This is a genomic window from Smaragdicoccus niigatensis DSM 44881 = NBRC 103563, from assembly GCF_000380645.1.
Lineage (GTDB): Bacteria > Actinomycetota > Actinomycetes > Mycobacteriales > Mycobacteriaceae > Smaragdicoccus > Smaragdicoccus niigatensis.
Genome location: NZ_AQXZ01000014.1, coordinates 1 through 115343, shown reverse-complemented (window position 1 = coordinate 115343; position 115343 = coordinate 1). Strand labels below are relative to the sequence as shown.

The following is a 115343-nucleotide window of genomic DNA, read 5'->3' as shown; positions in this document are numbered from 1 at the left end:
CGACCGCGCTGGACGAGGCCGTGGATTCACTTCGCGACAGATTCGGCCGGGCCGCGGTCACCCGAGCCGGCCTGCTGGGACATGACCCAGGACTGTCCGTTCCGATGCTGCCCGATTAGGCCGTGGCGTCGTCGAGTTGCGCGTCGTCGTCGAATTCGTCGAAGTCGGACGACTCAGTCTTGGCCGATCGGTACTTGAGGAGCGCGACTCCCGCGCCGACCATAGCCAGACCGGCGATTGCGCCGATGACGACGGGAGCGTTCGAGTGCTTCGCGACCCCGTTGGCCACCTCGGCCGTCGCCTGACGGGCGGCGGCGAGTTCGGCTCGGCGCGCCTTTGCCTTGGTGCAGCCTCGTCCGACAGCGCGGACTCCTGCACCGGACACCAAACCGACCGTCTTGCCCAACGAAAATGCGAAACCGATGGTCCCGCGGGCCGCTGCGTCGGCACCTTGGCCGACCAGTCGAAGCGAACCACCGTACGTGCGCGGGATGCCTGATTCCGACGAGCGCTTAGCCATGGCCAATACTCTGACACCCATATCTCGACCGGGAGACCGGAATCACTGCATCCAATGGCACGATGGACCCCGTGACTTCTAACAATGCCGAGGCCATCAAGACCGCTACGGCCACTCTGCACACCAATCGCGGCGACATCGCCATCGCTCTGTTCGGGAACCACGCGCCGAAGACCGTCGAGAACTTCGTCGGCCTTGCGCAGGGCACCAAGAAGTATGGACAGAACGCTCAGGGCACGAACGAGGGCCCGTTCTACGACGGCGCTCCCTTCCACCGCGTCATCTCCGGCTTCATGATCCAGGGTGGCGACCCGACCGGCACCGGACGTGGTGGCCCGGGATACCAGTTCGGCGACGAGTTCCACCCGGAGCTGCAGTTCAACAAGCCGTACCTGCTTGCCATGGCGAACGCCGGACCGGGAACGAACGGTTCGCAGTTCTTCATCACTGTCGGCCCGACGCCGCACCTCAACCGTCGCCACACGATCTTCGGCGAGGTCACCGACCCGCAGTCGCAGGCGGTTGTCGACCTCATCGCCAGCACCTCGGTTGACCGCCAGGACCGTCCCACGGACCCGGTCGTCATCGAGTCGATCACCATCTCCTGATCATCTGAGAAAAGCGGAATGACGAACGCAGGCGGATTCAACGGCGGATTCGGCCCAGGTGGGTTTCCCCCTGGCCAGGGACAGCCCGGGGGTCAGCCCCCGCATGTCCCACCTCAGTGGCATAACCAACCTGCCCCCGTCTGCGTTCGTCATCCCGATCGGCCGACGCTGCTGACCTGTCAGCGCTGCGGCCAACCGAACTGCCCGGAATGCCTACGACCGGCGACAGTCGGCTTCCAGTGCGTTGACTGCGTGGCCCGCGGACAGCGTGAGGTCCGCGAGGTACGCGGGCTCGGCGGTGGACGACAGCGATCCGCTCCGATCGTCACGTATGCCCTCATCGCCATCAACGTCGCCGTTTTCGCGATCACGGTCGCGATGGCTGGGTCCGTCGCCTACAACGACACTTCGAAGCTCTTCAAGGACTCATCGCTCCTTCCGCTCGCCGTTGCCGACGGAGAAGTGTGGCGGATCGTCACCAGCGGTTTCCTGCATTTCGGCCCGATCCACCTGCTCGTCAATATGTTGGCGCTGTGGATTGTCGGCCGCGACGTGGAGATCATCCTCGGTCGCTCGCGGTATCTGGCGGTCTACTTCGCGTCGATCCTCGGTGGATCGGCGGCGGTCATGATGTTCCAGAACGTCCTGTCGCAGACCGCGGGTGCCTCGGGTGCGATCTTCGGCCTGTTCGGCGCGCAGGCCGTCATTCTGCTGCGTATCCGCCAGAGTCCCGGTCCGGTGCTCACGGTGATCGCGCTGAACGTCTTCATCAGCATCACGCTTCCCGGGATTTCGCTGATGGGGCACCTGGGCGGACTGGCGGCCGGAGTGTTGTCGACCGCCGGAATTCTGTTCGGTCCGCAGTGGCTTGGCATCGGCACCAAGCCGGGCGCAACCCCGCGCGCCGTGCAGTGGGGGATCGTGCTGGCCGTCATCTTCGCGAGTTTGGCGATGATCGTGGTGCGCGCGCTTCAACTGCGCGCGCAGTACGGGCTCTGAGTCGCCGGGGCCAATGTCTCCGCACCGGGGGCTTGTACGAAAGGCGCGTTTTGTACAGAGCAGTTTTCGGGAGACTTGTCGCCTGGCAGCGGAGCCGATGACGGCCGGTAGGGCCGTCGCCCGCTAGCCGGTCAGTCCGGCCCGCTCCAGAACCGCCAGTACATCGCGCGGATCAGCGCCGAGGTCCCACCGGCTGAGCACCACGAAGTGCTCCTCGGACGCGCGGCGAAGGTCGAGTTCGAGCAGGTGAACCTTGCGACCGATGCGCGAGAAGCTCGTCGCGCGGATCCGTGCGATGTCGCTCGGGAGATAGATCTCCGGGTGTCGAAGCCGGCCCAGGACGAGAGCCGGGCCCGGTTCGATCGCGAGCCGCGGACGGCGACGCAAGCCAAGTGCGAACACCAACAGTGCGCCCAGACCGGCAAGCGTGGCGATGACACGGCCGGGCGCGTTGTTCTGCGTGAATATGGCGGCACACAGCAGCACGACTCCAAGTGTGCCGATGATCGAGAGGCCGGCGATCGGGGTGGACCACTGCTGTTGATAACTGGATGAAGAGTTATCCACAGGAGTTATCCACATTGGGGATGAATAACATCGATGTAGTTCGGTCGGTGATACTCAACGCCATCGCATCGTCATCAACAGGCCGACCACCATGAGGGCGAAGCCGATGATGAAGTTCCAGGGGCCGATGTCAGCCATCACCGGGATCAGGCCACCGGCAAGGTAATAAATGATGAGCCACAGCAGCCCGGCCACCATGAAACCGAGCATGAGAACGACGTACCAGACCGGGGACGGACCAGCGCTGATCTTCACCGGAGTGCGATTGGTGGGATTGATCGTGTAGTCCTGCTTCTTGCGGACCTTCGACTTCGGCATGAATGTCACTTTAGCGGCGCAGACGCCCCGGGAAGAGTGAGGTGTCTATAGCACGCCGTATGCAAATGGATTGCGCGTACGAAGTAACCTGCATTCATGCGCATTCTCGTGGTCGACAACTACGACAGCTTCGTGTTCAACCTGGTTCAGTACCTTGGACAGCTGGGTGTCAACGCCGAGGTCGTGCGCAACGACGACCCCGGTCTGTCTGACCTCGACGCGGTTGCCAACAGCTACGACGGCATCCTGCTGAGCCCCGGACCCAGCTCGCCCGACAAAGCCGGCGCCACGATGGGCCTGGTCGGTGCGTGTGCCCGAGCCGAGACCCCGCTGTTGGGTGTGTGCCTGGGACACCAGGCGATCGGTGCCGCGTTCGGCGCGACCGTGGACCGTGCCCCGGAGCTGCTTCACGGCAAGACCAGCATGGTCCACCACAACGGCGGTGGAGTCCTCGAAGGGCTGCCCGATCCGTTCCGTGCGACCCGCTACCACTCGCTCACCGTTTTCGAGCCGACGATCCCGGAAGAGCTCGAGGTGCTCGGACGCACCGAAAGCGGGCTGGTGATGGCGATGAAGCACCGCACGCTGCCGATTCACGGCGTTCAATTCCACCCGGAATCGATCCTGACTCAGGGCGGACACCGCATGCTCGCGAACTGGCTCGGAGTGTGTGGTGAGCGCCCGGCCGAGGGCTTGGTGGCCGGCTTCGAGGCCGAGGTCGCGGCAGCCTTCTCGGCGTCGGCCTAGGCCACTTTCCGGGACCACCGCCCCGGCCCGCTATCCTAGGCCGGCGGTGCGCCGACCGTGCCCACGGAGATGGTCACGGTCTGGTTCTTCCCGAGGTTCGCGTCCGGTGACGGCGACTGCTCGAGGACGCGACCGATGTCACCTGGTCCCGACGGGGCGACCTGTCGCTGAACGAGCTTGTCCGGGCTACCGGTCCAGCCGGCCGCGCGGAGCGTCACCATCGCCTGCGGCACGTTCATGCCACGCAGATTAGGCATTCGGATGCCCTCCGCGTTCGAGACGTAGATCGTAACGGCCGAGCCCTTGTCGATCTCGGCGCCACCGCCGGGGCTGGTGCGGACCACCTGGTTCTTCGGGTGCCAGTCTTCGACGGTCTCCACGATCACGGTGAAGCCCGCGGCTTCGAGGTTCGAACGCGCGGTGTCGAGGTCTTGACCAAGGACCAACGGAACCTTGACCTGGTCCGGACCACGGCCAATCGAAAGCCGAACGGTGGAATCGACATCGACGCGGAGTCCGCCAGCGGGTTTCGTCTCCACGACATGGCCGATCTGGTCACGAGTCGAGGCGACTTGGTCGACCTCGTTGTCCAGCTTGAGTTCGACCTCTTCGAGTTTCTTCTTCGCCTCGTCCTTGGTCATTCCGTTGAGGATCGGGACGGTGACCAGAGGTCTGCCGTTCGATACCTCGAGAGTGACGGTGGACCCCGCATCAGCCTTCGAACCCTGAAGGGGGAGAACAGAAATTACCCGACCGGCCTGAACGGTTCGGTCGGGTTTCTCCTGGATGGTGACTCGGAAACCTGCGTCCTGTAAGGCCGCTGTAGCCTCCTTCACCGGTTGATCCACCACGAACGGGACGGTGACCGATGAATTCTCTATCTGTCCGGATCTCGTGAGGTATCCCGCGAGCGCTCCGACGAGGAGAGCGGCAAGTAGCGCCAGCAGGAGCCAGCGCCAAGGCCATCGGCGTGGATGGTCGTCGCGTGGTCGGATGTCCTCCGGTTCGGCCTTGTCGACGGTGGCGTAGTTGGTCCCGCCCGCGTCGATCGTGCCGAGCAGAACGGTCTTGTCATCGTCGGTCATGACGGTCGGCGCCAGCGGCTTCTGACCGTTCAGGACCCGGATGAGGTCGTTGCGCATCTCGGCCGCGGTCGAATACCGGTTGTCCGGGTTCTTCGCCATCGCCTTGAGGATGATCGAGTCGAGTTCGCGCGGAACGGTCTTGAGTACCGTCGACGGCAACCGAGGATCCTCGCGGACGTGCTGGTAGGCGACCGCAACCGCCGAGTCGCCTTTGAATGGCGGTTGCCCGGTGAGGATCTCGTACAGCACGCAGCCGAGCGAGTAGACGTCCGATCGACGGTCGACGCGCTCGCCGCGGGCCTGCTCCGGCGACAAGTACTGCGCCGTACCGATAACGCCGGCGGTCTGCGTGATCGGGTTCGTGCTCTCGGAGATCGCGCGTGCGATTCCGAAGTCCATGACCTTCACCGCGCCCGACCGGCTCACCATGATGTTCGCGGGCTTCACGTCACGATGGACGATTCCTCGGCGGTGGCTGAAGTCGAGGGCAGCGCACACGTCGCCGATGATTTCGATCGCGCGGCGAACCGGGAGCGGGCCATCGGTCCGGACCATGTCCCGCAGTGTCTGGCCGTCGACGTACTCCATGACGATGAACGGCAACGGCCCCGTGTCGGTGATCGCCTCACCGGTGTCGTAGACCTCGACGATCGCCTGGTGGGTGAGCTGCTCCGCGTTCTGCGCCTCGCGCCGGAACCGCAGGTAGAACGCTGGATCCCGGGCCAGATCGGCCCGCAGGACCTTGATCGCGACATCTCGCTCACCCGTGATGTCACGTGCGTGATGCACCTCTGACATACCACCGAACCCGAGGATTTCCCCGAGTTCGTAGCGGTCGGACAGGATGCGTGGAGTGCTCATCGTTGGCCAGGAAATAGCAAGCTACCGTTCGATGTGGGCGGCGGAGCCGTAGTTGTCTCTTTAGTAGTTGTAGGCGACGACTGGGTGGTTGTCGTCGGCGGCGCGCTGGTAGTCGTCGTCGTTTTCGTTGTGGTTTCTTCGGTCGTTTCCTGGGTCGTCTCAGTGGTGGTCTCGCCCGAGGTGCCGTTTCGGTCGTTCATCATCGCGGTGAAGATGCCCCACAGCGCGATACCGATGGCCAGCAGCAGGGCGACTGCGGCGAGCCAGGCGACGAACTTCTGGATGCCGCCCATTCCGCGGTTGTCCCGGTATGCCGGTGGCTGCGATCCGTACTGCGGACGATGCGACACCGCTTGCGCATGCGTCATCGGCATGGCCTGGGTTCCGGCACCCATCGGCATTCCCTGGGTGCCTGCCCCGGTCGGCATGATGGTGGTTGCGTTCCCGGGCGGGGGAGCGATGATCGCGGTTGCGCTCGGGATGGACTGGGTCGCCGTTCCGGTAGACGCGCCAGCCGGCGTCGGCGGGTTACCTCCGGCGCGGACGGTTGCGGCTGCATCGGCGAACTCGGCGCCGTTGCGGTATCGGCGCGAGGGATCCTTCGCCAACGTCCAGGAGATAAGGTCGCGGACGGGCTGCGGGATGTCGGACGGCAGTGGCGGCGGCTCCTCGCGCACATGCTGCATCGCGACGGCCAGTGCGTTGTCGCCGGCGAACGGACGCGTTCCGCACAAAGCTTCGTATCCGACGACGCCCAGAGAGTACACATCCGACGCTGAGGTCGCGTCGTGGCCCAGCGCCTGTTCGGGCGCGATGTACTGGGCGGTACCCATGACCATGCCGGTTTTCGTCACTGGTGACGCATCAACGGCCTTGGCGATTCCGAAGTCGGTAATCTTCACTACCCCGGTCGGCGTCACGAGGATGTTGCCGGGTTTGACGTCACGGTGCACGACGCCCGCCGAATGGGCGTGTGCGAGCGCGCGGCCGGTCTGCTCGAGCATGTCGAGAGCGTGGGTGATCGGCAGGCGCCCGAGCCGGGCGATCACCGAGTTGAGCGGCTCGCCCTGGATCAGCTCCATCACGAGGTACGTCGTCTGCTGGCCCTGGGGATCCGTGGTCTGTCCGAAGTCGTAGACGCCGGCGATGCCCGGGTGGTTCAGCTTGGCCGTTGTGCGGGCCTCAACCCGGAACCGCTCCTGGAACGTCGGGTCATCCGAGAACTCCGGCTTGAGCACCTTGATCGCGACCGCGCGGCCAAGCCGCGAGTCGTGTGCCTCCCACACCTGACCCATACCGCCGGTGGCGATGAGCCGCTGCAGGCGGTACCGATCCGATATCACTGCTCCGTTGGTGAGCATCGTCACGACCCCTGCAGGGCCGCAGCCATGACAGCGCGGGCGGTCGGGGCCGCGACGGTCGCACCGACCGCGCCCGGTCCGATTCCGCCACCGTTTTCGACCATGACCGCGATCGCGATCTTGGGGTTCGTCGCCGGGGCGAAGGCCACGTACCAGCAGAACGGGTTCGGGCTGGTGTAAGCGTCCGCGGTACCGGTCTTCGACGCGACCTGGGCGCCACCGATATAGCCACCGCCAGAGTGCTTCTCGGACTCGATCATCATCTGGGTGATCTGCTGTGCGGTCGACGGCGACATCGCTTCGCCCTGCGACTCGGGATCCATCGCCCAGACGGTCGAGCGATCCGGACCCTGCAGGCCGGCGACAAGCTGCGGACGCATCCGGACACCACCGTTGGCGACGGTTGCCGCCATGATCGCGCCCTCGAGCGGCGTGATCTTGACGTCCTTCTGGCCGATCGCGCTCTGCATGAGCGCCGGCTCGTCCGGGATGTCACCGAGTTCGCTTTCGGCGACCGACAGTGGGATGTTCGACGGCTTCTTGTCGAGCCCGAACTCCTCGGCCTTGCTGCGGAATGCGTCCTCGCCGATCTGCTGTGCGACCTCGGCGAATGCGGTGTTGCACGAGTTCGCGAACGCCACCGTCAGAGTCACGGTTTTCGCACCACCGGAACACGACTGGTCGCCGTAGTTCGGCAGCGGAGTGTTCGTTCCCGGGAGGGTGATCGACGCCGCGCCGGTGACCTGGGATGCCGGCGTGAAGCCATGCTCGAGCGCCGCGGCCGACGTGATGATCTTGAAGATCGAACCCGGTGGGTAGAGCTCGTTGACCGCACGATTCGCGAGAGGACGCGTCGGGTCGTTGGCGAGCTGACTCCAGGCGTCTGTGGTCTCGGTGGCGTTGTGCGAGGCCAGCGACGACGGGTTGTAGCTCGGCGTCGAGACCAGGGCAAGGATCTTGCCGGTGCTCGGCTCCAAGGCGACAACCGATCCCGTGTAGCCGCGGGACGTCAGCTGCTCGTACGCGATCTTCTGCAGCGTGGGGTTGATCGTCGTCACGACGTTGCCGCCGCGCGGGTCGCGACCCTGCAGCATGTCGATGAACCGACGGCCGAACAGGCGGTTGTCCGAGCCGGCGAGGATGCCGTCCTCGGCGCGCTCGAGTCCGCTACTGCCGTACTGGATCGAGTAGAAGCCGGTGACCGGCGCGAACGCCTTCGGATCCTCGGGATATTCGCGCTGGAACTTGAAGCGGTCATCGCTTGGGTTCGAGATCGCGAGAATCTGACCGTCGAAGCTGGTGATCTGACCGCGCTCGCGCGAGTATTCGTCGAGCAGAACGCGCGAGTTGCGGGGATCATTGCGCAGCTGGTCGGCCTTGATGACCTGCACATACGTGGCGTTGCCCATGAGCGCGACGATCATGACCATGACGCCGATGGCCACCTTGCGTAGCGGGGTGTTCATGGGCGCCGCAGCTCCTCGGTCATGGCCTCGGCAATGGCAGGTTTCGGTGCGGGCCGGGTCGTGGGGGCAGGTTCACGCGCGTCGTTCGAGATGACCATGAGCAACGCGATAAGGCAGTAGTTCGCCAGGAGCGACGAACCTCCGTAGGACATGAATGGCGTGGTCAGACCGGTGAGCGGAATGAGCTTGGTGACGCCGCCGACAACGACGAAGAGCTGAACGGCCATGGTGACCGAAAGTCCCGCGGCGAGCAGCTTTCCGAAACTGTCCCGCACCGACAGCGCAGTGCGCAGACCACGCATGACGATGACGAGGAACAGCACCAGGATCGCGATGAGACCGATGAGACCGAGCTCTTCACCGATCGTCGCGATGATGAAGTCGGTGTTCGCGAACGGAACCTCGTTCGGCCGTCCACTGCCGAGTCCGGTACCGCCGATTCCGCCGGTTGCGAGGCCGAACAAGGATTGCGAGATCTGGAATCCGGTCGTGTCATAGGTCGCGAACGGATCGAGCCAGGTCTGGGTACGGACCTGAACGTGGCTGAAGACCATGTTGGCGACGAGATAGCCGAAAACGAGCATCACAGCACCGATGACGAGCCAGCCGACGCGTTCGGTCGCGATGTAGAGCATCACCAGAATCGTCGAGAAGATCAGCAGCGAGGTGCCGAGGTCCTTCTCGAAGACCATGATCATGATCGACATCATCCACGCGGCAACGACCGGACCGAGGTCCCGTGGGCGCGGGAAATCCATCCCGAGGAAGTGCTTGCCGGCGGTCGTGAACAGATCCCGCTTCGCGACGAGAATCGCCGCGAAGAAGATGATGAGCGCGATCTTCGAGAACTCACCCGGCTGAATATTGAAGCCCGGCAGACGAATCCAGATCTTCGCGCCGTTTGTCTCGGACAGTGAGGCGGGCAGCACCGCGGGGATGGCGAGGAAGACGATGCCGGCGAGGCCGATCGTGTATCCGTAGCGCGCCAGGACGCGGTAGTTGCGGATGAGGATGAGGACCGCGACGAACCCGATCACGCCGAGGACCATCCAGCGCACCTGCGCGGTGGCCGCCGAACTCGGATCCCCTTCCGCGGCGCTGGCGAGGTCGAGTCGATAGATCAGCACCAGTCCGATGCCGTTGAGTAGGGCGACGATCGGCAGGATCAGCGGGTCGGCGTAGGGCGCGAAGCGGCGGACCGCAAGGTGCGCACCGAGGAAGACCACGAGGTAGGCCACGATATACACCGCGAGGTTCGCATCGAGGAAGCGATCCTGGCTGAGCTCGACGATGATCAACGCCGCGACGGTGACCGCGGCCGAGAAACCGAGGAGCGTCAGTTCGACATTGCGTCGATTTGGAGGTGTGGTCTGCGGGGTGGGTACCGACATCACTTGGCCAATCTGCAGGTCTGGCCGGGGGTCTGAACGGGAGTGGTCGTGGGAGTCGGTGCCGTGGTCGTGGCTCCGGGCGAGGTCGACGGAGTCGGCGACGGCTCGGTGGTCGTCGTGGGTGCCGGCGTCGGAGTCTCGGTGGCGAGCTCTTCCGCTGTCTTGCACAGCGGAAGCCGGTCATTTACCGCGATGCGGCGGATGGCCTGCACGGCATCGTCGTGGTTGGTCAGCGGAAGACCGGATCGGACGTCGGCGCGCGCGGACGGACGCAGATCTTCGACCAGGAGAATGTTGCAGTCGGTCGGCTTGACGCCCGGTTTCAGAAGTTTGAAGTCGCCCTTCTCGGAGATGCAGGCTACCGAGTCGACGTCCTTCATCGAACGTCCGAAGATCGAGGCGTCGACGCCGTTGTAGATGACGACCTTGTTGCCATCGGCGCCGACGTAGTAGCTCGTCGAGATCCACTGCAGTCCACCCCATACGCCGACGACGGCGAGGACAGCAACGGCCAGGACGATCAGAAACAGGCGGAGCTTGTTGATCCGCTTCGGTGGCTCGTCCTCAGCGACGAGGACCGATCGCCGGGGCGTGGACTTCTGCGGTCGGATCGCGGCGGCGCGGCCCGCGGCCGTGTCCGGGGTGGGGGAGTTCTCGTCGGTGTCCGAAACGGCGCCGGCGACGATCGGCTTCGACGGCCGCGGGGCGACGATGACGTCCTTGACGTCCGCCACGATGACCGTGACATTGTCGGGTCCACCGCTGCGGAGGGCGAGTTCGACGAGACGCTCGGCGCATTCGTCGACGTTGTCGGCCTTGCGCATCGTCGCCGCGATCGTCTCGTCGCTGACGACGTCGGACAAACCGTCCGAGCACAGCATGTAACGGTCGTTTTCGCGCGTCTCGCGGATGGTGAGGGTCGGGTCGACATCGTTGCCGGTGAGCGCGCGCATGATGAGCGAGCGCTGCGGATGCGTGTGCGCCTGTTCCGGAGTGATTCGGCCTTCGTCAACGAGCGACTGGACGAACGTGTCGTCGCGGGTGATCTGCGTGAGCTCACCGTCGCGGAGGAGGTAGGCGCGCGAATCGCCGACGTGTGCGAGACCAAGCTTCTTGCCCGCGAAGAGAATTGCGGTCAGCGTGGTGCCCATACCGTCGAGTTCGGGATCGGCGTCGACATGGTCGGCGATCGATTCGTTGCCCTCGCGAGTGGCGTCGGCGAGCTTGGTGAGCAGATCATCGCCGGGCTCATCGTCGTCGAGGGGAGCCAGCGCGGCGATGACGAGCTGCGAGGCGACCTCGCCAGCCGCGTGACCGCCCATGCCATCCGCGAGCGCCAACAGGCGAGCACCGGCGTAGACCGAGTCCTCGTTGTTCGACCTGACGAGGCCTCTATCGCTGCGGGCGGCGTAGCGCAGAACCAGCGTCACGGGCGCAGCTCGATCACGGTCTTTCCGACGCGGATGGGGGTCCGCAGCGGAACCCGCACAGCAGTCGTGACCTTGGCGCGGTCGAGGTAGGTGCCGTTGGTGGATCCGAGGTCTTCGACGTACCAGTCATTGCCGCGTGGCGAGATGCGGGCGTGGCGCGTCGAGGCGTAGTCGTCGGTGAGGACGAGAGTCGAATCGTCGGCCCGTCCAATGAGTACGGGATTGGCGCTGAGCGGGATCTTCGTGCCCTGCAGGGGGCCGGCGGTGACGACGAGCATGCGCGCACCCTTGGCCTTCTGGAAGCTCGGTCCTGCTGGTGCACCGGCAGCCTTCGGCGGGCGGCTGGGGACGCGCATGCCAGATGCTGCATAGACGTCGTTGCGCAGCGTTCGCAAGATCGTCCAGATGAACAGCCACAGGATCAGAAGAAAGCCGGCACGGGTCAGTTGCAAGATCAAGCCCTGCATTCCGAACCTCTTTTCCTCTGGAGGATTCTGCGCGAAGGGCGCAGTTCCTCACCAACGTAGCGGTCGTTTGAGGCGTTGTGGAGGATTTCTGCGGCGATGCTCAGATCCTCGCTCCGACTTAGTTTCTGGCTAGCCGAATTGAACGTGGATCTCGGAGTTTCCAGCCCGAATGACGTCGTTGTCGGCGAGCTGCCATTCGCGGACAGGGTGGCCGTTGACCAGTGTGCCGTTGGTCGATCCAAGGTCACGGAGAACGGCCGTGCTGCCGTCCCAGTGGACCTCGAAATGGCGACGCGAGACACCCGTGTCCGGAAGTCGGAAGTCGGCGTCCTGGCCGCGTCCGACGACGTTGACACCGTTCTTTAGACGGTATGCACGGTGACTGCCGTCCTCGAGGAACAGCGTGGCGGCCGCGGCCTGGGAGGTCTCGGTCGAGGGCATCGGTCGTGCTCCTGAACTCGGTGGCTGGGGCGGTGCCGAAGCCCGCGTCCGGGCGTCGGGGTTCACAACATCTGGATCAACGAGTCCGCTGGTGCGGAATTGGCCGGTGTGGAGGACTTCGGAGGCTTCGAACCTGACCTGGATGTCGCCGTACGTCTGCCAGCCCTGTTCGCGGATGTAGTCCTCGAGATGGCGGGAGAAGGCGCGTACGGTGAGCGCGCGGTCGTTGGCGAGACGTTCGTGGTCGCTCGCGTTGACGGTGATCACATAGCTGTTCGGCGCGAGCTTGTGACCGCCCTCGAGCGTCTGGACCGCGCCGGACGCCTCTTGTTTGAGTGCCGCCTCGACCTCCTGCGGCAGCACGGCACCTCGGAAAACGCGCGCAAACGCGTCGCCTACCGCGCCCTGGAGTTTGCGCTCGAATCGGTCGACGATCCCCACCTGCACTCCTTATCTTGTTGCCGACTTTGAATACTAGTCGTGTTCGTGCTCCGGATCCGGGTGTGGCTTGGCCGTGAGTTGCCTAGTCAGGGGCACGAATCGGAGATTTTTGAAAGTTCTGCTAGTGTTCTCAATCGTCGCTCGGGCGAGTGGCGGAATGGCAGACGCGCTGGCTTCAGGTGCCAGTGTCCGTAAGGACGTGGGGGTTCAAGTCCCCCCTCGCCCACCAAAAGTAGAGGTCGATCCGGATGGATCGACCTCTTTCTTTGTTTTTGGCGACGATTACCGACGAGGTCGCGGGGATCGAGGTCCTTTCGTGACCCACTGACCGGACGTGCGCACTGTGCCTCGCGACACTGAAGTGATGCGACTGTTGATCCTGAGACACGTGGGACTCGTCGGGTTGCTAGCCGTCCTTGCCGTCACACCGGGGGCCACGGCGTCGGCGGAGGAGATCGGCCAGCAGCTGGTCGTGGTGAACTCGGCCAACGCCAGTGACACGACCGCGACGTTGTCGACGTACGACAAGGTGGCCGACGGAACGTGGCAGCGCGTTCTCGGGCCGGTCAAGGCCTATGTGGGCGAGGTCGGCATGGGCGAGCCCCAAGACGGCGTGCCACGGACCCCGGTCGGAGATTTTGCCCTCGATATCGCCTTCGGACGTCTCGTCAATCCGGTGACGTCGATGCCGTACACGCAGGTCACGACACAAGACTGGTGGGACGAGAACCCGTCGTCGCCGACCTACAACACGATGGTGCACCAGTCGGCGAGCCCGGGCGGCGGCAGTGAGAACCTCTACAACAGCGGGCCGGTGTACGACTACGCGGTCAACATCGCGCACAATCCGAACCGAATTCCGGGACATACCGCAGGGATCTTCCTGCACGTGACCGATGGTTCACCCACGCTCGGCTGCGTCGCCGTCGACAAGAACTCGATGCAGAACATCCTGAAATGGCTGGACCCGGCGAAGAAACCGCGCATTCTCATCGGGGTCGGCGTAGCGCCTCCGACGGCGCCGGTTTCGACGGTTGGCCTTGCGGCCCCAGCCAGTCCGCCAGCGCCGGTCGCCGCCGACAGCGCCGCGCCAACGGGTGACCTGCTCAGCGCGATCGCCGATTCCCTGCTGTCGGGCAGCTGATTACTGGAGGTAACCCTCGACCTGATCGACCGGCCGGACCTCGGCAGCTTCCGGCAGTTGGCCGGCACTCCTGCGGGCCCGTCGTTGCCGAAGCAGGTCCCAGCACTGATCGAGCGTGCGCTCGATCTCGGCAAGCCGCTGCTGCTCCTCCGCTGGGGAGATCGACTCGGACTCGACCATGTTGCGCAGCGCATGCTCGGTCTCGACGAGGTTATGGATCCGCGCGAGGATCTCGCTTTCAGACATCGGTTTCCTCCAGTTGTCTTGCTGCCCAGCCTACGGACGCGGCTGCCGGACGCCGAGTAAAGCGGCCCCGAGGCACGCGAACGCCGCGGCGCCCGCAAACCATGGGTAGATCGCCGCCAGACCCCATTCGGTCGCTGCCCAACCGGCTGCGATCGTCGGGAAGGCCATCGCCGAGTAGGCGAGCAGGTAGTACGCCGACATCGTCTCGCCCCGGCGGTCTGCGGGCACGACGTTCGACAGGTGCCGCAACGAACCGCCGAAACTCAGTCCGAAGACACCGCCGAGAGTCGCGGAGATCGCAAAGACGAGGTACGGGTTGTGGCTGGCGAGGGCCGGAATCGTCAGCGCGAGCGCGCCCGCCATCCCGATGTCCCCGAGGAGCGCCGCCCGCCGCGCCTCGACGTCGGTGGCCAGCAGCTGTGCCATCGCGGCGGCGAAGGCCGACACCGCCACTACCGCTCCGCCGAACAGGATGTTGTGCACGCCGGTCTTCTGCGCCGCGAGGGTCGGGAACAGCGACAGCAGCACACCGAGTACCGACCAGGACGCCATCACGCCGAGCGCCGCGAACCAGAAGTCGACGCGGATCTCGGCCGGGACAGCGGGCTTGGCGATCCGGATCGGACCGGCGGTGCGCGAGGTGTGCGTCTCTTGGAGGAGCACGATGCCGACGCCGATCGCGGCGACGAGCACACCGATCACCACGAAGGGCATACGCAGCGGATATGGCGAGTATTGGGCAAGCAATGACGACGTCAGGATCGCGGCGGTGATGCCGATGTTGAAGCTGACGCCACTGAGCTGACCAGTCCGAGTACCTTGCGCCGGCTTCAGATCCATGAGTGCGGCCGCACCGGCGACGACGATCGAGCCAACCGCAGCGCCGTGAATCGCTCGAGCAATGAGCAACATCCACACATTGCTGGCGAACAAGAAGACGACTAGGCCGACGATGAGCGCGGCGGTCGCGCCGAGCAGGACGGGCCTACGGCCGACGACGTCGGAGATCTTTCCCGAAACCAGAACTGCGCCGAGTGCGGCGAACGCGTAGACCGCGAATACGACCGTGGTCGTCAGCGGCGTGAAGTGCCATTCGGACTGGTAGATGCCGTACAGCGGGGCGGGCATGCCAGAGACGCCGAGAGCGATTCCGCTGAGGGTGAGGACGAGTGCGTAGGCCCAGCGCTGTGGTTGCTGTGCGTCGGTAGCGACGTCTGTACCCGTGCCGAGTGCCACTGTCGTCATGTCGACCTGATTCCGGTAGGTTTGATGTACGTCAAACCTCACCGTACGCAAGGTTTGATATCCGTCAAACCAATAAAGGTGAGGAATTATGCCCGAGACCGTCGACGAGGTGACTCGAATCCCAGTTGGCAGGGTCCAGCAGCTGCTGCTCGCGCTGCAGGATCCGGTGCGTCTCGAGATGGTCCGCCGCCTGACAAATGCCGGTGGCGAGGCGCGATGCAGCACCCTCTATGACGGCATCAACAAATCGACTGCCGCCCACCACTTCAAGATCCTGGGCGAAGCCGGGATCACCGAGCGCGTCACGGTAGATGGAAACGTATGCCAACGGCTGCGGTCGGACGATGTCGATGCGGCGGTGCCGGGGCTGCTCGCGGCGGTCACGGCAGCGGCGAACAGTGAGACCGGTGGTCGGTAAATATCTCTGACTCAGAGGTATTATCGAGTCGTGGCAGACCCAAACTCGACGAACATTGCGATCGCAGACGAACTGGGCACGATCCTGGGCAATCTTCGCCACCACATTCGGCACCGGGCCGGAAGCCCTTTTCCGGCCGGAAGTCTCACGGGCGCGCAGATCGATGTCGTGCGCTCGGTGCGGATGTCTCCCGGTCTGTCGGTGGCCGACGTCGCAGCGGACCTCGGCGTCGCACCGAACACCGTCAGCACACTCGTCCGGCAACTCACTGAACTGGGCGTTCTCGTCCGCCACACCGATGAGCAGGACCGACGGATCGCCCGGCTCGACCTCACTCCTACCGCCCGGCAACAGCTCGAGAACTGGCGCGACCACCGGACCGCGCTGTTGTCGGAGTCGATCGCGGACCTCACGTCGGCCGAAGTCGCGTCCTTGGCGGAGGCGCTTCCGGTCCTGAGCAAGCTGACTGCGCTGCTCGGCGAGTCGGTGGGGGTACGGATATGAACGAGGCACTGTCGCTCGATGGCGTCACCTACAAGTTCGGCGACTTCACCGCGGTCGATGATCTGAGTTTCAGCGTTGAGCAGGGCGAATGCTTCGGTCTGCTCGGACCGAACGGCGCCGGGAAGACCACGACGATCCGGCTGATCAATACCCTGCTGCCCGTGCAGAAGGGTGACGTCCGAGTCTTCGGGCACGACGTTCGCCACTCCGCAATGGCGGTCCGGCGCCTGCTCGGGTACGTCCCGCAACAGCTGTCGATCGAGGGCGGTCTGACCGCGCGCGAGAACGTGACGTGGTTCGCTCGTCTCTTTGATGTCCCGAGGCGAGAACGGAAAGCCCGGGTCGATGAGGTCCTTGACATGGTCGATCTGCTCCCCGACGCGGACCGCCTGGCCTCGACGTTCTCCGGCGGCATGGTGCGACGGCTCGAGTTGGCGCAGGCCCTGGTCAATAGGCCCGCCCTCCTGGTTCTCGACGAGCCGACCGTCGGGCTCGATCCGGTCGCCCGCGACAGCGTGTGGCAACGCGTCACGGACATGCAGGAGCGCTACGGGATGACGGTCGTGCTCACCACGCACTACATGGAAGAGGCCGACCTGCTGTGTGATCGGGTCGCGTTGATGCACCGCGGATCGATGCGGGTCATCGGGGCACCGGACGACTTGAAGGCTGGAATCGGACCCGACGCGAGCCTCGAGGACGTGTTCCGTCGCTACACCGGCGACAGCCTGACCGAAGCCGAGAAGGGAGGTCTGCGCAGTGTCCGTGCCACTCGTCGCACCGCCGGCCGAATGGGCTGAGATTTCCGAACCCACGTGGGCTCGACGCGTATTGCGATTGTTCTCTCGAATCGGGACGTTCTGCCTCGTCGAACTGCAGAAACTTCGGCATGACCGCAGTGAACTTCTCACTCGCGCGATCCAGCCGGTGCTCTGGCTGGTGGTCTTTGGCAAGACGTTCAGCCAGATCCGGGCGATCCCGAGTGACGGGGTGCCTTACATCGACTATCTGGCGCCCGGGATCATCGCCCAATCGGCGCTGTTCGTCTCGATCTTCTACGGAATCATGATCATCTGGGAGCGCGACTCTGGCGTGCTCACGAAGCTTCTCGTCACGCCGACGCCCCGAACCGCTCTCGTCGCGGGCAAGGCCTTCGCAGCGGGTGTCCGCGCGATCGCCCAAGCCTTCATCGTCATTCTCGTCGCCGCACTGCTGGGTGTGGGCATGACATGGAACCCGCTGCGACTGCTGGGAGTCGTCGTTGTCGTGCTGCTCGGCGCGGCATTCTTTGCGTGCTTATCCGTGACGATCGCGGGGATCGTGCTCAAACGCGACCGGCTGATGGGTATCGGGCAGGCAATCACCATGCCCCTGTTCTTCGCGTCGAACGCGCTGTACCCGATCGATTTCATGCCGCGTTGGCTGCAGATCATCAGTCATGGCAACCCGCTGAGTTACGAGGTCAGCGCCTTGCGCGGACTGTTGCTCGGCCTGCCGACGAACTACTGGCTCGATTTCGCCGTGCTCGGCGGCTCGGCGATCGCCGGAATCGTGGCGGCGGCGGCCTTGCTGGGCCGACTCTCGCGCTGACCTTCCTGGCATCATCGACTCATGCGCGAAGGCGGAACATCCGAGAAGCCGGCGATCTTCTTCGATGATGCCCAGGACTTCCGGGCCTGGCTCGAGGCAAATCACGAATCTGCGCCCGAGCTGTGGATGGGCTTCAACAAGAAGCACGTCGTGCCCCGCGGCCTGAGCTGGGAAGAGGCGGTGCCGGAGGCGTTGTGCTTCGGGTGGATCGACTCGCTCGTCCAGAGCATCGACGAGAACACCCGCCGTCAACGCTGGACCCCACGCCGCCCCACCAGCGTCTGGAGCCAGATCAACATCGACCTCGTGGCCGAACTGACCGCCGCTGGCCGGATGCGACCTGCGGGAATCGCCGCGTTCGAGCGGCGAAAGGCACACAAGTCCGGGATCTACTCGTATGAGAACGGTGAGCGCGAGCTGCCTCCGGAGTACGAACAACTCTTGAAGGGCAACGTCCGCGCGTGGACGTTCTGGCAGGCCGCCACCGCGTCGTATCAAAAGCAGATGAAGAGCTGGGTCATGTCCGCGAAGCAGCAGGCGACGCGGGACAAGCGCATCGCCGAATTGGTCGCGGAGAGTGCCGCTGGGCAGCTGGTCAAGTACGTGCGCTACGGCAAAGAACCCGCCTGGGTCGCGAAAGTCCGCGCCGAGCTCGGTTAAGTCGGGAACTGCTGCGCTGAGACGTGTTCTTGCGCAATGCGTCGTAGCGATGCGAAGAGAACGTCGCCCAGTGCGGTGCCGAGAAGCACGCCTTCGACCTGGTTGACCAACCCTTTTCGAGCGGCGATGGCGGCGATGTCGGCACGCGCGACGATCTCCGCCGCCTCGGCGTAGGCATCGAGGACCGAGGTGATGTCATCCGCACCGAGTTCGTCGTAGCTGCGGAGAACGCTCGCTGCCGCCTGCCAAGCCGGATTGTCCTCGGTGTCAGTCCAATTCCGTTGGACAGCAAGTCGTTCGAGACGTTCGGGAAGCGGCCCCTCGGCCCGCAGGCCCGCTTTCGGCATCACGCCGCGTTGGGCAACACCGAACACCGAGTGAGCGTTCACCTCGGGATCGTCGATCGCGGCGAGCACGTCTCGAACGTCCGCGATGGGTGTCTGCGCGACGCCGACCATGGCCCGAATCAGTCGAAGCCGCTTGACGTGGTGCTCGTGGTACTCGGCCTGGTTCGACTGGGTGCGATCGCCGGCCGTGAGGAGGCCTTCGCGGAGATAGAACTTGATTGTCGCGACCGGCACCCCGGATTCACGCGATAGCTCCGCCATCTTCATCAAATACCCCCTTGACCTACGAATAGATAGTACTACTATCCGTTATAGATAGTGGAACTATCCGTTTTGGAGTCAGTCATGAAATCCATCTGGTCCGCTCACCGTCCGCTCGTCACCTTCGCCGCAGCCATGGCTGTTCTCGTCGTCGTGTCCGTCATCGGCCTGCTGGTCGACGACCGATCACTCGTCGGCGCACCACTATGGGCGAAGCCCTTCAAGTTCGCGCTTTCCTTCACGATCTACGGAGTCACCTGGGCGTGGCTGCTGTCCCTGCAAACGCGCTGGCAGCGGCTCGGTTGGTGGCTGGGCACTGTCATCACGACCGCCGGCGTCATCGAAATGATCGTCATCGTCGGACAGCAGGTCCGCTTGCACCGCAGCCATTTCAACGTGGCGACCCCGTTGGACGCCGCGCTCTGGAGCACCATGGGTGCGACGATCGGGGTCTTGTTCGTCGCCAACGTCGTGTGGACAGTGCTTTTGTGGCGTCAACCGCTACTCGAGGCCGCGACATCGCTCGCTCTTCGCCTCGGCGCGACAATCTCCCTTGCCGGGCTGGCAGTCGCGTTTCCCATGACCTCGCCGACTGCAGCTCAACTCGAGGAAGCCAAAGGCGGCGCGGCGACGATCATGGGTGCCCACAGCGTCGGCGTCGAAGACGGCGGTCCGGGACTGCCGCTGCTCGGCTGGTCCACGACGGGCGGTGACCTTCGGATCCCGCACTTCGTCGGAATGCACGCGCTGCAGATCGTGCCGTTGGCGTGCCTGGCCGGGTTCGCGTTGCTGAGCCGGTTCGGAATCACTCGCGCGTTCAGCAAGATGCTGCTGGTGTGGTCGGTCGCCGTCGGCTACTTCGGGTTGCTGAGCGTTCTCACCGTCCAGGCCCTGCGTGGTCAGCCCGTCGTACGACCCGATGTCATGACCCTGGGTCAGCTCGGCATCGTCGTCGCGATCGTCCTGGTCGGACTCACGACCGCCGTGGTCACGGGTTACCCGACGAGGGTCAGTTCACCTTCTTCTGCTGGCCAGCCCAGAACGGCTCCCGCAGTTTGAACTTCTGGAGCTTTCCGGTGGCGGTTCGGGCGAGCTCGTCGCGGAACTCGATCCGGCGGGGAAGCTTGTACCCCGCCAGCCGAGTCCGGCAGTACGCGACGATCTCTTCCGCGGTGATTCCGGAGCCGTCCGTGACGACGAGTGCGGTGACCAGCTCACCCCACTTCTCGTCGGGAACCCCGATGACGGCGGCCTCGCGGATGGAACTGTGACTCAGTAGCGCGTCTTCGACCTCGATCGACGAGACGTTCTCGCCGCCCGAGATGATGACGTCCTTCTTGCGGTCCGAGATGACGACATAGCCCTCGTCATCGATCTGGCCGCCGTCACCGGTGTGGAACCAGCCGCCGTCGAGAGCCTGGGCGGTGGCATCGGGCTGCTGCCAGTAGCCCCCGAGGATGTGGTTCGACTGCGCGAGGATCTCGCCGCTCTCGTCGGTCTTCAGCTTGACACCGATCGCCGCCACGCCAGCGCGACCGAGTCGACGTGCGCGTTCGTTCGGTGTGAGCTCGTCCCACTCGGACCTCGTGCGGTTGACCGTAAGCAGGGGTGCGGTCTCGGTCAGGCCGTAGATCTGGATGAACTCCCAGCCGAGCTCGGTTTCGACGCGTTCGATGGTCCGGGTCGGCGGAGGTGCGCCCGCGACGACGACGCGCACGCGGTCCCGACCCGGGATCGGTCCGTCCCACGTCGCGGCGGCATCGAGCACCGCATTGACGACCGCCGGCGCACCACACATCAGCGTCACTCCGTGCTCGTCAACTCGGCGCAGGATCTCGGCGCCGTCGACCTGCCGAAGCACGATCTGCTTCGTGCCGAATCCGGTGTTGACGTAGGGCATGCCCCAGCCGTTGCAGTGGAACATCGGCAGCGTGTGAAGAAGCACGTCCCGGTCCGTGACCGACGTGTGCAGCCCGAAGGTCACGGCGTTGAGCCACACGTTGCGATGCGTGAGTTCGACGCCCTTCGGCCGAGCGGTGGTGCCGGACGTGTAGTTGATCGTCGCGGTCGAGTTCTCATCGCGGTCGGTCCACTCCCGTGGGGCGACCGAATAGTCGTACAGGTCGTCATCGTTACCCAAGACGAACTTGTGGGTGACGTCGAGACCTTCGAGGATCTGGCTCACCGCCGGGTCGGCATAGACGATGTCCGCACCGCAGTGCTCGACGATGTACGCGATCTCGTGCTCGGTGAGCCGGAAATTGATCGGCACCAGAACTCGGCCGTACCCGGAGACACCGAAGAACGACGTCAGCAGGCGGGCCGAGTTCTGTGAAATGACCGCCACGCGCGCACCCCGTTCGATCCCGAGGGAGTCGAGTTTGGCGGCCTGCGCGCGGGCGTTCTTCGCCATTTGCCCATACGTGATCGAGCCCAGGGAAGGCGCGGGCTGATCCGGCTCGTCCACGAAGGCGATTCGGTCGGGGTAAACCAATTCGGCGCGATCGATGAAGTCGCGAGCGGTGAGTGGCACGAGCATGCGTTGAACCTACCTTCCGAATCGGCCGCTGAGAATGGTTGTCGCTGGGTCAGTTTCGCGTGACAAATCCGTGACCCAGGGTTATGTCCCAGGGGTCAAATCGGCGAGAGTCACCCCACTGAACTGCAGGAATGCGCTTCTGGGTAGTTGACCTTGGCCCTCCCGTCCCGGGGCCAGCCGGTAACGAGAAGGCGCTGACTCAGGGTCGTGACCCACCGGAGACGTCGCGGCCAACGGACCTGACAGGCGCGCCATCGACATATCTTGATGGCACGGCTGTCAAGTCGATCCTGCGCGGAAGACCTCAGAAGAACCCGAGCGCGTTCGGCGAGTAGCTGACGAGCAGGTTCTTCGTCTGCTGGTAATGGTCGAGCATCATCCGGTGGTTTTCCCGGCCGATTCCGGACTGCTTGTACCCGCCGAAGGCGGCGTGGGCCGGGTACTGGTGGTAGCAGTTCGTCCACACGCGGCCAGCCTGAATGTCGCGACCGGCACGGTAGGCCGTGTTCGTGTCCCGCGACCACACGCCCGCGCCGAGTCCGTACAAGGTGTCGTTCGCGATCGAGATCGCTTCGGCGTAGTCCTCGAAACCGGTGACCGACACGACCGGACCGAAGATCTCCTCCTGGAAGATCCGCATCTTGTTGTTGCCCTGGAAGATCGTGGGCGCCACGTAGTAGCCGCCGGAAAGGTCGCCGCCGAGGTCGACGCGCTCGCCACCGGTGATGATCCGAGCACCCTCTTTCACTCCGATGTCGATGTAGCTGAGGATCTTCTCGAGCTGGTCGCCGCTGGCCTGAGCGCCGATCATGGTTTCGGTGTCGAGGGGATTGCCCTGCTTGATCTGCTTGACCCGGTCGGTCGCGGCGGGCAGAAACTCGTCGATGATCGAGTTCTGGATCAGAGCGCGGCTCGGGCACGTGCACACTTCGCCCTGGTTGAGAGCGAACATCGAGAAGCCTTCGAGGCACTTGTCGTAGAACGCGTCCTGCTGACGCGTCACGTCGTCGAAGAAGATGTTCGGGCTCTTACCGCCGAGTTCGAGGGTCACCGGGATGAGGTTCTGGCTCGCGTTCTGCATGATCAGCCGGCCCGTCGAGGTTTCGCCGGTGAATGCGATCTTGCGGATGCGGTTGCTCGAGGCGAGGGGCGCGCCGGCTTCGACGCCGAAGCCGTTGACGACGTTGACAACGCCCGGCGGCAGGAGGTCGGCGATGAGTTCGATGAACAGCAGAATCGATGCTGGGGTCTGCTCGGCCGGTTTGAGAACGACGCTGTTCCCGGCGGCCAGAGCAGGCGCCAGCTTCCAGACCGCCATGAGCAGCGGGAAGTTCCACGGGATGATCTGGCCGACAACACCGAGCGGCTCGTGGAAGTGGTAGGCGACGGTGTCTTCGTCGAGCTGCGAGATACCGCCTTCCTGGGCGCGGATCGCGCCGGCGAAGTACCGGAAGTGGTCGACCGCGAGCGGGAGGTCCGCGGCGAGCGTCTCCCGGACCGGCTTTCCGTTGTCCCAGGTCTCGCCGACGGCGAGCATCTCGAGGTTCGCTTCCATGCGGTCGGCGATCTGGTTGAGGACGACGGCCCGTTCGGCGACTGACGTCTTTCCCCAGGCCGGGGCAGCCGAGTGAGCCGCGTCGAGAGCGAGTTCGATGTCTTCGGCGGTGCTTCGGGCGACCTCGCAGAACGGCTTGCCATTGACCGGCGAGGTGTTCTCGAAATACCGGCCCTTGACCGGTGCCACCCACTGCCCGCCGATCCAGTTGTCGTAGCGGGCTTTGTACGAAACGACGCTGCCGTCAGCTCCGGGTGCTGCATAAACAGTCATTGCGACTCCTCGCTTTGTGCTCGTCAGGGAGCAGAAATTTCCAGGCGAGAGTGACGGTAGTCACAGCGACGTTGCATCAACGTTGCAGCGTAAGGGGCTCAGCCGAGCCTGTCGTCGAGGAAGTTCAGATGCGCCTGAGCTGCGGTTCGACGCGGCGATCCGGCGGGGAGGATCTGCAACGCGTGCGTCCACATCTCGTAGTCGTCGCGCCCATGCGCGGTGTCGGCGAACGCCAACACGGCGTCGGCGTCCCGACTCGACAGCAGACTCGTGCGGACCAGCGTGTGGAGTTCCATGCGGAGCTCTTCGACGCCCGGGGCGATCGACTGCGGCAGCACCGGGCCCGGATAGGCCGAGACCGCCTGGCGTAGCCGACCGGCCCGGACATGCGTCTTCACCTCAGCGATGTCAGTGCGCAGACTTGCCGGCACCCGGTACGGGCGGGACTGCAGTTCCAGCGGTCGGATGGCGGACCGCAGACGAGACAGTTCGGCCCGGACGGTGACCTCTGCCTGCTCGTCATCGCTCAGGGCGACCGCCAGTTCGGCGGCCGACAGGCCGATCGTCGATTGCGTGAGAAGCACCAGAATCTCGCTGTGTCGGATGCTCAATTGCGTGGTCGTTGCGCCAAATCGGAGGGTTGCCCCGAGCTTTCCGAGCACGCTCAGGTGGCCGGCGGACGGTTGCGCAGAGGGGGTGGAGGGCGGCGCGATGCGTTGCAGGCGCATCTCCGCCTCGGCCGCCGCGACCGTGGCCCGGACGAGGGCAAGACTCTGCACTCCGACGGCGTCCGGACCGCCGGTCAGGTCGAGCATGCCAAGTACGGAGCCGTTCTCGGGATCGTGGATCGGTACTGCAGTACAACTCCAGGGCATGACGATCCGCGAAAGATGCTCTGGCCCATGAATTTGCACCGGTCGATCGAGCGCGAGCGAGGTCCCCGGTGCGTTGGTGCCGGCGGATGCCTCGCTCCAATCGGCACCGGGCACGAAGTGGATGTCCTCGGCGCGCGTACGCATCCGTGGCGAACCTTCCACCCAGAGCAGCTGTCCAGCGGCATCGCTCACCGCAACAAGCAACCCCGCTTCGGCGGCCGAGTCCACGAGAAGCCGGCGAACGACGGGCATCGCCACCGCGAGGGGGTGAGCGGTGCGGATCGCTTCGAGTGAATCGGACGGAAGATGAATCGTCGCCAGTGCATTTTCGGGGTCGATTCCGCTGTTGATACTGCGCGTCCAGGAATCCCGGACGAGATCTCGCACGACTCGATCGGGGCGGCCCGAGGCGACGAATGCCTCGCGCGCGCGGTTGAGCGCGCGCATCCACTGAAGGGATTGCGCACGGGGCGGCAAGGGAAATTCACCGTCGGCTCCCACACCGCCACTGTAGGCGCAGGTCGGTCGGTGTTGCTGCAGGGTGTCATTCGAACGAAGGAATGATTAAAAACAGAACAATCCGACCGCGTGTCGTGCTGGTTTCCGTGGAAACCTGAGATTACGATCAGATCACGCCGACCGCAGCTTGATGTTTTCGCTGCGGTCGGTAGTTAATTGTCGGGGTATTGCCACTTTGACATTCGAAATCTGGGTACCGATTAATTCGATACCCAGATTCCGGCCAAACAATCACCGCGCGAGGGCAGGTTCCCTCGTACGCAGGTCCGATGCGGCGTGGTCGTTGCTCATCGTCAATTCATCGAATGGCAGATCACCGTCGAGAACGGCGTCGACGCGGCGCTTGTCGATGGTCTTCGTCCAGGCCCCCACCAAAACGGTGGCAACTGCATTTCCGGAGAAATTCGTTACCGCACGTGCCTCGGACATGAATCGATCGATTCCGACAATCAATCCGACGCCGTCGAGAAGTTCCGGACGGTGGCTCTGGAGACCGCCGGCCAGGGTTGCGAGACCGGCACCGGTCACTCCCGCGGCGCCCTTCGAGGCGACCATCATGAACACCAGCAGACCGATCTGCTCGCCGATGTGAAGCGGCTTGCCCATCGCGTCGGCGATGAAAAGGGACGCCATCGTCAGGTAGATCGCGGTGCCGTCGAGGTTGAACGAGTAGCCCGTCGGCACGACGACACCCACGGTGCTGCGCTCGACGCCCAGGTGCTCCATCTTCGCGATCAGGCGCGGAAGTGCCGATTCGGACGACGACGTGGAGAAGATCAGCAGGTACTCCCGGGCCAGGTAGCGCACGAGTTTGAAGATCGAGACACCGGCGACGACCCGAAGAACCGTGCCCAAGACGCCGAAGACAAAGATCACGCAGGTGATGTAGAAGCCGAGCATCAGCGTCAGGAGCTGTGTCACTGCGGCCCAGCCGGTCTGGCCGACGACGTTGGCGATAGCGCCGAACGCACCGATCGGTGCGAGCCACAGGATCATGGTGAGGATGCGGAAGACGAGCTTCTGCAGGTGTTGGACACCGTTGAGGATCGGCTCGCCCGCCGTTCCCATGGCCTGCAACGCGAAGCCAACGAGGAGCGCGACGAGCAGGGCTTGCAGCACGCTGCCTGCGGTCAGCGACGAGAACAGCGACGTCGGGATGATGTTCTGCACGAAGTCCATCAGTCCGCCGGCCTCATGGGCCTTGGCGGCGAGCTCGGTACCCTTCCCGGCGGCACTCGCACTCAGGTGCAGTCCGGTGCCGGGGCTCAGCAGGTTGCCGACGACGAGACCGATGCCGAGTGCAAACGTCGACATGACCAGGAAGTACCCGAAGGCCATCCCGCCGACCTTGCCGACCGTGGCCGCCTTTCGGACCGAGCCGATGCCGAGCACGATCGTGCAGAAGATGACCGGCGCAATCATCATCTTGATGAGGTCGACGAACATCGAGCCGAGGACGCCGACGCTCTTGCCGGCACTAGGTGCGATGAGGCCGAGAGCGGCACCCCCGACGACGCCGATGATGACCGCGATGTAGAGCCAGTGGGTGCGGTCACGGTGAGGCCGTACTTCGGAGGCGGTGGTGCGTGACAAGTTGGCGCTCATGACCGCATTCCTTTCGATTTGATCGAGAACTGCTATGAAGGAAATGTTCCCGTTAAGCGTGATGTAGATCACGCTTAAGTTCATTTCGTTCACCTGCCGCTTTCGGAGGCGCGAATGCGCGTGTCGTGGCCCCGGTCTTTGGCCGGTCAGGCGATTGCGTTGCAGGTCATCGTGATCACGTTCGTCGTCGCGCTCGGATCGACGCTGGCGGTCCTCGATGCCCGCCGCGACGCCGAGGAATCTGCTCGGCAACAGGTGCTCGGAGTCGCGATCGCACTCGCCGACGCACCCTCGACGGCATCGGCGATCGAATCCGGTCAGGCGACAGTGGGGCTTCAACCCGTGACGGAGAAGGTCCGCACGAGCACCGACATCGCGTTCATCACGATCATGGGGCCCAACGGAATTCGGTTCACACACACCGACCCGTCCGAGATCGGCAAGCATTACCTCGGAACGATCGAACCCGCTCTTCGCGGAGAGACCTTCACCGAGATCTACACCGGAACGCTCGGCGAATCAGTGCGCGCGGTCGCACCTGTCCGGAACGCCGACGGCACGATCGTGGGATTGGTGTCAGCGGGGGTGACCCTGCGGACTCTCGCCGAGCGGTGGGAGTCCCAGGTTCCGACGATCGCGCTGGTGGGGGCGGTCGCGCTCGCCGTGTCCCTCGTCGGCACGCTTCTCATCCGGCGGCGCTTGCTGAGGCAGACTCGTGGCCTCGCCCCCGACGAGTTGCGGATCATGTACGACCATCACGACGCGATTCTGCACTCGGTCTCCGAGGGGCTCATCGTGCTCGATCATGACCGCGTGGTCGTGGTCAACGATGAGGGCCGGCGCCTTCTCGGATTGGTTGAGGGTCCCGTCCGCCGGAACGAGCTACCGGAGTTTCTGCAGGCCACTGGTTCGGGTGCGCGCGACGAGGTTCGCATTACCGACGATCGGGTGCTCGTCGTGAACCGATCGCAGGTCCCGGGCTCGGATTCGGAAGTCATCACCATTCGTGATCGCACGGAACTGCAGGGCGCCCTCGGCGAGATCGGGGCCTTGAAGTCGTTGACCGACTCATTGCGTGCGCAAGCACACGAGGCGGCGAACAAGTTGCACACCGTCATCACGATGGTCGAGATGGGCCGGGCTGACGACGCCGTCGAATTCGCGACGGACGAGCTGGCGATGTCACAAGGACTCGTTGACCGGCTGTCGAACGCCGTGGGGGAGCCGGCACTCGTGGCCCTGTTGCTCGGCAAGTCCGCGCAGGCCGCGGAGCGCGGAATCAGTCTGACGATCACCGAAGACACGTCGATCCCTGCGGCGACTGACGCCTTGCCGCTGTCGCCCGCGGAGATCGTGACGGTGGTCGGCAATCTCCTCGACAACGCGATGGACGCGTGTGACCGGGATGATCCGTGGGTCGAGGTGACGGTGAAGTTCGAGGACCGCACTTTGGTCCTCTGCGTCGCCGACAGCGGCCCCGGAATGGACGAAGAAACGTTTGCCCAGGCGATGCAACGGGGGTACTCCACAAAAGTGGATGGCGGCCATCACGGACTCGGCCTCGCGCTGGTGGCGCAGGTCGTGCGTCGGCATGGCGGCTCGCTGACCGCCGACGTAACGTACGGCTCGGTCGTGACCGCGACCGTGAGCACCCAATGATCGAAGTGCTCATCGTCGAGGACGATCCGATGATCGCGGAGGCCCACCGCGTCTACGTCGGCCGGATCGACGGATTCCGGGTGGCCGCAGTCGCCCACACCGCGCGGGACGCGATGCGGGCGGCTTCGCAGGCGGAACAGCCAATTGACCTGGTGTTACTTGATCTCGGCCTGCCCGATGCCAGCGGGATCTCCCTCGCGTCGGCGCTCCGTGGGCTCCGGCCCGCGCCCGACATCATCGCGATCACCTCGGAGCGCGATCTTCAGATGGTGCGATCGGCGGTGTCGCACGGTGCGCTCGCCTATCTCCTCAAACCGTTCACGTTCGCCGCGTTCCGCGATCGCATGGAGCGGTATCGCCTGTATCGCGCAGCCCTGCCCGAAGGAACCGCGGCCGCGAGCCAGGCCGAAGTGGATCGCGCCCTTGCCGAACTGCGGACCAGTACGGAACGAAATGTGACGGCGAAGGGCCAGTCAGCAGGAACGAACGACGACATCGCGCGGGCGATCCGCGACAGTCCCGGCGGGGCCACTGCCGACGAGATCGCTGCGCAAGTCGGAGTTTCGCGGGTGACCGCGTGGCGATATCTCGAACGGCTGGCTGACGAAGGCACGGTCAAACGTCACACTGATTACGGAAAGGCTGGAAGGCCTAAGACGCGATATCGGTGGCGCGAGAAATAGCTGAACCTTCATCGCTATTCGGCCCGAGCTCAATCGAGCACGGCGAAACGCTTCGGCGGAGCCTGGTCATTTTCCCAGGTCACCGGGCGAACGTACTGCAGCGAGAATCCCAGGATGATGATCAATACAACAGTAGGAAGGACACCAGGCAGAACTCCCTTGTGAATGCAGGTGGCAACGACCTGGGGTAGTACGGCCGCCGCCGTTGTGCCGACCATCAGCAATACGATCGAGCGCTTGTCTGCCCAATGGCAGACGGTTAGGTAAGTGAGAACGATCGCTTCGATTCCTGCAATCCATGGACTCGGATTCTCGGTGAGCGAAGTACTCCAGTGCCACCGATGCTCGGCACCAAGAATGGAATCCAGGGTGACGATCCCACCGCCGACCGCTAGGAGCAGCCACATCAGCAATCGCTTTTCCGGCGGCTGAATCGGCTGTGCCGGCCGAACCGGCTGGCGAACTCGGCGGACCGTTTGGGCGCGGTTGTTGAGGTCGAGAATTAGTCCGACTACACAAGCCGCCACAGCAATCGCCAGCTCGGGGGACACGAACTTCCGTACCGCGGGCACGGATACGACGACGGCGGTAAGTGGAGTGAGCCCGCACCCGATGACGATGGACAACCAGCAAGTCGCTATCGCCGGCTTGCGGGCGGCGTCTAGCGTTATGTTCCACAAATTGTGGGGTTCCCGCTGATGCGGATGGTTTGAAAGACCGATCGCGACGATCTCCTTCAGGCGCCTCCATCGACCCCGGACGCCGATGCCGCGCGATATGAGAACGCCACTGCCGATCACGGCACCAACGAGCATGAGGCCTAGCGCGAAGGTTGAGAGGTAGTGGGCATCAGGCGGGAACGCCTGGCCATGACGCGGACGCTCCGCGCGACTCAGCATCGCAGTTGTACCCAGCGAAATCGCGAACGCGGCAGCGAACCGCAATGGGTCCACGACCAGCGCTACCAAGACGGTCAGCGGACGGGCGAGGAGGAGTCCAATTACTTTCGCCCAAGTCGACAAGGATCCCGTGGGAAGGTCTTGCGGCCAGAGCGCTCGTAGAGCGAGAGGTCCGAGGCGCGCGGCAATAGCGCTGCGATACCAACCTGGAATTGCAGCCAGACCTTTACCGTCTGCTGATGTCGTAAATTCCTTCGATTCCCTGAAGATCGAGTCCTGTAGCTTGCTCTGCACCGACCGGTGCTCCGAATCATCGGATTCGCTTGTTGCTGGCGGCAGCATGCGAACAATCCCGGCAGCAGCGTCCAAGCGTCCCCAATACCAGTCGTTAATCCGCCACCTGCGCGCGAGAAATCCTCCGAACCGCGCTAACGGTATTCCGTCGAGTTTCCACTCTGCGCTCTTGAGTTCGACGGTTGCCTGCATTGACTTTTGGAGGTGCTGGCGCTGGATAGAGTTGGGATCGACATTCGTACGAAGCCACCGTTCCAGGGTCGACGCAATCGCCGCGTTCCGGAGATCTGAGAGATCCCCGTCTTGCAGGTGAGGTCGTTCGTCACCAGTGATGCGCTGGAACTGGATGATGTCAGCGGTGTTCGGCGTGCCGGCCAACGAGAATACGCGGACTAATGCATAGCAATCGAGCGAAGCGTATTTCGGAAGTCCAGCCTGGCGAAATGCTGATTCGTCCCACTTGCGGGCGTCGCTCGCAAAGGGCTGGACATTCTGCGAAATGACCCCGAGTGCTGAGCGGTAGCCCTCGAGAGCCAGCCAAATCAGGGTCAAGAACAGGGTGGGCCCGATCTCCGACTGAACCGGTGGGAAATACAAGTGGTTGCGTCCGGCCTCAGCGGTACCTGGTGATCGCGCGAGTTCTATGAACAGTTCAGCGTCCAGCGCATCGTCGGACTTGTCGACCCGGATTTTGAGGAGTTGGAACAAGGACCAGGTCATGCACAGCCGGGTCTGCTTGCACAGGCCGAGACGGATTCCTTCGGCGATGTCGGAGTTTGCTAACACCAACACGCTGTCGTCCACCATAGTCCGACGAGCCTCGACGAGGACCGTCAGGCATCTGTAAAGGCCACGTTTGAGCCGGCTCAGGTCGTGCTGGTGCCCTCCCTGAATTTGCTGCATTTTTTGAGTCCACGCGATGAGAACCCGAGCGGCGTCAACAGCGGCTCCGATGTCGCCGATCGCGAACGCCTTGGGCACCATGTCGGGGCCAATCCACTCGACGGGCCATTGGGTTGCCTTCGCGTCGGTCGATGCGGAGTGGTCGTAGGCGTGCTTGAGGGCGTGTGCCACACGCATCGCGCGCAGCGGCTTTAATGCTCGATACCGACTGGCACTGTGGGGAGGCATCGACATGTATGCCCATGGGCTTGTGAGCAGTTCACCGATACGTTTGGCATCAAAGCCGATTCGCGATTGGACGTACTGTCCGATGTTGACTTCGATTGCTACATCGGAGTTCGCCATTGCTGCGGCTAGACCTTCGAGGCGCCCCCTGATGGCCATCACGTTGTCGTTGTGTTCTCGAATTTGGCCTATCTCCAGGTCCGCGGATTCAACGCGTTCCCTGAGCGAATTGGCCGTACGCACGATGTGTGCCCAGCGGCCCGATTGAACCTTCTGTTCGGATTCGTCCTTCTTTCGTGTGGAAGCTTTCGGAATGTCTTTGGCGGCTTTAACCGGGTCGCGCTTGGCGGGCGGTTGAGGATCCAGGTACAAGAGACGGCGTTCGGAGGGATTGCCAGCCGGGGCTCGACCCACCGCACGCAGAGCGCGATCGATGGGGATGTTGTCGAAAACTCCGCCGTCTAACACGAAGAACGGTTCGGATCGTTGATCGACGGGACGTGCGGGGCGTGCAAATGGGAATGTCGTCGCCATATTGAGGGCATCTGCGAGAGTCACGTTGTCTGCGACTGAGAACACCGACGCTGGTTCAAAGGCCCCGGGAAATGAGGATGTCGACCGACCTGCCAGAGCCAGTCGTTCTCTTGCGGCGAGTGCTTCTGCGGTGTCGTCACCGAGTCCTGGGATCGTCGTGTAACACGAAGCAAGTCCACCGCGCCTTCGTGTGAACGTGAAACCCGCTTGGTTGTTCAGATCAGGTTCGAGGGCGTCGGGCAGGAGGGTCGCTGCGAGCTCGACGGTGATGTCGTAGCGCGCGGCGGCTTCAGCGACACCAGGCCCTTCCGAAATGTCCCTCAATGTTTCCGACGCCAGAGCCAGAAGGCGCTCGTCCCCTTTGAGTAGAGACGGGACAGCACCGCATCCGGAATCTCGGAGCAGCCTCCAAATTCCAGCTTGATCTGCCCACATCCTCTGCACAATGTCGTCAGTAGCTACGCCGTATGTCTGGGCGACGGCAAAGAGGATTGCGTTCAGGCCCCCTGCGCTGGCACCAGCCAGAATGTCGAACTCGACCTTGTTGTAGCCGTTGTCATTAAGCAGGTCCAAATAGTCGGCTGCTCGTGGGGGCAGATGGCTTAGCGGAGTGCCCGATGCTTGTGCAAGCGCCGCCCGACGGAGAAGATCCAGTTCCGCAACCGCGCCGCCAATCCACACCGCCATGCTGACGCCGCCACGCATGGCGAGCGCGATTCGCAGGGTCTTCCGCGGAGCGACGGAGCGCGAGGAGTCGTGATCTTGGTTCGGCTCTGGTGCCATCGAACGCTCCGATTGTGGATCCACGGAATGCCGGCCGCGCTGCCAAACTCATTGTGCCCCTGCATGAGCCAGCGGATCGCCGCTTTGTGACGGGTCACCGTCGAATGCAGTCAAACGGACTACAAACCGCGCGGAAGCTCCCGCCGCGGCGCACTCGGAAGTTCGTCGACGATTTCCGCGTCGATCACGAGCGGCGCGTCCGCAACCAGCTCGGGTGCGACTTCCTGCGGGGTGACGGTCACTCGGTGCTTGCGCGTGATTGTGAACGTCAATTCTTCGAATTCCTCGACGACCGTCTGGGCAACGCGCGCCGGCGCGGAAATGACTGACGACGCGAGGCTCGCAATTCCCTGGAAAGGTGCGGGCACCCAGGAAGGCGCCTTTTCAGACGAAGGGAGGGCGAGCTGACCGGAGCCATTCTGCGCGCGCTCAATCTCCCGCGGCGATTCACCAAGCTCGGCCGCGACGCGACGACGCTGTTTCTCCTGCTCGAGGAAGAGTTCGGCTTCGGCCGCGATCTTCGCCTTCTCGAGCTCTTGCTCGGCCTGCAGCTTCTCGGCTTCGGCGCGAAGTTCGGCCTTGCGGATGGCGATCTCAGCCTCGGCTTCCGCTTCGGCGCGAGCCAGACGCTTCGCTGCGGACTCGTTCCGCCACCGCAGAAATAGCAGCGGTGCCACACATACGAGAACCAAGAGTGCGATGAGCACCATCCGCAGAGCGAGCGCGCCAAAGTGGTTGACCGAGTATGAGTTCAGCGCGATCCAGCGGACGCCGACGCTCGATGAGTTGGCCGGAGCAGCCGCCTGTGCCGACGCGAGCTGGTCCTGTGCCTGAGCGATGCGCGTGTCGATTCCGGGCGCACGCTGGGTCCGGGCCGCGATCGCGTCGTCGAGGTTCGCCATGGCCGCGTTGCGCGCAGTCCGGGCCGCCTCGGTCTCGGAGCCGGCTCCGGCGACACCGGTGACCTGGCCGTCCGTCGGGCAGCCGGGCTTGGGATTCACTTCGCAGTTCGCGCGCACGACGGCTGCATCGAGCGCCTTCTGCGCGACCGCGACGTCCGTATCCAGACGCGACCGGTCGGATTCGGCGGAATCGAGGCGCGATTGGGCCGCTACGACTGCGGGGCGCGCAGCGTCGCGATCGGCGATCACTTGATCAATGGGCGATGAGAATGCCCACAGAGCCGCGAGTTCGCCGAGGACGAGACCGAGAACGACCAAAAGGCCGAATTGAAAACGGAGCAGTTGTTTGGCCCGCTCGGTCGATTGTGCCCCGCTGGGCTGAGCCTCAGACACGAGACGGCTCCTTTCCTGCGGCAATGCGCCAATTACCGAGTGTTTCCCACGCTCAGTGCCAGTCGCGGTCGACTCGGCGCTATCGCCAACGGTTGTGAACCGTCTCACACTGGAAATGGGTCCGATCCAGCGGGGTGAGCATTTTCGCATCGACGACCGCTGATTCGACCCCGGCCGAGCTTGCTTTATCCTGGAAGACAAGCGGATCCGTGATTTCCACAGCCCGGAGATTGACGTGTTTGCGACCCTGGAGAGCGGCAATCGATGCCCATTCGGAACGGCTCTGGTTGGCGTTCGATGGGGGAACTGACCTACAGTTTCTTAATTGCCGACCGTTGAATTCGCATGGAATGAGACGGTCGGGCGCCGAGCGCTGCAATCGTCCACAAGACTCACCGCAGTCCACGCGAGCCTGTGATAGCCCACAGGTTAGCCCCTGGTACAGCTCGGACCTAGCGTCGGTCACTGCGTGTCCGGCAGACCTGCTGCCGGCATCGAGGCCGGTGATCTTCTACTAGGACGTGAGTCCATGAAGGTAAGGGAATGAAGCAACCTCCTGGCCGGCAAGGCCTGTACGACCCCGCTAACGAGCACGACGCCTGTGGTGTCGCCTTCGTCGTTGACATGCACGGACGAAAGTCCCGCGACATCGTCGAGAAGGCAATCACCGCACTGGTCAACCTCGACCACCGTGGGGCCGCTGGTGCAGAGCCGAACACCGGTGACGGTGCGGGAATCCTGATCCAGATCCCGGACGCGTTCTTCCGCGCGGTCGTCGATTTCGAACTTCCCGCCGAGGGCGCTTACGCCTCGGGTATCGCGTTCCTCCCGCAGGGCCGCATCGCGCAGAAGCGCGCGGCTGCTGGAGTCGAGCGCATCGTCGCGCAGGAGGGCCTCGAGGTCCTGGGCTGGCGTGAGGTTCCGACGGACGACTCGTCGCTCGGTGCTCTCGCCCGCGACGCGATGCCGACCTTCCGCCAGATCTTCATCGCGGGCAAGGGCCTCGATGGTCTTGCTCTCGAGCGCAAGACCTATGTCATCCGCAAGCGGATCGAGCACGAGCTCGGCGCCGAGCCGAGCGTCGACGGCACCGACCGCGGTTCGGTGTACTTCCCGAGCCTGTCGGGTCGCACCTTTGTCTACAAGGGCATGCTGACCACGCCGCAGCTCAAGGACTTCTACCTCGACCTGCAGGACGAGCGCATGGAGTCCGCGCTCGGTCTCGTGCACTCGCGTTTCTCGACGAACACGTTCCCGTCGTGGCCGCTCGCGCACCCGTACCGTCGCGTTGCGCACAACGGTGAGATCAACACCGTCACCGGTAACGAGAAGTGGATGCGTGCTCGCGAGGCGCTCATCGCTTCGGACGTCTTCGGCGACGACCTGGCAAAGATCTTCCCGATCTGTACCCCAGGCGCCTCGGACACCGCTCGCTTCGACGAGGTTCTCGAGCTGCTGCACCTCGGTGGACGCGACATCCACCACGCCGTGCTCATGATGGTTCCCGAAGCTTGGGAGCGCAATGAGGACATGGATCCCACGCGCAGGGCCTTCTACGAGTACCACTCCACGCTCATGGAGCCGTGGGACGGACCGGCCTGCATCTGCTTCACCGACGGCACGGTCATGGGTGCGGTCCTCGACCGCAACGGCCTTCGCCCCGGTCGTTACTGGGTCACCGAAGACGGACTCGTCGTGCTCGCGTCCGAGGCGGGCGTGCTGCCGATCGACGCCTCGACCGTCGTTCAGCGTGGCCGCCTCCAGCCGGGCAAGATGTTCCTCGTCGACACCGCGCAGGGTCGCATCGTCAGCGATGACGAGATCAAGGACGCGCTCGTCTCGGAGCACCCGTACCAGCAGTGGCTCGACGAGGGCTTGGTCTACCTGAAGGACCTGCCGGAGCACCCGCACGTGCACATGTCGCACGACCGCGTTCTCATCCGCCAGCAGGTCTTCGGCTACACCACCGAAGAGCTCAACATCCTGCTCGCGCCAATGGCCAGGACCGGCCTCGAGGCGCTCGGCTCGATGGGTACCGACACGCCGATCGCGGTGCTGTCGGCTCGCCCGCGCATGCTGTTCGACTACCTCCAGCAGTTGTTCGCGCAGGTCACGAACCCGCCGCTCGACGCCATCCGCGAAGAGGTCGTCACCAGCCTGCAGGCGAACATCGGTCCGGAGGGTGACCTCCTGCACCCGAATGCCGCTTCGTGTCGCCAGATTTCGCTGCCGTCGCCGATTCTGCACAACGACGAGCTCGCCAAGTTCGTCCACATCAACGACGAAGGAACCCAGCCGGGTCTCCGTAGTGTCGTGGTGCGCTGTCTGTACCCGGTCGCCGATGGCGGCGAGGGTCTGCGCAAGGCGCTTGACGCGGTGTGTTCGCAGGTGTCGGCCTCGATCGAGGGTGGCGCTCGCATCATCATCCTCAGCGACCGGGAGTCGAACGAGAAGCTCGCACCGATTCCGTCGCTGCTGTTCACCTCGGCGGTTCACCAGCACCTTGTGCGCGACAAGACGCGTACCAAGGTCGGCCTGATCGTCGAGTCCGGTGACGCCCGCGAGATCCACCACATGGCGACCCTGGTCGGCTGCGGTGCTGCGGCGATCAACCCGTACATGGCCTTCGAGACCATCGAGGACATGATCGATCGTGGTGCGATCGTCGGTGTTCCGTTCGAGAAGGCTGTTCAGAACTACATCAAGGCCGCTGGCAAGGGTGTTCTGAAGGTCATGTCCAAGATGGGCATCTCGACGATCGCGTCGTACCGCGGTGCCCAACTGTTCCAGGTGATCGGTCTGTCGCAGGAACTGTGCGATCAGTACTTCACCGGTATGAGCAGCCAGCTCGGCGGTATCGGCCTCGACGAAATCGCAGCGGACGTGGCTGCGCGTCACGCCACCGCGTTCCTCATCAATAAGCCGGAACGCTCGCACCGCGAGCTCGAGGTCGGCGGTGAGTATCAGTGGCGTCGCGAGGGCGAGTACCACCTGTTCAACCCGGACACCGTGTTCAAGCTCCAGCACTCGACCCGCAGCGGTCAGTACAAGATCTTCAAGGAGTACACGCAGCTCGTCGACGATCAGTCGGAGCGACTGGCCTCCCTGCGCGGTCTGTTCCGCTTCCGCACCGAGGACCGCAAGCCGATCTCGATCGACGAGGTCGAGCCGGTGTCGGAGATCGTCAAGCGCTTCTCGACCGGTGCGATGAGCTACGGCTCTATCTCGGCCGAGGCGCACGAGACGCTCGCCATCGCGATGAACCGTCTCGGCGGTCGGTCTAACTCGGGTGAGGGCGGAGAAGACCCGCGCCGGTTCACCCCGGACGAGAACGGTGACTGGCGGCGTAGTGCGATCAAGCAGGTCGCGTCGGGACGTTTCGGCGTCACCTCGCACTACCTGACGAACTGCACCGACATCCAGATCAAGATGGCGCAGGGTGCCAAGCCGGGTGAGGGCGGTCAGCTGCCGGGTCACAAGGTGTACCCGTGGGTTGCCGAGGTCCGTCACTCGACGCCGGGCGTCGGCCTCATCTCGCCGCCGCCGCACCACGACATCTACTCGATCGAAGACCTCGCGCAGCTCATCCACGACCTGAAGAACGCGAACCCGTCTGCGCGGATTCACGTGAAGCTGGTCTCGGAGATCGGCGTCGGCACGGTCGCCGCCGGTGTTTCGAAGGCGCACGCCGACGTGGTGCTGATTTCGGGCCACGATGGTGGTACCGGTGCCACACCGCTCACGTCGATGAAGCATGCCGGTGCGCCGTGGGAGATCGGCCTCGCCGAGACTCAGCAGACCCTGATGCTCAACGGCCTGCGGGACCGCATCGTCGTTCAGGTCGACGGTCAGTTGAAGACCGGTCGGGACGTCATCGTCGCCGCGCTGCTCGGCGGTGAGGAGTTCGGTTTCGCGACCGCTCCGCTCGTTGTGTCGGGCTGCATCATGATGCGCGTCTGCCACCTCGACACCTGCCCGGTCGGTGTCGCCACGCAGAACCCGGTTCTGCGTAAGCGCTTCACCGGTAAGCCCGAGTTCGTCGAGAACTTCTTCAACTTCATCGCCGAGGAAGTCCGCGAGTACCTGGCACTGCTCGGTTTCCGCACGCTCGCTGAGGCCATCGGTCACGTCGAGCTGCTCGACACCACCAAGGCCAAGGAGCACTGGAAGGCGAGCAAGCTTGACCTCTCGCCGATCCTCGACATGCCGGAATCGCCGTTCATGCAGCAGGACCTCTACTGCACCGGCACCCAGGACCACGGTCTGGACAAGGCGCTCGACAACAAGCTCATCGCGGAGAGCCGGCCGGCCATCGACAACGGGACCGCGGTCAAGTTCGAGTCGCCGATCAGCAACGTCAACCGCACGGTCGGCACGATGCTCGGCCACGAGGTGACCAAGGTCTACGGCGGCGAAGGCCTGCCGGAAGGCACGATCGACATCACCTTCACGGGTTCGGCGGGCAACAGCTTCGGCGCGTTCGTGCCGGCTGGTATCACGCTGCGGATCTTCGGTGACGCCAACGACTACGTCGGTAAGGGCCTCTCGGGTGGAAACATCGTCGTGCGCCCGGCGCTCGACGCCCCGAAGGGCTTCGTCGCCGAGAAGAACATCATCGCGGGCAACGTGATCCTGTTCGGCGCGACGAAGGGGTCGGTCCTGATCCGCGGTATCGCCGGCGAGCGCTTCTGCGTCCGTAACTCGGGTGCGACCGCGGTCGTCGAGGGTGTCGGTGACCACGGTTGCGAGTACATGACCGGTGGAAAGGTCGTCGTTCTCGGCGAGACCGGACGTAACTTCGGCGCTGGTATGTCCGGTGGCGTCGCGTACATCTACGACCCGGGCCGCAAGTTCGAGGCCAACCTCAACACCGAGATGGTCGACCTCGAAGACCTGTCGGGCGAGGACTTCACCTGGCTGAAGTCGATCGTCACGAAGCACCGCGACGAAACCGGTTCGGCCGTGGCGGAGAAGATCCTCCACGACTGGTCGCAGCAGGTGAACCACTTCGTCAAGGTCATGCCGCGCGACTACAAGCGTGTTCTCATTGCGATCGACAAGGCGGAGAAGCTCGGTCGCGACGTCAGCGAAGCAATTATGGAGGCAGCACGTGGGTGACCCCTCAGGCTTTTTGAAGATCACCAAGCGTGAATTGCCGGTCCGTCGCCCGGTTCCGCTGCGCCTGCTCGACTGGAAAGAGGTCTACGAAGACTTCGATGACGAGTCGCTCAAGGGCCAGGCGAGCCGCTGCATGGACTGCGGTATCCCGTTCTGCCACAACGGTTGCCCGCTCGGAAACCTGATTCCCGAGTGGAACGACCTGGTCTTCAAGGACCGTTGGCGCGATGCGATCGACCGTCTCCACGCGACGAACAACTTCCCGGAGTTCACGGGCCGCCTGTGCCCGGCGCCGTGTGAGGGCTCGTGCGTTCTGGGCATCAACCAGGACCCGGTCACGATCAAGCAGGTCGAGGTCGAGATCATCGATCACGCCTTCGACAACGGCTGGGTCGTTCCGGTCTATCCGACCCAGCTCACCGGCAAGAAGATCGCCGTCGTGGGTTCGGGACCGGCTGGTCTGGCCGCTGCTCAGCAGCTGACCCGCGCCGGCCACAGCGTCACCGTGTTCGAGCGCGACGACCGCGTCGGTGGTCTGCTCCGCTACGGCATCCCCGAGTTCAAGATGGAGAAGCGCCACGTCGACCGTCGTCTCGCGCAGATGACGGCCGAGGGCACGGTCTTCAAGACCGGTGTCAACGTCGGCGTCGACATCACCGCTGCCGAGCTGCGCGCGCAGTTCGACGCGGTCGTGCTCTCCGGTGGTGCCACCGACCGCCGTGACCTGCCGATCCCGGGCCGCGAGCTCGAGGGCATCTACCAGGCCATGGAGTACTTGCCGCAGGCGAACCGGGTGCAGCAGGGCGACCAGATCACCGATGCTGAGGGCCTTCCGCCGATCAACGCACGGGGCAAGAAGGTCATCATCATCGGTGGTGGCGACACGGGCGCGGACTGCCTCGGAACCGCACACCGCCAGGGCGCGGAGTCGATCCACCAGTTCGAGATCATGCCGCGGCCGCCGCACGAGCGTGCGGACACGACGCCGTGGCCGACCTACCCACTCATGTTCCGTGTCTCTTCGGCGCACGAAGAGGGTGGCGAGCGCGTCTACTCGGTCAACACCGAGAAGTTCGTTGGCGAGAACGGAAAGCTCACCGGTCTGCACGGCCATGAGGTCGAGTTCAAGGCCGGACGCTTCGAGAAGGTCGAAGGCTCGGACTTCACGATGGACGCTGACATTGTCTTCCTCGCGATGGGCTTCGTCGGCTCGGAGAAGCCGGGTCTGCTGACCGACCTCGGTGTCGAGTTCGATCAGCGGCAGAACGTCAAGCGCAACAGCGACTGGGAAACCAACGTTCCCGGCGTGTTCGTTGCCGGTGACATGGGTCGTGGACAGTCGCTCATCGTGTGGGCGATTGCGGAAGGCCGCTCGTGTGCGGCCGCGGTCGACACCTACCTCGATGGCGAAACCGCGCTTCCGTCGCCGATCCGTCCGACGGATCTGCCTCAGCGCTAGGATTTCCAGCACCTTCGCCCGCCGCCCGCTCACACCGATCAGCATGAATCGGTGAGGCGGGCGGTTGGCTTTTGTAGACTTTCTACAGATTGCACTAATTCGTTTGGGAGACACGCGGAACGCCAGTTACGAGAGTTTCTGGTGATCTGCGCGATAATGTCGCTCTGCTTTCAGCGAACACCCTATGAACGTCGCTCTTTTGGTCCAAACTCGTAATAGAAGCGTGACCTTCAAAGAAGCGGGTGGTGGCAAGTGGCTTACGAGTACGAACCAATCCCGCTGGCCTCGCGGGAAGAGCCGCTCGACGCCTACTCCCGTGTTGTCAGCACAGTGGCACGCACCCTCACTCCACACGTAGCTTTCGTCCAGACTCGTCGGAGCAACGGTTCGGCTGTCGTGTTCTCCGACGAGGGCCACATGCTGACCAACGCGCATGTCGTGGGATCGGCTGTTCGCGGCAAGGCGACGTTCCCGGATGGCCTCACGGTTGACTTCGACGTCATCGGGAGCGACCCGCTGTCCGACCTCGCCGTTTTGCTGGCGCACCAGAACTGTCCGCCGCCGGCCCGCTTCGGCAACGCAGATGATCTGGTCGTGGGGCAGTTGGCTGTGGCGGTCGGCTCACCGCTGGGACTCACTGGATCGGTGACGGCGGGAATCGTGAGCGCGCTCGGTCGTGCCCTGCCGGTCGGTTCGGGCAACACCGCACGCGTCATCGAGAACGTCATCCAGACCGACGCCACGCTCAACCCGGGTAACTCCGGTGGTGCGCTGGCGGATTCGCGCGGCTGCGTGGTCGGTATCAACACCGCGATCGCGGGACACGGTCTGGGCCTCGCGGTGCCGATCAACCCGACCACGCTGCGGATCATCGACACGCTGCAGGTCGAAGGCCAGGTTCGCCGGGCGTACCTCGGCATCGTCGGCGTTCCGTCGCCGGTTCCGGCATCGGTCTTCGAGCGGACCGGGCAGCGCAGCGGGCTTCGCGTCGTCGAGGTCGTGCCGGGTGGACCTGCGGACATGGCGGGCCTGCGTGCGGATGACCTCGTGCTGAGCGTGGCGCGCGAGCAGATCGCCGACGCCGGAGACATCCAGAAGAAGCTCTTCGGTGAGGTCATCGGAACTCTGCTGCCGGTCACGGTGCTGCGCAGCGGCGCGATGGTCGATGTGCTGGCGACGCCGATCGAGCTCAGCTACAACGACTGAAATCCGGGTCCAAAGTCTCCGCCGGAGCAGTCTGTACAAAACTCCCAGGTTGTACAAGCGCCCCGGCGGGAGACTATGACCCCGGCGGGGCTGCTTCATTCCGTGAAGCCCAACGACTGACGATCGTTCGTTAACATCGGAGCATGAGTCCCCGCAGTTCGGCCGCGAACGCTGCTCGAACGAAACAGCGAATCGTCGAAGAGTGCGTGTTGCTGGCATCGTCCGAGGGTCTGGAAGGCATCACGATCGGGTCGGTCGCGAGCCGTGTCAGCATGAGCAAGGCCGGCATTGTCGGCCCGTTCGGATCCCGCGAGGCGCTGCAAGAGGCCGCCCTGCGGCGCGCGGTCGAGGTCTTCGTGACATCGGTGGCCGCACCCGCGATACCGCACGAGCCTGGATTGGCCAGGCTGAGAGTGGTTGTCGACAGTTGGATCGGCTATCTGGCCGATTCGCCCTTTCCCAACGGCTGCTTCATGACTGCGGTGTCGTCTGAGATCGATGGGCAGCCGGGACCGCTGTGCGACATCGTCAAGGAGTCGATGGGGTGGTTCTTGGGCTTCTTGCGTGAGGAGGTGGCGGCGGCCGTCGACGCGCACGAATTGAACACCGATCCCGACGACGTCGTGCTCACGCTGTTCGGTCTTGCGGCCGCTCTGAACCAAGAGCTTCAACTCTTCGGCCGAACCGAGTCGATCGCGCGCATTCGGCGTTTGATGCACGCCGCCGTGGAGCCCTGAAATAACTAACGTTCGTTCGTTGTTGTTCGGGACATCACAATCGTTCTCTGGATTGAGGTGTGTCATGAATTCACAGCGCGTATGGCTTGTCTTGTTCGGCGTCTGGTTTGCCGTCGTCGCGATCGTCGGAGCCGCGGGCGGTTTCGCTCAACCCGGACCCCCGCTGGTTCTCGGGGCCGCTGTCGCGATTCCGCCGTTGCTCACGATTTTGGGCTGGCGTTATGTGCCGGCAGTCCGGCGAGCGCTTCTCGCGGTCGACCTGCGGCATCTCGTTCTGCTCCACGTCGCCCGACTCGAGGGCGCGATCTTCTTCCTCGATGCACTGCGCGGGGAACTGCCGATGGGGTTCGCGATCCCCGCTGGATTCGGCGACGTGATTGCCGCGATCGGAGCTCTCGTGCTCCTGACGGCACGCCGACCGGCGCGACGGACGTTCTTGGCGTGGAACGTGTTTGGACTGCTCGACCTCGTTGTCGCGGTGACTCTGGGCGTGCTTTACTCGGCCAGCCCCGTGGGCGTGCTCTCTACGACCGCATCGAACACGTCGGCGATCGGATATCTACCGCTGATCCTGATCCCCGGCTTTTATGTCCCGCTGCTCATCTCGAGCCATCTGGTGGCACTGCTGCGTCGGAACGAACTGACCGACAGCGACCAATCGCTGCCGGCCAGCCGAGTCGGTCTACTTCATTCCGGGGACGACCAGGCCAGCGATCGTGGCCTGCACACGCTGGTAGCTGGAGCCGGAAAGGCGAACGAGCGCATCGAGTGACTTGGCGTCGATCCCGATGAGGACGCGACCCTTCTTCTTCTCGATGCCCTTGATGATCTCCTTGGCCGCGGACTCGGGGCTCACGTGCAGGAACAGCTTCTCGAACAGTTCGGTCTGCTTGCGGCCGGCTTCAGTGCCACCCGTGTCCGCGTTCTTGGCGATGTTGGTCTTGATTCCGCCCGGGTGCACGCACGTGACCTCGACGTTGTGGTCCGAGATCAGCATCTCCTGGCGCAGCGACTCGGTGAGTCCACGAACGGCGAACTTCGCGGCGTTGTACGGCGACTGACCCGGGTTCGACAGCAGGCCGAACAGGCTCGAGATGTTGACCAGGTGACCGTCACCGCTCGCGATGAGGTGGGGGAGGAATGCCTTGGAGCCGTTGAGGACACCGCCGAAGTCGATGTTCATCACGCGGTCGAATCGCTCGAAGGTCAGGTCTTCGAAGTTTCCGGTGGCGGAGATTCCGGCGTTGTTGATAACGACGTTCACGACGCCGAACTCAGCCGCGACGGCTTCGGCGTACGCGAGGAAAGCGGCGCGGTCGGCGACGTCGAGGCGCTGGGTGTGCACTCGAGCTCCGGCGGCGCTGGCAAGTTCGGCGGTCTCGGCGAGTCCGGCCTCATCGACGTCGCTCAGTGCGAGTCCGGTGACACCCTTCTTCGCGAGTTCCACGGCGAGTGCACGCCCGATTCCGGATCCGGCACCGGTGATGACTGCGACCTTGCCCTTGAGCTTCATGTTCCATCCTGACTTCGTTGTCGATGTATATGGGACAGTTCGTCCCAGTTAACGTACGACGGTACGTGAGTCGTGACGTTGACGCATTGACCGGCGTCACAGTCCACAGAACGAGAATGGGCGATATTCCGTCCGAAAACGGAATATCGCCCAATTTCTTGTTTCAGCGCTTGGCCAGCGGCTTCACGAAGGGAAACGCCAGCGATTCGCGCACCGTACGCCCGGTGATCAGCGTGATCACGCGGTCGACGTCGAGCCACAGGCCCGCCGTCGGCAGCATGCCAAACTCAATCGCCTCGAGGTAGGCATCGTTGGCGCGAACGGCGTCGACATCACCGGCGAGTGCCCGGCTCTCCTCGAGAGCCAGACGACGTCGCTGCTCGAGCGGATCGGTCAACTCGGTGTGAACCGACCCCAGAATCGAACCCCACGCCACGAGATCGCACCGCTCCGCGAGGTCCTCGTTGGCGGCGAGGCTGCGTGCCGTCGGAGCCATCGTCACCGGGAAGTCCCGATAGAACGTCGGGAGTTCGGTACGGGCCACGACGAGGCGATCGTAGAGCGCGTACGCAAGGCGACCTTCGTCCCACGAATGCCGCGGCGTGATGCCCGCGGTCTCACACAAGATCCGAAGCGTCGAGATCGTGGTGCTGGCGTTGACCGGCTGGCCGGCGGCTTCGCTGACCGCTTCGTAGAACGTACGCACCGGCCACGGTCCGCTGATGTCGAACGGACGCATCACACCGTCGTAGCGTTGCCGGAACGACAGCGCCTGACCATGGACGGCCAGCGCTGCCTGCTGAACCATCTCCTGGCAACGCGTGACCATTTCGCCGTAACCGACGTGCGCTTCGAATGCATGCAGCGTCGTGAACTCCGGGTTGTGCTGCGCGCTCGTCCCGGAGTCGGCGAAGCTTCGCCCGAGTTCGTACACCCGCTCCAACCCGCCGACCGCCAGCTGCTTGAGTTGCAGCGCTGGAGTGGTCCGGAGGCGAAGTTCGAGCCCGTACACGTCCGGCTGCGTCCGGAACGTACGAGCGTTGATGCCGTTCGAATTCGACTGCAGGATGGGAGTTTCCGCTTCGAGGTAGTCCCAGCCGGCAAGCGAGGAGCGGATCGAGTGCAACACGACGCTGCGTGCTTGCGCGACTTCCCGGGCACTCGGGTTGATGGCGAGTTCGACGTGACGCTGCCGCACCTTGGCCTCGGGGGAGGTCAGCCCCTTGTGGCGGTCGGGGAGTGGATGCAGGCTCTTCGTGACGAGTCGCCAGTCCATCGCGAACAGGCTGGTCTCTCCCTTGCGGGCGCGCCCGATCGGTCCGCTCACCTCGATGAGATCGCCGAGGTCGAACATCGAGCCGAACGTGACGGCTTTGTCCTCGCCGCAGCGATTCGCGTCGACCATGATCTGGATGTCTCCGCTGGCATCCCGCAGCTTGGCGAACCCGAGACCGCCCAGGTCACGCCAGGCCAGCAGTCGCCCGGTCAGGCGGACGCGAGTGCCCGAGACGGCATCGCGCGCGGCGGCGATCGTGTGCGTCGGCGGGTAGGCGGGCGGGTAACCGGGGATTCCGGCTTCGGCCAGACGCGCGAGCTTGTCCACGCGAACCCGGACGTGCTCCGGCCGCTCGGGTTGCCTCGTCAGGCCCGGGTGCGGACGGGGGATGGGTGACTCGAGCAGATCTGCGAGCACCGCCCGGTCTATCCGGGTCCGGCTGGAAGTGAAGGTCGATGCCACTTTGCGTCGACCTTCGATCACGCCGCTGGCGATCGACACCCGTGAGACCCGCCCCGCCGGGTACGCCACGTAGCGCGGCGCCCACGTCGGCCGGTACTGCTCGTTGGCCGCACGTGAGGAGTCCTGCTGCCACCACCGCGACAGGAACAGCGGAACCCGCGCCATCGCGCTGGTGGCCGTGCTGTCGACGTCGGTGAAGCCGAACGAGATCCGGGTCAGACCCAGGGCCGCCGACGCGAGGACGAGCTCGCTCAGCATCAGTTCGGTGATGCCACCGGGAGCGGACTCATCGCGGCACAGGAGATCCACGGTGGCGTCCGTGGCGCCCCACGGCACAAGGGTCATCATCGCGACCGGACCGCCTGGGCCGACGGCCTCGACCAGCAGCGATTCGGTGTCTCCCGGGTCGCCGATGCGACCTAGCGAACGGTGGAATCCACGTTCGGTCTGGGTGTCGGCCCACTGCGCCGCGCGCTTGCGGACGGCGGCGAGTTCGGTCGCCGGAATGTCCGCTTGGCGCCGTACCCGGACGGTGAGGCCCTGCTTCCGGAGGCGATTTCCAGCCAGGCGAATTGCCTTGAATTCCGGTGCGCTGAGATCGAATTCGGTGGGTTTGAGGATCGCCTCCGATGCCACTCGCAGCGTCGACAGACCCGCACGCCGATAGGCTCGAGCACCCAACTTGCTGGCACCCGTCGCGGCTGGAATCCAGTTGTGGTCGCGGCACATCTCGAGCCACGCCGCGATAGCCCGCGGCCACGCCTCCTGATTCCCGACGGGATCGCCCACCGCCATGCTGACTCCGACGCCGGTCCGGTAAGCGACGGCAGCCTTGCCGCTGGGTGCGAAGACGACGGAGTTGTCGCGGCGAGTCGAGAAGTACGCGAGCGAATCGCTGACATCCGATCGGGCGATGAGGGCCTGGAGCGCGGACTCGTCGAGCGCGGTCAGGGTGTTCGACGTCCGCTGGGTGCGCCGGACGACCGCGAGAACAGCGATGAAGGCCAGCGCACCGAAGGCGCCGAGCGCGGCGTCGACGTTGATGGAGACGACGCCGGTGTCGTAGCTGTTGGGGATCAGGCCGAACACGACGACGCGATTTGCGGCGTACCAGAGCTGGTCCTGCACCGCGAGACGGCCCGGTGCGAGGGCGATGAGGCCGTACCCGATCGCCGTGAACAACAGGCCGAAGCCGAGGACGGCACCGATCGTCTTTCCGACCGATGGCCAGCGCGAATGCTGCGGGAACTGCGGCTGGAGCGCGACGAGGGTCGCGAGAACGCCGGCGGAGATGCCGAACGCGATGCCGGAATCGAGGTCCACCTGCTGGGTCATGACGATGGCGTGGCCACCTGCGACCACCGCGGCCATCACGATGAGGGCCCACCACGCGACGCGTTTCGCGCGCCACAGACCGACCGCGAGAACGCCGAGTGCAAGCGCCCAGCTCAGACTCGAGTTCGGGGCATGGATGAAATGACTGTTGAGGACCGAACGCACAGGTTCGGACCTCTCACGAAGAACCGGGACGACGCTCCATATCGCGCAGGCGATTGCCGCGCACCCGACCACCAGTCCGGTGAGTCGAGGAACGATTCGGCGCCGGACTGAGGCGGTTTCAATCATGGTTCGCGAACCACCACACCGTCTTCGTCGCTGTAGCAGATCTCGCCCGGGTTGAACGTCACGCCGCCGATTTCGACGGGCACGTTCTTCTCGCCCGACCCGGTCTGCGTGCTCTTGCGCGGGTTGGTGCCCAAGGCCTTGATGCCGATGTCGAGCGTCTGGAGGATCGCCGAATCGCGGACGGCCGCGTTGACGATGACGCCGACCCAGCCGTTCTTTACGGCCGCGCCCGCGATGAGGTCGCCGACGAGGGCGGTGTGCACACTGGCGTCGCCGTCAACGACGAGAACTCCGCCGTTGCCAGGCGAGTTCAGAGTCTGTTTGACCAGCAGATTGTCTTGAAAGCAGCGAATAGTGGTAATCGGGCCGGCGAAGGCACTACGGCCTCCGAACTGGCGGAATTGGGTGTCACAACTGCGAATGCCGGGGCCGATTTCATCGGCCAGGTCGGCGGTAGCTACCACTTCGGTCACGGATTCACACTAGATCAACCCACCGACATCGTCGCCCCGCCAAGAGCCGACGCAGAGCGTCGACGGCGTTTCACGCAGTCGGCGTGTTGTCGGTCTCCGAACGTCGTGTCCGGCGGATCGCGAACACGAGCAAGGACAGCACCGCGAGGGCCGCGAGTCCCGCCCCGGCGGCCACCGGGATACTGCTTGATGAGCTCGCCGAATTCGTGCTTTGACCTGGTGTTCCATTGCCCGGCGTGAGCAGCGTGAACGTCGACGAACCGGTGATCGGATGGCCGTCCTGGGCGGCGACCCGATAGGCGATCGTGTACTTGCCGGCGGGGCCCAGTTCACGCACCGCAACGGTCAGTCGTTCGCCGTCGACCGTGGGTTCACCGTCGGTCCACTGCCCGCCGTCCGGCCCGACGACCGACAGCGCCGCGAAGTCCGCCTGGGGAGCTTCGGTGAACGTGATGGTCACCGATTTCGGCGATGTGCTGAGTTGCGCACCGTCTGCCGGATCAACCGCGATCGCCGTGGTGTGTGCCTGCGCCGGCCCGACGGCGGCGAGCAGGAACGCGAGGACGAGGGCAACGACCGTCCGGAGGGAGTTAGTGGACACCCAACCGGTCTAGCAGATTGGTCTCGACGCGGCTCAACTCGTTCGAGATGGCCTGGTGGGCGGACTTGCGGGCCGTCGGCGGCATGTTCTCGGCCGCATGGACGGCGGTGTTGAGCTCCGCGAGGCGGGCACGCGTCGCATCTGCGAACTTCTTCGTGGCGCCGTCGCCAGACCGGGCGAGCAGTTCGGCGGTCGTCGCGTCGGCGGAAGCGATCCGTGCGCTCAGGCGGCCGCCGTGGCCGCCGAACTCACCGAGCTGACCGACCGGGACGCCGAGTCCGGCGGCCTTCCGCTCATCGAGGAACCCGCGCAACCAGGTCGCTCCCTGGTAGACGAGCGGCGCGGCGATCGGTGCGACGACCTTAGCGGTACCCAGGAGTTTCTTGACTTCCTTGGGCGCCAGACGGTCACGTTCGGCCTTCGCGGCGGCCTTGTTGGCGTGGTTCTCCTGGGCCTTGAGCGTGGAGATCTGCGCCTTTTCGAGCTTGGTGGCGGACTTGGCGTTCTTCTTGGCCTGCTTCTTTGCGTTCTTCGCGTTGGCCTTCGCCTCGACCTTGGCCTTGTGCATCAAAGCCTTCGCCTCGGCTTTCGCCCGGCGAGCCTCACGCTTGCGCTTGCGGTTGGAGAACAATCCCATGTTCGATGCCTTCGAAGTTGACGCCAGTCCACACCTGTCACTGCTGGTCAACCCTAACCGGTGCGGGGCGTTTGGAGGGATGTGTCAGTACCTCTGTCCATAATGAGTGGCGTGACAGCCGAACAGCTCCTCGTCGATGCCGGGATGCTCACGCGCTGCCGCCACCGCATCCATCTCGAGCGGAACGGTCTCGGCGCGGTGGTCGACCTGCCGGAGGACCCGGGTGTCCGCCAGCGCCGCGAAGCCGCGGCGCTCCACCGGCAGCGGGTTTTCGAGTCGCTCTCCGAACTGGGTGAGTGGGCGGTCCCGAGCGGCCCGGAGCGCGCCGCGCAGACGCTCGCGGCCTGCCGCGAGGGTGCCGAGCTGATCTGGGGCGCCGCCTTTCCGATCGATGCGGATGCGGGGCGACGCGGTGGGGTCGAGATCTTGTGGCGGCAGGGCGGCGGATACATCCCGATCATCGTCGTGAACCACCGCATCACCGACCTGCGCCCCGAGGCCTCCGCCGAGTCCCTCGTGGTGACGTCTCCGCTCGACCAGTGGAGTCCGACCGCCGATCCAAGTCGGCGTGCGCGGAGTCACCTCCGTGACCAGCTCCGCCTCGCGCACATCCACCGGATGCTTTCCGAACTCGAACTCGCCAGTGGCGAACCGGTGGGTGGTGCGATCGGCTTGGATGCGGACTGCATCCTCGTTCACGATCTCACCGGTCCGCTCGAGGAGTACGACCGACGACTTGCGGATCGCCTGGGCATCCTCGCCGGCACGGTCGAAACGGCGCCGTCCCGGGTTCCGGAATGCCGCAGTTGCCCCTGGTGGTCGTCGTGCGAAGCCGAATTGGCCGCCCGCGGCGATGTCAGCATCGTGGCCGCGGGGTCCCGCGCTGACGTCCTTCGCGCGGTCGGCGTCAATACGGTCGATCAGCTGGCCGGATGGGTCGGCGCGGCTCCCGAGGAGTGGCAGCACGGCGATTTCGGCGACACCGTGGTGGCTGCGCAGGCCTGGTTGGCCGGCGCGGATTTGGTGCGGCGGGTGCCGATGGTCAGAGTCCGCCGAGCCGACGTCGAAGTCGATGTCGATCTCGAGAGCTATCAAGAGCGCGGGGCGTATTTGTGGGGCACGCTGCTCGACGGCGAATACCGCCCGTTCGGAACGTGGGATCCGTTGCCCACGGCCGATGAAGGCCGCGCGTTCGGCGAATTCTGGACGTGGCTCATGCAGGTTCGCGATGCCGCCGTTGCCGCCGGCAAGACCTTTGCCGCGTATTGCTATTCCCGGTCGGCAGAAGACAAATGGCTTCTCGACTCGGCCCGTCGATTCCCTGGAATTCCTGGGGTCCCGACCGAGGCGGAGATCCGGGCTTTCATCGACAGCCCGCAGTGGGTCGATATCTATCAGGCGATCAATGAACAGTTCATCTGTCCGAATGGCAAGGGACTGAAGAAAATCGCACCCATCGCGGGTTTCAACTGGCGCGACGCGGAAGCGAGCGGCGAAGCCTCGATGACCTGGTACCGCCATGCTGTCGGCATGGACGGAGAAATCGATCTGACCCAGCGAACTCGCATCCTCGAATACAACGAAGACGACGTCCGGGCGACGGCAGTGCTCCGTCAATGGATGACCGAAACCGCGAATGATGCTGTGCCAGATGCCGATTCAATGCGTCATCAATTTGAGATGGGGTCGGTTGCGGGGCAGTGGAGACAAGCCCCTTAAGTTTGTCCACGTGCTTTACATCGCCATCGGCCTGCTGTCGCTGATTGTCGTCGCTCTCGTCGCGCTGCTTTTGCGTACCGCCAAGCAGTCGAAGAACCAAACGATTGATCTTGAAAACGCGCGTGCAGAGATCAATCGCCTCACCGATGAGCTCGACGGCGCGCGAAAGTCGCTCGCACTTCGGCAGTCCAACCCGCAGCCGAATGCGGTGGATTTCGCGGCCGGAACGTCGACCGCTGTCGAACTCGGAACGGCGGTTCTCGAAGCCGGGCACAAGACGCTGGCCGAGGGTGCCTTCAAGGTTCTTGATTCGTTCGAAAGCACGCGTGAAGCGGGCCGAGCCGCGCAGAAACTTCACGATGACAATGTCGACGGCGTTTACGCGGCGATCAGCGGCATCAACCGTGCCGTCGGTGACGTCTTCCGCAGCTTCAGCACCTACCGAGTGACGCCGGCGAAGCCTCGCGTGGAGACTTCGCCGGAGCCAACTACCGAGGTTTGATTAGCGCGGTGCCATCCGCAGCGCGCCGTCCATACGGATGGTCTCGCCGTTGAGGTAGTCGTGCTCGATGATCATCGCGGCGAGCTTGGCGTATTCGTCCGGGCGACCCAGGCGCGACGGGAACGGAACGCCGGCCTCGAGACCCGCGCGGTACTCGTCGGAAACGCCGGCGAGCATCGGGGTGTCGATGATTCCCGGAGCGATCGTGCACACGCGGATGCCGAACTGGGCGAGGTCGCGAGCAGCCGGGACGGTCATGCCGTGCACGCCGCCCTTGGAAGCTGAGTACGCGATCTGGCCGATCTGGCCCTCGAACGCCGCAACCGACGCGGTGTTGATGATGACGCCGCGCTGGCCGTACTGGTCGACCGGCTCCGTGGCAGCCATGGCCTCGGCGGCCAGGCGCATGACGTTGAATGTGCCGAGCAGGTTGACGGTGATGACCGTGCGGAACAGCTCGAGGTCGTGCGGCCCCTTCTTCGACAGGATGCGTGACGCCCAGCCGACACCGGCACAGTTGATGGCGACGCGCAGCGGTGCGCCGTTCTCGGCGATCCGGGCGATCGCGGCCTTGACGTCGGCGTCGCTGGTGACGTCACCGGCGATGAGGGTGACCCCCTCCGGTGCACTGCCGGCCTTGTCGATCGACGCCTGCAGGTCGAGGCCGTAGACCTCGGCTCCAGCGTCGACGAGGGCCTTCGCGGTGGCGGCACCGAGGCCGGATGCGGCGCCGGTGACGACCGCTGCTGCTCCAGTGATTTGCACGTGGTTCTCCTTGTGAGCGAGTGGTACTCGTGTGTTCGGCGCACTTATTTGTCAGGTGCACCAATACTTGCCCACCGTAGCGGGACGACAGTTCAAGATGAACACATGGCTAAGCGGCGGCTGACCGATTCCCTCATTGGACTCCAGAATGCAGCGGTTGGGGAGGTGGTCGGGCGGATCGAGGAAATCGCCGGGATCGAGCCCGCTCCGGACGTCGACTCAAACGCGGTTCTGCTGCTGCAGCACATGGAAAGCGCGCTTGTCCGCGCCCAGCTCGAGCACCCGGATGTGTTGTCGGAAGAGGAGTTTCGCCGTCTCCGGTATCTCCTGACCTTCGCTCGCCTGCACGCCTTCGCACCCGGCGCCGCGGGTCCGGAATTGCGCCCCGGCCGCGCCGACATCGTGGTCGGTGAGCTCATCGAGGAGTTCCGCGCCAAGGCGATCGACGCCTTGTATCGACCACTTCGTAAGGAGAACAAAGCCCTCGACCGTCTGGTCGGCGCGAAGGCTGCGCTGCATGATCTCGAGGGCGAGCTCGAGGCGACCCGCAACCGAGTTCTCGAAGTCCATTCGAACGACTTCTCACGTGCCGAACTCGATGCCGAAGTCGGTTACAAGGCACTCGTGTACACCCTCGGTGGCGGTGGCGGTGCGGGCTACGTCTACCTCGGCGGCATCGAGCGCCTCCATGACGAGGGCATCAAGCCGGACTTCATGATGGCGAACTCCATGGGCGCGATCATCGGCAGTGTCGTCGCTCGGGAACTGCCGATTCCGATTAAGGATTACTTTGACTGGGCCAAGACAGTCACCTACCGGCAGATCCTCGGTCCGGCTCGACTGAATCGGCGGCACGGTCTGAACGGTGTGGTTGCCCTGTACTTCAACCGTTTCGCGCACGACATGTTCGTTCGTGAGGACGGCTCGAGCTTGCAGATGCAGGATCTGGCGATCCCGTACGAAACGGTCGTCGCAGGGGTACGGAAGCAGTCGTTCGATCGCTTGCCGGGTCGGTTCCGGCCGTCTGAGCTCACGAACTTGGCCTTGCGGGCGCTGCCCAAGCGCGGAAACAAGAACCCCGCGTTGATTGCGGCGTTGTGGCAGGTGGCCGCGTTCATCGACACCCGGGTGGTGAAGCCCATCGTCATCGGTGGCGATGACCTGACCAAGCAGTTCAACGTCGTCGATGCGGCCAGCTTCTCGTCGTCGATTCCGGGGGTGCTGCACCACGAGTCCGACGATCCGCGGATGTGGCCGCTGCTCGATGAGTTGATGGCGGAGAAGGACGTCGCCGCACTGGTCGACGGCGGAGCCGCGAGCAACGTCCCCGTCGAACTCGCCTGGAAGCGCATCCAAGACGGTCGACTGGGCACCCGGAACGCGCTCTACCTGGGATGGGACTGTTTCCATCCGCAATGGGACCCCAAGCACCTATGGCTGCAGCCGGTCACCCAGGCGCTCCAGATCCAGATGCTCCGCAACGCTCCTTACGCGGACAGCATCGTGCAGTTCAAGCCGACTCTGTCGCCGTTGTCGGTGGCGGCCTCGCCGGCCGGAATCGATCGCGCGATCGGCTGGGGCCGCGCTTCGATCGAGCCCGAGATCGACTTCATCAAGAAGGCAACCGAGCCGGTGTGGTGGGATGACGCCGATCGCTCGCTTCTCGAAAGCATCGAGGTTTCGGCCCGTACGGGCATCCGGCTGTTGTCGATGTCGGCGATCATCGACAACGCGAAGGCCGCCGCGGAGTACATCCCGCGGTCCGAGCGCGCGAAGTCGCGGGCAAAGACCGTGGCTGACAAGGTCGTCGTGAAGGCGCGCGAGATGCGCGATAAGAGGGCGGAAAGCTAGGCCGCGACCGGAATCCGGTCGGGTGCGACAGCGGGGATGTGCACCCGCGGTGCCCGGCGCCCGACTGCGACGACGACGCCGGATGCGGTCAGAGCCACCGCCCCGGCCAGCAGGATGCTGCCCGACGCTGCGTTCATCGCGGCGAAAGCGCCTATGAGGACGAAGATTCCGGCGGATGCGACGGTCATGGTGCGTTGCGGAATGCGACGACCGAGCGTCAATCCGATCGCGACGGCGAGCGCGTCCGCGGCCACCATTCCGACAGTGGAGCCGAGCCAGACTCCGACACCGTTGCCGTGGGTGGCCAGGGTGAAGGTCGCCAGCATCGTCTTGTCGCCGAGTTCGGCGAGCAGGAACGTCATGGCCACGGTCGCGAATCCGGTCTTGGCCGCAATCGCGCCGGCCGCGTCCTCAGTGCCGCGCAACGTCCAGAGGCCGAATCCGATGAACGCCAGCCCGCTGACGATGGCGACTGCGGTCATGGGGAAGGCGGACCCGACGGCCTGACCGATGACGGTCGACAGTGCGTGCACGATCGCGGCAGCAACAGTGATTCCGGCGAGGACCTGGCGCCACGAATACCGCATCGAGAACGACAGCGCCATCAGCTGCGACTTGTCTCCGAGTTCGGCCACGAACACGATGGCGAAACTCAGGGCGATGGCGGTGATCAACGGGTGGCTCCTCAAACCTGCGCAGCGTAAAAACACGCTCAGATAACGGTAGCCTCGCGGGGCGGTCGTGCGCAACTTGCAAATGCTGAAAGGTTAACCAGCACAATAAGTTTGGTGAACCGAACCACTAATCTTCGGGTAGCCTCACGCGGCCAGAAGCATCGCCAAAACTGCAGTGTCGGGGTCGCGAATCGGGTCGATTCCGACGCGGCTGACCAGCGACGTTATCGTCCCGTCGGAATCGGCTTCGACCCACGCAGCACGGTGATCGAGGCCTAGATGGGGCACTCCCGGCAGCAATACGCACCCCGATGCGGCACCTTCGCACTCGGGCAACGACGGGGTTGTCTCCGATGGCGGATGCAGCATCAGAAGTGCGGGTGGGAACCGTCCCGCGAGGCGCCCGGGGTTGATCGCCGCTTCGCCGAGCACGGGACCCTCGGCGATGACGAGGCCGACGGTGCCCGGAAAGGGGTTATCCGGCAGATCCTCGCGAGCGCCGAAGACCGTCGAGGTGCCGAGCAGTCCGGGGACGGTCGCAACGCGGACGGCCAAGACCAGCAGTTGGGTCCATTCCTTCATCGAATTCGGCCAGCGACCGGAGATCACGAAGCCCTGTAGGGCTCCGGAGGAATGGAACGGGGCAACGCCGACCTGATATGGATCAATCATTGGGCCACCTCCTCGTTCGTGTAGATGAGAATGAGGCACAACCGATCTGGCACACAAGATCAACGGACTGCTAGCACTCGGCCGGTAAAAGTGCAGGCTACGGCGCTGATGTCCGAAATTAGGTGTAGTGATACTTTCCGCGACTCGAAAATATTGCGAGGCTTGACTCAGCGTCTCACTCGAGGAGGTCCGATGACTTTCCCGCCCGCCCAACCGATGCCGGGATATCCGCCGGAGCCCTTTCCGGTCTCACCCACGAGAGCAATCTCCTACGGCTGGAACAAGTTTGCGCAAAACCCGTGGACCTGGATCCTGGCCGTTCTCGTGGCATTTCTGCTTGTCTGCACCCTGATCGGCATCGTGGTCGCGGGGGCCATGTTGGCACGCGGCGCAATCCTCGAACTCGACGGGAGGAAGCCGCGACTCCGTGAATTCTTCGGCGGGATCAACTGGGGTTCGGCGATCGGCGTCCAGCTCCTGGCGTGGCTGATCGTTATGATTCCCGTCCTTCTCGCGGGGGCTCTCGTAGGTGCCGCGGTCGCGGTTGGCCAGGGCGCCTTGACGATCACCGTCGCGATCATCGCGGCGGTGGCTGCCGTGGTTGCGGTCTTGGCCCTGCAGTTCCTGACCTTCTTGGCGATCTTCTTCGTCGTCGACGGCCGAGCTGGCGCAGTCGGATCATTGCGAGCGAGCATCGAGGTGACTCGGCGCAACGTGGGACCGCTTTTGCTGTTGGCGATCCTCAACTATGCGGTCATCTGGGTCGGCTCGATGGCGTGCTACGTCGGACTCTTCGTCGCCTATCCGATCTATATGGTCGCGGCCGGGTACGGCTACCGGGTCGTCACCGGAGGCGCGGTGTCACCCGATCGACCGCAGATGGTCATGCCGCCACCGGGGTTCGGGCCTCCGCCGGGTTATGGGTGGTACCAATCGCCCGGGCAGCAGGGTCCCGCTGGGTTCGCGCCGCCGCCACCGCCCCCGCCGCCGGTGCAGTAACGAAAGCAGCTCCCCGGACGGTCGTCCGGGGAGCTGCTTTTCAGGAACCGACTTAGAAGACCAGTCCGGTCGCGCTGGTGGCGCGCTCGAAACGGGCCTGGACGTCCGCCCAGTTGACGACGTTCCAGAACGCCTTGACGTAGTCCGCCTTGACGTTCTTGTACTGCAGGTAGAAGGCGTGCTCCCACATGTCGACCTGCAGCAGCGGGATGATCGCCAGCGGGACGTTCGCCTGCTGGTCGTACAGCTGGAAGGTCAGCAGCTTCTTGCCGAGGGTGTCGTAGCCGAGGACGGCCCAACCCGAACCCTGCAGGCCGTTGGCGGCCGCGGTGAACTGCGCGCGGAAGCCGTCGAACGAGCCGAACTGGTCGTCGATTGCGGCGGCGAGCTCACCGGTCGGCTTGTCGCCACCGTTCGGGGAGAGGTTCTTCCACCAGATCGAGTGGTTCACGTGGCCACCGAGGTGGAACGCCAGGTTCTTCTCGTTGAGGAAGATCGCGGCGTGGTCTTCCTTGGCGCGGGCCTCTTCGAGCTTGCCGAGCGCAGCGTTCACGCCGGCGACGTAGGCAGCGTGGTGCTTGCTGTGGTGGATCTCGTTGATCTGGCCCGAGATGTGTGGCTCGAGGGCGGCGTAGTCATAGTCAAGGTCGGGCAGGGTGTAGTCAGCCACTTTGTTCTCTTTCCGGTTGAGCTTGAACATATTTTCCTACGGGGTCGTGCCTAGGGGGTCGAGCACAGGCGGTGCGCGCCAACGGCTCCACCCTTCCAACAAACCCCCGGTTCCCGCAATAATTCCGGCAAGGTCACCGAAAGGTCAGACACCTTGTGAGGTTCCGAAGGCAAAGTGGAGTCATGGGTCTGTTCGACAACTACTTCTTCCTCCCGTCCGCCAAGTCGGCCATGATCAGCGCGGACAAGGCGCTTCCCGGGCGGCCGACTCCGCTTCGCGTTCCGGATACCCACTTTGTGAACGGTCATCGCATCAAGCCGCCGTTCCCGGCGGGTCTCGAGACGGTGGTCGTTGGCATGGGCTGCTTCTGGGGCGCTGAGAAGGATTTCTGGCAGCTCGACGGCGTGTACAGCACCGCCGCCGGCTACGCCGGAGGCTTCACCCCGAATCCGAGCTACGAGGAAGTGTGCAGCGGGCGGACGGGTCACACCGAGGTCGTGCTCATCGTCTTCGACCCGAAGGTGATCCGGCTCGACCAGATCCTGGCTCACTTCTGGGAGAACCACGACCCCACGCAGGGCATGCGCCAGGGCAACGACCACGGCACGCAGTACCGATCTGCGATCTACACGAACTCCGACGATCAGTCGGCCATCGCCAACTCGACGAAGGAAATGTTCGGCGAGCGCCTCGCGGCCGCCGGCTACGGCGAAGTGACCACGGAGATCGCACCGCTGGGCACGTTCTTCTATGCCGAGGACTATCACCAGCAGTACCTCGCGAAGAACCCGCACGGCTACTGCCCGGTTCATGCGACGGGTGTCAGTTGCCCAGTGGGACTCGATCTCGAGTAGTCCGTGCAGTGCATGGGCTGCCGCAAAATGCATCGATTAGGACTTCGGGTGCGTGGATTGCCAAATCGACACGCCTGATCAGGCGCCCGATACGGCATTCCATGGATCCGCCGAATCTGATGGCCAGTAGCTGGGATTTCGGTGCCAAAGAGTGGACCAAAATGGCCCAAATCGGCGTGAAGATCGTCACGTAATTGGCTGCGTGTCAACACGTCTGCGATTAGCTTGCAGGCGCCGAATAATGGCCTGACCTGCTCTTTTGAGTGGTGCGCGCCCCGTAACTTGCGCATCAGCACTCCATGGGTGAGACGCAAACGTCCTTCGATTCGATATCGAAACTGGCTATCGTCCAAATTGTCCAGTCAATTGACTTGGCTTTAGCGTTTCCAGCCGGTGCTGAACCGACACGGCAATCGTCAGAGAGGACGATCGCATGAGCGTAGATCTGCAATCGCAGGCTCGATTCGACGTGGACGCGGAGTCGCGTCGATTCCCGCTGCAATCGAACGCGTGGTCAGCAACGGCGGCCCGGGCGCAACTGCATTACGTGTCGGGCAAGGGCGGAACAGGCAAGTCGACCATGGCGGCCGCGCTGGCACTCGCACTCGCCGCGCAGGGACGCCGTGTACTTCTTGTCGAAGTCGAGGGTCGCCAGGGCATCGCGCCGCTGTTCGGCTTCGATTCGCTCCCACCGACCGAAACCCTCATCGAAACCACCGAACGGGGTGGCGAGGTCATCGCGCTTCCGATCGACGTGTCGCACGCCTTCCTCGAGTACCTCGCCGTCAATTACAAGCTCGGCATCGCGGGCAAGGCGCTCAAGCGCATGGGGCTCGTCGACTTCGTCACCGGTCTCGCGCCGGGGCTCAAGGACGTCATCATCACGGGCAAGATCATGGAATGCGTTGAGGCCGTGAACAAGGACAAGAGCCGGGTCTACGACGCAGTGGTCGTCGACGCGCCGCCGACCGGCCGAATCACGACTTTCCTGGATGTCACCACCGCGATGGCGGAACTGGCCAAGGGTGGTCCGATCGTCCAACAAGCCGATCGCGTCGCGAGTCTGGTGCATTCCGAGCAGACGATGGTTCACCTGGTCACGCTCCTCGAAGCGCTGCCAGTCCAGGAAACTCTCGACGCCATCGCCGAACTCCGCGCGAAGGATTTCCACCTCGGCGCCGTGATCGTCAACCGGGCGAGTGAGCGTCTCCTGCCGGAGCGCGTGGCCTCGGACGCTGCGAACGGCGTGGTCGATGCCGCGGTGCTCGAGTCCTACCTCCGGAAGGTGGGTTTGGACCCGTCCGCGGCCGAAGGTCTGCGGCGAGAGGTCATCGAGTACGCCGTTCGGTACCAGGCTCAGTCTGAGTGCGCGGCGGCCATTGAGCGAGCCGGTGTCGAACCGCTGACGCTCCCGTCACTCGACGGCGGAGTCGACCGCGCCGCCATCGAAGAAATCGCACGGAAACTCGCAGAGCAGGGTGTGGAATGAACGACTTCGATATCGCCGGCATCCTCGAGGACCCCGAGACCAAGGTCATCGTCTGCTGTGGTTCGGGCGGCGTAGGAAAAACCACCATGGCGGCCTCGCTCGCCGTTCGTGCGGCCGAACAGGGCCGCAAGGTCGCCGTCCTGACGATCGACCCCGCACGGCGGCTCGCACAGGCGCTTGGCGTCGAAGAATTGGGGAACAGTCCCAAAGCGCTGACGCTGGGACCGGATGCCAAGGGCACCCTCGACGCGATGATGCTCGACATGAAGCGCACGTTCGACGACATGATCATCGGGCACGCCACACCGGAAAAGGCCGAGCAGATTCTGGCGAACCCCTTCTATCAGAGCATGGCGACCTCGTTCTCCGGGACGCAGGAGTACATGGCGATGGAGAAGCTGGGGCAGCTCATCGCCGAGGAGAAGTGGGACCTCATCGTCGTCGACACCCCGCCGTCGCGGAATGCACTCGACTTCCTGGATGCGCCGCAACGTGCCGCGAAGCTCACGGACGGTCGCATGCTGCGCGTCCTCTCGGCCTCTGGTCGCGGTGCGGGACGCTTGGTCAGTGCCACGGTGCGCCTCGGCCTGAAGGCGGTGTCGTCCATCATCGGTGGTCAGATGCTCTCCGAAGTCGCGGTGATCGTCGAGGCTTTCGACTCGATCTGGGGCGGCTTCGGGCAACGGGCGCTGGAGACGTACGAGCTGCTGGGACGTCCCGGAACGTACTTCCTCGTGGTCGCCGCACCCGAGCCCGACCCGCTCCGCGAGGCATCGTTCTTCGTCGATCGCCTGGCGACCGACGGGATGCCGCTGGCCGGCCTCATCGTCAACCGGACGCACCCCTCGTGGTGCGACATCGCGCCGAAACGTGCGACCGCAGCCGCCGACGCGATCGAGACGACCGGTGCGGGCGACGACGGTGCGCTTGCGACGGGGGCCCTGCGCATTCATGCACGCCGCGTCGAGGCGGCCGAGCGTGAACAGCTCCTCGTGGAGCGCTTCGCCTCGGAGCACCCGAGTGTGCCGTGGAAGCCGGTTGCGGCGATGTCGAGCGAGGTCGTCGACATCGACGCCCTCCGCGCCATCGCTGATCAGTTGACAACCGTCTGACGGGTAGTCCTCAGCCTGTGGACAATTTTGCCCGCAGACGCTCCCACCTCGCCAAATCCTGTGGATAAGGCTGTGGATACTGTGGATAACTCTGTGAAAAGGTGTGATTCAACTCATACGAAACGGGGTGTGTCGCTACCCAGGGCCGCGCCACCTGCGGACATCCGTGGCAACGCCGGTATCCACATGGAAGGATCAAGGGCGTGAGTGACGCGGGCTTCCCCTCGGTCTCCATCGACGTGGTCCCCACCGCGTTCGGTGCTGAGTACGTGCTGCTCGATGTTCGCGAGGACGACGAGTGGGCACTCGGCCACGCGCCCGGGGCAGTGCACATTCCGCTCGAAGATGTCCCCGCGCGCCTCGACGACGTTGACATCGACGCCGAGATCTTCGTCATCTGCCGCAATGGCGGCCGTTCGCGCGTCGCCTCGCAGTTCCTCGTCGAGCTCGGATACGACGTCGTCAATGTCAACGGCGGAATGGTCGCGTGGCAGAGCGCGGGCCGAGAGGTTGTCACCGACGACGGCGAGCCGGGGGCTGTGTGAATCATCAGGAGCGGAGCCCGCGCGACCGTCGTCCGCGCCAGCCGAGATCTCACTACGTGCAGTTCTGCGCGCGCTGCTACAGCAAATGGCCCGTCGCCAGCTCGCCTCTGGATTGGTGTCCGCGATGCGGCGGCGTGCTGCTGGCTCCCTCGGCACAGGACACCCCGGCCGAGCATCGCAACTTCCGCTGGGTCGCGCGCGGAGCACGTCTCGGCAGCGGCAGACGCGCGACAACCGGATCTGTCACGCCGACGCCGCATTACGCCGAGATCCCGCGCTGGGGTTTGCAGGATTCGCCCCCGTCCGTTCCCGCGAAGCCGACGCCACGAGTCGACGCCCTCGCTAATCGAGCCGGCCGGCTGCTGGTGATCACGGCAGTGGTCTTCGTCGTGGCCGCGCTCGCCGAAGTGGGGCGCTACGCGATCCTCGTCTACAACCGCACCCGCCTGGTGGATCAGTGGCTCGTGTACGCGTCCGATGCGGCCGTCTGGATCGCCGGTGCGGCCGCTCCGGCGCTCGGCCTGTATTCCGCCGTGGCCTGCGCGTCGTGGCTCGTCCGCACCCGGCGCGAGTTCTTCGCCCGAAAGGGATCGCGTGATCCGCGGAGTCGCTGGCGGATCTGGGTCGGTTGCCTGGTTCCCGGCGTGAACCTGGTGATGCCCGGCGTTCTGCTGACCGAGCTCACCGCCGAGTCGGACCCGCGCGTGCGCCGACTCGCCCGCGTGTGGTGGATCGCATGGGTCGCGGGCGCGGGACTCGCGGTGGTCGCGCTCCTGTGGCGACGTGCGGATTCGCTGCAGGCGATGGCGGACGGTGTCCTGCTCTACGCCTGGACCGACCTCGCCGCGGCGGGTATCGCCCTGCTGACGCTGAAGCTGATCCGATCGATCGAGGGGCGGACCCTCGCCGGCCGCCAGCGTGTGGTTCACCGGCTGGTTCCGGCCACACGTCCGGCGCGCGATGTGATCGAGCCGATTCGTCCCGTCACCAGTACCGCGAAGGATTCCGTGGCGCCATGAGTGATAACCGTCCGCCGTTTGTGGTCGCGCACCGTGGGTCGTCGGCCGCACTGCCCGAGCACACCTTGGCGGCCTACGAATTGGCGCTGCACGAGGGCGCGGACGGTCTCGAATGCGATGTCCGACTGACGCGCGACGGTGTCCTCGTGTGTGTCCACGACCGGACGATCGAGCGAACCTCCGATGGCACCGGTGTCATCAGCGAGATGACGCTCGCCGAACTCAAGGAATTCAACTTCGGGACGGCCGACAAGCCAGCCGAAGTCCTGACTCTCAGCGAGTTGCTGACCCTCACCCTCGACTGGAAATCCCGCGCGACGAAGGTCTTCATCGAGACGAAGCACCCGGTTCGCTACGGCGCGTTGGTCGAGACGAAGTTACTCGCTGAGCTGCAGCGATTCGGCTTGGCTTCGCCCGCGTCGGCGGACATGTCCCGGGCCGTCGTGATGTCGTTCGCGGCGACGGCGGTGTGGCGAATCCGTCGTTCGGCGCCCATGTTGCCCACGGTCCTGCTGGGTGAGACGGCGCTCTATCTCACGGGCGGCGCGGCCCACACGGTGGGCGCCACGGCGATCGGTCCAGGGGTCGCGGTGCTCCGCGATCACCCCGATCTGGTCGACAAGGCGGCGGCCGCGGGACGAGCGACGTACTGCTGGACAGTCGACGATCGAACCGACGTCGACTACTGCGCTGAACTGGGCGTGAGCTGGATTGCGACGAATCACCCTGCCAGAACCAAGACGTGGTTGGGGCAGTCGGTCTAGTCGACGTGTAACTTCGCTCGTGTTCGCCGCCGATTTCGAGCGCGCGCAGACGCGGGATGGGAATGGATTTCGATGGGCAGAAGTAACCGCAACACTCCGAAGGCCGACAGCAATCGTGCCGAGAAGTTGGCGCGCCGCCGCGAAGCGCAGGCCGCCGCCTCGGTGATTGCTCGGCCGTTCGAGGGACTCGCCGCGGAAGGCGACCTCGTGGCGATGCGCGAGTTCGTGCCGTCGGCGACCGCGCCGCTCCCGGTCAAGGGCACGGACCGCAAGTTCTTCGTCGCCACGGTTCTGCCGGGTGCCGTCAACGCAATCGTTCGGGAAGAGGGCGACGACGTCGTCGCGTATGTCGCGCTGCAGGCTCAGTCGCGCGGCTCCGACCCGGCGACCGATCTCGCGGGATCGATCGAGTGGGCGCTGGAGTCCAAGGTCGGGGAGTCGCTCCCACGTGCTCAGGCGGGATCGAAGCCGCTCGCGGAGCTGATCGACGCAGCTGAACCGCTCGAGATCACGGTGCACGACACGTTCGATTGGTGGTTCAACAGCGAGATTCCGGCGGGCTCGGAGGCTGCGGTTGTCGTCGAGCGGGCGAACGCCGCGATCATGCCCTCGGCGCGGGTCGAGGGCCTCGACGCGGCGTGGTGGGTCGATGCCGGCGAGAAGGCGCACATCCGCTGGGTGCGCAAGGAAGATGAGGACGCGCTGATGCTCGCGTTGGCGCGCGTGCACGCCGCCGGTGGACTCACCCTCGGCGAGGGCTCGCGGTACGCCGGTTCGTTCCGCACCGATGGCCTGCTCGTTCCGGTATTCGACCTCGAACGGACCCGGCCTGCTCAGGATTGGGCCGCTGGGACCGCCGAGTTCGGCGAGCGTCTCGATAAGGCCCTGGCCGCCACCGACGAGCTGACCGTGGACGAGCGTCGTGCTCGCGACGGTCTGCGTGGTCGTCAGATCACGCTGCGCTAGTCGCAACAGACCACATCGGGGCTGCCAGCGATTGCTGACAGCCCCGATCGGCGTTAACGGTTAAGCGCCGCCGCCGGCCTGCGGCGGAGCTCCGGCGGTGTCCTCGGCGGCGTTGTTCATCTCGCGTGCCACGAAGTTCTCGAGGTCGAACAGGTTGCCGCCTGCACGGTCGGCGATCGTGAGCAGGGTGGTCATGCTCGCGACTTCCTCGACCTGCTCCTTGAGGAACCACTGCATGAACTGTTCGCCCAGGTAGTCGCCCTCTTCGCGGGCCGTCTTGGCAAGCGCGATGATCTGCTCGGTGACGATCTTCTCCTGAGACAGCGCGAGTGCGATCGGTTCGCGGGCATCGGCGAACTTCGAGATCGCGCCGTCGGTTCCGCTGAACTCGACGGGGATATCGCGGTCCAGGAAGTACTGCACGATCATCAGGGCGTGGCCCCGCTCCTCGGACGCCTGCTGGTAGAAGCGTTGCGCCAACTGCGGCAGATCTGCGCAGTCGAACCAAACGGCGATCGCGATGTACTGGTGCGACGCGTTGAATTCGTGGTTGATCTGCTCGTGCAGGAGATCGAGAAACTTCGAGGACATGAACAGCACCTTACCGGCGCCGAAACAGTCATGCAGGCGAGCGAAGGCTACCCTCCACCGGGCGTTATGTCCGCTTCGGGAATGGGTTGGTCGTTCGCGATCGCCTCGAAGAGCGCGCTGGCCCGGGTCGTGTCCCACAGCAGGACGTTGCCGACGTCGACGTTTTCGGAGCCGCCGACCGGCACGGTGGACTGAACTGTCTGGCCCCGCATCGCCCAGACGAGTGCGGCGAGGCTCCACACGTGGTCGCCGTTGTCGACCGTGAGTGAGTCGATGCCGCTGTGGACGAGCATGCCGAGGCGAACCGGATTGAGGATGGTGCTGATCGAGGTCGCCTTCGCCAGGAGTGCGGCGAGGAACATGCGCTGGTTCTGCACGCGCTGCAGGTCGGCGTTGGCGAAGGTGTGGCGGGTGCGGACGAACCCGAGCGCATTGGCACCATTGAGCGTCTGGCAGCCCGCCGGAAGATTGATTCCAGCCAGCGGGTCGTCGATCGGCTGGTCGATGCAGATCTTGACGCCGCCCACCGCGTCGACCATCCCGGCGAACCCGCCGAAGCCGATCTCCGCGTAGTGGTCGATGTGTACGCCGGTCGCAATCTCAACGGTCTGGATCAGCAACGGTGCGCCGCCGATGGCGAAGGCCGCGTTGATCTTGTCCTTGCCGTTGCCAGGGATGCTGACGTAGGAGTCACGCGGGATGCTGATGATGTCGGTCGGCCCGGACTTCGGGATGTGCACGAGCATGATCGTGTCGGTGCGCGCCGCCCCGACGTCGCCGCCGGTCGCTAGCTCGGCTTGCTGCTGTTCGGTCAGTCCAGCGCGGCTGTCGGCGCCGATGAGAAGCCAGTTGGTGCCCGGGGTGTCGGCGACGCGACCGTCGTAGTCGGCCAAGGCGTCGACTCGGCCGAGCGCAATTTCGACGTAGGCGAACGACGCGATCATGCCGACGATCAGCAGAATCGCCGCGTACTTGAGCAGCTTTCCGATGCGCACCGGTCGACGCGGAGGTGGCGGCGCGTACGCCTGACGTCGAGGGGGTGGCGCCGGTCGCTTGGGCGGCTGGGACGGCATCGCGCGGGTGGCTGGGCGAGGTGGTGGGTCCCGCCGCGGGATCGGCGGTGGGGCCTCCACTCGGGGCGGTTCCGCGCGGGGTGGTGACGGCGGAGGTGGCGCCGGCCGCGGTGGTGGTGGGGTTGCCGACGGTGCCGGTGGATTCGGGGCCGCGGACCAGGCCTGCATCGACGGCGGCACGTGTGGCGGATTCTCCGGCGTGCCACCTTCCAGGTAGTACTTTCGCCCATCTCGACGAATGATCTGCGTTCCCTCGTCTGGCCGTTCACCAGAGTCGTCAGGTCGCCGATCGTTGGTCATGGCAGCGACTTTACGCGGCGCCACCTGGCGATTCGCTGAGGTGAGCTACCCAATCCACGAAATGTGACCATGGAGCAGGGCATAACCGGCAAACGCTGCGATGTCGATGAAAGCGTGCGCGAGGATGAGCGGCCACAGGCGGTTTCGCACCTGCCAATAGCGGCCGAAGATGAGGCCCATGATGACGTTTCCGAGTCCGCCGCCGAGGCCTTGGTACAGGTGATAGCTGCCGCGGAGCAGTGACGACGCGGCGAGCGATCGGCTCTCGGACCAGCCGAGATCGCGCAGTCTCGTCATGAGAAACCCGACGACCACGATCTCCTCAGCCGCGGCATTGGCGACGGCGAAGACGACCAGGACCGGGATTCGCCACCAGTGGTCGTTGAGCGTCGTCGGTACGACCGTCAGGTTGAGGCCGAGAGCGTGCGCGACGAGGTAGAGGCCGAGTCCGGGGATTCCGATGAGCAGCGCCAGGCCGACGGCAGGGAGGAGGTCCTTGCGGCTCGAGAACTTGGCGAGCCCGACTTCGGCCAGCGTCCGGCCGGTTCGCCACAGCAAGTAAAGACCGAGTGCGCCCCACGCGAAGAGCTGCGTGAATCCGAGGATCTGCCACGCCAGATCGATGGCGGACATCTCGGCCTGCGATTGGTTCAGCGCGACCGATTGTTCGGCGAGGGGCGTCGGGGCGAGGGCGTCCTGCAGGAGCGACAGCGCCGCACGTGCGCCACTGAGCCCGAAGGTGACCGCGAGGACGACCACGATCTCGACGCGGATTCCGCGGCGTTCGCGATCAGTCAGCACGCTTTGAGAGTACTGATCTTGGCTGATCAGCCCGTGCGTTGACGGAGGCCATTCAGAAATGGGCAGCCAATGAGAACCCGAATCGCTCGGCTGAGTGCCTCCGGGCTCGAGACGGGCTGCGCGAAGGGGAGGCGCACGTCGCGGTCATCGACGGGTCCGGATTCCACGCGAAGGGTGATTCCGTACCGATCGAGTGCGAGAGGTCGGATTCGGCCCTGCCGGAGCTGCGGCGGAAGGCGGCGGGCAAGCATCGCGAGCAGATCCGGGTGGTCGGTGTCGAGGTGCTGCAGCCAGTCCGACTCGAAGTTCCAGAACGGGTCGGGCATGCTCATTTTCAGCGCATCACGGGTGGCCGGTTCGGCTCCGTTGGCGTCGGCGGCTACTCCGGACTCGACGTCCATCTGAATGAGTGTCGTCGTGTGGCCGATGTCGAGAAGTGCTGGCGCAGGGTCGTATTCGGCGGCTTGGGTGACGAGCGCGCGGGCTCGGTCGGCGTCGATTCGGTGCAGCGTGCCGCGGAGCCAGACGAGTCCGCGGACGGGTTCTCGAAAGGGAAGCGGTGCGCTGTCGGTGAGTTCGAGGACAGCCGGTAGGCCGGATTCGCCGATCCTTTTCAGGGGCGGTGAGTCGTTGCGCACCGAGATGAGCATGTCGCCGGTTGTGCACAGGTAGTGCCACGACGTGGTGGCTGGTTCGAGTTTGTCGGCCGCGAGAACCCCGGTCGGCGCCTGCATGGCGATGGTTCGGATTCGTTCGGCGGCCGTCGGAATGGTCGGGGTCGTCACGATGGCTCCCACCTCCACTGGAAATTAGGTAAGCCTAAGCTATGCAAAAAGGCTGGAGATGGCAAGCATTTGGATCATGGATGTCGAAATTCCGTGACTGCACCCTGATCGCGACAACGTTCGAGTGGCTTCCGCGAGGAGGGTGCACTCGTCAGAGGGGCCGAGCGTGTAAGACTCACCTCATGGTGCGTCGCTCCGCATTTCTCCATGACACTCTGCACGCCCCGGATCTGCTGCGCCGAAGCCGAATTCCGAAGGACCTTGCCTCGGTCACCACGCGGGCCACTGAAGCGGATCCTGCCGACGTCGGGCTGTCCCAAGACAATGTCGAGCGGGTATGGCGATCCGTGGAGTCGTTGTACAACAGCGGAATTCATCCAGCGCTAGCGCTCTGTGTACGGCGCGAGGGTGCCGTGGTGCTCGATCGCGCGATCGGTCACGCGAGCGGCAACGGGCCGGACGATCACCCGGATGCGGACAAGGTGCTGGCCACTCCGAGCACACCGTTCTGCGTCTTCTCCGCGACGAAGGGCACGACTGCCGCTCTCATCCACAAGCTCGATGAGAAGGGCGTACTCCACATCGGTGACCCGGTCGCGGAGTACCTCCCGGAGTTTGCGCGAAATGGCAAGGGCGGCATCACCATCGGACACGTGCTGTCGCATCGGGCGGGAATCCCGACCGCACCCCCGAACACCCTCGATCTCGACAACCTCGACGACCCGGACTTCCTTCGCGAGGCGATGTACAACGCCCGACCGGTGTTCCGTCCCGGCAAGCGGCAGGCGTATCACGCGATATCCGGCGGTCAGGTGCTCGGTGAAGTCGTCCAGGAAGTGACCGGTCGCAGCATTCGCGACGTGTTGGCGGAGGAGTTTCTTGACCCGCTCGGCTTTCGATGGATGAACTATGGCGTCGCCGAAGCCGACATCCCGCTTGTCGGTCTGAACTACGTGACCGGTCCGGTCTTGCTGCCACCCATGCGGCAGATCGCCACTCGCGCGCTGGGGATACATCCGGATGTCGCGACCCGGATGTCGAACGACCCACGATTCCTGCGTGCCGTACTGCCCGCCGCGAACGGCATCAGTACCGCGAACGAGTTGGGCCGGTTCTACGAAATGCTCCGTCTCGGTGGCGAACTCGATGGAGTTCGGGTCATGGAGGAGCGGACGATTCGTCGTGCTCTCATTCCGCAGTCCCACATGGAAATGGATCTGAGCCTCATTGCGCCGGTCGGCTTCAGCTATGGCTTCATGCTCGGCGGGAAGTACCTGAGCCTGTACGGGATGAACACGGCGCAGGCGTTCGGCCACCTGGGATGGATCAATATCGTCGGCTGGGCGGACCCGCAACGCGCGTTGTCTGCAGCGCTCATCACCACGGGAAAGGCCGTCGTCTATCCGGAGGTTCTCCGGTTCTGGATGATCGCGCAGCAGATTGCGAAGGAATTCAAGCCGGTCTGATCGTTGTGGGCGATCCGGGTGCTGTCCGGTGGGCGGCAAGCATGCTCGTGACGGAATCGCAGATGAGTTCATGCCATTTGCCTGGTCGCAAGAGCATGAAGTGGCCCGCTCGCTTCATCTCGATGAACGTGGCAGCGATGCCGCGGTCGACCATTTCAGTCGTTTGTTCCGACGATTCTCTCGCGCTGGTCCAGCTGTCTGCGGTGCCGTGAAGAGTGACGACCTGTGGTGCCGTGATCAGTTCGCTGTCGTGGTCGGGCCACCATGGTGCGAGGGCCACGATTCCGGCCACGTCAGCGCGTTGGCAGATGTGCGCCGCGACCCGTCCACCCATCGAGTGACCCACCAGGATCAGCGGCGAACCCACTTCGCCGATCGTGGCGAGTGCATCGTCCAGAGCAGGCAAATGGGGTGGGTTCCAGCCCCGAAACCGGTACTGCACTTGATGCACTGCGTACTCATGACCCAGCTCGCGGCGCAGGCGTCGGGTAATTGGCCGCATTCGTAGGTTCGCCAGGTGGTTGGGGCGCGATTTCGCCCAGCTCACGGGCCGCCCTCCGGGTAGCACGATGACCGTGCCGCGTATTGGTGGGTGTGATGCCGTCATGTCCCTGCTTCTGATTAGCTTGCTCGTAACTTGCGGCCATGTTCGCGCGCCCGTGTTGCGATGGCCCGGGCGGTGGCCGCGTCTTCTCGATCGGCAGCGGGATCTGCGGCGACGTGGTCGAAGAGCCTGGCTTTCCGCTCGTACCAGTCCGCCTTCTGTTTCGCAGATGCGGTCGCGGTCGGCAATTGGCGGATCAGCTCGCCGATCTCGCTGAGTACTGTTTCCATGTTTCGTCTCCGGAGGGCACAGGTGCTGTGGCCGGTGATATCCGGTTGTATCTGCTGGTACACCGGCCACCCATATCTCTTATTCGGCGTACGCCGAGGTACGGATTGCCCCACGGCTGCGTTGAGTGGATATTTCGCGCCCAACCCCCTTCTAACTCGGGCGGCCAATCGGCCGGCACCACCCGAGGCGCGCCCGCTTTGCCGCGGACGCGCCTTCGACCTCCTTAAGTCGCCTGCGTCAGGTCATAAACCGTCACTCCACCCACGGTCTTGGCCGTGTAGTGCGCCTCGACCCACGCCGTGATCTGGCTCGATGCACCTTCCCCACCACCGCGGCCGCCCATGCCGCCACCCGCGATGAAGTAGTGGATATTGCCGTTCGCCACGTACTGCTGGAACTGCGCGAGAGTCGGTGAATCGTCACTTCCGGTGAACCCGCCGATCGCCATGATCGAGGTGCCGGTCGACAACTCGAGCGGTCCAGCGGACATCGAGCCGATCGTCGCGGCTGCCCAGCGGTTGTCGGTGGCCTTCAAGAGAGCCTGCAGTTCGGCGTTGTTGCTGGACTCGCCGCGCATGCCGCCGAATCCGCCCGTGGGAGCTTCGCCACCCGGCATCCCACCACCGAAACCGCCTATACCTCGACCGGTCGCCGGTCCCGAAGTTGGGATTGAGCCGCTGTGCGCGGTGACTGCCGTGTCGAGTGCATAAGCTGCCGTTCCGCCGAAGCCGAGCAGCACGCCCGAGATAGCCACAACAACCGTCGCCTTACCGAGTTGATGCGCACCAACCGCGATCACCGCAGCTACGACAATCGAACCGATGACGATCACCCAACGCAGCCAAGGGAACCAGTCCGGGGTCCGGGCCAGAAGGGCGAATCCCCAGAGCCCGGTCGTCGCGGACATCGCAGCCAGTGCCGTCCGGGCCGGGAGGTTGTTTCGGCCCTTCCACAGTTCGACCACCGTGATGCCGATGAGAGCGGCAATCGCGGGTGCCAGCGCAACCGTGTAGTACGGGTGCATCGTGCCCTGCATGTAGCTGAAGACGATCCCGGTGACCAGCAGCCAGCCTCCCCAGAGGATCAGTCCGGCACGAGTGCGATCGGCGCGCGGCATGCGGCGCGTGAACCACAGACCCGCGACCAAGCCGATCAATGCGGCAGGCAGCAGCCACGAGATTTCGGTGCCCATCGATTCGCCGAACATGCGGGTGATGCCGGTCGTGCCGCCGAATCCGGCGTTGCCGCCGCCCATTCCACCGCCACCGCCGCCGCCGTTACCCGTGCCGCCGAAGATGCGGCCGAGGCCGTTGTATCCGAGCGCTAGCTCGAGCAGGCTGTTGGTCGTTGAACCGCCGATGTACGGGCGCGATCCAGCCGGCCACAGTGCCACGAGAAGTGGCAGCCATCCCGCGCTCACGATGAGCGCAACGAACGCCACCAACAGCTTCCGAATGCGAGCCCAGAAGGTGATCGGGGCCGCTACGAGGAATACGAGTCCGACGGCGGGAAGAACCAAGAACGCCTGCAGCATCTTGGTGAGAAAGCCGAATCCGAGCGCGATACCCGCGAACGCCAGCCAGCGTGTGCTGCCCTTCTCAGTTGCTCGAACGACGCAGTACGCGGCGAGCGTCATGAGGAAGACGAGCAGCGCGTCGGGGTTGTTGAACTTGAACATCAGGGCAGCGACCGGCGTCAAGGCAAGCGCGGCGCCGGCGAGGAGACCTGCCGCGGGTCCACTCCACCGCCGAACCGTCGCAGCCACGAGCGCCACCGACCCGACGCCCATCAGCGCCTGGGGGAGGAGCATCGAGAACGAGCTGAATCCGAAGAGTCGGCCCGACAGCGCCATGACCCAGAGGGCCGCCGGCGGCTTGTCGACGGTGATCGCGTTGCCCGCGTCGAGCGAACCGAACAGCATCGCCTTCCAGCTCTGGGTGCCGGCCTGAACCGCGGCGGCGTAGAAGTCGTTCGCCCACCCGGAGGCGCTGAGGTTCCAGAGGTAGAGAACCGCGGTCGCGATGAGGAGGCCGTAGAGGCCCGGCTTGGCCCAACGCGGCTCGTCGGGGCTGCCGGTGAACAGCCGCTCACGCCACGTGGGACGCACGGCATCGGCCGGGTGATGGTCGATTTGTCGATGCTCCGGTGGCATCAGAGTTGTGGTCATGCTCTCGATCGTTGAGGCGAAAGGTCCGATTTCCCTGGGAGCCGCCTGTGCGCTTCCGTCGAGGCACCCGGCAGCTGCCTGGTAGGGCATGCACAACGAATGCGGATGGCGTTCACAGCAATTCCCACATTTCGACCTTGACGATCGGACTGCACGCAACGAAACCGCGCAGAAGGAGCAGCAATGAGCACTGAGCCGCCGAACTACTATCCGCCACCGAATCCGCCGACGGACGCCCCGGCGTCAACCGCGACCCAGACCATGCCCAACCCGGCTTGGGGTGCGCCGCAGCCTGCTGCCACCGCCAAGTGGTCGACGAAGAAGACTCTCGCGGCCGTTGGCATCGCTCTCGGAATCGCGGTCGCCGGCGGCGGTGCGATCTACGCGCTGTCGAACTCGACCTCGAGTTCGGTCCAGCAGGGATTTGGGCAAGGCGGCGCACCGGGTCAGGGCGGCGGACAGTTCGGCGGCGGAATGCGCGGTGGCATGGGCATGGCTCTGCACGGCGAGTTCGTCGTCTCGGACGGCAACGGCGGCTACACCACCGAGTTGACGCAGGAGGGAACGGTCACCGCGGTCTCCGACACGTCCTTGACGGTGAAGAGCGTCGACGGATTCAGTCAGATCTACACCCTGACCACTCCGTCGTCGGTCGCCGTCGGAGACACCGTCAACGTCCGGGCGACAGAATCGAACGGCACCGCGACGGCGATTTCGGTTCGATCCGGCGAGGACGGGTTCGATCGAGGTCCGGGCGGTGGTCAGTTCCCGCCGGGAGCGAACGGAACGGGTAACCCGTAACGCGTACGGCCGGGCCGGAGGACGGCCCGGCCGAGATCATTGCCCGCCGGGCAGATTGATCAGCCGGACGGTCCGCAGCCGGCGACCGTCTCCGGGCTTGTTCCGGATCCGCCTTCCGAACACTTCCGCGAGTTCCTTCGCGAACTCGACGAACTCCTGGTCGTCGAGCCAGAGGCCGGCAGTGGTGTAGCCGACGCCGTCGCGCACCAGGTCGATATCGCGGGTGCCGAGGTACTTGTCGAAATCGGCGATCGCGCCGGCGATATAGGCGATGAAGGCCTGGTGGTGATCCTCGGCAGTCATGGCGGCCAACTCATCGGGCGTGATCCGCGTGGCCGCAATATTCAGCCGGTATGACCGTTCCACCGTGCCCCGAATTGGGCGCTCACCTGCGACGTCGAGCATCCCCGCCGAGGTCAGAAGGTTGATGTGCCGGTAGAGACTCGCGGGCGTGACGCCCAGCTTCTCGCTCAGTTCGGCGGTGGTCAGCACCTGATCACCCAGAAGTGCCTGCACGACGCGCAGGCGCACCGGGTGCAGAAGCAGCTCGACGGTGTTCACAGGGTCAATGTTACCCCGATTACTTTCACTATCGAAAATAATCGCACATGTGTAATCATTGACTCATGACGACCCCCGATGAGAACAAAGTGCCCGCTCCGCAGGGAAAGTTCGCCGGCATGCCGTACGACTGGCGCCGTCCAACCCTTGCCAAGCTCAAGGCGCGCTGGTGGAACCCGGATGAGCCGCGCGTCTTCACGCCCAAGACCTTCGGTTGGGGCTTCGACATCAACGTCTACCGACTCCTCCACTGGAAGAAATCCTGACGCCCCCGAAGGCGTGAGTGCACTACTCTCGTCGTTGTGCTGCGGATTTCGTACTTCGGACCAGCCGGAACGTTCACCGAGATGGCATTGGCGAAGTTTGAAGCGGCGGGTGAATTCACCGACCAGGTGACCCGCATCCCGGCCAAGTCGCAGCAGGCAGCGCTCGAGATGGTGCGCAGCGGTTCGGCTGACGCGGCCGTCGTCCCGATCGAAAGCTCGGTCGACGGCCCGGTCGCCGCCACCATGGACGCTCTCGCCGTCGGCGATCGCTTGCAGATCGTCGCCGAAAATGAACTCGATGTCGCGTTCTCGATCGTCGCGCGCCCCGGTACGAACCTCGCTGACGTCAAGGTCGTGCATGCGTATCCCGTCGCCGCGGCACAGGTCCAGCAGTGGCTGACCAAGAACCTCCCCGACGCCGAGGTCGAATATTCGGCCTCGAATGCCGCCGCGGCCGCCGATATCGCCGCAGGTCATGGCGATGCCGCCGTCTCGACCGCCCTCGCCGGACAGCAGAACGGACTGATCAGTCTCGCGGACGGGGTCGCCGATTACGAGGGCGCCCGTACTCGATTCGTGCTCGTCTCCAAGCCGTGCCCACCGCCCGAACGCACCGGCGCCGACCGAACCTCGGTGGTGTTCGGACTCTCCGATGAGCCCGGCTCCCTTTATCGTGCGTTCGCTGAATTCGCCACGCGCGGAGTCGATCTCACACTTGCGCAGTCGCGTCCGACACGCACGACGCCCGGCAAGTACTGGTTCTTCATCGACTGTGTCGGCCACATCGACGACCCCGCCGTCGCCGAAGCACTCAAGGCGCTTCACCAGGTCGCAGGTGTCCGATACCTCGGTTCGTGGCCGGTTCCGGGCGTCGCGGGACGCACGCCGCCCTCCGGCGAGGAGTCTGCCGAGTGGCTCGCCCACATGCGCGCTGGGAAGCAGGAGCAATGATCACCGGTCGGCTGATTCTCGTCCGGCACGGGGAGACTGAAGGCAACGTCGCGCGGCGCCTCGACACGAAACTGCCGGGAACGCCGCTCACCGAGGATGGCGTCGCGCAGGCTCGTGAGCTCGGCGAGCGCCTGCACTGGGAGAAGCCGATCGGAATCTTCAGTTCCGCGGCGCTGCGCGCTCGGCAAACCGCGGAACATGCACTGTCGACGATGGATCTCGACATCGAACACACGGTGCTCGAGGGATTGCACGAAGTTCAGGCCGGCGACCTCGAGAATCGTTCGGATCACGATTCTCATCACACGTTCCATTCGATCTACGCGCAGTGGCACATCGGCCTGCTCGATCAGCAGATCCCGGGTGGCGAATCCGGGCGCCAGGTGCTCGACCGGTTTGTGCCGGTGATCGAAAATCTTCGGGCGGAACATCTTTCGCGTGGCGAACACACGATCGTCGTCATCGCGCACGGTGCGGCTATCCGACTCATCGCCGCTTACCTGGCTTCGATCCCGCCGCAGTTCGCGTTGGCCAGCCATCTGCGGAACACCCAGTCGATCGAACTGGGAGCGGTCTCCGACGGTTCGTGGCACTGCCTTCGATGGGGGAGTCTGCTCCCGCCGTTCGGCACGGAAGCCGAATCAGCCGAGGACCCCATGGGCTGACAAGTCCGGGAACGCAGTCGGCGCCACGGTCACGCGCGGACGCGCGGCTTCTGGGACAGGCGCGGGAGTCACCACGCCGGTCTGAGTGTTCAGGCGGGCACCGGCAAGGCGTCGGCAGGTATGTGGCACATCTGGTTGGACGCGCGCAGCAAGCTCCTGGTTCCGCTGAACCCACACACTGTTGTTCCAGAGCTGGCTGTACAAACCAGCAGCTTTGTACAAGCGAGCCGGTGAGAGAATGGTTCCCCCGGGCGAAACCGCTAGCCCCACCCGAGTTCGTGCAATCGCTTCTCGTCGAGCCCGAAGTAATGCCCGAGCTCATGCCGGACCGTCACCTCGATTTCGTGCACGAGATCGTCTTCGTCGTCACACATCTCCATGAGCGGCTCGCGAAAGATCATGATCCGGTCGGGCAGCGACCCGGCATAGTTGCTGTCCCGCTCGTCCAAAGCCACACCGACATAGACGCCGAGCAGATGCGGATCGTCCGGGTCGCGGTCTTCGACGAGGAACACCACGTTGTCGATCGCGCGCGCGAACTTCTCCGGAATGCGATCGAGTGCATCCGACACGAGCTCGTCGAAACGGCCCGTGTCGATGTGAACAGGCACTAGTTCCCGCCGGGCACCGGAGCAGGCTCGGCTCCCGGAAGCGGCGTCGGCATCGAGCGGCCTTCCGGCGCGCCGGCCAGCGGAACCGGCTTCTGACCGTTGATCAGCAGACCGTCCGTCTTGGCCGAATTCACCAGCGGCGCAAAGCCACCCGTGTCCTGCTTGCCGACCGAGCAGTTGACCTTCTTGCTTCCGGCGAGCCAGCTGATCGGGTCCGGGTTGTCCCAGAACAGTGTCAGGGTCTTGTTCTTGAGGGCGTCCGGAGAGCCGAGGTAGGCGTTTGCGGCGTCGGTGCACACCTTGTTGAGGAACTTGTCCTGGTTCTCGACCGACGGCGAACCCTGCTTGAACTCGGCGCCGAGGTCGACCACGGAGATGATCTCGAAGGCGTGTTCCTTGTTGCAGTCGATCGGGTCGGTGGGCTGACCCTGCATGATGCCGACGCATGTACCCGGGTCCCAGACGCGGGACTGGTCCTGGTCCGCGACCGAACCCTTCATCGGCTGGAGGCGTCCGGTCGTCGCGGTGATCTGCAAACCACAGCGAAGCGTGCGCTCACCGGCGGCCCAACCCTGCGGGCCCGGGTTGATCAGGCCGGCGCTGAACTTGCCGAAGGGGTCGAGCTTGCCGTGCAGGTAGGACTTCGCGGCGGGGACGCAGTGGGTATCGCGCAGTTCGGCGAAGCGGAGGGTGCCCGGGAAGGGGGAGTCCGGCCCGAATTCGGCGGTCGGGTACTTGGAAAGGTCGACCTCCGCAGTCACCTCGAACAGGTGCTGTTCCTTGCAGTCGACCTTCGCCAGGTCGCTGGCATCCGGCTTCTGCCACGTCAGGCAGTTGCCCTCTTTGGCCGTGCCGAATGCCGGACCGGCCTTCGCGCCGGTTGTGGTCACCGCGGCAGCTGTCGAAGACTCATCCGAGCTCCGGAGCTGGCTGGCTGCGATGGCGGTTCCGGCCACCAGCGCAGCGATGACCGCAGCCGCGAGGATGCCGCGGCGGATCCAGACCTTGCGGTTTCCCGACTTCGTGAACGAACTCGGCGCGTCCGGACCCGGAGCGACCTCCGAAAATGACTTGGTCACCGTGCTCGGAGGGGTGGGCTCGCCGGTTTTCGGCTTCCGAAGGCGCATGAACTCCGAGAATACCCAGTTGCGGCCCGCTGCCCGTTGAGGCGCTGCGTGACGATAGGGTTTTAGGCGTGATCGACCTGAAGTTCGTACGCGAAAACCCGGCAGCCGTTCGCGACTCCCAGCGGTCCCGCGGCGAGAATCCGGACCTGGTCGATGCCCTCCTCGAAGCTGACGCCCAGCGTCGCGCCGCGATCAGCGCGGCCGACCAGCTGCGCGCCGAGCACAAGTCGCACGGCAAGCTGATCGGTCGCGCCGCGAAGGAAGACCGACCGGCGATGCTCGCTCAGGGTGCCGAGCTCTCCGCCAAGGTGAAGGCGGCCGAGGTCGAGGAGACCGCTGCCGAAGCTGCTCTCGATGCCGCACATCGTGCGATTCCGAACGTCGTCGAGGACGGAGTTCCCGCTGGCGGCGAGGACAACTTCATCGTCCTCGAGACCGTCGGCGACATTCCCGATCTCGGATTCGAGCCGAAGGACCACCTCACGCTCGGCGAGTCGCTCGGACTCCTCGACATGGAACGCGGCGCGAAGGTTTCGGGCTCGCGCTTCTACTTCCTCACCGGGTACGGCGCTCTGCTGCAGCTCGGATTGCTGCAGCTCGCGATTCAGAAGGCGGTCGCCAACGGCTTCACGCCGATGATTCCGCCCGTGCTCGTGCGACCGGAGGTCATGCAGGGCACCGGATTCCTCGGTGCGCACGCGGACGAGATCTACCACCTCGAAGAGGACGACCTGTACCTCGTCGGCACCTCGGAGGTTCCCCTCGCGGGGTACCACAGCGGCGAGATCCTCGACCTGTCGAACGGTCCGATGCGGTACGCGGGCTGGTCGTCGTGCTTCCGCCGGGAGGCTGGCAGCTACGGCAAGGACACGCGTGGAATCATCCGTGTTCACCAGTTCGACAAGGTCGAAATGTTCATCTACGCGCGTCCCGAGGACGCGGTCGCCGAGCATCGTCGCCTTCTCGCGTGGGAGCGCGAGATGCTCGCCGCGATCGAGGTTCCGTACCGCGTGATCGACGTCGCCGCCGGTGATCTGGGCTCGTCCGCGGCGCGCAAGTTCGACTGCGAGGCGTGGGTTCCGACGCAGCAGACCTATCGCGAGCTGACCTCGACGTCGAACTGCACGACCTTCCAGGCGCGCCGACTCGGAGTTCGGTACCGCGATGAGAACGGCAAGCCACAGGTCGCCGCCACGCTCAATGGAACGCTCGCCACGACGCGGTGGATCGTCGCGATTCTCGAGAACCACCAACAGGCCGACGGCAGCGTGCGGGTTCCGCAGGCGTTGGTGCCGTTCGTGGGGACGGATGTACTGAAGCCGAAAGGCTAGCTAGGTGCGCCTCAACCGGTTAGTCGCCACGGCCCAGTAGATTTCACTCCCGTGGCGAGTGCCGGGAAAGCCCGCGCCTTGGCGATTGTTGCAATCGCGGGTGTCGTAGCCGTCGCGGGTGTCGTCCTCACCGCGCAAATGTCGAACCAAGACGATGTGGCGGACACGTCTGTCCAGGTGACGACCACTCTTGCCATCAGCCAGCCGGCGACCGCAACGTGGGTGACCCCGTCGCGCAGCCCCCAACCATCGATCACGCCAGCGGCCAATACCGAGGATCCGGGGACGTCCCCGATCACGGTCGAGCGACCGCTGGTCCGGGCCAAATGTGTACTCCCACATTGGTCGGACGGTGACGAGCCATTCCTGCGTGCGGCGCTCGTCTGCCTCGACGATGCGTGGCGCCCACTTCTCGAATCGATCAAGGTCGACTTCACGCCGCCGACCCTCGTGCTCAGCGGCACTGGTACCCCGCCCGACTGCAAGCAGAAGCTCGAAAACAACAGCTACTACTGCGCTGGAACGATCTACCTCGACCAGAACAGCTACCAGAAGACCTCGGCCGGACGGGCGGCCGTGGCGATCGCGGCGTTGTCGATGCTGTCGCACGAGTACGGACACCACATTCAGCAGCTCAGCGGCACTTTGCCGGCCGCGGTGTCCCGAATCGACGCCGCCGGCCGGACGACCCCGCTCGGCCTCGAACTGACCCGGCGAACCGAACTCCAGGCCCAGTGCCTGGCGGGGATGTTCATCGGCGCAACCTTCGACGAAGTGACCGTCGACGTCGCCAAGCACGACAGCTACACCCGTGGAGATGCCCCGAAGCGGCCGGCCGATCACGGGTCGTCGTCGCACTTCGGCGGCTGGTTCAGTATCGGCGCCGATCTCGACTCGTTGTCGGTGTGCAATACCTGGACGGCCTCGGCCGACTCGGTCAGCTGAGTGCGGAACCAAGCCGCACTCATCGTCGCGGTTCTGATCGGGATCGCGGTCGCCATCCAGTCGCGACTCAATGGCACCCTCGGCACGCGCATCCATGACGGCGTGGCCGCGGCGATCGTCAGTTTCGGCTCGGGACTCGTCGTTCTGGTGGTGTTCACCCTGGTCAGCGCCGCGCGACGGGCGCGGATGGCGGAAGTTGTGACAGCGGTACGCACCGGGCGCCTGAAGTGGTGGCACTGCGTCGGCGGTCTCGCGGGTGCCTCGGCAGTGGCCAGTCAAGGCATCACGGTCACGACGATCGGCGTCGCGCTGTTCACCGTTGCGATCGTCGCCGGACAGGTCGTCAGCGGCGTGCTCGTGGACCGGGCGGGTCTCGGACCGTCGGGTCGGAGTCCGATCACAGCGCGGCGAATAGCCGGAGCCGCGATTGTGCTGGCGGCGGTGGCGATCGCGAGTCACTCGTCGATCACCAGCGGCACGAATTGGTTGTTCGTCGTCTTTCCGGTCGTCGCGGGCGCCGCGACCGCATGGCAGATGGCGGTCAACGGGCGGGTCGCCGCGGTAGGCGGGCCGATGTCATCCGCGCTGGTCAACTTCATCGTCGGCACGTCGGCCTTGCTCGTGGTCGGCGCAATCGTGGTCGCGAACCGCGGTTGGCCGGGAGCGCTTCCGCACGAGCCGTGGCTCTATCTCGGTGGATTGCTCGGAATTCTCTTCATCGCGGTGTCGGCGCGGATCGTTCACGGCCTGGGAGTGCTGTTGTTGGCGCTCGCCACGATCGCCGGCCAGCTCATCGGCGCGCTCGCGCTCGACGTGTTCGTGCCCGCAGGTCGGCACCTCAATTGGGGAGTCGTCGTCGGATGCGTGCTGGCATTGGTGGGGGTGTGGGTCGGCCGTCGCGGTGGAACGCAGCCCGGACATGACCAAGGCGGCACCGAATGACGGTGCCGCCCCAGATCAGCTAGCCGAGGTCAGGCGAATCCACCCGCAATGCGGCCTCCTCCCGGGGCTGGTGGTGGGAACTTGCTCTCGATTTCGATCTTCCGACGGTCCGTGAACCAGGCCGCGATGAGCATCGCGAGACCGATGGCCAGGGCCGGGCCTTGCCACCAGTTGCTAGAGCTGTTGTGCGAGACCGGAATGATCCCGGGCGCCATTGCCTGCGAAACCGCAGTCGTGCCGGTCGGTGCGGCGGGTACGCCGGGTGCGGACGCGAGTTTCACGTCGGCCCCAATGGTCGAATCACCGACGATCGCAGTGACGCTCGGCGGTTCGAACACCACTTGTCCAGCGGCTTGTGCCTGCTGGGCCTGGTTGGCGTTCTGCACCCACCTCGGGTAGTAGCCCGTGTAGATGAAGACGTCGTCGCGGTAGTACCCGGTGCACCACAGTCCGCTGGGAGCGATGTAGGTGTACTGCTCGCAACCGCAGCCGTCCCAGGTCACTCCGCGGACACCGAGGATGAACTGGAGCAACTGAGCGCAGGAGTTCCCGGACGTGTGAATCCAGCCCACGCCTTCAACCCAGAAGTTGAAGTTGCATCCGTCGAACCACGATGCGTGCGCAGCGACTGCCCGCAGGCAGGCGTTGGTCACCGTGACCTGGGAGCCGTTCCAGCAGGTGCTGAGCCAGGCCAGGTCAGTCGCGTTCACAGACTGCCGAGAGGACTCGGTCGATCGGTGGCGCGTGTCGTCCTGAGTTCCGGTCGTCACCGTGGTCACCAGCGTGGGGCGGGCGATGTTGGGCAACGCCGGGAAGTCCGGACGCGCGATCTTGGGTAGCAGCCCGGCTGTCAGGATGTTCGGGATCGCCGGCTTCTGGAAAGTCGGGACGGCCGAAGCGCCTGGCAGATTCACCGTCGGAAGCGTGACTGTGGCTGCCTTTGGCAAGGCTGGCGCGACTACACCTGGCAAGGTTGCGTTGGCGGCATTCTCGGTGACCGCGGCTGCTTTGTTGGCGGCATCCGTCGCAACGGTTGCGGCCGCGGTGGCGGCCTTCGTCGCGGCGTTTGCTGCGGCTGCCGAAGCAGCTTGAGCTGCGGAAACCGCGTTAGGTACGACGACTGCTGCGGCTGGCGCCTTGGGGTCCGGAACGGTCGCAGCCACAACCGCTGGCTTGGCAACGTCTGGAGCCGCGGGCGCTGGAACGACTACCGCGGGCTTCGGAATGTTGGCCACTACCGCTGGTTTCGGAACATCCGGAACCACAGGTGCTGGAACGACTACCGCTGGCTTTGGAATGTCTGCAACCACGGCTGGTTTCGGAACATCCGGAACCACGGGCGCGGGAATCACCGGAGCCTGAACGACCGGACGCGGAACCTCCGGAATGACCGGTGGCTCGTAGACAGGTGCTGGTGGCGGGACGTACGCGGGTTTCGGCGGTACGTAGGCCGGTCTCGGCGGTGGTGGGGGTGGCACGTATGCCGGCACGTCGGCAGCCGGTGGAGCGACCTCCTCGGTGGTGTCCGGGTCGAGTACGGGTCGGTGTGGACGTGCGCCCGCGGGTCCTCCGGTGAAGAGGACCAATGCAACGCACATTGGGCCGAGAACTATCGCTCGGCGGATGAATATGGCACGCAAAGGATGCCCCTTTGTCCTGGATTCCCGCAGGGACCGGGAACCACAGACGCGGCTCTTTGTAGAGATCGGTTTGGGGGCTTGTGGCCGTCAAACCACAGGAAGGCAAGCCGAATCTTCCTGTCTGGTGTTTCTCCGGCTGCCCATACCAGCGTCGAAAAATGGCCACACTAGCGCCTCAATGGGCACCTGCCGTCGACGAGCTTGATCGCTGGGTCTAGACGAGCTAGATCACAGGGATCTACTAGCAAGGTTCCTCCTTTTGCGAGCTCAGCGCCACGAATAAGTCGACCAATTTGGGTGAATTTCGGGTGGCCTATGGGCCTCGTTGACGGCTCGTCACCAGTGGATGAGGTGAGGCTCTCTCACGTACCGGGTTACGTCACCGTAAGTCGACCGCTACGCTATCGGCGTGGATCCGGTTTATCGCACCGTCGTCGGCTTTGCTCGCACGCTCTTCGCTGTCCAGGGCCTGAAGTTCACCGTGAGTGGTCACGAGAACATCCCGGACAAGGGTGGCGCGGTTGTCGCGATCAACCACACCGGTTACCTCGACTTCGCGTACTCGCACCTTCCGGCGCGGTCGTTCAAGCGGAAGAAGAACCGCTACATCCGCTTCATGGCGAAGAAGGCCGTGTTCGACAACGCGATCTCGGGCCCGATCATGCGCGGCTGCAAGCACATTCCGGTCGACCGTGAGGCTGGTGCCGGTGCCTACGCGGTCGCCGTTGAGCGCCTGCAAGCCGGAGAACTCATCGGCATGTATCCCGAGGCGACCATCAGTCGCAGCTTCGAGATCAAGCACTTCAAGTCCGGCACTGCCCGCATGGCGCTCGAGGCCGGCGTGCCGATCATCCCGGTCATCGTGTGGGGTGCGCAGCGCGTCTGGACGAAGGGTCAGCCCAAGCACATGGGCCGCACCAAGACCCCGATCGTGGTCATGGCTGGTACGCCGCTGCAGCCCGAGGGTTCCGCTGAAGAACTCACCGCGACCCTCCACCAGGTGATGGCAGACATGCTCGCGAAGGCGCAGCAGGACTACCCGATGGAGCCGGGTGCCTATTGGGTTCCCGCCCGCCTCGGCGGTTCGGCCCCGACACTCGAAGAGGCCAACAAGCTCGACGAGGCGGAAGTCGCGGAGCGTCGCGCCAAGCGCGAGGCGAAGGGCGAGTAGTCCGGCTCAGTTGAGCGGAATGTCGTTGTCGCCCTTCGACGCCTGATACTGCTCGGACAGTTCCTGGTACCGGTCCTTGATGCGTTTGATCTGCTCGATCAGTTCGCTCCGGAGCGGCTCTGCCTCGGCATCGGCGAGTGCGGGGATCGAATACGCGGTCCAGAACTTGTTGGTGCGCCGATATCCGCCGGGCTCGAGGCCGAACAGTTCCTTGAGGATCGTGAGGTCATGCGGGATCGCGAAGGCGTCCCGGGAATCCTCGTGGCTGTAGAAGTAGTAGTAATTGTCGAATCCGGCCCACGTGATCGCTGACATGCACAACGTGCATGGCTCATGCGTCGTGAGGAACACGAGGTCCTTCGTCGATGGCCGGTCGGCCATTTCGTAGAACTGATTCAGCGTGTTGATTTCGCCATGGAGGAGTGGGTTATCGGTTTCGCTGTTGGTCCCGGCAATAACGAGAGACAAGTCCGATTTCCGCAGGACAGCCGCGCCGAAAACCTTGTTTCCGGAAGCGACGCCGCGCGCTGTCATAGGCAGGATTTCGGACTCGATCACTTCGAGTAGGCGGGCCGCGATCGGTGTGTCGGCCATGTCCGAATCGTAACCCCGCGACCTCGACAAAAAACAGGGAACCGTACCGGATGGATTGGTGGGCGGGCGTGTCGCCGGGATACTGGCCTTGGGCGCGACGTGAACTCCGTCGGCGTGTGACGCTGCCCATTTCCCCAGCATTTCGGCCTGAATCCCTGGTACGCAGGTGCCAGCAATGGTTCGATTTTGTTAGAGCTTTTATCCCAAAACGGAGGTGCTCGAAATGCCATATGACGTTGCTCGGTCTGGCCAGGAAGCCGGCGCTGCAGCCGCCGATGTAGCCAACAAGGCCGCGGAAGCTGCTGGTTCGGCGATAGGCACGATAGGAGATGTCGCCCGGGCCGGTGCCAGTGCCGCGGGTTCGGCCGTCAGTGCCGCGGGCGGTGCTGCCGGCACGGCAACCGACCTGGTCGGCAAGGCCGCCGATGCCGGAGCAATGGGGGCCGGCAAGGCCGCTGAAGGAGTGGCCGATGTGGTCGCCAAGGCCGCCGAAGCTGCCGCGGAAGCTGCGCGCATCGCTGCCGAAGCCGCACGCGTAGCAGCTGATGCCGCCGGCAAGGCCGCGGAAGCGGTGTCGTCGGTGGCCGCGATCTTCGGCCGATCGATCGAGGCCGGCGCGAACGCGCTGAACAAAGCGGCCAACGCGGCCGGCGGCGCAGTCGGGTCGGCGACGGACGCTCTCGGCTCTGGTGCGGGTGCACTCGGCGCTGCCGTTGGTGGCGTCGCGGACACCGTCATTTCGTCCGGAACGGGCGCCGCGAGCGATGTCCTCGACACCGGAACCTCCCTCGGCACATCGACGTTGAGCACTGCCACCGGGCTTATCGGCAAGGCTGGTTCGACGGTCGAGTCGGTCGTGGGTAGCGCTGGTTCCGCCGCGGGTAAGGCACTGGATGCGGCGGCCGACGTCGCCAAGAAGGTCGCCGGGGACAAGGAGAAGGACGAGGTTCCGCCTCCGCCGACTCAGTACTACGACCCCAATTTCGGGCGGTAAACGCCGGGCGAAACCTCGAATCCGCGCAGTGACGTCATCCGCCATGCACTGCGCGGATTTCGCTGCTCGGGCACTATGGATCCATGGCTGACGAATGGTTGAACATCGAAAAACCGCACCTCGTCGCCACTGACGTGGATGGAACGCTGCTCGGTGACGACGAACGAGTGAGCGCGCGCAACCGCGATGCGGTCAATGCGGTCGTCGCGGACGGGGTTCCGTTCGTGCTGGCCACGGGCCGCCCGCCGCGCTGGATCACGCCGATCACCGAACAGCTTGGGTACCACCCGCTCTCCGTGTGCGGAAACGGCGCGGTGATCTACGACAGTGCCGCCGACCGGATCTTGCAAGCGTGGACGCTCGACGTCAACACGATGCACATGATCGCCGGAATGGCACTCGCGCTGTTCCCCGGATGTGGCCTGGCGACTGAGCGAGTGGGGGAGAGCGCCCACGACCAGGCCAATCCACAGTTCGTCACGTCGCCGGACTACGAGCACGCCTGGCTGAACCCGGACAACATCGAGTTGACGACTCGCGACGTTCTCGCGATGCCGGCCATCAAGATGCTGATCCGATTCCCGACCGCGACGAGCGACTGGATGTACGAACGCCTCGCGCCGTTGGTCGGCGACAGCGGGGACGTCACCTTCTCGACCGACAAGGGACTCCTCGAAGTGTCCGCACCAGGGGTCACGAAGGCTTCCGGGTTGCGTTGGGCTGCAGATTATCTGGGTGTTGAGCCGAGTCGTATCGTCGCGTTCGGAGACATGCCCAACGACGTTCCCATGCTGCACCTCGCGGGCCATGGCGTGGCCATGAAAAACGCACACCCGGACGCCGTCGCCGCGGCGAACGAGGTCACTGCCTCGAACTCCGACGACGGGGTCGCCCGGGTGTTGGAGCGCTGGTGGACTACTGGGTCGTGACGACGCCGGTCAGCTTGTTCAGGATCAGCGATCCGCGCTGGAACTTGAACGTCTGAGTGTCCGCCGTGGCCGAGTCGGCGAGCGGCATTCCGAGCTGGCCGGTGACGTTGCCCGAGGCCATGAACTTCTTCAGCACCTCGCCCAGCAGCACGATCGTCTGCGGCTGGGTCGACGCGGTGTCGGCCGTGCCCACAGTGGTCGGCTTGGCCGCGGTGAAGATGATGCCGTTCGCGAATTTCGCGACCGACTGACCGCTCGACGTCGTGATCAGGCCGGTCAGCGCCGGTCCCAGCTTGCCGGTGGCACCGCCTTCAGCAACCCAGCGCTTGGCGACTGCGTTGTCGTCGGTCGGCTGCAGCACGGCCGTGGTGAGCCCGGTCAGCAGCGTCGACAGTGATCCCGTCGCCGATGTCGTGGTCGCTCCCGAGGCGGCCGCGGCGTCGGCGGGTGCCGAAGCCTTGATCTCCGCGGGGAGGTCCGGTGCGGCCGGAACCGCAGCGGCATCCGCGGCCGGAGCCTGCGGGGTCGTCGGGGTAGCCGGCGTCGTGTTTCCAGTCCCGGCGAGCAGCTGCGCAATGTCCGGCAGCGGAAGCGACTGCGGGGTCACGCCCTGGACGCTCGCGGCGATGGTGCGGATCTGGTCGAGGTCGGCGTAGGCGGCGTCACCGGGGCAGTCCGTGGTGCCGACGTCGCGGTGGGCGAAGATGTTCGGCAGATCGACGGCTTCACCCTGCGGGTACTTCGTGTACGACGTGCCCTCCGAGTAATGCGTGGCGTGACCCTTCGGGTCGACGCCGGCCATCTTCAGGCGCCAGCCGAGGTAGGTGCCCGTCGCCTTGAGTTGCTCGGCGGTCGGCTGCTCGGTGTCGAAGGTGCCCATCATCGCGACACCCACGGTGTTCTCGTTGAAGCCACCGGCGTGGGCGCCCTCGACGTTGCGGGTCATGCCGCCGTAGCGACCTTCGAAGGTGCGTCCAAAGCGGTCGACGAGTGCCTGGTAGCCGATGTCGCACCAGCCCAGAGTCTGTGCGTGGTACTTGTAAATCGCGCGGACGATGCCCGCCGACTCCTCCGGCGTGTAGTCGTTGCGGCCGGCCGTGTGGTGCACGGTTCCGGCGCTGACCGCGTCGTCGTAGGTGGGGTCTTCGCAGCGCATCGACTCGTCGGCGCCCCACGCGGCGCGCGTCACGACCTCAGGTCCGCCGTTCGGCAGCTTCTCGAACTTGAGGTTCGCGTCATCGGTCGTCTGACCTGGATCGATGAGGACGGCGGTGAGGTCGTCAGCGGTCGTGGTGGTGGCTGCATTGGGATCCGGGCTGGTCGATGCGTTGGCATCGGTGGTTGCCGCGGTCGCGTCCGTCGGCGCGGCGGCTGGGTCCGCGGCGTGCAGCGGGGTGCTGAACGCGGCGGGCTTGATGCCGGTCGCGGCGGCCTGCGGCACCTGCTCGAGCGCCTGGCCGGCAGCAGCGGCTTCCTTCAGACCGGAGGTCAGCATGACCTGGACGTCGTTCGTCTTGCCGACGTAGATCGGGTCGGTACCGGTGAGCGCGCCCGGTTTGTTGTCGCGCCAGCCGAGTGCCTCAGCCTCGGTCCACGGACCCCACGAGCCGTTGGCGAGTTTGGGTCGCACCTGTGCGACCGTTCCGCCGGCCATGTCCTTCGCGGCGAGCGCGACCATACTGAACGGCTGGTCGCGGTGGATTTCCTTGACCTGAGTGCCGTACTTGTCCGCGACATCCGAGGGCAGCGTGCCCGGGTTGACCGGCGCCGATGGATCGGTGATGGGCGATTCGCCCGGCGCACCCGGAAGCGAAACCGGGAGCTTGATGCCGCCGGGCAGCGGCAGCGACGTGAGGTCCGACAGGCGGAAGTCGGGGAGGTCGAGACCAGTTAGTTGCTTAATCGGAATGACAACGTCTGGGACCGTCTTCAGCAGAACAGACGCTAAATCGGTTGGATGGGCGTTATCGGCGTTCTTGATGTCGGGTCCGTAATTCAGTCCGATGACTCCGAGCGGACTGGCAACTGTGGCAAAGGCAACGACTCCGACGACGAGCGAATGCTTCCGGCGGCGGTTCGGCAAGGCGGACTCCCAAGATCTGCGGATGTAACTAACCGCACGCTACTGAGGGCAAAAGACCCTATTCAACCTCCAGTAGAGGGTTAGCCAGGATTGTGTCCAAAGCGCATCCCAATGGATCCGGTTGGCGTTACACGTAATTGGTTTTGTATTAGGAACGCCTAATTCGAAATCAGGAGGGGTCGACGTGCGCGCACCGCGCTGGGGTTTTATCGCTTCGTCTGCCGTCGTCGGCCTTCTCTTCGCATCCGGACCGGCTTTTCAGCCCGTCGTCGCGGCCGATGCCGTGTACACGTTCGTGGGTCTCGGCAACGGTCATGGCCGAGGCATGGGGCAGTGGGGTGCCTTCGGCTATGCGCAGATGGGCTGGACCGCGGAGAAGATCGTCGGCCACTTCTACCCGGACGCCACGCTCGGTAAGGCACCGGCCGCGCCGATCACTGTTCGCCTCGAATACCGCGACGGCAAGAACCTCGACGTCACCTCCGATGCCGGAATGTCGATCGACGGGCAGAAGGTCGCGCCGGGTCAGGCCATCCATCTCGACCTCAGCGGCAACTACACCGTCACCGACGGTTGCAACGGTGGCCAGGTGTCCACCGGGCACTCGGACAGCATGCGCGTCGACCCCATCACGGCCGGAATCAACCGCCCGGAGAACGAGCACCTGCAGTTCTGCGGCGGAAATGCGTACCGCGGTTCGCTCGGGCTTGCCGACGACGGCGGCGCAAAAACGGTCAACACCGTCGACGTCGACGACTACCTCCGCGGCGTCATCCCGTCGGAGATGATGGCGGGCTGGGCGGACAAGAACGGCTTCGAAGCGCTGCGCGCACAAGCGATCGCCGCGCGTTCGTACTCGCTGTCCGAGCACCGCACGGACTACGCGCAGACCTGTGACACCCAGTCGTGCCAGGTGTACGCGGGGTCGAGCATCGAAGACCCCCGCACCGACAAAGCGGTCCAGAGCACGGCGGGAACCGTCCTCATGCAGGACGGCAAGATTCTGCGCGCCGAGTATTCGGCCTCGACCGGTGGTCTCACGGCGAGCGGAATCGTCGACGAGGGTGACCGCGTCGCGCCGGGTCACTGGGAGAAGGCCGTCACCGCCGGCGACATCGGCAAGGCGTTCGGCGTCGGCAACGTCGAGTCGGTCGAGGTGACCAAAGCCCAGGACCGCCACGTCACGTCGGTCCACATCGTCGGCAGCGACAAGACGATCGACGTCTCCAACGTAGAGCTCAACGGCAAGCTCGACATCGGGACGAACGAATTCCAGATCATCGTTCCGGGTGCACTGCCCGCCCCGAAGCCGGGCGAGCCGGCGGTGCCGGCACCGCAGGACGTTCCGACCGCGCCGGTGCCGCAACTGCCGATTTCGGTCCCGACTCCGGAAACGGTTCAGGAGATGGCAGGGCTGGCCGGATCACTGTCCGGACCGGTGCTTCAGCAGGTCATCGCCAACCTTCAGCACCTCTTGGCGCCAGCTTCTCAATAACCCTTGACATTGACGTTGCGTCAACTTGCAGACTTGTTCTCATGACGCGATACGCACGACCCGAGTGGTCGATCCAAGAGCTTGCGAAAGCTTCCGGAACGACCAGTCGGGCGTTGCGGCACTACGACGAGATCGGGTTGCTCCCACCCACTCGGATCGGCAGCAACGGATACCGCTACTACGACGAGGAAGCCCTTCTTCGTCTGCAGCGGATTCTGCTTCTGCGTGATCTCGGGTTGGGGCTACCCCTGATCGCCGACGTCCTGCGCGGCCAACAGGACACGGTGTCCGCACTGTCGATCCACCTGCGCTACCTCGAAGAGGAGCGAAGCCGGATCGGCCGGCAGATCGCATCGGTGAAATCAACCATCAGCAAGACACAAGGAGGTGAGCCACTCGTGGCTGACCAAGTATTCGACGGATTCGACCACACGCAATACAAGGACGAGGTGATCGACCGCTGGGGCAAGGACGCCTACGAGAGCGGTGATCGCTGGTGGCGAGGCATGACCGAAGAGCAGAAGAAGGACTTCGGCCAGACCCACCTCGACATCGCGGCGGACTACGGCAAGGCACATGCCGCCGGACTGTCCATCGAGTCGGACGAGGTTCAAGCCATCGTCAAGCGGCACTACGACTGGATCGCCGTCGGTTGGCAGGGACGCAAGCCCACTGCCGATGCCTTCACCGGCCTCGGCGAGATGTACGTCGCCGATGACCGATTCCGCGCGAACTACGACGTCCACGGCGCGCAGACCGCCGAGTACGTCCGGGACGCCATGGTCGCCTACGCGCTCAAGGAGCTCGTCGGCTAGGTCGTTCAAAACGATTCGGTGCTCTCTCGGAGTCGCCATCCACATATATGGATTACGCCGCCGGGAGAGCACCGTTCCGTTTGGCACCTCACCACACAAACGGGATGATGCGCTTGCGCGTCGCGGCGAACTCCCGATATCGATCGCCGAGGTCCCGCTCGAGCTCCCGTTCCTCGACTCGGATCCGGTTCAGCGTGCCGATGAAACTGACACCCACGATCAAGGCGAGTGACAGCCAGTTCGCGTAGAGCAATCCGATGCCGATCAAGACGAGCAGGATCGCCGCGTAGCTCGGGTGCCGCAGCACGCGATACGGGCCGGTCGAGACAACGCCCTGATCAGGGCTCGTCTGCACGCGGAAGGTGAAGTATCGGCCCAGAGCGCGGAAGCACCACAGCCGCAACGCGATCCCCGCCCACAGGATCACGAGCCCGATGGTGGCAGGCACAGCTTGCGGGTGAATCGCCGCAGCGGGAACCAGCCGCGATGCCGCGACCGCGCCGAGGAGGCCCGCGATCCCGAAGATCTTGACGACGCGGTAACTCCCTGCATCGGCGTTGCGGGCATCAGCACGCCGTTGCCGGCCCTGGCGCAGCTCGATCACCAACCACCCGACCAGGGTGATCAGGACGACTAACTGCAGCACTACCAGGGAGAAGTGCATGTCCCGATCGTAGTTCGGCGCCGCGGCTGAGAGCCCTCTATGAACCCGACACCCCCGGGCGCGCGAAAAGCCCCCGGGGCGATCGGCTCCGATAGGCTGAACCACCGTGACCGGTGCAAATACAGACGGCCGTTTCGACCTGATTGTCGTCGGTTCAGGATTCTTCGGACTCACTGTCGCGGAACGATGCGCCTCGCAGCTCGGCAAGCGTGTGCTGGTCCTGGACCGTCGCCACCATCTGGGTGGGAACGCCTACTCCGAAGCTGAACCAGAAACCGGCATTGAGGTGCACAAATACGGTGCCCACCTCTTCCATACGTCGAACCAACGCGTGTGGGACTACGTCACGCAGTTCACCGAGTTCACCGGTTATCAGCACCGCGTCTTCGCCCTCTACAAGGGCCAGTCGTACCAGTTCCCGATGGGACTGGGTTTGATCTCGCAGTTCTTCGGTAGGTACTACAGCCCGGAAGAGGCGAAGGCGCTCATCGCCGAACAGGCCTCCGAGTTCGACAGCAAGGACGCGAAGAACTTCGAGGAAAAGGCGATCTCCCTCATCGGCCGCCCGTTGTACGAGGCGTTCGTGAAGGAGTACACCGCGAAGCAGTGGCAGACCGATCCGAAGAATCTGCCCGCCGGGAACATCACGCGACTGCCGGTCCGCTACAACTTCGACAACCGCTACTTCAACGACACCTACGAGGGTCTGCCGGTCGACGGCTACACGAAGTGGCTCGAGAACATGGCCGCGCACGAGAACATCGAAGTTCGGCTGAATACGGATTACTTCGACGTCCGCGACGAACTTCGCGCCGAGAACCCGGGAGCACCCGTCGTATACACCGGTCCGCTGGACCAGTACTTCGACCATGCAGAAGGTGAACTTGGTTGGCGCACACTCGATTTCGAGACTGAAGTGCTGCCGATCGAGGACTTCCAGGGCACCCCGGTCATGAACTACAACGACGGCGATGTGCCATATACCCGTATTCATGAATTCCGCCACTTCCACCCCGAGCGTGATTACCCGAAGGACAAAACGGTGATTATGCGGGAGTACTCGCGATTCGCCGACGAGGGTGACGAGCCGTATTACCCGATCAATACTCCGGAGGATCGCGCGAAGCTCACCGCTTACCGTGCCCGCGCCAAGCAGGAGACGGAGTCCGCGGGTGTTCTCTTCGGTGGACGATTGGGTACCTATCAGTACCTCGACATGCACATGGCGATCGCGAGTGCGTTGGGAATGTACGACAACGTGCTCCGTCCGCATTTTTTAGACGGTGAGCCGTTGCACGAAGTGAACGGGACCGATTAGTGGGAGAGACAAACGTGAGTTCAGCAGTGCAGTTGCTCCAGCGCGTCATTTTGCCGCGCCCGGGCGAACCGCTGGACGTGCGATCGCTCTACATCGTCGAAGCCGAGACCAACCCGCGCCGGTCGCATGCGCCGGCCCGCACGTCTCTGAGCATCGGCGCCGAGTCGGAAGTGTCGTTCTCGACGTACTTCAACGCTTTCCCGGCGAGCTACTGGCGGCGCTGGACGGTCCTCAAGACCGTCGTCCTGAAGCTGCAGCTCAGTGGACACGGACGCGCGGATGTCTACCGCTCGAAGGTCGATGCGTCGCGCATTCACATTCAGGGCCAGGAATTCAACAACGAGACGATCGAGTTTGAGGTCGAGCTCGCGCCGTTCGAAGACGGTGGCTGGATCTGGTTCGACATCACGAGCGACACCAAGGTCGAGCTGGAAGCTGCGGGTTGGTACGCACCGCAAGCGGCTCCGGGTGCGGGGACGATCGCCGTTGGAATCCCCACGTTCAACCGGCCGACCGACTGCGTCAAGGCACTCAAGGCGCTGGTCAGCGACCCGCTCGTCATGGAGCACGTCACCGCGGTCATCGTCCCCGACCAGGGCACGAAGAAGGTCGTCGACGAGCCCGGCTACGACGAGGCCAAGGCCGCGCTCGGCGACATGCTCACCATCCACGACCAGCCCAACTGGGGTGGATCGGGTGGATACAGCCGCATCATGTTCGAGGCGCTCAAGCGCACCGACGCCGAGTACATCCTGTTCATGGATGACGACATCGAGATCGAGCCGGACTCGATCCTGCGCGCGCTCGCCTTCGGGCGTTATGCGAAGAAGCCGATGCTCGTCGGCGGGCAGATGCTCAACCTGCAGGAACGCAGCCACCTGCACACCATGGGCGAGATCGTGCACATGCCGCACTTCATGTGGGGTGCCGCGCCGAACGTCGAGTACGACCACAACTTCGCCAAGTACCCGCTCACCGACCGCGAGAACTCGGTGTTGCTGCACCGCCGCATCGACGTCGACTACAACGGCTGGTGGATGTGCCTCATCCCGCGCCAGATCGCGGAGGAGATCGGTCAGCCGCTCCCGCTGTTCATCAAGTGGGATGACGCCGAGTTCGGTCTGCGTGCTCGTGAGGCCGGCTACCCGACGGTCACCATGCCGGGTGCGGCCATCTGGCACATGGCGTGGAGCGACAAGGACGACGCCATCGACTGGCAGGCGTACTTCCACCTGCGCAACCGCCTGGTCGTCGCCGCGCTGCACCTCGACAACGATGGAAAGGCCCTGGTCAAGAACACGATCAAGGCGACCATCAAGCACCTCGTGTGCCTCGAGTACTCGACCGTCGCGATCCAGAACCTGGCGATCGAACACTTCCTCGCCGGGCCGGACGGCCTGTGGGATCTGCTGCCGAGCGCGCTCGGACAGGTCCACGCGATCCGCAAGGAGTACCCGGACGCCGTCGTGCTCCCGACCTCGGCCGAGCTGCCGCGTGCGTCGCGCGCGGATGTCCCGGCCGTCGGGATTCCGACGAACCCGATCGCGAAGGTCAAGCGCCTGGCCAACGGCGTGCTGCACAACCTCAAGCCCGCCAAGGAACAGCATCACGTGACGCCGCAGCTCAACGCGACGACGGCCGAGGCGCGCTGGTTCCTGCTGTCGCAGGTCGACGGTGTGACGGTCACGACCGCCGACGGTCGGGGAGTGGTGTACCGCCAGCGCGACCGCGAGAAGGCCAAGGACCTCCTCAAGGAGGCGTTGCGCCTGCGCAAGGAACTCGCGCGCCGATTCCCGGAGATGAAGGCGCAGTATCGCGCCGCGCATCCGGTGCTCACGAGCCGGGAACGTTGGGCCGAGTTGTTCGCGACGGTGGACCAATGATCGACACCACTGCGCGGGAGATCGCGATCCTCGAAACCGTCCAGTCGACGGTCGGGTCGCATCCCGCTGCCATTCCCGCCGCACGCGCGATGTCGCACTTCGGCGAGCACGCGCTCGGCTGGATGGGCATCGCCGCGGTCGGCGCCTTGGCTGACCCGGCGCGGCGCAAGCAGTGGATCGGCGTCGGGGTCGGCGCGGTCGGCGCGCATGCGGCATCGATCGTCATCAAGCGAGTGGTTCGGCGTCGTCGTCCGGATGACCCGCGCGTTGTCGTCAACGTCAGCACTCCGAGCCGTTTGAGCTTTCCGTCGTCGCACGCCACGTCGACGACCGCGGCGGCGATCCTCCTGGGCCGCCTCACCGGGCTGCCGGTGGCGCCGATCATCGTGCCGCCCATGATGTTGTCCCGGCTGGTCCTGGGCGTCCACTACCCGACGGATGTGGCAGCGGGAGCGGCGCTCGGCGCTGCCTCGGCCGCCGCCGTCATTGCATATGAGAACCGGAGCCAGCGATGACTGCTGAAGCAACCTTGCCGAGGAATGAGATGAGTGAAGAGCCGACCACCGCCGAACTGGCGTCCGGTGTGGTGAAGGGCCCGCCGAAGACACTCGCTGCCGGTCTCGTGAAGGCGATTCGGCCGCGGCAGTGGATCAAGAACGTGCTCGTTCTGGCCGCTCCAATGGCGGCCGGTTCGGTCACCGACCTGGGCGTTCTCGGACCTGTTGCGATCGCGTTCGTCGTGTTCTGCCTCGCCGCGTCCGGCATCTACCTGATCAACGACGCGCTCGACGTCGAGGCCGACCGTGCCCACCCGACGAAGCGCTTCCGTCCGATCGCCGCCGGTGTCGTCCCGATCAACCTGGCCTATGCGCTGTCGGTCGTCCTGCTGACCGCGTCGGTCGGCCTGTCGTTCCTGGCGGACTGGCACCTCGCCGTCGTCATGGGTGTCTACATCGCGATCCAGATCGGCTACTGCTTCGGCCTCAAGCACCAGGCCGTCATCGACATCTGCATCGTGTCGTCCGGCTTCCTGCTGCGTGCCGTCGCCGGTGGTGCGGCTGCGTCGATTCCGCTGTCGCAGTGGTTCTTGCTGGTCATGGCGTTCGGCTCGCTGTTCATGGCGGCTGGGAAGCGCACTGCCGAGCTCGAAATCGCGCTCACCACGGGCAAGAAGATCCGCAAGTCGCTCGAGTACTACACGCCGACCTACCTGCGCTTCATCTGGGGCATGGCGGCGACCGCTGTCGTCATCTTCTACGGTTTGTGGGCATTCCAGCAGGATGCGGCGAAGCAAACGTCGTGGTTCGCGATCTCGATGATCCCGTTCACGGTCGCGATCCTGCGCTACGCGGTCGTCGTGGACAGCGGACGCGGAGGTGAACCCGAGGAGATCGCGCTCGGTGACCGAGTGCTTCAGGTCCTCGCGATCGCCTGGATCGGAGTCGTTGGTGTCGCTGTCTACTTCGTTTGACGATGAGCTTGTAGACCAGGAGGTCATGGAGGAAAGCGCAGAGCCGGACGGTGAGGGTCCGGACCCCGCGCCCACGCCTCATCGGGACCGACTGGACAGCCTCAGCCGACTCGTGTTCCCCACCGGGATCGCGGTGTCGGTTGCGCTGTTTCTTTACGGTGCTTGGGAGCGACGCTGGATCGCCGATGACGGGCTCATCGTGCTGCGGACGGTGCGCAACCTCCTCGCCGGCAATGGCCCGGTGTTCAACGCTGGGGAACGCGTCGAAACGAACACGAGCGTTCTCTGGACGTACCTGAACTTCCTGGTCACGTGGGCCACTGGGGCCCGCCCGGAGTATGCGGTCCTCGGTCTGACGCTGGTCCTCGACGCGTTCGCGGTGGTGTTCGCGCTGCTAGGCGCGGCCCTGCTGTGGCACTTGCGGCCCGGCAAGGTCCTGCTGCCGGCGGGGGTTCTCGCCTACATCGCCCTTCCGCCCGCGCGCGACTTCGCGACGAGCGGACTCGAGACGCCGCTCATCATCTTCTGGCTCGCGCTCATGTGGTGGTTGCTGCTGCGTTGGGTTCGGCGCAACCCGCTGCCGGTTGACGGCGCGGCACTGCAGCCGATGCTTCTTCCGGCCTTCATGGCTGGTCTCGGCCCACTTGTGCGACCGGAACTCGCGATGATGTCGGCGCTGATCCTTGGCTTCATGGTCGTGGTACCGATTCGGCGCCCGCTGCGGTCGATCCTCGTGTTGGCCGCGGTCGCCGGGTTCGTCCCGGTCGCGTATCAGATCTTCCGGATGGGCTACTACGCGTTGCCCTATCCGAACACCGCACTGGCCAAGGATGCGACCGGTGCGAAGTGGCACCAGGGCTTCCTCTACCTGTCGAATCTCGTCAATCCGTACTGGCTGTGGCTCCCGGTTGCGTTGTTGGCGATCGCGGCAGTCGGCAATATCCGCCCACCGCATCGACACCGGACCCGGCGAGACGACTCGGAGGAGTCCGAGGAGAAGCGGTCCTGGACAGTCAAGGAAGTACTCCGCCTGCTTCAGGTGCGGGCGTTCTCACCGACGTCGGTGGTCGCGATCTTCGTCGCGAGCGGACTGTTGATGGGCGTCTACGTCCTCCGCGTCGGCGGTGACTTCATGCACGGCCGCGTTCTGCTGCCGGCATTGTTCGCGTTGATGCTGCCGGCGGCGGCGTTGCCCGTGCGCTTCCGTGGTTTTCAGTACTCTCCCTTGCGATTCCCACGGACGATCGCCGCGGTGACGGCGGTGGCCTGGGTGGGCATCGCGGGCTGGGCGGCGGCGTGCGCGACGGTCCCGGGCATGCCGAACGGCACCGTGATCGGCAAGAGCGGCATCGTCGATGAGCGCGGCTTCTACGTCTTGAACACCGGCCGCTCGCACCCGATCCGCGCTGAGGACTACATCGACTTCCCGCGGGTGCGCGCGATGTTGCAGACAATCGAGCAGCGCCCCGACGGCGGACTCCTGCTGGCGACGAATACGTTCATGAACTGGGCTGTCACCCCGCCGCCGCAGCCGATCCCGGAGGGCGGGGCAGAACAGGTCGTCTACTTCCTCAACCTCGGGATGTCGAGCATGAACGTGGGCCTCGATGTTCGCGTGATCGACCAGATGGGGCTTGCCTACCCGCTCGCAGCACACTCACAGCGACTTGACGACGGCCGTATCGGTCACGACAAGTCACTGCCCCCGGACTGGGCGGTCGCGGACACCGGCATGGTCGACAAGCGGCCGTGGATGCCGCCGATCGCGAACGAGACGTGGGTCGCCGAAGCACACGTGGCGTTGAGCTGTCCCGAGACCCAGGCGGTGCTGAATTCGACCCGCGCGAAATTGACAATTCACCAATTTGTCTCGAATTTCATTCACTCAATTCAGTTCGCGCGCTACAGGATTGACCGCATTCCTGAGTACGACCTAATTCGCTGCAAACTTCAACTGCCTCAGTAGTAACATCAGTCACACGAGGAACGACACTCTAGTCACGGACTAGCGAACGTTTCGTAACGACACTTACTTGTGTCATTTCGGTTCGGAGACGTCGGTTCTTGTTCGACCAGTCCTTGATCAAAGATGTTCTTGGACGGTGCCGTGACCATGAAAGGGGCCCTGCTATGCGCGATCGTCATGATCGCATTAGCGAGCGATTCGGTTTGCTGAAGCGTTTCTCAGTTTCAGCTTTGCTCGCGGTACTACTGCCAGTGATGGTGGGGCTGACTGGACTCAGCGCAACCGCGTCGGCGGCGTACCACAAGGGATTTGGCTCCGACCTCTGGGTTAAATCCAGCATGGGCCCAATCAAGAACCGCGTATTCCGCGCTGCCGATGGCAGCACGAACCGCGTTGTCATCGCGCTCGACGGTCTGCGCGCGACCACTGACATCAGCGGTTGGGAGCATGAGACCGAGATCGCCGGCGCACTGACGCGTGCCGGGTTCAACGTCGTCATGCCGGTCGGCGGTCACTCGAGTTTCTACGCGGACTGGCAGGCGCCGAGCGCCGGCAAGTTCTACAAGTGGGAGAGCTACCTGACGGGCGCGCTGCGTGGCGCACTCGGTGGGCAGGGCTTCAAGACCAGCCGGATGGCGGTCATCGGTCTGTCGATGGGTGGTGGGGCCGCGGTCAACCTGGCCCGCTGGCACCCGGACATGTTCAGCTTCGCCTCGTCGATGTCGGGGTACCTGAACACGACCGCACCTGGAGTTTCGCTGGGTATTGGTGCCGCGATGCGGGACGAAGGTGGCTTCGACGTCAACGCGATGTGGGGCCCGCCGGGATCGCCGGCGTGGTACCGCAACGACCCGACCGTTCAGGCGGGAGCACTGTCGCAGATCGGTACGCGGCTGTGGATCTCGGCCGGTACCGGCATTCCAGGTGTTCCGGACTTCGCGGGATTCGATCAGTTGGTCAACCTCCCGGCTGCGGTGGCTCTGGAAGCGCTCGCACAGATTCAGACCCGGGCCTTCCAGGTCGCTTACACGCTCGCCGGTGGACACAACGCCGTGTTCTCGTACCCCGCAATCGGCACGCACCGCTGGAACTACTGGCAGGACCAGGTGTTCCAGATGATTCCGGACATGCGGGCACACACGGGTTAACCCCGGACACGTTCGTCAGAAGCGGCCGTCGCACTTCCAGTGCGGCGGCCGCTTTGTCGATTCAGATCGGCCTCGAATGGGCGATATTGCGGTCTCCCGACGAATGATTGCCCAATGCAGAGGGATTGAGTGCGATGGCAACCGCGCCCCTGGGAACCGAATCCAACGGCCACCGGAAAGCCCCGCGGGTGATGTTCACCACGGGCGGGTGTGCGCCGCGTGGCAACCGTGACTCGTGGGGCGTGGAGTGTACAAAAGATCCATAACCAGGCTTGTGCCTTCACCAGCGCGGGCTTGAAACGTGATCTGAGCTACACCAGACCAAGACGGCCACTCGGGAGAGACATTCGATGCGACGCGCACACCGCCTGAGGTCCCGCGCACTCGTGCTCTGCGCTACTGCCCTCGTCACGCCATTCGTGGTGCAGGCCGCGACCAGTGGAGTCGCCGGCGCGATGCCCGCGCACGAGGCGCCCGCGGCCGGAGCAACCGTCAAGCGGGTCACGTGGATGACCGACCGCCGCGTTGAACTCGAGATCTTCTCTCCCTCCGCGAACGGTCCCGTCAAGGTGCAGTTGCTGCTCGCGCGCGACTGGTACGCCAAGCCGACCGCGAAGTTCCCCGTCGTCTACATGCTCGACGGACTGCGCGCACAGGACGACGAAAGCGGCTGGACCAAAGACGCCCGGGCCGAGTCGTTCTTCGCGGAGAAGAACGCGAACATCGTGCTGCCGATCGGCGGCCAGTCGAGCTTCTACACCGACTGGCAGAAGGCGGACCAGGGCAAGCACTACATGTGGGAGACCTTCCTCACCAAAGAACTGCCGCCGATCCTCGAGGGCCAGTGGCGGTCGACGAATGTCCGTTCGGTCCAAGGTCTGTCGATGGGTGGCGCGGCCGCGATGATGCTCGCGACGCGTAACCCGGGATTCTTCAAGGAAGCCTCCTCGTTCTCCGGATTCCTGCAGACGACGTCGATGGGAATGCCCCAGGCGATCCAGTACGCGCAGCACGACGCGGGCGGGTTCACGACCGAGAACATGTGGGGCAAGCCGGAGGACCCGGATTGGGCGGCCCACGACCCGTACGTGAACGCGGACAAGCTGCGCGGCACCGCGCTGTACGTCTCGTCGGGCAGCGGAAGCACGGGTGCCTACGACACCCCGACCAACATTCCGGGCGTCAGCACCAACACCCCGGGTATGGGCCTGGAGATCTTGTCGCGATTGAGTTCGCAGAACTTCGCCACCAAGTTGAACGAGCTCGGGATCCCGGCTCAGGTCGTTTATCGGCCGTCGGGCACGCACACGTGGCAGTACTGGGACTTCGAGATGCGCCAGGCGTGGCCCACGGTCGCGAACGCGCTAGGTGTCGAGAACGAAAAGCCGGCGTGCAAGGTCGGTGGCGCCATCGCGAACACGGTGAAGGCGAACAAGTGGCTCGGCGACTGCCTCACCGGTGAGTACCCGGCCGGCGACGGCGTTGCGCAGGACTTCCGCTTCGGCCGCGTCACGTGGTCCAAGGGCACCGGTGCGCAGGCAATTGGCGGACGCATCGGTGGTCTTTACTCGGCTACCGGCGGAACCGCGGGCCCGCTCGGACTTCCGGCCGGACCGGAGAAGGCACTGCCGAACGGCATCGGCCGGATCCAGACCTTCAAGAACGGACTCATCTACTGGTCGCCGAGCACGGGTGCGGCTTCGGTACGTGGCGCGATCAAGGACGCCTACGCCAAGCAGGGCTTCGAGCGTGGCCCGTTGAAGCTGCCGGTCGCCGATGAGCACAAGACACCGAAGAAGAACGGTTCGGTCCAGCCCTTCCAGGGCGGCACGATCCTGTTCTCCCCGGCTACCGGAGCACACGCTGTCCAGGGCAAGATCCAGGACAAGTACGCTTCCACTGGTTGGGAGAACGGACCGCTCGGGTTCCCGAAGAGCGACGAGGTCGCTCTGAAGAACATGGGTCGCGTCACGCTCTTCGAAGGTGGCAGCATCTACTGGAGTCCCGCCACGGGCAATGCCTGGGTCATCAAGAATGGCCCGGTCATGGACGCATACAAGGCGGCGGGATACGAAAAGGGCAAACTCGGCTACCCGACGGGTGACGAGTCGCCGATTCCGGGCGGAGTGCAACAGACATTCCAGTTCGGCGTGATCAAGATAGTCAATGGCAAGGTGACGGTGGCGTGATGTTTTCGACCCGCAAACGGGTGCAGGCTCGGCAGACCGCGGGGGCGGCGCTCTCTTTCCTCGCGGTAACCGTCCTCGTGGCTGGCTGCGGTTCGAACGACGTGAGCGAGTCCGGGGGCGCAGGTTTGACGACTCCGCCGACATCGGCGGGTACCGCGGGTTCACAGATGCCCGCGGCGACCGCTCCCGACGAGACCCTCCAGAACCAGCCGAGCGGTTTCCCAGGCCCGGCGCATCCGGACGTCGACCCCAACGCGCCGCTGTTCCTCGCCGCGCTCAAGAAGTCGGACGTCCCGTACTCGGGCAACGGAAACAATGCGGTTTCGATCGGCGAGTACGTGTGTGCCGCCACGCGCGACCGTATCGACGAAGACCGCATCAGCATCAACGTGCTCGCGATGGCCGGCAATGAGCAGCAGCTGGCGCAGTCGCAGTTCCCGCCGGACGATGCGACGAAGATCTACATCGATTCAGCGCGCAGCACACTGTGCAAGTAACTGACTGATGGTTCGGACGGTTCAGTCGCGCGCGGCCACCCGCGCCCGCACCTCACCCCGACCGGCCCCGCGCCGCGGCGGGGTGCTGAAGTACCTCGTCCTCGTGGTCGTCGTGACGTTCGTGCTGATTGGCGCGGCGTGGTACCTCTTGGCGGGCTGGCTGAACCTGCCGGGCCGGATTCCCTTCCCCGGCGAAGCAACGAGCCAGCCGGCGAGTTGCCCGGATGTCCAGGTGATCTCGATCCCGGGAACGTGGGAGTCGCGTGCCGACGATGACCCCTACAACCCGCACAGCAACCCGCGGGCCTTGCTGCTCAACGTGACAGGTCCGCTGGGCCAGCAGTTCAACGGTTCCCGAGCGGACGTCTACACCGTGCCGTACGTCGCACAGTTCTCGAATCCGGTCGCGATTCCTCCGGACGGCCAGGATTCGTACAACAAGAGCCGATCCGAAGGCACCGCGCGGGCGGTCGACATGATGTCGAAGCGCAGCCACGAATGCCCGCTCACGAACTACGTGCTCATGGGTTTCTCCCAGGGCGCGGTCATCGCCGGCGACATCGCGGCGAAGATCGGTGCCGGCGACGGACCGATCGATCCGGACCGCGTACTTGGCGTCGCGCTGATTGCCGACGGGCGGCGAGTGCCAGGTCAGGCGAATGCGGTCGGAGCCGATCCGGCGGGCGTGGGCGCCGAGGTTTCGCTCAATGGACTCCGTGTGCCGGGGATCACTATGACGGGTCCTCGAGACGGTGGCTTCGGCAAGATCGCCGACCGCGTCTACTCCGTGTGCAACCCGTCCGACGGCATCTGCAATGCACCGCGCCAACCGTTCAATCCGTCGAAGATCGCGGAGAACCTGGCCGCACTTGCCGGCATGGCTGGAAACCCGGCGCACGCGATGTACGCGAGCTTCGCGGTCGACGGGAACGGCACGACGGCAACCCAGTGGCTAGCGGGCTGGGCGTCGAACCTCATCTCGTCTGCGCCGGTCCCCGCGCACGAATGATCTTGCATTCGTGCTCGCGCGCAATCGCGGTTAGAGTCCTTTGAACGACTTTCACCGCCTGCGAGCCAGTGATGTCTCAGCAGTATCGAGGAGTGAATGTATTGCGCCCTGTATCGGTTCCAGGCCGATGTGGCCGGGGAGTCTGTGGTGAGACGAGTAGCGACCTTCGCATGGAGGTTGCTGCGAGTATCACGGCACGCAACTCCAGTCACATTGGCTCAGTAACATAACTCTGGTTTCGACACACACGGACGCTCCGGGAAACCAGCGTGCGTTACCAATACAGTCAGTAGCAATGCAATCAGTGGCAATGCACCTCGAAACGTGGGAGACCCCCGCGGGCGGAACGGGACTCGAACCGGACAGGCTCGGGGACATCGATCCGACGGCGCGGTCGGGTCAGTTGGTGGCGCGGCGCTTCAGAGGAGATGAAATGAGCGACAGGGTCGAGGATTACCTTGACGAGGCCGGGAACATCATTGTTTCCGAAGGTCACACGCTCGTCGACTTCGTTGAGAAGCACACTCGCACCGATGCTGACACCCTTGCGTACCGCTACATCGACTACTCCCGCGAGCGGGATGGCGAACGCCAGGACCTGAGCTGGAAGCAGTTCGGAATCCGTCTGCGTGCCGTTGCAGCGCGTTTGCAGCAGGTGACCCAGCCGGGTGACCGCGTTGCCGTCCTGGCGCCGCAGGGACTCGACTACGTCGTTTCGTTCTTCGCTGCGATCTACGCCGGCACCATTGCCGTCCCGCTGTTCGACCCGGACGAGCCGGGCCACACGGACCGTCTGCACGCCGTTCTCGGTGACTGCAAGCCGTCGGCAATCCTCACGGCCTCGCAGTCCGCCGCCGGTGTTCGGAACTTCTTCCGTTCGCTGCCCGCTGCCGAGCGCCCGCGCATCATCGCCGTCGACGCCGTTCCGGACACGCTCGGCGACACCTGGGTCAATCCCGGTGTGAAGGTCGACGACATCGCATACCTGCAGTACACCTCGGGTTCGACCCGTACTCCGGCTGGTGTGGAGATCACCCACCGCGGCGTGGTCACCAACGTGCTGCAGATGGCCGACGCACAGGGTCTGGGCCCGGAGTCGCGCGGTGTCACCTGGCTGCCGCTGTTCCACGACATGGGCCTGCTGACCGTCATCCTCCCGACGATCGGCGGCAAGTTCATCACGATCATGTCCCCGAGCGCATTCGTCCGGCGTCCCGCACGCTGGATCAACGAACTCGCGGCGATGGCCGACCATGCGCCGACGTTCGCCGCTGCGCCGAACTTCGCGTTCGAGCACGCCGCGACCCGTGGACTGCCGAAGCCGGGCGAGACCCTCGACCTGAGCAACGTCATCGGCCTCATCAACGGCTCGGAGCCGGTGCGCGTTTCGTCGATGAAGATGTTCAACGACGCGTTCGCCCCGTACGGCCTTCCGAAGACCGCGATCAAGCCGTCGTACGGCATGGCCGAGGCGACGCTGTTCGTCTCCGGCCCGCGTCCGGAAGACGAGGCGAAGATCGTCTACGTCGACCGCACCGAACTCAACGCCGGCCGCGTTGTTCGTGTCGAGAAGGACACTCCCGGTTCGCTGCCGCAGGTTTCGTGCGGTTTCGTGGCCCGCAACCTCGCCGCCGCCATCGTCGACCCGGAGACCGCGGAAGAACTCGCGGACGAGCATGTCGGCGAGATCTGGCTCCACGGCGACAACATCGGTCAGGGCTACTGGGGTCGCCCGGCGGAGACCGCGACGACGTTCCAGGCGGTCATCTCGAAGCGCCAGCCGCAGCTCAGCCGTGCTGAGGGACTGTCCGAGGATGCGCACTGGATGCGTACTGGCGATCTCGGTGTCTACATCGACGGCGAGCTGTACGTGACGGGGCGCTGCAAGGATCTCATCATCGTCAACGGGCGTAATCACTACCCGCAAGACATCGAATACACCGCGCAGGAAGCCACGTCGGGGGTGCGGACCGGGTTCCTTGCCGCATTCGATGTTCCGGCGAACCAGATGCCCGGCGCCACGGACCTCGATGACGATGCCGAGCAACTGGTCATCGTCGCCGAGCGCGCTCCCGGAGCGGGCAAGCTGGCACCGGAGCCGATCATCGAGGCGATCCGCAACGCCGTCGCGGCGAACCACGGTGTGACACCACGCGAGGTCCTGCTCGTCCGGATGGGGTCGATCCCGCGCACGTCGAGCGGCAAGATCGCCCACCGCGCGTGCAAGACTGCATACCTCGAAGGCACGCTTCGCGGTGGCCACACGCAGACTGCATTTCCTGATAGCGCCGGCGATACCGGCACCGACTGACACAGTTTGGACAATGAAGTGACTCCACCGGCCGATCTCGAAGTGGAAACCAGCGAATCGGCTGGTGAGACACAGGCGCAGAAAAACATGAGTAATCCTCACGTCTCCACCGTGGCGGAGATGAAGATCTGGCTGCGCGATTGGATCTCGAAGGCGACGGGCAACCCCGTCGAGGCGATCGCGGAAGACCGCCCGATGGAGGAGTTCGGTCTCGCTTCGCGGGACGTTCTCGCCCTCGCGGGAGACATCGAAGAACTGACCGGTGTCATCCTCACCGCGACCGTCGCCTACCAGCACCCCACGATCGCATCGCTCGCCACTCGCATCATCGAAGGCGAGACCGAGCCTGCTGCGGCGCCGGCGCAGGAGAGCTACTACACCTCGAACACTCGCGTCGACGGCCACGACATCGCGATCGTCGGTCTGGCGACCCGCTTCCCGGGGCAGGTCAACACGCCGGACGACATGTGGCGGACCCTCATGGAGGGACGCGACGCGGTCACCGAGGTTCCCGAGGACCGCTGGGTCGAGTTCAAGGCCGACCCGGCTCTGGCCGCGCGGCTCGCCGCGATCCCGACCAAGGGCGGCTTCCTTAACGACATCAAAGGCTTTGACGCCGAGTTCTTTTCGATGTCACCGCGCGAGGTTGATCACGTCGACCCGCAGCAGCGCATGGCCCTCGAACTCACCTGGGAGGCGCTCGAACATGCGCACATCCCCGCCAACGAGCTCAAGGGCCAGCGCGTCGGTGTCTTCCTGGGCAGTTCGTCGAGCGACTACACGCTGCTCGCCGTCGCCGACCCGCTGACCGCGCACCCGTACGCGATCACCGGTACCGCGTCGAGCATCCTCGCGAACCGGGTCTCGTACTTCTACGACTTCCGCGGACCCTCGGTCGCACTCGACACGGCCTGCTCGTCGGCTCTCGTCGCCGTGCACCAGGCGGTGCGCAGCCTGCGGGACGGTTCGTCGGACGTGGCGGTCGCCGGTGGCGTCAACATCCTCGCGACCCCGGCCGGACACCTCGGTTTCGGCGAGCTCGAGATCCTCGCCCCGGACGGCAAGATCAAGGCCTTCTCGTCGGACGCCGACGGCTTCAACCGCTCGGAGGGCGGCGGTCTGGTCGTGCTCAAGCGCCTCGAAGACGCCGAGCGTGACGGTGACACGATCCTCGCCGTCGTCGCCGGAAGCGCGGTCAACCAGGATGGCCGCTCGAACGGATTGACGGCGCCGAACCCGGACGCGCAGGTCGACGTTCTGCAGCAGGCGTATCGCGACGCAGGTATTGCACCGCACTCGGTCGACTACGTCGAGGCTCATGGCACCGGCACCCTTCTCGGTGACCCGATCGAGGCGGATGCGCTCGGTCGTGTGATCGGTCGTGGTCGCGCCAAGCAGAAGCCGATGCTCCTCGGTGCGGCGAAGACGAACTTCGGTCACCTCGAGGCCGCTGCGGGTGCAGTGGGCCTCATCAAGGTCGTGCTGTCGATGCAGGGCGACAAGATCCCGCCGACCATCAACTTCGCCGGTCCGAACCCGCTCATCCCGTTCGAGCAGACGAACCTGCAGATCGTCGACCAGGCGCGCGACTGGCCGCGCTACAGCGGCAAGGCGATTGCCGGTGTCTCGTCGTTCGGGTTCGGCGGTACGAACGCGCACGTCGTCGTCCGCGAGTATGTCTCGCGGCAGCCGGCAGTCACCGAGACTGCGACCGATCAGCCGGTCGTTCTCGTTGTCTCGGCGGCAATGCCGTCCCGGCGCCGCAAGGCGGCCGAGGCCCTCGCCAACTGGATGGAGTCCGAAGAGGGCTCGACGACTCCGCTCGCCGACATCGGCCGTGCCCTCGCCAAGCGCAACCACGGCCGTTCTCGGGCCGCGGTCGTGGCCGCGACGCGTGCCGAGGCGATTGCCGGGCTGCGCGCCCTGGCTGCGGGCCGTCCGGGTGCCGGCGTCTTCAGCGCCGACGCTCCCGCGGCCCAGGGCGCGATCTGGGTCATGTCCGGCTTCGGTGCTCAGCACCGCAAGATGGCCAAGCAGCTGTACCTCGAGAACGCGATCTTCAAGGCTGCCGTCGACGAGGTCGACGAGCACATGGAGTTCGAGGCCGGGTACTCGGTCGTCGAGATGTTCCTCGACGACAGCATCGACTACGTGGGCGTCGGCACGTGCCAGACCGCGATCTTCACGATCCAGGTCGGTCTCGCGGCGCTGCTGCGCCATCACGGTGCCGAACCGGCTGCGGTCATCGGACACTCGCAGGGTGAGGTCGCTGCGGCGTACATCGCGGGTGGTCTGAGCCTCGAAGATGCCGTCCGCGTCATCGCCGTTCGCTCGCGCCTCATGGGCGAGGGCGAGGCGATGATCCCCGAGGACCAGGCGTGGCGCATGGCCCTCGTCGAATACAGCGCCGAGGACATCGACACCGCGATCGCAGAGTTCCCGAACCTGCAGGTGTGCGTTTACGCCGCGCCGACCCACACGGTCATCGGTGGTCCGGATGCCGAGGTGCAGGCGATGGTCGCGCGTGCCGAGGCGCTCGGCAAGATGTCCCGCGTGCTGCTGACCAAGGGCGCCGGCCACACGTCGCAGATGGACGCGCTCATCGGTGAACTCGCCGCGGAGCTCGCCGGACTCGAGCCGCAGCCGCTCACGACCGGCCTGTTCTCGACGGTCGACCGCGAGGAGCACTACCGTCCGGGCGCGGCGATCCACACCGTCGAGTACTGGGTCAAGAACCTGCGCCACAGCGTCTGGTTCACGCAGGCGGTTCGCCAGGCCGTCACCGGTGGTCACACCACGTTCCTCGAGCTGTCGCCGAACCCGGTCGCGCTCATGCAGGTCGCGGCCACGACGTTCGCTGCCGGACTCCACAACGCAGCGCTCATCCACACGCTCAAGCGCAAGGAAGACGAGCCACTCGGCGTTCTGCAGGCACTCGCGCAGCTGTACGTCCAGGGACATGACGTCGACGTTCCGTCGCTCTTCACCCCTGGCCCGTTCGCGAACATCCCGCGCACCGAGCTCATCAAGCGTCCGTTCTGGATCGACGTTCGCATCAACAGCAGCGGTTCGGGCCGAATCCCGGGTGCGCACGTCGCACTTCCGGACGGTCGCCACGCGTGGGAGGTCGAAGTCGCTGCGGTGACCGACCTCAAGGCGCTGGTCGTCTCGGCGGCGGCCCAGGTGTTCGGAAGCGTCGAGCTCGGACCGTTCGTCAGCTACGCCGGTCTCCCGGCGACGGGCACCGTCACGACCACACTCCAGCGTCACCCGGGCGGTGCGTCGGTCAACGTGCATGCCCCGGTCGTGGGTGGCTTCCAGCTCATCTTCGAAGCGGTGCTCAGTGCGGGTGAGCCGCTCGCGGCTCCGCAGGTGGGTGCTCTTTCGGTACCCGCTCAGGTGCAGGTCGAAGCGGCGGAACCTGAGCTCGAGCTGGAGTCGTTCGGCGCGAAGTGGGACCCGAACGGTACCCAGTCGCTCGAGGATCGGCTGGCGCTCATCGTCGCGGAGACGATGGGGTACTCGATCGAGGACCTTCCGCGCGAGATCGCGCTTCTGGAGCTCGGTCTGGACTCGCTCATGGCGGTCCGCATCAAGAACCGCGTCGAGTACGAGTTCGACATCCCGCAGCTGCAGCTGCAGGCCGTGCGCGACGCGAACCTCATCGAGGTCGGCAAGTACCTGCGCTACGCCGTCGAGCACCGCGAGGAACTTGCGGCACTCGCCGAGCAGCAGGCCCGGCAGATCGCCGAGGGTGGCGCGGTCGCCGCTATCGAGCTGCCGGACATCTCCGAGGAGACCTCCACACAGGAGCAGCCAGCCGAAACCCCGAGCCTGTCCCCGGACATCCCGCCGCGGGATGCCGCCGAGCGTCTGACGTACGCGACGTGGGCTGTCGTGACCGGCGAGTCGGCGAAGGGCATCTTCAACGAGCTGCCGAAGCTCAGCGACGGCGTGGCCGCCACGCTCGCGGAGCGGCTGTCCGAGCGGGCCAAGGGTGAGATCACTGTCGCTGACGTGCTCGAATCCACGACCATCGAGCAGCTGTCGGACAAGGTCCGGGGCTTCCTCGAAGGTGGAGTCGACGGCATCCTGCGGACGCTGCGGGCTCGCCCCGAGGGTTCGACCGCGGTTCCGGTCTTCATGTTCCACCCGGCCGGCGGTTCGACCGTCGTCTACGAGCCGCTGCTGCGTCGCCTGCCTGAGGGCACGCCGATGTACGGCCTCGAGCGGGTCGAGGGTGAGTCGTTGGAAGAGCGGGCTCGGCAGTACCTGCCGAAGCTGCGCGAGATCCAGGGTGACGGCCCGTACGTCCTGGCCGGCTGGTCGCTCGGCGGCGCGTTCGCGTTTGCGGTCGCCAACCTGCTCAAGGCCGAAGGTGCCGACGTTCGCCTGGTCGCGATGCTCGACGTCGCACTTCCCGCGGACAACCCGGATGACACTCCGGAAGAGGTCCGGGCGCGTTGGCAGCGCTACAGCGAGTTCGCGAAGCGTACCTACGGCATTGACGGTCTACCGGACGAACTCATCGAGGTTCTGGCCGAGGCCAGCGATGAAGAGCAGATCGAGATGCTGCTGCAAATGGTCGAATTCTCCGGAATCCAGATCCCGAGTGGCGTCCTCGAACACCAGAAGACATCATGGATCGACAACCGGCACTTGATGAAGGTCAAGCCGATTCCGTACGACGGTGAGGTCGTTCTCTACCTCGCGGACAAGTACCACGACGACGCAATTGCGCTAGAACCTCGCTACGGCGCCCGCGCGCCGAAGGGGGGATGGGGCGAGGTTGTGCCTAACCTGGAAGTCGTCGAAATCGGTGGCGACCACCTTCAGATCGTCGACGAACCGTACATCTCGAAGGTCGGTGCGCATCTTTCGAAGAAGCTCACGGCACAAGGCGGGTAACTGATGACAACTGCGGAGAAGCTCTCTCAGCTGCGGAAGCGCCTCGAACTCTCGCAGGAACCGGCGGGTGAACAAGGCATCGCGAAGCGGGCTCGCAAGGGCCTGCCAAGTGCTCGCGACCGGATCAACATGCTGCTCGACAAGGGCACGTTCGTCGAGATGGGTGCTCTCTGCAAGCAGCCCGGCGACCCGGACGCGCTGTACGGCGACGGTGTCGTCACCGGCCACGGCCGCGTCGACGGACGCCCCGTTGCGGTGTTCTCGCATGACCAGACCGTCTTCGGCGGCACGGTCGGCGAGATGTTCGGCCGCAAGGTCAAGGCGTTGTACGACTGGGCCGCGACGATCGGTTGCCCGGTGGTCGGCATCAACGACTCCGGCGGAGCACGTGTCCAGGACGCCGTGACCTCGCTGGCTTGGTACGCGAACCTCGGCCGCGCACAGGAGCCGATGTCCGGTTTTGCCCCGATGGTCTCAGTCATCCTCGGCAAGTGCGCCGGTGGCGCGGTCTATGCGCCGATCTGCGCGGACATCGTCGTGGCGACCGAAGAGTCGTACATGTTCCTCACCGGACCGGAAGTCATCAAGACGGTCACCGGTGAAGACGTCAGCGTTGATGAACTCGGTGGAGCACTCAATCAGGCTGTCGTCGGCAACATCGACCACGTCGCCAAGGATGAGCCAGCGTTGTTCCGCTGGGTGCGCGACTACCTGTCCTACTTGCCGTCAACGTGCAATGAGCTGCCGCCGGTCGTGAACCCGGGCCTCGAGCCGTACATCACCACGAGCGACCTCGAGCTCGACTCGATCATCCCGGACTCGGACAACATGTCGTACGACATGTACGAAGTGCTGCTCCGGCTGTTCGACGACGGCGACTTCCTCGAGTTCCAGGGCCAGGCCGCACTCAACATCATCACCGGATTCGCCCGCGTCGACGGGCGGCCAGTTGGTGTCGTGGCGAGTCAGCCGATGGTGCTGTCGGGCGCTATCGATGCCCGGTCCTGCGACAAGGCCGCCAAGTTCATCCGCATCTGCGACGCGTACGAGATCCCACTCGTGTTCGTGGTGGACACCCCCGGCATCCTCCCGGGTGTGGCCGAGGAGAAGGCCGGCGTCATCAAGCGCGGTGGACGCTTCATCTACTCGTACGTCGAGGCGACGGTCCCGAAGCTCACCGTCGTCGTGCGCAAGTCGTACGGTGGCGCCTACGCGGTCATGGGTTCGAAGCAGCTCGGTGCGGACATGAACTTCGCCTGGCCGACCGCTCGTATCGCCGTCATGGGTGCCGAGGGTGCCATCGGCATCATGGGCCGCAAGCAGATCGAGGCCGCGGGGGAGAACGGTCCCGCTGTCCGCAAGGCGCTTATCGATTGGTACAACGCCAACATCGCGACGCCGTGGACCGCAGCTGAGCGCGGCTACATCGACGCAGTGATCGAACCGTCCACGACGCGCCTCGAGATCCGTCACGCGCTGAACATGCTGCGCGACAAGAAGGTCGCCCGACTGCCGAAGAAGCACACGCTGATCGTGCTCTAGGTTTCACCGCGGAGTGGGCGATCTTTCGGACTTGGGCCGAAGGATCGCCCACTCTTCGCGTTTCACGTCACTCTTCGGGGAACTGCGGCGTGCCGTCCTGACCGGCCTGGCCGTCACTGCCCTTCTGTCCGGTGGAGCCGGGCTGACCTTGGCTGCCGTTGTCCCCGGCCGATCCGGTCGGGCTGCCTGCACCGCCCGTACCGGCGGAACCGCCAGCGCCACCAGGGCCGCCCGCTCCTCCGGTTCCTCCGTCACCACCGAGGCCACCGATTCCGGGTAACACCTCGCGAGCGCCCTCACCCAGCCCGCCGTTGCCGCCATCGCCACCCTGACCGCCGGCCGAGCCCGTGCCGCCCGAACCTCCGGTCCCGCCGTTGCCGCCAGTGCCGCCGTCGCCGCTCACCAGGCCGCCGTTGCCGCCGCTTCCGCCGGAACCACCCGCCGAGCCACTGCCGCCGGGAGAGCCGGCTCCCCCGTCTCCGCCATTACCGCCGTCGCCCGCCCAGTAGAAGCCAAGGGGCGAATGAGCGAATCCGCCGTCGCCGCCGTTGCCTCCGTCGGCACCCTGCCCGCCATTGCCACCGTCTCCACCATCACCGCCGATGGAGTCGTCTCCGCAGTTGCACAGGATGGGATCGGCGAATCCGCCGTCTCCACCGTTTCCGCCGTTCGCTCCGGCGCTTCCGTTCTCACCGTCGCCACCGTCGCTGCCGAAGATCGCGTCGTTTGGGTTGCCCAGCGGAGTGTCGTCGAGGTAGGCGTCGCCAACACCGTCTGCGCCGTCTGGTGCGGGCGGCTGGGGCACTGGGTTGATCCCGTCGGGACCGGGCGCTCCCTTGCCGCCGTCGCCGCCGTTTCCGCCGTTGCCGGACGCACCGAGTGAGTTTCCGCCCGCGCCGCCGTTTCCGGCGGCACCTGCGATGGCATCACCGCCGTCGCCGCCTTTGCCACCAGTTCCAATGCCACTGGCTCCGGCGGTCGAACCGGTTCCGCCGACGCCTCCGGTGGCGTTCCCGCCGTTGCCGCCGTTCTGTCCGGGCGCTCCGGACGCGCCGTCACCGCCCTCGGCGTTTCCGCCGTTACCGCCAGTTCCAATCAGACCTGGATTTCCGTTGCCGCCGGCGGTGCCGCCGGTGCCATCCGTGCCGGTTGCCCCCGAGGCGCCGAACCTTCCGGCTGAGCCGGCCGTTCCCGCGGTTCCGCCCGTGCCAGCGCTGCCGCCGGTCCCGGGCGCACCGCCCGACCCGCCGTTACCGCCGTTGCCCGCAACAGCGTCCTGGCCAGCCGAGCCAGTCGTCTGACCATCGGCGCCAGCAGCGTCGCCGCCCTTACCGCCGCTTCCACCGATGCCGCCGTTGCCTCCCGCGCCGCCGTTTCCACCGTTGCCGCCGTTTCCGGCGCTACCGCCCGTGCCAATGAGACGCCCGCCGGCGCCGCCGTTTCCGCCATTGCCTCCGTCCGTGCCCGCACTTCCGTCGTTCCCGGCCCCGCCCGCGCCTCCGTCGGTCCCGTTCGTTGCGGTACCCGGCGTGACACTCGTGCCGTTGGTGCCCGTCGTCCCGACGGTTCCGGTTTGACCGGTTGCTCCGGTCGCACCCGCGCCACCGTTGCCGCCGTTGCCGCCCTTACCGATCAGGCCGGCGGAGCCACCGTTGCCGCCCGCCGCGCCCGCGCCGCCGTTACCGCCGGCACCACCATTGCCGCAGAACTTTCCGCCGTTTCCACCGTCGCCGCCGGCTTGGCCGGGATCGACGCCGTCGCCACCCTTGCCGCCGTTGCCGCAGATCACGCCACCGTCTTCGCCGTCTTCGCCAGGAGCGCCGTCGGCGCCGTCACCGATGAGTTTGGGCACCGTGAAAGCGGCCGCCGGAGCGTTCGTGCTGACCAACAACGACCGCGATGCCGGCGCAGTCCGCCAGAATGCCGATTGGTGCAGCGTACGAGTCCCATTGGTGGAGAACAGGTTCCGCGGGTGCGCGGCCATTTCGACGACGTATTGTGACGGGTCGTACGACGGAACCGCGTCGGTCGGATACAGCGCGGATATCGCGGCTGCCGCGGCCAGCGCCGCGAGGACTGGAGTGCCGGCGAACAGGCGAATTCTGATACTGCGGCGCGAGTCCATCGGGCAACGATCCCACGCGGAAATGTCCGAAATGGTGGCATAGCCGGAATTGGTCCGGATATGCCGGTTCCGCCGATTGGGGGACAGAGCTTTCCCCTACCCGACGGCCTGTTCGGCCGATCTTGAAGAATGCTTGTTCGCGGGAAAGTTAATGCATACCAAGAGCAACTTCTCCCGATAAGGACCCCGCAATGACCACCAAGACCGTGAACGCCAAGACCCTCGTCGCCACCTCGCTCATCGGCCTCGCCGTCGTCGGTGCCGGAATCGGTGCCGCTGGCATCGCCAACGCCGCGCCGCTGACCGACAGCAACACCGTCTCGATGACGATCTTCAACAACACGAACCAGACGATGAACCTGCAGGACGCCGAGACCTCTTCCGGCGACTTCGTCTACGTGCCGCAGCAGTCACTCGCTCCGCACACCAGCGAGGTCGTCACGGCGTCGAGTTCGGACGCAAGCGGATTCTCGGTGACGGTCAGCTATGGCCTGCCGGACAGCAGCTCGGTAGCGACCTTCAAGGCCAATGACAACCAGTCCGGTGCGAATACCGACGGAACCGGAGTCGCTGGTCAGTACGCCGGGGTGTTCAGTATCAACAGCACGGTCACGGCGGGCTTCCCGAGCATGAACGCCACTTACACGCTGGGGTAGGCAGCCTCGTTGTGAACCGCTATGAGCGACAAGCAGCGACTGAGCGACTCCGCGTTGTCGCTGAGTCGCTCACTGTCGCTAAGAGCGGTCGGCAACTAGCGAAAGCGACCGTGCGGTTCGTTCCCACGCGATAGCTTTCAGCGCATGGCCTCTTCCAACGTCGTGGGGTCGTGAACGGGATGCGCCTGTTCACGCTGTCCCGCCACGACGTCATGGGCTTCATGACGGCCGGCTTCTGGATCGCGCTCGGCCTCGCTGGCGTTGTGTTCGCGTTGTTGCTTCCCGAGCCGCAGGGGGCGCGCCTGCCCATACTCGTTGGGGCAATCGCGACCACGGCGTCGGGAGCCGCCATCGCGGTCTTCCGTGCTCGCCTGCCGCAATCAGCGCACGTCGTGTTCCTGGTTTTCGCGATCGCGGCGATGGCCACGATGATCAGCCTGGGTCCGTCGATGACGAGCCAGGTCGCGATGACCGCTCTGTTTACCTGCGTGGCGTGCCACGCGGCGTTGATCCTGCGATGGAAGGGCGCCGCGGCCGTCATCGCCCTCGCCGAGGCCACGTTGTTCGGATTGACGCTGGTCCTCCGAGACCTGCCATTGTGGGCGACGATCCCAGCGGGCACGTCGGTGGTGTTGATCGGTGTCGCGACCGCCGGGCTTCGGATGATCGCATCGCAGGCCGCTATCGACTCACTGACCGGTGTACGCAACCGCCGCGGCTTCGATCGGGAGATTCACACGCAGATGGCAGTGGCGGCCGCCAGCAACCAACCGCTGTCGCTCATCCTGCTTGACCTTGACCGGTTCAAATCGGTCAACGACCGCCACGGCCACGCGTTCGGCGACCGCATGCTCAGTGAGGCGGCGATCGCCTGGCGGCGGGAGTTGGGGCTGACGGGGCTGCTCGCGCGCGTGGGTGGCGACGAGTTCGCCGTGTTGCTGCCCGGGGTTTCGGAAGGCGAAGCGTTGCACATCGCCGAACGCATGCGCGCCGCTGTTCGAGGTGACTGCTCGGCCGGCATCACGAGCTGGCGACCGGGCGACTCGGTGTCGCTGTTCATCGGTCGCGCCGACATCGGCCTCTACCGATCCAAGAATTCCGGTCGTGGACAGTCGACCGTCGAGTCGGCGCAGAACTCGCAGGTCGTCGACAACGTCCGGCAGGCGATCGAGAGCCGGGACCTCGAGGTCCACTTCCAGCCGATCGTGCGGATCTCCGACGGCAATCGGGTGATTGCCGTGGAGGCACTCGTGCGCTGGCCCGAACGCAACGAGATCGCACTCACCCCGGAAGAACTCGTGCGAACGGCCGAGGACAACGGCCGCATCGGCGATCTGGGCCGAGTCGTGCTCGAACTTGCGTGTGCGGGTGGTCAGGTCGTCAAGACCCGACTCGGCGAGGACATATCGGTCACCGTCAACATCTCGGGGCTCGAACTCGTCGACCCGAGCTATGCAGATCGGGTCGAGGAGACGCTGCGTCGAACCGACTGGCCCGCCGACCGCCTCATCCTCGAAGTCACCGAGCGTGACCTGGAAGCCGATTCCGTCGAAGCCATCCGCCAGCTGTCGAAGCTACGGGCAGAGGGCGTGCGCATCGCGATCGACGACTTCGGGAAGGGCTATTCGTCGCTCACCAGGGTCGCCTCCTTGCCGTGCGACATCCTCAAGGTCGACCGTGAGGTCATCGCGACCAGTACCGGAGTGCATCAGCTCCTCGATGCGATCACCGCGGTGGGCAAGGCCTTCGAACTCGAAGTCGTCGTGGAGGGTGTCGAGACGTCGGAACAGGCCGATCGGCTGGCTGCACACGGCATCGATCTCGCGCAGGGTTTCCTGTATTCGATGCCGAAGCCAGCGTTGGATTTCGGCAGTCGATAGCCACGTTGTCCCCCGATTGGGGGAACGCGGTTTCCCCTGGTGGATGGCCTGTTCGGCCGATCAGGTCGAGGCCTGGTTCGCGGGAAAGTTAATGCATCGCCGGAACACACCGGCACAGAAACTTCTCCCGATAAGGACCACGGACATGAACACCAAGACCCTCATCGCCACCCCGCTCATCGGCCTCGCTGTCATCGGCGCCGGAATCGGAGCCGCCGGCATCGCTTCCGCGGGAACCCTGCCGACCAACGGCAACACGATCGCCATGACGATCTACAACTCGACCGACCAGACGATGACCCTCACCGGTGACTACACCTCAGCCGGCGACTTCATCGCCGGACCGCAGGAAACCCTCGCACCGCACTCG

At 64.8% G+C, this 115343-nt stretch carries 99 protein-coding genes, 1 tRNA gene and 2 pseudogenes (1 of these 102 running past the window's edge); 58 read left to right on the top strand and 44 right to left on the bottom strand.

Translation table 11 applies throughout. The features are described from left to right. A protein-coding gene (gene dinB, locus F600_RS0107525) for a DNA polymerase IV (RefSeq protein ID WP_018159988.1) crosses the window boundary here: on the top strand, window positions 1-119 show its end. Its footprint begins 1075 nt before the window's first position; 119 of the gene's 1194 nt are visible here — the last part of the coding sequence; its start codon lies beyond the left edge, outside the window; the stop codon is at window positions 117-119. Here the strand turns inward: dinB and F600_RS0107520 are convergent. Then, window positions 116-520, bottom strand: coding sequence for a hypothetical protein (locus tag F600_RS0107520; RefSeq protein WP_018159987.1), 405 nt, complete (start codon window positions 518-520; stop codon window positions 116-118). The two genes, dinB and F600_RS0107520, sit on opposite strands and share 4 nt — an antisense overlap. A 62-nt stretch (window positions 521-582) precedes the next feature. Between F600_RS0107520 and F600_RS0107515 the strand changes: the two genes are divergently transcribed. Beyond that, the gene (locus F600_RS0107515; protein ID WP_018159986.1) at window positions 583-1128 is read left to right on the top strand and encodes a peptidylprolyl isomerase; all 546 of its coding nucleotides are present in this window, start codon (window positions 583-585) and stop codon (window positions 1126-1128) included. A gap of 18 nt (window positions 1129-1146) precedes the next feature. Continuing rightward, window positions 1147-2127, top strand: a complete 981-nt coding sequence (locus F600_RS0107510; RefSeq protein ID WP_081628757.1) for a rhomboid family intramembrane serine protease — start codon at window positions 1147-1149, stop codon at window positions 2125-2127. A 123-nt stretch (window positions 2128-2250) separates the two neighbouring features. Here the strand turns inward: F600_RS0107510 and F600_RS0107505 are convergent, their stop codons facing one another. Both F600_RS0107505 and crgA read right to left on the bottom strand, forming a co-directional pair. Further along, window positions 2251-2694, bottom strand: coding sequence for a PH domain-containing protein (locus tag F600_RS0107505; RefSeq protein ID WP_018159984.1), 444 nt, complete (start codon window positions 2692-2694; stop codon window positions 2251-2253). A 54-nt stretch (window positions 2695-2748) separates the two neighbouring features. Next, a complete protein-coding gene (crgA, locus tag F600_RS0107500; RefSeq protein WP_018159983.1) occupies window positions 2749-3012 on the bottom strand; it encodes a cell division protein CrgA in 264 nt (87 codons plus the stop codon). 96 nt (window positions 3013-3108) lie between these two features. Here crgA and F600_RS0107495 point away from each other — a divergent pair, with 96 nt between their 5' ends. Then, window positions 3109-3759: an aminodeoxychorismate/anthranilate synthase component II gene (locus F600_RS0107495; RefSeq protein WP_018159982.1), complete on the top strand. Its 651-nt coding sequence runs from the start codon at window positions 3109-3111 to the stop codon at window positions 3757-3759. A 35-nt stretch (window positions 3760-3794) separates the two neighbouring features. Here the strand turns inward: F600_RS0107495 and pknB are convergent, their stop codons facing one another. The 7 genes from pknB to F600_RS0107460 all read right to left on the bottom strand — a co-directional run bounded on the left by pknB (window position 3795) and on the right by F600_RS0107460 (window position 12702). Further along, window positions 3795-5705 (bottom strand): Stk1 family PASTA domain-containing Ser/Thr kinase, encoded by a 1911-nt coding sequence (gene pknB, locus F600_RS0107490; protein ID WP_018159981.1) that lies wholly within the window; start codon window positions 5703-5705, stop codon window positions 3795-3797. After that, complete coding sequence (locus F600_RS0107485) at window positions 5702-7066, bottom strand: protein kinase domain-containing protein (protein WP_040630779.1); 1365 nt, start codon at window positions 7064-7066, stop codon at window positions 5702-5704. The genes pknB and F600_RS0107485 overlap by 4 nt, the downstream gene beginning before the upstream one ends. Before the next feature lie 2 nt (window positions 7067-7068). Then, window positions 7069-8532: a peptidoglycan D,D-transpeptidase FtsI family protein gene (locus F600_RS0107480; protein WP_018159979.1), complete on the bottom strand. Its 1464-nt coding sequence runs from the start codon at window positions 8530-8532 to the stop codon at window positions 7069-7071. Next, window positions 8529-9923, bottom strand: coding sequence for an FtsW/RodA/SpoVE family cell cycle protein (locus F600_RS0107475; RefSeq protein WP_018159978.1), 1395 nt, complete (start codon window positions 9921-9923; stop codon window positions 8529-8531). Before F600_RS0107475 ends, F600_RS0107480 begins: the two co-directional genes overlap by 4 nt. Further along, window positions 9923-11353, bottom strand: coding sequence for a Stp1/IreP family PP2C-type Ser/Thr phosphatase (locus F600_RS0107470; RefSeq protein ID WP_018159977.1), 1431 nt, complete (start codon window positions 11351-11353; stop codon window positions 9923-9925). Before F600_RS0107470 ends, F600_RS0107475 begins: the two co-directional genes overlap by 1 nt. After that, window positions 11350-11820 (bottom strand): FHA domain-containing protein FhaB/FipA, encoded by a 471-nt coding sequence (locus F600_RS0107465; RefSeq protein ID WP_018159976.1) that lies wholly within the window; start codon window positions 11818-11820, stop codon window positions 11350-11352. The genes F600_RS0107470 and F600_RS0107465 overlap by 4 nt, the downstream gene beginning before the upstream one ends. A 129-nt stretch (window positions 11821-11949) precedes the next feature. Then, the gene (locus F600_RS0107460) at window positions 11950-12702 is read right to left on the bottom strand and encodes an FHA domain-containing protein (RefSeq protein WP_026306277.1); all 753 of its coding nucleotides are present in this window, start codon (window positions 12700-12702) and stop codon (window positions 11950-11952) included. A gap of 143 nt (window positions 12703-12845) precedes the next feature. Here F600_RS0107460 and F600_RS0107455 point away from each other — a divergent pair. Further along, window positions 12846-12931: transfer RNA gene (locus tag F600_RS0107455), tRNA-Leu, on the top strand. A gap of 135 nt (window positions 12932-13066) precedes the next feature. Next, a complete protein-coding gene (locus F600_RS0107450) occupies window positions 13067-13846 on the top strand; it encodes a L,D-transpeptidase family protein (protein WP_174523547.1) in 780 nt (259 codons plus the stop codon). On the opposite strand, the gene F600_RS0107445 is transcribed toward F600_RS0107450, so the two are convergent. After that, window positions 13847-14092 carry a DUF2630 family protein gene (locus F600_RS0107445; protein ID WP_018159973.1) on the bottom strand — a complete coding sequence of 82 codons (246 nt, stop codon included), beginning with the start codon at window positions 14090-14092 and terminating at the stop codon, window positions 13847-13849. 30 nt (window positions 14093-14122) lie between these two features. Further along, window positions 14123-15337, bottom strand: a complete 1215-nt coding sequence (locus F600_RS0107440; RefSeq protein WP_018159972.1) for an MFS transporter — start codon at window positions 15335-15337, stop codon at window positions 14123-14125. A gap of 88 nt (window positions 15338-15425) precedes the next feature. Here F600_RS0107440 and F600_RS0107435 point away from each other — a divergent pair, with 88 nt between their 5' ends. The 5 genes from F600_RS0107435 to F600_RS0107415 are packed head-to-tail and all read left to right on the top strand — an operon-like array spanning window position 15426 to window position 18509. Next, the gene (locus tag F600_RS0107435; RefSeq protein WP_018159971.1) at window positions 15426-15755 is read left to right on the top strand and encodes an ArsR/SmtB family transcription factor; all 330 of its coding nucleotides are present in this window, start codon (window positions 15426-15428) and stop codon (window positions 15753-15755) included. A 30-nt stretch (window positions 15756-15785) separates the two neighbouring features. After that, window positions 15786-16259 (top strand): MarR family winged helix-turn-helix transcriptional regulator, encoded by a 474-nt coding sequence (locus F600_RS0107430; protein WP_018159970.1) that lies wholly within the window; start codon window positions 15786-15788, stop codon window positions 16257-16259. Then, complete coding sequence (locus F600_RS0107425; RefSeq protein ID WP_018159969.1) at window positions 16256-17059, top strand: ABC transporter ATP-binding protein; 804 nt, start codon at window positions 16256-16258, stop codon at window positions 17057-17059. Before F600_RS0107430 ends, F600_RS0107425 begins: the two co-directional genes overlap by 4 nt. Beyond that, on the top strand, window positions 17019-17849 hold the full coding sequence (locus F600_RS0107420) for an ABC transporter permease (RefSeq protein ID WP_026306276.1): 831 nt from the start codon (window positions 17019-17021) through the stop codon (window positions 17847-17849). Before F600_RS0107425 ends, F600_RS0107420 begins: the two co-directional genes overlap by 41 nt. A gap of 21 nt (window positions 17850-17870) precedes the next feature. After that, a complete protein-coding gene (locus F600_RS0107415; protein ID WP_018159967.1) occupies window positions 17871-18509 on the top strand; it encodes a YdeI/OmpD-associated family protein in 639 nt (212 codons plus the stop codon). Here F600_RS0107415 and F600_RS0107410 read toward each other — a convergent pair. Next, complete coding sequence (locus F600_RS0107410) at window positions 18506-19123, bottom strand: MerR family transcriptional regulator (protein WP_018159966.1); 618 nt, start codon at window positions 19121-19123, stop codon at window positions 18506-18508. The genes F600_RS0107415 and F600_RS0107410 overlap by 4 nt on opposite strands. 78 nt (window positions 19124-19201) lie before the next feature. On the opposite strand from F600_RS0107410, the gene F600_RS0107405 reads away from it, so the two are divergent. Further along, window positions 19202-20176, top strand: coding sequence for a hypothetical protein (locus F600_RS0107405; protein ID WP_018159965.1), 975 nt, complete (start codon window positions 19202-19204; stop codon window positions 20174-20176). On the opposite strand, the gene F600_RS0107400 is transcribed toward F600_RS0107405, so the two are convergent. The 4 genes from F600_RS0107400 to F600_RS0107385 all read right to left on the bottom strand — a co-directional run bounded on the left by F600_RS0107400 (window position 20127) and on the right by F600_RS0107385 (window position 26483). Further along, the gene (locus F600_RS0107400) at window positions 20127-21656 is read right to left on the bottom strand and encodes an AMP-binding protein (protein WP_018159964.1); all 1530 of its coding nucleotides are present in this window, start codon (window positions 21654-21656) and stop codon (window positions 20127-20129) included. The genes F600_RS0107405 and F600_RS0107400 overlap by 50 nt on opposite strands. A gap of 304 nt (window positions 21657-21960) precedes the next feature. Next, window positions 21961-23484, bottom strand: a complete 1524-nt coding sequence (gene adh, locus F600_RS0107395; protein WP_018159963.1) for an aldehyde dehydrogenase — start codon at window positions 23482-23484, stop codon at window positions 21961-21963. Between the two features lie 98 nt (window positions 23485-23582). Next, complete coding sequence (locus tag F600_RS0107390; protein ID WP_026306275.1) at window positions 23583-24806, bottom strand: sigma-54-dependent transcriptional regulator family protein; 1224 nt, start codon at window positions 24804-24806, stop codon at window positions 23583-23585. Window positions 24807-25109: 303 nt separating this feature from the next. Beyond that, window positions 25110-26483 carry a C4-dicarboxylate transporter DctA gene (locus tag F600_RS0107385; RefSeq protein WP_018159961.1) on the bottom strand — a complete coding sequence of 458 codons (1374 nt, stop codon included), beginning with the start codon at window positions 26481-26483 and terminating at the stop codon, window positions 25110-25112. Window positions 26484-26597: 114 nt separating this feature from the next. Here F600_RS0107385 and F600_RS0107380 point away from each other — a divergent pair, with 114 nt between their 5' ends. Further along, window positions 26598-28142, top strand: a complete 1545-nt coding sequence (locus tag F600_RS0107380; RefSeq protein WP_026306274.1) for a sensor histidine kinase — start codon at window positions 26598-26600, stop codon at window positions 28140-28142. Next, window positions 28139-28825: a response regulator gene (locus F600_RS0107375; RefSeq protein ID WP_018159959.1), complete on the top strand. Its 687-nt coding sequence runs from the start codon at window positions 28139-28141 to the stop codon at window positions 28823-28825. The genes F600_RS0107380 and F600_RS0107375 overlap by 4 nt, the downstream gene beginning before the upstream one ends. 29 nt (window positions 28826-28854) lie before the next feature. Here F600_RS0107375 and F600_RS0107370 read toward each other — a convergent pair whose 3' ends face one another. The 3 genes and pseudogenes from F600_RS0107370 to F600_RS27355 form a co-directional block, all read right to left on the bottom strand. Continuing rightward, window positions 28855-31518 (bottom strand): DUF3376 domain-containing protein, encoded by a 2664-nt coding sequence (locus F600_RS0107370; protein WP_245541490.1) that lies wholly within the window; start codon window positions 31516-31518, stop codon window positions 28855-28857. Between the two features lie 63 nt (window positions 31519-31581). Continuing rightward, window positions 31582-32385, bottom strand: a pseudogene (locus F600_RS32660) (patatin-like phospholipase family protein); the annotation flags it as partial. A gap of 197 nt (window positions 32386-32582) precedes the next feature. Further along, on the bottom strand, window positions 32583-33758 hold the full coding sequence (locus F600_RS27355) for a DUF4407 domain-containing protein (protein ID WP_162141394.1): 1176 nt from the start codon (window positions 33756-33758) through the stop codon (window positions 32583-32585). Window positions 33759-34301: 543 nt separating this feature from the next. Here F600_RS27355 and gltB point away from each other — a divergent pair. The 5 genes from gltB to F600_RS30185 all read left to right on the top strand — a co-directional run bounded on the left by gltB (window position 34302) and on the right by F600_RS30185 (window position 43050). Continuing rightward, a complete protein-coding gene (gltB, locus tag F600_RS0107360) occupies window positions 34302-38876 on the top strand; it encodes a glutamate synthase large subunit (RefSeq protein WP_026306273.1) in 4575 nt (1524 codons plus the stop codon). Next, window positions 38869-40335, top strand: a complete 1467-nt coding sequence (locus F600_RS0107355) for a glutamate synthase subunit beta (RefSeq protein ID WP_018159955.1) — start codon at window positions 38869-38871, stop codon at window positions 40333-40335. Before gltB ends, F600_RS0107355 begins: the two co-directional genes overlap by 8 nt. A gap of 252 nt (window positions 40336-40587) precedes the next feature. Then, window positions 40588-41541 (top strand): S1C family serine protease, encoded by a 954-nt coding sequence (locus tag F600_RS0107350; RefSeq protein ID WP_018159954.1) that lies wholly within the window; start codon window positions 40588-40590, stop codon window positions 41539-41541. Window positions 41542-41684: 143 nt separating this feature from the next. After that, window positions 41685-42278 carry a TetR/AcrR family transcriptional regulator gene (locus F600_RS0107345; RefSeq protein WP_018159953.1) on the top strand — a complete coding sequence of 198 codons (594 nt, stop codon included), beginning with the start codon at window positions 41685-41687 and terminating at the stop codon, window positions 42276-42278. Window positions 42279-42342: 64 nt separating this feature from the next. Then, window positions 42343-43050 carry a hypothetical protein gene (locus F600_RS30185; protein WP_018159952.1) on the top strand — a complete coding sequence of 236 codons (708 nt, stop codon included), beginning with the start codon at window positions 42343-42345 and terminating at the stop codon, window positions 43048-43050. Here the strand turns inward: F600_RS30185 and F600_RS0107335 are convergent. The 5 genes from F600_RS0107335 to F600_RS0107315 all read right to left on the bottom strand — a co-directional run bounded on the left by F600_RS0107335 (window position 42961) and on the right by F600_RS0107315 (window position 48866). Next, complete coding sequence (locus tag F600_RS0107335; protein ID WP_018159951.1) at window positions 42961-43791, bottom strand: SDR family NAD(P)-dependent oxidoreductase; 831 nt, start codon at window positions 43789-43791, stop codon at window positions 42961-42963. The genes F600_RS30185 and F600_RS0107335 overlap by 90 nt on opposite strands. A gap of 163 nt (window positions 43792-43954) precedes the next feature. Further along, complete coding sequence (gene lysX / locus F600_RS27345; protein WP_018159950.1) at window positions 43955-47155, bottom strand: bifunctional lysylphosphatidylglycerol synthetase/lysine--tRNA ligase LysX; 3201 nt, start codon at window positions 47153-47155, stop codon at window positions 43955-43957. Further along, on the bottom strand, window positions 47152-47628 hold the full coding sequence (gene rraA, locus F600_RS0107325; RefSeq protein ID WP_018159949.1) for a ribonuclease E activity regulator RraA: 477 nt from the start codon (window positions 47626-47628) through the stop codon (window positions 47152-47154). The genes lysX and rraA overlap by 4 nt, the downstream gene beginning before the upstream one ends. A gap of 70 nt (window positions 47629-47698) precedes the next feature. Beyond that, window positions 47699-48229, bottom strand: a complete 531-nt coding sequence (locus F600_RS27340; RefSeq protein ID WP_018159948.1) for a copper resistance CopC family protein — start codon at window positions 48227-48229, stop codon at window positions 47699-47701. Then, window positions 48219-48866, bottom strand: coding sequence for a DUF6474 family protein (locus tag F600_RS0107315; RefSeq protein ID WP_018159947.1), 648 nt, complete (start codon window positions 48864-48866; stop codon window positions 48219-48221). The genes F600_RS27340 and F600_RS0107315 overlap by 11 nt, the downstream gene beginning before the upstream one ends. 102 nt (window positions 48867-48968) lie before the next feature. Here F600_RS0107315 and F600_RS0107310 point away from each other — a divergent pair, with 102 nt between their 5' ends. Continuing rightward, window positions 48969-50585, top strand: a complete 1617-nt coding sequence (locus F600_RS0107310) for a TM0106 family RecB-like putative nuclease (RefSeq protein WP_018159946.1) — start codon at window positions 48969-48971, stop codon at window positions 50583-50585. Between the two features lie 10 nt (window positions 50586-50595). Then, window positions 50596-51087 (top strand): hypothetical protein, encoded by a 492-nt coding sequence (locus tag F600_RS0107305; protein ID WP_018159945.1) that lies wholly within the window; start codon window positions 50596-50598, stop codon window positions 51085-51087. Here F600_RS0107305 and F600_RS0107300 read toward each other — a convergent pair whose 3' ends face one another. Further along, a complete protein-coding gene (locus F600_RS0107300) occupies window positions 51088-51852 on the bottom strand; it encodes an SDR family NAD(P)-dependent oxidoreductase (protein ID WP_018159944.1) in 765 nt (254 codons plus the stop codon). It abuts the gene before it with no gap. A 105-nt stretch (window positions 51853-51957) separates the two neighbouring features. On the opposite strand from F600_RS0107300, the gene F600_RS0107295 reads away from it, so the two are divergent. After that, window positions 51958-53703 (top strand): patatin-like phospholipase family protein, encoded by a 1746-nt coding sequence (locus tag F600_RS0107295; RefSeq protein WP_018159943.1) that lies wholly within the window; start codon window positions 51958-51960, stop codon window positions 53701-53703. Here the strand turns inward: F600_RS0107295 and F600_RS27335 are convergent. Then, window positions 53700-54377: a TMEM165/GDT1 family protein gene (locus tag F600_RS27335; RefSeq protein ID WP_018159942.1), complete on the bottom strand. Its 678-nt coding sequence runs from the start codon at window positions 54375-54377 to the stop codon at window positions 53700-53702. The genes F600_RS0107295 and F600_RS27335 overlap by 4 nt on opposite strands. A gap of 144 nt (window positions 54378-54521) precedes the next feature. Further along, window positions 54522-55049, bottom strand: coding sequence for a hypothetical protein (locus F600_RS0107285; RefSeq protein WP_018159941.1), 528 nt, complete (start codon window positions 55047-55049; stop codon window positions 54522-54524). A 192-nt stretch (window positions 55050-55241) separates the two neighbouring features. Between F600_RS0107285 and F600_RS0107280 the strand changes: the two genes are divergently transcribed. Beyond that, a complete protein-coding gene (locus tag F600_RS0107280; RefSeq protein ID WP_156024466.1) occupies window positions 55242-56048 on the top strand; it encodes a DUF7847 domain-containing protein in 807 nt (268 codons plus the stop codon). Window positions 56049-56100: 52 nt separating this feature from the next. Here the strand turns inward: F600_RS0107280 and F600_RS0107275 are convergent, their stop codons facing one another. Next, on the bottom strand, window positions 56101-56718 hold the full coding sequence (locus F600_RS0107275) for a superoxide dismutase (RefSeq protein WP_026306271.1): 618 nt from the start codon (window positions 56716-56718) through the stop codon (window positions 56101-56103). A gap of 230 nt (window positions 56719-56948) precedes the next feature. On the opposite strand from F600_RS0107275, the gene msrA reads away from it, so the two are divergent. From msrA to F600_RS0107235, 7 genes are all read left to right on the top strand, one after another. Further along, window positions 56949-57572 carry a peptide-methionine (S)-S-oxide reductase MsrA gene (msrA, locus tag F600_RS0107270; RefSeq protein ID WP_211220050.1) on the top strand — a complete coding sequence of 208 codons (624 nt, stop codon included), beginning with the start codon at window positions 56949-56951 and terminating at the stop codon, window positions 57570-57572. A gap of 433 nt (window positions 57573-58005) precedes the next feature. Further along, window positions 58006-59061 carry an ATPase BagA gene (gene bagA, locus F600_RS0107260; protein ID WP_018159936.1) on the top strand — a complete coding sequence of 352 codons (1056 nt, stop codon included), beginning with the start codon at window positions 58006-58008 and terminating at the stop codon, window positions 59059-59061. After that, window positions 59058-60173 (top strand): ArsA family ATPase, encoded by a 1116-nt coding sequence (gene bagB, locus F600_RS0107255; RefSeq protein ID WP_018159935.1) that lies wholly within the window; start codon window positions 59058-59060, stop codon window positions 60171-60173. Before bagA ends, bagB begins: the two co-directional genes overlap by 4 nt. Window positions 60174-60376: 203 nt before the next feature. Then, the gene (locus F600_RS0107250; protein WP_018159934.1) at window positions 60377-60718 is read left to right on the top strand and encodes a rhodanese-like domain-containing protein; all 342 of its coding nucleotides are present in this window, start codon (window positions 60377-60379) and stop codon (window positions 60716-60718) included. A 134-nt stretch (window positions 60719-60852) separates the two neighbouring features. Then, entirely contained in the window at window positions 60853-61737 is an 885-nt protein-coding gene (locus F600_RS0107245; protein ID WP_018159933.1) for a DUF4328 domain-containing protein, read from the top strand. Further along, a complete protein-coding gene (locus tag F600_RS0107240; RefSeq protein ID WP_018159932.1) occupies window positions 61734-62501 on the top strand; it encodes a glycerophosphodiester phosphodiesterase family protein in 768 nt (255 codons plus the stop codon). Before F600_RS0107245 ends, F600_RS0107240 begins: the two co-directional genes overlap by 4 nt. Window positions 62502-62573: 72 nt before the next feature. After that, window positions 62574-63467, top strand: coding sequence for a DUF5926 family protein (locus F600_RS0107235; protein WP_018159931.1), 894 nt, complete (start codon window positions 62574-62576; stop codon window positions 63465-63467). Between the two features lie 60 nt (window positions 63468-63527). Here the strand turns inward: F600_RS0107235 and F600_RS0107230 are convergent, their stop codons facing one another. The 4 genes from F600_RS0107230 to F600_RS0107215 are packed head-to-tail and all read right to left on the bottom strand — an operon-like array spanning window position 63528 to window position 67020. Further along, entirely contained in the window at window positions 63528-64058 is a 531-nt protein-coding gene (locus F600_RS0107230; RefSeq protein WP_026306268.1) for a ferritin, read from the bottom strand. Window positions 64059-64105: 47 nt separating this feature from the next. After that, entirely contained in the window at window positions 64106-65431 is a 1326-nt protein-coding gene (locus tag F600_RS0107225) for an LCP family protein (RefSeq protein WP_245541489.1), read from the bottom strand. A 45-nt stretch (window positions 65432-65476) separates the two neighbouring features. After that, window positions 65477-66232, bottom strand: a complete 756-nt coding sequence (locus F600_RS0107220; protein WP_018159928.1) for a CPBP family intramembrane glutamic endopeptidase — start codon at window positions 66230-66232, stop codon at window positions 65477-65479. A gap of 26 nt (window positions 66233-66258) precedes the next feature. After that, window positions 66259-67020, bottom strand: coding sequence for a DUF2470 domain-containing protein (locus F600_RS0107215; RefSeq protein WP_040630827.1), 762 nt, complete (start codon window positions 67018-67020; stop codon window positions 66259-66261). Between the two features lie 179 nt (window positions 67021-67199). Between F600_RS0107215 and F600_RS0107210 the strand changes: the two genes are divergently transcribed. Further along, window positions 67200-68483 carry a serine hydrolase domain-containing protein gene (locus tag F600_RS0107210; RefSeq protein ID WP_018159926.1) on the top strand — a complete coding sequence of 428 codons (1284 nt, stop codon included), beginning with the start codon at window positions 67200-67202 and terminating at the stop codon, window positions 68481-68483. Here F600_RS0107210 and F600_RS27330 read toward each other — a convergent pair. The 3 genes from F600_RS27330 to F600_RS0107195 form a co-directional block, all read right to left on the bottom strand. Beyond that, window positions 68470-69090, bottom strand: a complete 621-nt coding sequence (locus tag F600_RS27330) for an alpha/beta hydrolase (protein ID WP_040630775.1) — start codon at window positions 69088-69090, stop codon at window positions 68470-68472. The two genes, F600_RS0107210 and F600_RS27330, sit on opposite strands and share 14 nt — an antisense overlap. Window positions 69091-69104: 14 nt before the next feature. Continuing rightward, window positions 69105-69317, bottom strand: a complete 213-nt coding sequence (locus tag F600_RS0107200) for a hypothetical protein (protein ID WP_018159924.1) — start codon at window positions 69315-69317, stop codon at window positions 69105-69107. 224 nt (window positions 69318-69541) lie between these two features. Continuing rightward, window positions 69542-71485 (bottom strand): ArnT family glycosyltransferase, encoded by a 1944-nt coding sequence (locus F600_RS0107195; protein WP_156024465.1) that lies wholly within the window; start codon window positions 71483-71485, stop codon window positions 69542-69544. A 183-nt stretch (window positions 71486-71668) separates the two neighbouring features. Between F600_RS0107195 and F600_RS0107190 the strand changes: the two genes are divergently transcribed. After that, window positions 71669-72286, top strand: coding sequence for a hypothetical protein (locus tag F600_RS0107190; protein WP_018159922.1), 618 nt, complete (start codon window positions 71669-71671; stop codon window positions 72284-72286). A 36-nt stretch (window positions 72287-72322) separates the two neighbouring features. On the opposite strand, the gene F600_RS0107185 is transcribed toward F600_RS0107190, so the two are convergent. Further along, window positions 72323-72847, bottom strand: coding sequence for a helix-turn-helix domain-containing protein (locus F600_RS0107185; RefSeq protein ID WP_018159921.1), 525 nt, complete (start codon window positions 72845-72847; stop codon window positions 72323-72325). 65 nt (window positions 72848-72912) lie between these two features. On the opposite strand from F600_RS0107185, the gene F600_RS0107180 reads away from it, so the two are divergent. The 3 genes from F600_RS0107180 to F600_RS0107170 are packed head-to-tail and all read left to right on the top strand — an operon-like array spanning window position 72913 to window position 74729. Further along, window positions 72913-73113 carry a DUF5808 domain-containing protein gene (locus F600_RS0107180; RefSeq protein WP_018159920.1) on the top strand — a complete coding sequence of 67 codons (201 nt, stop codon included), beginning with the start codon at window positions 72913-72915 and terminating at the stop codon, window positions 73111-73113. A 36-nt stretch (window positions 73114-73149) separates the two neighbouring features. Continuing rightward, window positions 73150-74064, top strand: coding sequence for a prephenate dehydratase (gene pheA, locus F600_RS0107175; RefSeq protein ID WP_018159919.1), 915 nt, complete (start codon window positions 73150-73152; stop codon window positions 74062-74064). Further along, on the top strand, window positions 74064-74729 hold the full coding sequence (locus tag F600_RS0107170; RefSeq protein WP_026306262.1) for a histidine phosphatase family protein: 666 nt from the start codon (window positions 74064-74066) through the stop codon (window positions 74727-74729). Before pheA ends, F600_RS0107170 begins: the two co-directional genes overlap by 1 nt. A gap of 260 nt (window positions 74730-74989) precedes the next feature. On the opposite strand, the gene F600_RS0107165 is transcribed toward F600_RS0107170, so the two are convergent. Both F600_RS0107165 and F600_RS0107160 read right to left on the bottom strand, forming a co-directional pair. Beyond that, window positions 74990-75340: a metallopeptidase family protein gene (locus F600_RS0107165; RefSeq protein ID WP_018159917.1), complete on the bottom strand. Its 351-nt coding sequence runs from the start codon at window positions 75338-75340 to the stop codon at window positions 74990-74992. After that, entirely contained in the window at window positions 75340-76467 is a 1128-nt protein-coding gene (locus F600_RS0107160) for a septum formation family protein (RefSeq protein WP_018159916.1), read from the bottom strand. Before F600_RS0107160 ends, F600_RS0107165 begins: the two co-directional genes overlap by 1 nt. 68 nt (window positions 76468-76535) lie before the next feature. Between F600_RS0107160 and serS the strand changes: the two genes are divergently transcribed. From serS to F600_RS0107145, 3 genes are read left to right on the top strand one after another with little or no spacing between them, the layout of a single operon-like run. Beyond that, window positions 76536-77798: a serine--tRNA ligase gene (gene serS, locus F600_RS0107155; RefSeq protein ID WP_018159915.1), complete on the top strand. Its 1263-nt coding sequence runs from the start codon at window positions 76536-76538 to the stop codon at window positions 77796-77798. Window positions 77799-77849: 51 nt separating this feature from the next. Then, the gene (locus F600_RS27325; protein WP_018159914.1) at window positions 77850-78743 is read left to right on the top strand and encodes a neutral zinc metallopeptidase; all 894 of its coding nucleotides are present in this window, start codon (window positions 77850-77852) and stop codon (window positions 78741-78743) included. Then, entirely contained in the window at window positions 78744-79685 is a 942-nt protein-coding gene (locus tag F600_RS0107145) for a DMT family transporter (protein WP_018159913.1), read from the top strand. A gap of 29 nt (window positions 79686-79714) precedes the next feature. Here the strand turns inward: F600_RS0107145 and F600_RS0107140 are convergent, their stop codons facing one another. Continuing rightward, window positions 79715-81283, bottom strand: a complete 1569-nt coding sequence (locus F600_RS0107140) for a hypothetical protein (RefSeq protein WP_026306260.1) — start codon at window positions 81281-81283, stop codon at window positions 79715-79717. A 451-nt stretch (window positions 81284-81734) separates the two neighbouring features. On the opposite strand from F600_RS0107140, the gene F600_RS0107135 reads away from it, so the two are divergent. Next, window positions 81735-82496, top strand: a complete 762-nt coding sequence (locus F600_RS0107135; RefSeq protein WP_018159912.1) for a lysophospholipid acyltransferase family protein — start codon at window positions 81735-81737, stop codon at window positions 82494-82496. A gap of 6 nt (window positions 82497-82502) precedes the next feature. On the opposite strand, the gene F600_RS0107130 is transcribed toward F600_RS0107135, so the two are convergent. Continuing rightward, entirely contained in the window at window positions 82503-83090 is a 588-nt protein-coding gene (locus F600_RS0107130) for a deaminase (RefSeq protein WP_018159911.1), read from the bottom strand. 223 nt (window positions 83091-83313) lie between these two features. Between F600_RS0107130 and F600_RS30180 the strand changes: the two genes are divergently transcribed. Together F600_RS30180 and F600_RS0107120 are read left to right on the top strand one after the other, a co-directional pair. Beyond that, window positions 83314-84084: a hypothetical protein gene (locus tag F600_RS30180; protein WP_156024464.1), complete on the top strand. Its 771-nt coding sequence runs from the start codon at window positions 83314-83316 to the stop codon at window positions 84082-84084. Window positions 84085-84167: 83 nt separating this feature from the next. Beyond that, on the top strand, window positions 84168-85013 hold the full coding sequence (locus F600_RS0107120; protein ID WP_018159909.1) for an HAD family hydrolase: 846 nt from the start codon (window positions 84168-84170) through the stop codon (window positions 85011-85013). On the opposite strand, the gene F600_RS27310 is transcribed toward F600_RS0107120, so the two are convergent. Next, the gene (locus F600_RS27310; protein ID WP_018159908.1) at window positions 85000-87096 is read right to left on the bottom strand and encodes an N-acetylmuramoyl-L-alanine amidase; all 2097 of its coding nucleotides are present in this window, start codon (window positions 87094-87096) and stop codon (window positions 85000-85002) included. The genes F600_RS0107120 and F600_RS27310 overlap by 14 nt on opposite strands. A 184-nt stretch (window positions 87097-87280) precedes the next feature. On the opposite strand from F600_RS27310, the gene F600_RS27305 reads away from it, so the two are divergent. Together F600_RS27305 and F600_RS0107105 are read left to right on the top strand one after the other, a co-directional pair. Then, the gene (locus F600_RS27305) at window positions 87281-88591 is read left to right on the top strand and encodes a SpoIID/LytB domain-containing protein (RefSeq protein WP_018159907.1); all 1311 of its coding nucleotides are present in this window, start codon (window positions 87281-87283) and stop codon (window positions 88589-88591) included. A 41-nt stretch (window positions 88592-88632) separates the two neighbouring features. Beyond that, window positions 88633-89406 carry a MerR family transcriptional regulator gene (locus tag F600_RS0107105; protein ID WP_018159906.1) on the top strand — a complete coding sequence of 258 codons (774 nt, stop codon included), beginning with the start codon at window positions 88633-88635 and terminating at the stop codon, window positions 89404-89406. Between the two features lie 88 nt (window positions 89407-89494). Here F600_RS0107105 and F600_RS0107100 read toward each other — a convergent pair whose 3' ends face one another. Further along, a complete protein-coding gene (locus F600_RS0107100) occupies window positions 89495-90070 on the bottom strand; it encodes a methyltransferase family protein (RefSeq protein WP_026306258.1) in 576 nt (191 codons plus the stop codon). Window positions 90071-90176: 106 nt separating this feature from the next. Here F600_RS0107100 and glf point away from each other — a divergent pair, with 106 nt between their 5' ends. The 12 genes from glf (at window position 90177) to F600_RS0107035 (ending at window position 110312) form a co-directional block, all read left to right on the top strand. Then, window positions 90177-91388, top strand: a complete 1212-nt coding sequence (gene glf / locus F600_RS0107095; protein ID WP_018159904.1) for a UDP-galactopyranose mutase — start codon at window positions 90177-90179, stop codon at window positions 91386-91388. Between the two features lie 14 nt (window positions 91389-91402). Beyond that, window positions 91403-93271, top strand: a complete 1869-nt coding sequence (locus tag F600_RS0107090; RefSeq protein WP_174523546.1) for a glycosyltransferase — start codon at window positions 91403-91405, stop codon at window positions 93269-93271. Then, window positions 93268-93786, top strand: coding sequence for a phosphatase PAP2 family protein (locus tag F600_RS0107085; protein WP_018159902.1), 519 nt, complete (start codon window positions 93268-93270; stop codon window positions 93784-93786). The genes F600_RS0107090 and F600_RS0107085 overlap by 4 nt, the downstream gene beginning before the upstream one ends. A 29-nt stretch (window positions 93787-93815) precedes the next feature. Next, window positions 93816-94742 carry a decaprenyl-phosphate phosphoribosyltransferase gene (locus tag F600_RS0107080; protein WP_026306255.1) on the top strand — a complete coding sequence of 309 codons (927 nt, stop codon included), beginning with the start codon at window positions 93816-93818 and terminating at the stop codon, window positions 94740-94742. Window positions 94743-94767: 25 nt separating this feature from the next. Further along, window positions 94768-96708 (top strand): arabinofuranosyltransferase AftB family protein, encoded by a 1941-nt coding sequence (locus F600_RS0107075; RefSeq protein WP_018159900.1) that lies wholly within the window; start codon window positions 94768-94770, stop codon window positions 96706-96708. 338 nt (window positions 96709-97046) lie between these two features. Beyond that, window positions 97047-97856, top strand: a complete 810-nt coding sequence (locus F600_RS0107065; RefSeq protein ID WP_245541488.1) for an alpha/beta hydrolase — start codon at window positions 97047-97049, stop codon at window positions 97854-97856. A gap of 350 nt (window positions 97857-98206) precedes the next feature. Then, window positions 98207-100045, top strand: coding sequence for an alpha/beta hydrolase-fold protein (locus tag F600_RS0107060; RefSeq protein ID WP_081628754.1), 1839 nt, complete (start codon window positions 98207-98209; stop codon window positions 100043-100045). Further along, on the top strand, window positions 100045-100542 hold the full coding sequence (locus F600_RS27300; protein WP_018159897.1) for a DUF732 domain-containing protein: 498 nt from the start codon (window positions 100045-100047) through the stop codon (window positions 100540-100542). The genes F600_RS0107060 and F600_RS27300 overlap by 1 nt, the downstream gene beginning before the upstream one ends. A 7-nt stretch (window positions 100543-100549) precedes the next feature. Continuing rightward, window positions 100550-101551, top strand: coding sequence for a cutinase family protein (locus F600_RS0107050; RefSeq protein WP_018159896.1), 1002 nt, complete (start codon window positions 100550-100552; stop codon window positions 101549-101551). A 433-nt stretch (window positions 101552-101984) separates the two neighbouring features. Further along, window positions 101985-103862 carry a long-chain-fatty-acid--AMP ligase FadD32 gene (gene fadD32, locus F600_RS0107045; RefSeq protein WP_026306252.1) on the top strand — a complete coding sequence of 626 codons (1878 nt, stop codon included), beginning with the start codon at window positions 101985-101987 and terminating at the stop codon, window positions 103860-103862. Between the two features lie 87 nt (window positions 103863-103949). Continuing rightward, window positions 103950-108770, top strand: coding sequence for a polyketide synthase Pks13 (gene pks13 / locus F600_RS0107040; protein WP_026306251.1), 4821 nt, complete (start codon window positions 103950-103952; stop codon window positions 108768-108770). 3 nt (window positions 108771-108773) lie between these two features. Next, window positions 108774-110312 carry an acyl-CoA carboxylase subunit beta gene (locus F600_RS0107035; RefSeq protein ID WP_018159893.1) on the top strand — a complete coding sequence of 513 codons (1539 nt, stop codon included), beginning with the start codon at window positions 108774-108776 and terminating at the stop codon, window positions 110310-110312. Between the two features lie 67 nt (window positions 110313-110379). Here the strand turns inward: F600_RS0107035 and F600_RS31555 are convergent, their stop codons facing one another. Next, window positions 110380-112437: a PGRS repeat-containing protein gene (locus tag F600_RS31555; protein ID WP_018159892.1), complete on the bottom strand. Its 2058-nt coding sequence runs from the start codon at window positions 112435-112437 to the stop codon at window positions 110380-110382. A 191-nt stretch (window positions 112438-112628) separates the two neighbouring features. On the opposite strand from F600_RS31555, the gene F600_RS0107025 reads away from it, so the two are divergent. The 3 genes and pseudogenes from F600_RS0107025 to F600_RS0107015 form a co-directional block, all read left to right on the top strand. After that, on the top strand, window positions 112629-113093 hold the full coding sequence (locus F600_RS0107025) for a hypothetical protein (RefSeq protein WP_018159891.1): 465 nt from the start codon (window positions 112629-112631) through the stop codon (window positions 113091-113093). Window positions 113094-113272: 179 nt separating this feature from the next. After that, entirely contained in the window at window positions 113273-114973 is a 1701-nt protein-coding gene (locus F600_RS27290) for a putative bifunctional diguanylate cyclase/phosphodiesterase (RefSeq protein ID WP_018159890.1), read from the top strand. 145 nt (window positions 114974-115118) lie between these two features. Further along, window positions 115119-115343, top strand: a pseudogene (locus tag F600_RS0107015) (hypothetical protein); the annotation flags it as partial.

What these genes read in the sequence shown, in the direction of transcription:
- F600_RS0107520 (WP_018159987.1), bottom strand. Translation starts at nt 520, where the DNA reads ATGGCTAAGCGCTCGTCGGAATCAGGCATCCCGCGCACGTACGGTGGT.
- F600_RS0107515 (WP_018159986.1), top strand. Translation starts at nt 583, where the DNA reads ATGGACCCCGTGACTTCTAACAATGCCGAGGCCATCAAGACCGCTACG.
- F600_RS0107510 (WP_081628757.1), top strand. Translation starts at nt 1,147, where the DNA reads ATGACGAACGCAGGCGGATTCAACGGCGGATTCGGCCCAGGTGGGTTT.
- crgA (WP_018159983.1), bottom strand. Translation starts at nt 3,012, where the DNA reads ATGCCGAAGTCGAAGGTCCGCAAGAAGCAGGACTACACGATCAATCCC.
- F600_RS0107495 (WP_018159982.1), top strand. Translation starts at nt 3,109, where the DNA reads ATGCGCATTCTCGTGGTCGACAACTACGACAGCTTCGTGTTCAACCTG.
- pknB (WP_018159981.1), bottom strand. Translation starts at nt 5,705, where the DNA reads ATGAGCACTCCACGCATCCTGTCCGACCGCTACGAACTCGGGGAAATC.
- F600_RS0107485 (WP_040630779.1), bottom strand. Translation starts at nt 7,066, where the DNA reads ATGCTCACCAACGGAGCAGTGATATCGGATCGGTACCGCCTGCAGCGG.
- F600_RS0107480 (WP_018159979.1), bottom strand. Translation starts at nt 8,532, where the DNA reads ATGAACACCCCGCTACGCAAGGTGGCCATCGGCGTCATGGTCATGATC.
- F600_RS0107475 (WP_018159978.1), bottom strand. Translation starts at nt 9,923, where the DNA reads ATGTCGGTACCCACCCCGCAGACCACACCTCCAAATCGACGCAATGTC.
- F600_RS0107465 (WP_018159976.1), bottom strand. Translation starts at nt 11,820, where the DNA reads ATGCAGGGCTTGATCTTGCAACTGACCCGTGCCGGCTTTCTTCTGATC.
- F600_RS0107450 (WP_174523547.1), top strand. Translation starts at nt 13,067, where the DNA reads ATGCGACTGTTGATCCTGAGACACGTGGGACTCGTCGGGTTGCTAGCC.
- F600_RS0107445 (WP_018159973.1), bottom strand. Translation starts at nt 14,092, where the DNA reads ATGTCTGAAAGCGAGATCCTCGCGCGGATCCATAACCTCGTCGAGACC.
- F600_RS0107440 (WP_018159972.1), bottom strand. Translation starts at nt 15,337, where the DNA reads ATGACGACAGTGGCACTCGGCACGGGTACAGACGTCGCTACCGACGCA.
- F600_RS0107435 (WP_018159971.1), top strand. Translation starts at nt 15,426, where the DNA reads ATGCCCGAGACCGTCGACGAGGTGACTCGAATCCCAGTTGGCAGGGTC.
- F600_RS0107425 (WP_018159969.1), top strand. Translation starts at nt 16,256, where the DNA reads ATGAACGAGGCACTGTCGCTCGATGGCGTCACCTACAAGTTCGGCGAC.
- F600_RS0107415 (WP_018159967.1), top strand. Translation starts at nt 17,871, where the DNA reads ATGCGCGAAGGCGGAACATCCGAGAAGCCGGCGATCTTCTTCGATGAT.
- F600_RS0107410 (WP_018159966.1), bottom strand. Translation starts at nt 19,123, where the DNA reads ATGAAGATGGCGGAGCTATCGCGTGAATCCGGGGTGCCGGTCGCGACA.
- F600_RS0107405 (WP_018159965.1), top strand. Translation starts at nt 19,202, where the DNA reads ATGAAATCCATCTGGTCCGCTCACCGTCCGCTCGTCACCTTCGCCGCA.
- F600_RS0107400 (WP_018159964.1), bottom strand. Translation starts at nt 21,656, where the DNA reads ATGCTCGTGCCACTCACCGCTCGCGACTTCATCGATCGCGCCGAATTG.
- adh (WP_018159963.1), bottom strand. Translation starts at nt 23,484, where the DNA reads ATGACTGTTTATGCAGCACCCGGAGCTGACGGCAGCGTCGTTTCGTAC.
- F600_RS0107390 (WP_026306275.1), bottom strand. Translation starts at nt 24,806, where the DNA reads ATGCGCGCGCTCAACCGCGCGCGCGAGGCATTCGTCGCCTCGGGCCGC.
- F600_RS0107385 (WP_018159961.1), bottom strand. Translation starts at nt 26,483, where the DNA reads ATGAGCGCCAACTTGTCACGCACCACCGCCTCCGAAGTACGGCCTCAC.
- F600_RS0107380 (WP_026306274.1), top strand. Translation starts at nt 26,598, where the DNA reads ATGCGCGTGTCGTGGCCCCGGTCTTTGGCCGGTCAGGCGATTGCGTTG.
- F600_RS0107375 (WP_018159959.1), top strand. Translation starts at nt 28,139, where the DNA reads ATGATCGAAGTGCTCATCGTCGAGGACGATCCGATGATCGCGGAGGCC.
- gltB (WP_026306273.1), top strand. Translation starts at nt 34,302, where the DNA reads ATGAAGCAACCTCCTGGCCGGCAAGGCCTGTACGACCCCGCTAACGAG.
- F600_RS0107345 (WP_018159953.1), top strand. Translation starts at nt 41,685, where the DNA reads ATGAGTCCCCGCAGTTCGGCCGCGAACGCTGCTCGAACGAAACAGCGA.
- F600_RS30185 (WP_018159952.1), top strand. Translation starts at nt 42,343, where the DNA reads ATGAATTCACAGCGCGTATGGCTTGTCTTGTTCGGCGTCTGGTTTGCC.
- F600_RS0107335 (WP_018159951.1), bottom strand. Translation starts at nt 43,791, where the DNA reads ATGAAGCTCAAGGGCAAGGTCGCAGTCATCACCGGTGCCGGATCCGGA.
- lysX (WP_018159950.1), bottom strand. Translation starts at nt 47,155, where the DNA reads ATGATTGAAACCGCCTCAGTCCGGCGCCGAATCGTTCCTCGACTCACC.
- F600_RS0107315 (WP_018159947.1), bottom strand. Translation starts at nt 48,866, where the DNA reads ATGGGATTGTTCTCCAACCGCAAGCGCAAGCGTGAGGCTCGCCGGGCG.
- F600_RS0107310 (WP_018159946.1), top strand. Translation starts at nt 48,969, where the DNA reads ATGAGTGGCGTGACAGCCGAACAGCTCCTCGTCGATGCCGGGATGCTC.
- F600_RS0107295 (WP_018159943.1), top strand. Translation starts at nt 51,958, where the DNA reads ATGGCTAAGCGGCGGCTGACCGATTCCCTCATTGGACTCCAGAATGCA.
- F600_RS0107285 (WP_018159941.1), bottom strand. Translation starts at nt 55,049, where the DNA reads ATGATTGATCCATATCAGGTCGGCGTTGCCCCGTTCCATTCCTCCGGA.
- F600_RS0107280 (WP_156024466.1), top strand. Translation starts at nt 55,242, where the DNA reads ATGACTTTCCCGCCCGCCCAACCGATGCCGGGATATCCGCCGGAGCCC.
- msrA (WP_211220050.1), top strand. Translation starts at nt 56,949, where the DNA reads ATGATCAGCGCGGACAAGGCGCTTCCCGGGCGGCCGACTCCGCTTCGC.
- bagA (WP_018159936.1), top strand. Translation starts at nt 58,006, where the DNA reads ATGAGCGTAGATCTGCAATCGCAGGCTCGATTCGACGTGGACGCGGAG.
- bagB (WP_018159935.1), top strand. Translation starts at nt 59,058, where the DNA reads ATGAACGACTTCGATATCGCCGGCATCCTCGAGGACCCCGAGACCAAG.
- F600_RS0107240 (WP_018159932.1), top strand. Translation starts at nt 61,734, where the DNA reads ATGAGTGATAACCGTCCGCCGTTTGTGGTCGCGCACCGTGGGTCGTCG.
- F600_RS0107235 (WP_018159931.1), top strand. Translation starts at nt 62,574, where the DNA reads ATGGGCAGAAGTAACCGCAACACTCCGAAGGCCGACAGCAATCGTGCC.
- F600_RS0107230 (WP_026306268.1), bottom strand. Translation starts at nt 64,058, where the DNA reads ATGTCCTCGAAGTTTCTCGATCTCCTGCACGAGCAGATCAACCACGAA.
- F600_RS0107225 (WP_245541489.1), bottom strand. Translation starts at nt 65,431, where the DNA reads ATGACCAACGATCGGCGACCTGACGACTCTGGTGAACGGCCAGACGAG.
- F600_RS0107210 (WP_018159926.1), top strand. Translation starts at nt 67,200, where the DNA reads ATGGTGCGTCGCTCCGCATTTCTCCATGACACTCTGCACGCCCCGGAT.
- F600_RS27330 (WP_040630775.1), bottom strand. Translation starts at nt 69,090, where the DNA reads ATGACGGCATCACACCCACCAATACGCGGCACGGTCATCGTGCTACCC.
- F600_RS0107200 (WP_018159924.1), bottom strand. Translation starts at nt 69,317, where the DNA reads ATGGAAACAGTACTCAGCGAGATCGGCGAGCTGATCCGCCAATTGCCG.
- F600_RS0107195 (WP_156024465.1), bottom strand. Translation starts at nt 71,485, where the DNA reads ATGACCACAACTCTGATGCCACCGGAGCATCGACAAATCGACCATCAC.
- F600_RS0107190 (WP_018159922.1), top strand. Translation starts at nt 71,669, where the DNA reads ATGAGCACTGAGCCGCCGAACTACTATCCGCCACCGAATCCGCCGACG.
- F600_RS0107180 (WP_018159920.1), top strand. Translation starts at nt 72,913, where the DNA reads ATGACGACCCCCGATGAGAACAAAGTGCCCGCTCCGCAGGGAAAGTTC.
- F600_RS0107160 (WP_018159916.1), bottom strand. Translation starts at nt 76,467, where the DNA reads ATGCGCCTTCGGAAGCCGAAAACCGGCGAGCCCACCCCTCCGAGCACG.
- F600_RS0107140 (WP_026306260.1), bottom strand. Translation starts at nt 81,283, where the DNA reads ATGTGCGTTGCATTGGTCCTCTTCACCGGAGGACCCGCGGGCGCACGT.
- F600_RS0107130 (WP_018159911.1), bottom strand. Translation starts at nt 83,090, where the DNA reads ATGGCCGACACACCGATCGCGGCCCGCCTACTCGAAGTGATCGAGTCC.
- F600_RS30180 (WP_156024464.1), top strand. Translation starts at nt 83,314, where the DNA reads ATGCCATATGACGTTGCTCGGTCTGGCCAGGAAGCCGGCGCTGCAGCC.
- F600_RS0107120 (WP_018159909.1), top strand. Translation starts at nt 84,168, where the DNA reads ATGGCTGACGAATGGTTGAACATCGAAAAACCGCACCTCGTCGCCACT.
- F600_RS0107105 (WP_018159906.1), top strand. Translation starts at nt 88,633, where the DNA reads ATGACGCGATACGCACGACCCGAGTGGTCGATCCAAGAGCTTGCGAAA.
- F600_RS0107100 (WP_026306258.1), bottom strand. Translation starts at nt 90,070, where the DNA reads ATGCACTTCTCCCTGGTAGTGCTGCAGTTAGTCGTCCTGATCACCCTG.
- F600_RS0107085 (WP_018159902.1), top strand. Translation starts at nt 93,268, where the DNA reads ATGATCGACACCACTGCGCGGGAGATCGCGATCCTCGAAACCGTCCAG.
- F600_RS0107080 (WP_026306255.1), top strand. Translation starts at nt 93,816, where the DNA reads ATGAGTGAAGAGCCGACCACCGCCGAACTGGCGTCCGGTGTGGTGAAG.
- F600_RS0107075 (WP_018159900.1), top strand. Translation starts at nt 94,768, where the DNA reads ATGGAGGAAAGCGCAGAGCCGGACGGTGAGGGTCCGGACCCCGCGCCC.
- F600_RS0107065 (WP_245541488.1), top strand. Translation starts at nt 97,047, where the DNA reads ATGGGCCCAATCAAGAACCGCGTATTCCGCGCTGCCGATGGCAGCACG.
- F600_RS0107060 (WP_081628754.1), top strand. Translation starts at nt 98,207, where the DNA reads ATGCGACGCGCACACCGCCTGAGGTCCCGCGCACTCGTGCTCTGCGCT.
- F600_RS27300 (WP_018159897.1), top strand. Translation starts at nt 100,045, where the DNA reads ATGTTTTCGACCCGCAAACGGGTGCAGGCTCGGCAGACCGCGGGGGCG.
- F600_RS0107050 (WP_018159896.1), top strand. Translation starts at nt 100,550, where the DNA reads ATGGTTCGGACGGTTCAGTCGCGCGCGGCCACCCGCGCCCGCACCTCA.
- fadD32 (WP_026306252.1), top strand. Translation starts at nt 101,985, where the DNA reads ATGAGCGACAGGGTCGAGGATTACCTTGACGAGGCCGGGAACATCATT.
- pks13 (WP_026306251.1), top strand. Translation starts at nt 103,950, where the DNA reads ATGAGTAATCCTCACGTCTCCACCGTGGCGGAGATGAAGATCTGGCTG.
- F600_RS0107035 (WP_018159893.1), top strand. Translation starts at nt 108,774, where the DNA reads ATGACAACTGCGGAGAAGCTCTCTCAGCTGCGGAAGCGCCTCGAACTC.
- F600_RS31555 (WP_018159892.1), bottom strand. Translation starts at nt 112,437, where the DNA reads ATGGACTCGCGCCGCAGTATCAGAATTCGCCTGTTCGCCGGCACTCCA.
- F600_RS0107025 (WP_018159891.1), top strand. Translation starts at nt 112,629, where the DNA reads ATGACCACCAAGACCGTGAACGCCAAGACCCTCGTCGCCACCTCGCTC.
- F600_RS27290 (WP_018159890.1), top strand. Translation starts at nt 113,273, where the DNA reads ATGCGCCTGTTCACGCTGTCCCGCCACGACGTCATGGGCTTCATGACG.